This is a genomic window from Nocardia sp. CDC519, assembly GCF_059509835.1.
On the sequence record NZ_CM183377.1, the window covers coordinates 5445748 to 5561090 of the forward strand.

Below are 115343 nucleotides of genomic sequence, written 5' to 3' on the forward strand. Positions count from 1 at the left end.
CCCCCCCCCCTTTGGTTGATCCCCCCCCCCCAACCCCCCCCCCCCCCCCCCCCCCCCCCCCCCCCCCCCCCCCCCTCCCCCCCCCCTCGGCGGTCGGTGCCGGGGTGCTAGGTCCAGGCCGCGTATCAACGCACCCGGCGGCCTGTGACAGCCAGGTACAGCGCGATCAGGACGACCGCGACCACGATGCCGACCACTAGCGGAATGATCTGGAATCCACCATTGCTGTTGGAGTATCCCGCCTGGTAGGCGATCCAGGAGCCGGCGAAGGAGCCGATCACACCCAGCAGGATCGTCATGATGACACCGATGTTCTGCTTACCCGGCATCACCAGCCGCGCTACCGCGCCAACGAAGAGTCCGACGATGATCGCGCCGATAATCGTTCCGAGCATGAAGATCCTCCTTCTGCGACACGGGCCGAGGGGCCCACGATCGGCATACCACGAACGCCGGCGACCAAACGGCCCCAGTCGGCGTTCGCGGGCTCGCCCGCCGGCGGGCGAGCCCGCGAACAATCACACCGATTGCGTTTCGATGATGCACAGTTCCCCGGAGGCAACTGCCGCGTCGATGGTCCGCCGGATCCGTGAGCACCCGGCCAGCGCCGGTCCCGGCGCCGGCGAAGACGCCAATTCATAGCAGGCGGAACGTGCTTCGGCATTCCACTGCAGACTTGTCTGGGCCCGGCTGCTCTTACGAACCAACACTCGAGCAGCGCACTCGTCGCAACGCAGAGGTTGCAGGGGTACGTCGTCGAGGCGGTTGTCGGTGCGATCCGCGATCATGCCGGTGCCCCGGTCGGATCCGCCTGATCAGCCATATTGTCGGCAACCTCCTTACGCCAGACCGCCTGAGCCCTGGACAGATCGAGTTCGTGCTCGAATCGGTCCACCATCTCCGGGGTGACGTCGGCGCGGTCCAGATAGAACTGGTTGTACCAGCGACGCAGCTGGTAGACCGGCCCGTCCTCCTCGCACAGCAACGGATTATCGATGCGAGCCTTGTGCCGCCAGATCTCGACGTCCTGCTCGAATCCGAGGCGGATGTAATCGCCGAGCGCGACCGCCGCCTGTACCTGGCTTTCCGTCGGCGAAATCGCGAAGCAGGCCAAGGCAGTGCCAGCCGCGCGCGAAGCGGGCCGGCGCGGAGTCGGCCTCGATTTCGCGGAAATCGGAGTCTGATCGCAGAAGTGTCATTGCACCCTCCTCGGAGGAAAAGTGTTCGAGTGCCGCGGCAGGCTGATGTCCGCCACTCGAACGGGCGAGAACACGTTCTAACACGGTTCGCATGCACCGAGACCGGTCGATGTTCACTGATCGGGAAGCGTTGGCCGGTGGGCCACCTCGCCACGGGTCGGGGACCCGTCCGGCATCGATCGCACGACGAACTCCGTACGGCACATAAGAACTGAACGACCGTCCAGGTCGTGGACGAAAGTGATGAACCCGATGAGAATCAATCGCAGTACTCTCGCGATCGCGGTCGTATCGACCGCCGCATTGCTCGGCGCGTCGGCGTGTGGCGACGATTCGTCCAGCGAATCCGCTCCCGCGACGACGATGTCGCCGCCCGCGATGCAGACCAACGAGCCCACCGGCGGCAGCGCCGCGGCGGATCTGGTCGGCCCCGGCTGTGACGAATACGCCGCGCAGGTACCGACCGGCGCGGGCTCGGTCAGCGGCATGGCGCAGGATCCGGTGACGGTGGCGGCGTCGAACAATCCGATGCTGACGACGTTGGTCAAGGCGGTGTCCGGGCAGCTCAACCCGCAGGTGAACCTCGTCGATACGCTCAACGGCGGCGAGTTCACCGTGTTCGCGCCGGTCGACGCCGCCTTCGCCGAGATCGATCCCGCGACCATCGAGTCGCTCAAAACCGACGCCGACACCCTCACCACCATCCTGACCTACCACGTCGTGCCGGGGCGGATCGCACCCTCCGATATCTCGGGCGAACAAGCAACAGTGCAGGGCGGCACGGTGAACGTCACGCGCACCGGTGACGACATCAAGGTCGGCAACGCATCGGTGATCTGCGGTGGGGTGTCCACGGCCAACGCGACGGTCTACATGATCGACGGCGTCTTGATGCCTCCGGCCTGAACCACCTGACTCCCGGATAAGTGGTGCCGCCGGTCGCGGTGACCGAGCACCATCACCGGGGTGGAGAACCGGCCGCGCGGGTTCTCCACCCCGGCGCACGGATCTATCGTTGCCAGCACATCTACCGCCAGGTCTCGAGGCGCCATGGACACAACACACGACCCGAACCACTCGACATCGCGCCCGCCGGGGGTAGTCGCGGCGGCGCTCGCGGGTGCCGTCGCGACCGCGGTCGTACTCGGCGTCGCGGAATTGGTCGCCGCGGTGACGAACCCCGCGGCAGCTCCCTTCGTCGCCGTCGGAGCCACGGTCGTCGATCACACACCGGAGCCGTTGCGGGAGTTCGCCATCGAGCAGTTCGGCACCCGCGACAAGCAGGCCCTGTTCGTGTCGATGGCGCTGGTGATCGCGGCTCTGGCACTCGCCGTCGGGCTGCTCGAACGCACGCGGCCCCTTGGCAGCGCGGTCCTCGGCGTACTCGGCATCGTGGTCGGCATCGTCGTGTGGCAGCGGCCGGGTACCGAGGCGGCAGACGTGATTCCGACAGCGCTCGGGGTGGCCACCGGAATCGTCACGCTGCGCTGGTTGATCAACCGCGCTCCCCGGCCGGAGGTAGCTCGATCCGACCTCACGCGCCGCCGATTCTTGCTGCTGGCAGGCGGTGCGGCAGTCGTCGCGGCCGGCGCGATGGCGACCGGGCAGTGGCTCGGCGAGCGGCTGCGCGCGATCACCGCCGACCGCGCGGCATTCCGGCTGCCCGCCCCACGGGTTGCCGCGCCCCCGCCGCCCGCGGGGACCGACCCGCCGGTGCCGGGCATTACCCCGTTCGTGACCGCCAACGACCGCTTCTACCGGATCGATACCGCGCTACGGATCCCCACCGTAACCCGCGACGACTGGCGGCTGCGCATTCACGGCCGGGTCAACCGAACGGTGCAGTTCTCGATGTCGGATCTGGAGGAACTGACCGCGATCGAGAAGATGATCACGCTGACCTGCGTCTCCAACGAGGTCGGCGGTGATCTGGCAGGCAACGCGGTATGGACCGGATATTCGCTGGCCGAGCTGCTCGCCACGGCAGGCATCGCCCCCGAGGCGGACATGCTGCTCTCCCGCAGCGCGGACGGTTTCACCGCCGGAACACCGGTCGCCGCGATCACCGACGGACGCGATGCTCTCCTCGCCGTCGGCATGAACGGCGAACCGCTGCCACTCGAGCACGGCTACCCGGCTCGCCTGGTCGTCCCCGGGCTGTACGGCTTCGTTTCCGCGACGAAATGGGTTGTCGACCTGGAACTCACCCGGTTCGACGAAGCGACGGCGTACTGGACCGATCGCGGCTGGGCCGAACGCGCCCCGATCAAGGTGGCCTCCCGAATCGACGCTCCCGGCGCGTTCGCCACGGTGGCGGCCGGTCCGGTGATGGTGGCGGGAGTCGCGTGGGCGCAACACCGGGGCATCGCGCTGGTCGAGGTCCGAGTCGACGACGGACCATGGTCTCCGGCCCGCCTCGTCGCCGAATACTCGGCCGACACCTGGCGGCAGTGGACCTGGCGGTGGGACGCGCAACCCGGACGACACACCCTGCGGGTGCGCGCGACCGACGGCGACGGCCAACGGCAGCCAGAGCAGCGGACACCGCCGATCCCGGACGGCGCCACCGGATGGCACTCGGTCGCGGTGACCGTGACCTGACCGGAGACGACGGCCCGGCCGGTTCACCCCAGCGGTACCGCGGCGACCGGGTCGCTCGTCGGCCGGGGCGAGCCACCGGAGGGTTCGACCGTGACCGCCAGTCGCGCACCGTCATCGAACCGGACGACCAGCGGCGATTCCCGATTCGGAATGCTGTCCAGAACGCCTGCCGAATGCGGTTGCCCGTCAGAGGGAATCAACCACATCTGATACACCGTGCCGGGTGGAGGCGACGGCAGATCCTGGAACGATACGGCCGCGGTGGCCAATCCCGGCGAGGAGTAGACGGACATCGTTCCACCGGTGGATGCCTCGACCACTCGACTGCGCGTGTCCGACTCGGTCAGCACCTGTTGCGCGGTGACCCGCCCCGCATCATCTTCCCCGCCGAGAGAGACGGCGACTCCCACCCCGACACCGATCGCGACGATCGCCGCGGCCACCGCCGCCAGCCAGCGCCGCCGCCGCGCCCGGCCGGTGTGCTCGGCGAGCACCGTGACCGTCGCGGGCCGGTCATCGAGGGCACGCATGATCGCCGCCTCGACGTTCGGAGGTGCGGGCACCGCGTCGACCACGGACATATGCGCCAGGGTGTCGCGCAGCGCCCGGACCGTGGCCCGGAATTGCGCCGCGGATCGTTCATCGGCCTGGTCGAGCAGGCGTTCGATCGCGTCGCTGTCCGCTTCCGAGAGCGCATCGAGTGCGTACGGGTAGGCAAGGTCGAGCAGTTCACCGGCCGGCGTATCTTCAGGCATCGCTCACCGCTCCCGCCAGACAGCTCTGCAAACGTTTGAGGCCATCCCGAATCCGGGTCTTCACCGTCGACAACGGTATGCCGAGGTAGGCCGCGACCTCGGAGTACGTCCGGCCGCCGTAATAGGCCAGCGCGACCGTCTCCCGTTGGCGATCGGTCAGGGCGGCCAGGCAGCGGACCACCGCCTGCTCCTCATAGCGCTGATCGACGGTCTCGGCGACCGTATCGTGATCACGGCCGAGATTGCGTTGACCGTACGCGAGCTCCCTTGTCGCCGAGGATGTTTCGGCTCGGACACGGTCTACGGCGCGGCGGTGGGTGATCATCATCAACCAGCCGATCGGACTGGCCAGCCGCTGGTCGTACTGCGCGGCGGTATTCCAAACGTAGAGGTAGACCTCTTGGGTGACCTCCTCGGCCGCGGCGGGTCGCCGGATGATGCGCAGTGCGAGCCCGAACACCCGATCGTGGGTGGATCGGTACAGTTCGGTGAACGCCGTGCGATCGCGGTCGGCGATGCGTTCCAGGTATCCCCCGAGCCGGCGCATGAGTTCTTGCTCCGCGCCGGTCCCGCCGGCCGGGCAGGCAGCGGGCGGATCGGGTTCGCTGTCCGGTTCCCGCTGGCCGAAGCGAGGTCGGTCCGCCATTGCTGTCCGTCTCCGTGGGTCGAGGGCGCCCGAGGGCAGGTGCGCGGCGCGGCGTTCACCGCAACCGGCGACACACTCCCCAGTCGCAGCAATCGCCGATACATGCGAGGAGTTCGTAACAGCCGGTCGATCGGCTTGGGTCGAACGCGTCACACCGTTGCCGGTTCCCGGCACGATACCCATTCCGGTAGCTCCCGCACCGGCAGTGAAGCCGGCCGGGACCCGCGACGAAGACCATCGCTTTCCACGGCCCGACTTGGATTACCCCCTTCTCGCCCGGTCGGCCGGACCGTTCAGCCGAGGTAGGGAGTGCCCCGCCCCTCCAGGTAGTGCGTCAGTCTGAGCCTCTGTGTGTGGTGGATCTCGAGATTGTCGAGATCGGTGGGGTCGACGAACCGTAGTTCGATGGACTCGTCGGATATGGCCAGATCGCCACCGGTTACCTGCGCCAGGAAGCACACGTTGAACTGGCGTCGAACCTCGCCGTCGCTGTAGGCGATGATGTGGCGGGGGTCGGTGTAGGTGCCGACGAGGCCGGTGATCTCGATGTCCAGCCCCGTTTCTTCCTTGACCTCGCGCACAGCACAGCCAGGAAGGCTTTCGGTCATTTCCATCGCACCACCGGGCAACGCCCAGAGGCCGTTGTCGGCGCGGCGCTGCAACAGGATGCGGCCCTTGTCGTCGCACACCACGGCGGAAGCCGCGACGACGAGACTGTTCGGTTCGGGGGCAGCGGGATCGTCGTAGAACTCGGTGCGCGCCATCGGCTTACCCTTCCACCGGTCGGCCAGTGTGCCAGACTGCGTCGAAACTGTCTGTGTACGTGTCGAATAGACCGCCGTCACCGGTACGGCGCAGGTGCCAGACCGGCGCACGGTAAGCGTTCACTCCCCACATGTGGGCGTTGACCAGCATTTCCTCGTCGGCGCAGAAGATGCTGTTGTAGAGCGTCGTGGTGTGGGTCCGCAGCTCGATTCCCGGTGCGGCGTGCAATGGCCGGTAGTGCATCAAGGCGAGGCGGCAGCGCGATTCGATACCGTGCCCGAATTTCTCCTCCCGGCCTCGCTGTCGGACGTTGGTACTGTCGGCGTCGCCGATGGCTATGCGTATCGAACAGCCGGCCTCGGCTCGTTCGAGCAGCAGGTCGTTGAGCCGGGGGTACGCCTCATGCAGGAAGACCGCCGCGTAGACCAGAACGTCGATCCGGTGCCGCGCGGCCGCGAAGAGGTTGATGAACATCGACGGAGGTACGTCGGCCCGCTGGTCATAGAGAGCAATGAGTTCCCGGCTGACGGCCCGCGCCGTGCGTGCCTGTTGTAGGGCCGGCCATAGGGCGTTGACGTCCTCGCCCAGACACTCGGCAGCTCGGATTGCGGTGCGCCGCCGGGGGACGCGACCGAGATTCACCCAGCGTTCAACCGATTTCGGGTCAACACCTGTCGCCTCGGCCAAATTCGCGTGAGTCCATCCCCGGGCCGCGATCGCGGCCCGCAACCTCTCATTCGCCATAGGGACGTTGTACACCAGTCGGGACGTCCCGAAGTGGGAAACATAGGAGGTTCCGCCGTCCCCATGATCAACGAGAGGCTGAGCCCCAGGCCGCGCCGCCCGGTCGATCATGAGTCCCGGGCGGCGGGGCACCTCAGCACTCGATCGAGGGAGTTGGTGCGTGCATGAAGCCGATAGCTCTGGGATGGATCGACTACGACCGCAGTACGGCGCCGGACTGGGGCGCTGCCCAGGTTCAACGGCTCGCGCGCCGGTTGGGGTATCGGCTGGTGTGGCCGGAAATTTTTTCACCTCTGCCGTTAGCTGATCAGGCACGCGGCGCCCGCGCCGAGATGGTCATCCTGCCCGCACCCGATCACGTCGACCCGCTAGCACTCGATGGCCTCATGCATATCGTCGACGTTGAGACCGTGCATCCCCGACTGTCATTCGCCCGTTGGTCGATCGCCGGCGGCCTGGCGTGAACGGCTGGGCAGCCGTTGGATACGCCGTTGCGTGTGGCCTGCCGTTGCTGGTGATCGCCGCGGCGATCTGCTGGCCGTATGACAACGGTGACAAGTAGCGTCGAATTCCGGAGACAACGAAAAAGCCCTCCACCTGCTTGTGCAGGTAGAGGGCTTTTCTAGGCTCCCCCATCTGGACTCGAACCAGAAACCTGCCGAGGATCTGGCCGCACGACAACTGGGCACAACCGTCAGCCACGATCGACTACTCGAAATGGGCTCCGACCTCGTGTTATCGAGAAACGCGGCGCAACTCTCCGCAACTAATCGGGGCGCTGTACGACCCGACGACGAACAACTTTGTTGAGAGTTTCCTGCGAGTGGTTCGGGTTCGGATCCGGGTGCATTGCCGCATGCGTCGCACCTCTGAGACGTTCCGATTGAGTTACGGCGGCTATAGCGGTGGGGAAACGCCCGGTCCCATTCCGAACCCGGAAGCTAAGGCCACCTGCGCCGATGGTACTGCACTCGACAGGGTGTGGGAGAGTAGGACACCGCCGGAACATCCTTTCACGAAGGCCCCCGACCACGGTCGGGGGCCTTCGTCGTTTCCAGGGATTTATGCGTCCGAAAAACATTTCGCCGCCCAGGTCGTAATGACCGGGCGGCGAAATATCTTTACGTCGAGATGGGCGCTGCTACGACTGGCCGGCCGCGTCTCGTGCTGCGATGTAACCGAATACGAGCCCCTGGCCGATCGTCGCGCCCGCTCCCGGGTAGGTGCGGCCGAAGACATTGGCGGCGGTGTTGCCGATGGCGTACAGGCCCTCGATGGCGGAGCCGTCCTCACGCAGCACGCGCGCGCGTTCGTCGGCGAGAACCCCGCCGCAGGTGCCGAGATCGCTCAAGGTCGTCTTCACCGCGTAGAACGGTCCGCTGGTCAGCGGCCGCAAATTCGGATTCGGCTGGATGGTGGGATCACCGTAGTAGCGGTCGTATGCGCTTTGGCCACGCTGGAACTCGCTGTCGGTGCCGGTCATCGCGTCCTCATTGAAACGGCGGAACGTCTCGGCGAACGTGTGCTCCGGTACGCCGATCTTGCGGGCGAGCTCGGCCGGATCGTCGGCCTTGTGGGCGATTCCGGCCTCGTACCACGCCTGCGGCAGCGGCTGGCGCGGAAACAACCCGGCCGCGAAGATGTAGCTGTTGCGGTACTTCTGATCGAACACGATCCACGCGGACTCCACAGGATCGCCCGCACGCTCACGCTCGAGGATGCGCTGCCCGTACGACATGTAATCGATGGACTCGTTGATGAACCGGCGCCCCGTCTGGTCGACGATGAACGAGCCGGGCAGCGAACGCTCGGCCAGCATCACCGTCGGTGCTCCGCCCGGCAGCGCCGCCACCGCCGGGAACCACCAGGCCTGATCCATCAACCCGGTCGTCGCGCCGGTCTCCTGCGCGACCCGGATCGCGTCACCGGTGTTTCCTTCGGCGCCGAGGCTCTCATGCTCGCCGAGCCGCTCGGACTGGTACTTGTGCCGCATCGCCATATCGTGGTCGAAGCCGCCGGCGGCGAGCACCACACCACGACGGGCGGTCACGGTGACTTCCCGGCCATCGTGGGCGACGACGGCGCCGGTGACGCGATCACCTTCGGTGATGAGGCGGACCAGGCTGGTCTCGGTCCAGACCGGGATCCCCGCACGCACCACACCGGCGAACAGGCCGGCCGCCAGCGCCTGACCGCCCGCCATGTACTCGCGGCGCAGCGCCAGACCGCCGACGCCCTGCGCGAGCCGCTTGAGGATGCGGGGAACGCCCTTGCTGGGCACCCTCGCCACCAGGTTCATCCACTTGTAGTCAGCGCCGGTGGTGGGCATCGGCACGGGAGCTTCCATCAGGCCGGGGCGCAGCCGTCGGCGTTCGGCGCGGAGCACCGACGCGTTGAACGGCCGGCATTCGCAGGTGCGTCCGATCGCGGACCCACCCGGAAGTTCCGGATGGTAATCCGAATAGCCTTCGGCCCAGAAGAACTTCATCGGCGTCAAGCGCTGCATCATCTCGACGGTCGCGGCGGAATTGTCGACGAACGCCTTGCCGCGTTCGGCCGGGGCAGAATCACCGACCACGGCACGCAGGTAGGTCTCGGCGCGTTCCTGCGAATCACCGGCGCCCGCTTGCCGCAGGATCGGGTTGTCGGGCAGCCAGAACGCGCCACCGGAGCGCGCCGTCGAACCGCCCACGTATTCGGTCTTCTCGATGATGAGGGTGGACAGCCCCAGTTCGTTCGCCGTCAAGGCGGCGGCCATACCGGTGCCTGCGCCGACGACCAGCAGGTCGACGGTGGTGTCACCAACCGTTGGGGCGGGTGCGGAACGGGTGCGCAATGGTGTACTCCTTCTTCTGGTATGAGCGCTGTGGACGCGCGCTCGGCGGCGGACCGCAGGACGGCACCCTCCGGCGGAGAACCCGCCGCGAATCGCTCTTCTGTTCGGTGCGGCGTCGGCCGACCCCTCGCGCCGAAGCGCCGGTGACCGGGGACGGTCCGCGGCACATCGGGTGGCGCGGCCACGCCGCGGCTCTTCGCCGGCCGGCTATTCGACCGCGCTGTGGAGTCGCCGCGTGACGCAGCACACGCTACGGCTGGTTCATCGTCGTAGCTCGACGGTTCCCGCTGTGCGGGAACCTCCCGGACAGCGCTGAGCAGCAATCTTGTGTCGACGACAGCGCGCATCCACCGCGATATCGACCGATATCGAATCAGTGCGCAAACCGGGCGTGGCGCGGACGACTTGCGACGCTGTTCGGCCGGCTGCTCACAGCAGCGGGAGGGTGGGCTGGATTTCTATCGCGACCGAGACCAGGGAGTGCACGCGCGCGGCGATGATGTTGAGCAGGCCCTGGATTTCGGCGGGGGCGGATTCGGCGGCGGTCTGGAGGTTCTTGAGGTCGCCGTCGAGCTGGGCGAGGGTTTCGGCGGTGTCTCGGGGCCGGGCTCGAAGGGCCGCCGCGATCTCGTCGAGGGGGATGCCCTGGGCCTCCAGGCGCTGGATGAGGTGGATACGGTCGACGTCGCGGGGGTGGTAGAGGCGGTAGCCGCCCCCGGTACGTTCGGCGGGGGTGAGCAGGCCGAGTCCGGTGTAGTAGTCGATGGTCCGGTTGCTGACTCCCGCGCGGGCGGCCAATTCGCCGATGCGGACCAGAGTGTCGGGCATGGGCCTCCTTTCGCGCGGCGGTCACACGATACAGCGCGTGCCGGGCCCCGGCCTGTGTGGAGCGTCATGAGTTACCCGAACCATACAGTTGCGCGTGTTACTGTGGGATCTCGATGAGCACTTACCTGTCGGCCGAGTCGATCACCCACCTGGCGCTGCTGCCGGGATTCCTCGACCCGGTGAACCTGCTGAACTCCTTCGGTACCTGGATGCTGGTCGGCCTGCTGGCTGTCGTGTTCATCGAATCCGGGCTGCTGTTCCCGCTGCTTCCCGGCGATTCGCTGCTGTTCACGGCAGGACTCATCGCCGCCTCGAAATCCACCGAGATCGAGCCGTTCGCGCCGATCTGGTTGTTGCTGATCCTGATTCCGCTGGCTGCCATCGCTGGTGATCAGGTCGGGTATCTCATCGGAGCACGCGGCGGCACCGCGCTGTTCAAGAACGACGATGCCCGGCTGTTCAAGAAGAAGTACATCGACGAGTCGCACGCGTTCTTCGAGAAGCACGGGCCGATCACCATTGTGCTGGCCCGCTTCGTGCCCATCGTGCGCACCTTCGCACCGGTGGTCGCCGGTGCCTCCGGCATGCGTTATCCGGTCTTCGCCCTCTACAACGTCGTCGGCGGCGTGCTGTGGGGTGCGGGCGTCACCTATCTGGGTTATCTGCTCGGCCAGATCGCGGTGGTCCGCGACAATATCGACCTGATCTTCCTGCTGATCGTGGCGGTGTCGGTGCTGCCGATCGTCATCGAGGTGGGCAAGCGAATGCTGGCGAGCCGGAATTCCACCGAACCCGACGCTGCCGCTTCCGAGGACGCCGAGGAATCTGTGCGGTCCTGAAAGTCGTCGCGGCCGGGGTGGACTCGGCGAGCGTGTGAAACCATGCGGCCCGCAGCATTTCCGCGAACCCGAACGCGTCGGTCATACGCTTCCCGTCCTACCGCCGATATCGTTGGGCACCCGATCGGGCGGCCCGCCCGGCACCGACCGGGCGCCTTGTCCACATGTCGTTCCAGCCACGGAGAGACACGCATGAAACGCGCATCGCGCAAGGGCCGAAAACCCGGCCCGCCCCCTGACGACCCCCCGAGACCGGGGCAGCGGCAATGCTGACCGTCGCCGGCATCGCGCTCGGCATCCTCGTCGTCCTGCTCATCACCGCGCTCACCGGCTACTTCGTCGCCCAGGAATTCGCGTACATGGCCGTCGATCGGTCCCGGTTGAAGGCGCGCGCCGAAGCCGGTGACAGATCGGCGGAACGGGCGCTCGGCGTCACCCGTCGGACCTCGTTCATGCTCTCCGGCGCCCAGCTCGGCATCACCGTCACCGGCCTGCTCGTCGGTTACGTCGCCGAACCGTTGATCGGGCGCGGGCTCGGCGAATTGCTCGGCGGGATCGGGGTGCCCGCGGGCGCCGGCATCGCGGTCGGCGCGGTGCTGGCGATCGCGTTCTCCACACTTGTGCAAATGCTCTTCGGTGAGCTGTTCCCGAAGAACCTCGCCATCGCCAGGCCCGAACCGGTCGCGCGCCGGCTTGCCATGTCCACCACGGTCTATCTGAAGCTGTTCGGCTGGCTGATCCGGTTGTTCGACCAGTCGTCGAATCTGTTGCTGCGCGCACTGCGGATCGAACCGGTGCACGACGTGGAGCACTCGGCCACTCCGCGCGACCTCGAGCACATCGTCGCCACCTCGCGGGACGCCGGCGAACTGCCGCGCGAATTGTCGACGCTGCTCGACCGGATCCTGGACTTCCCGACCGCCGATGCCGAGCACGCCATGATCCCGCGTTCGCGTGTCGACACCGTGCACATCGACGACCCGGTCGACGACGTACTGGCCCGCATGGGTACCGGCCATACCCGGTATCCCGTTGTCGGGACCTCGAGTGACGACCTGCGCGGCATCATCCACCTGCACGACCTGCTCGACGGCTCCGCCGAGGGGACCGCCGCTCAGCACCTGCGCGAGGCGGTCGTGGTTCCCGGCTCACTGGCCTTACCCGAGGTCGTCGCGCAGCTGGATGCGGCCGGCGACGAGATGGCGCTGGTAGTCGACGAATACGGTGGTTTCGCCGGCATCGTCACGATCGAGGACATCGCCGAGGAACTGGTCGGTGAGATCGCCGACGAACACGACATCGGCCCCGATACCGCCATCGTCGCCGAGTCCGATGGCTGGCTCGTCGCGGGTGATGTGCACCTGGACGAGGTCGAGCGCGTGCTCGACGTCGAGCTGCCCGCCGGTGACTACGAAACGATCGCCGGGCTCGTCATTTCCGCATACGGCGGCCTTCCGGATCCGGGCACTCGGACAGAGATCGCGCTCGAACCCAGCGGCGCCGACTACATCGATGAGCACGGTTCGGTCGAGCGCACTGTGCGGGCGGAGGTCAGGGCGGTGGCCAAGCATGTGCCCGCGTCGGTGTTCGTGAATCTGCGGATCGAGCGGAAGGCGGCCGAGGATGAGTAATCCATGGGTTGTCGCGGCTGTCACAACCGCCTTGATCGCGGCCAGCGCCTTCTTCGTCGCGGTCGAGTTCGCGCTGATCGCGGCGCGGCGGCACCGCCTCGAAGACGCCGCCGCGACCAGCTCCGCCGCCCGCGCCGCACTGCGCAGTTCGTCGGAACTGTCGGTGTTGCTCGCGGGTTCGCAACTCGGCATCACCGTCTGCACGCTGGCGCTGGGCGCGGTCACCAAACCTGCCGTGCACCACTGGCTCACGCCGTTGTTCGAGCGTCTCGGCGCGCCGTTGTGGGCCGCCGATGCCGCCGGGTTCGTGCTGGCCCTGGTGATCGTCACCTTCCTGCATCTGGTGGTGGGGGAGATGGCGCCCAAGTCGTGGGCGATCGCGCATCCCGAGCGTTCGGCCACGGTGCTGGCGATTCCGATGCGCGCCTTCATGGCGGTCACCAGGCCGCTGCTGAAACTGCTGAATCAGATGGCGAACCGGTGCCTGCGCCGCGTCGGGGTGACGCCGGTCGACGAAGTGGATTCCGGGCAGGACCCGGCGGCATTGCGTCATCTCGTCGAACATTCGGCTACCGCAGGCACCCTCGACGAACGTTATCGCGGCAACCTGATCAGCGCGCTCGAGCTGGAACAACTGTCCGTCGGCGACCTCATGCGCCGGGAGGCCGACCCCGATGCGGTCGCACCCGACGCACATCGGGAGGCGATCCGAGCGATGTCTCGCACTACCGGCCACCTGCGGCTGCTGGTGCGTGACGGTGACGGTTTCCGCGGGGTCGTGCACGTGCGCGACAGCCTCACCGCCACACCGGAGGCCACGGCGGCCGAGCTGATGCGCCCGGTGCTGACCCTGTCGGCGACCATGCCCATTTACGAGGCGCTGCGCACCATGCGCGAAACCCGTACCCATCTGGCGGTGGTGACCGGCGGCCCGACCGGCGAACCGGTCGGGCTGATCACCATCACCGATGTGCTGCGACGGCTCTTACCCACCGCTACCGGGGCGCCGGATCAGCGGGTGGTGTAGCCGCCGTTGGCGAAGATGGTCTGCCCGGTGACCCAGCCACCGTCGGTGACGAGGAATTCCACCAGCGGCGCGATGTCCTCGATGCGGGTCAGCCGTCCGCCCATCGCCTGCGACTTGTGGAACTCCACGCGCTCGGGAGTTTCCTGCGGATAGAAGAACGGGGTGTCCATCGGGCCCGGTGCCACATTGTTGACCGCGATGCCGCGCGCGGCGAACTCCTTGGCAGCGGCGCGGGTGAAGTGCTCGACCGGGCTTTTCGCTCCGGCGTAGGTGGAGTAGCCATCGGTGAACGCGGCCAGCAGCGAGGTGACGACGGTGACGATGCGTCCGCCGTCGGCGAGCCGCTTGCCCGCCTCCTGCAAGAAGAAATAGGCGGCCTTGGCGTTGATGTCGAACATCGAGTCGTACTCGGCCTCGGTGACGTCGATGATCGGTTTACGCAACACCTTGCCGACGGTGTTCACCGCGATGTCGACCGTGCCGAAAGCTGCGACGGCCGCGTCGAACATCGCGGTCACCGTCGCGGGCACAGTGAGATCGCCCTGGAAGGTGATCGCTTTCGCGCCCGCAGCTTCGACCGCGGCCACGGTCTTCTCGGCGTCGGCCTCGGTGCTCGCGCTGTTGTAGTGCACCAGAATGTCGGCGCCCTGTTCGGCGAGGGTGGTGCTGATCAGGCCGCCCAGGTTCTTCGCGCCCGCGGCGACGATGGCGGATTTGCCGGCCAGTTTGTCGGTCATCGTGGTGTCCTCACTTGTTCGGGAAGTGGTGTCGACACCGACGCTATGACCGAACGTGACAAATGAAAAACAGATCTTCGCCGTAGTTTCACAAGCAACACTTGTTAGCCTGGCAGGATGCCTGATGACGTGCTCGACCCCCGCCGACTCCGCCAGTTCCTTGCCGTCGCCGAGCACATGAACATGAGCCGGGCCGCGGCCGAACTGCATCTCACTCAGCAGGCGGTGAGCAGCACCATCAAGACCCTCGAACGCGATCTCGGGGTGCGGCTGCTGCACCGTTCGGGCCGTCGGATCTCGCTGACCGCGGCGGGTGCGGCGCTGCACGCGGGGGCCAGGCCGGTGATCGACGCGGCGGCCGCGCTGGCCCGGTCGACCAGACAGTCCGCGCATGGCGAGCGCGCGCAGCTGGTGATCGGCCACACCCCCGCGATTTCATCCGAGGAAGTATTCGATCTGACCGCCGGTGTCCGCGCGGCCTTCCCGGACGCGTCGATCACCGCGCGCCAGTGTTTCCCCGACGAACTGGTCGCCGCGCTGCGCGAGGGGGCGGCCGACGTGGCGTTGCGGCGCGGCGCCACAACGCCCGAGGACGTCGCAGCCGCCGTCATCGCCTACACGCCGTTGCATGTGGCTGTGGCCGCCGCTCATCCCCTGGCTGCGCACACTTCGCTGCGGATGGATCAGCTCGCCGGTGAACGGCTCATCGTGTGGGGCCCGCCCGGTACGTCCTTCTATGCCGATTATCTGCTGTCGATCTGCCGGCGCGCCGGGTTCGAGCCGTCCGTCGTCGTCAACCACATCCAGGGCACGGCGCCGACGACCGCCGTGATCGGCACCGACTGCTTCGCCTTCGTCACCGCCGAACCGGGCACCTACCACCACGGGCAGACAGTGGTCCGCCCGATCGATCAGCCACCGGTCGCCCCGGTCCAGGCGCTCTGGTTGCGGCACACCGAATCCGCCTTGCGGCGAACGTTTCTCAGTGGGCCGCAGGAGTCAGAGGATGGGCCTGCCGCCGGTGACGGCGAGGCGGGCACCGGAGATGTAGCTGCCGTCGTCACAGGCCAATAAGACGTAGGCGGCGGCCAGTTCGGCGGGCTGGCCGGCGCGGCCGAGGGGGACGTCGTCGCCGAAGGCGGTGACCTTCTCCACCGGCATGGTCGACGGGATGAGCGGCGTCCAGATCGGGCCGGGCGCCACGCTGTTGACCCGGATTCCCTTGTCGCCCAGCAGTTGGGCGAGGCTGGCCGAGAAGTTGGCGATGGCCGCCTTGGTCGCGGCGTAGGGGGCCAGCGTCGGGGAGGGCATATCGGAATTGACCGAGGAGCTGCCGATGATCGACGAGCCCGGCGGCATATGCGGGACCGCGGCCTTGACCAGATGGAAGTAGGCGCCGACGTTGACGCGGAAGGTGTAGTCGAATTCCTCGGCGCTGATCTCCTCCAGGGTTTCGTGGGTCATCTGGTAGGCGGCATTGCTGACCAGCACATCGATGTGCCCGAATTCGCGCACGGCGTGCTCGATGACGGTGCGGCAGTGATCGGGATCGGCCAGATCGCCCGGCACCAGCTCGGCGCGACGGCCCGCTTGCTCCACCAGCTGCGCCACCTCCTGCGCGTCCTCGTGCTCGTCCAGATAGGAGATGAGCACATCGGCGCCCTCGCGGGCGAAGGCGATGGCGACCGCTCGGCCGATTCCGCTGTCGGCGCCGGTGACGACGGCGGCCTTACCGGTCATCTTGCCCGAGCCGCGGTAGCTGTCCTCCCCGCAGTCCGGGCGCGGCTGCATCTGCGACTGGATGCCGGGGACCTTTTGCTGCTGTTCGGGAAAGCCCATGGTGATGTCCTTTCTCAGCGGTCAGTGCTCATCGAGGGCGATGACGACCTTCACGTCATCGGGGTCGGGGGTGAACGCGTCGGCGAACTTCGTCAGTGGCAGGCGGCGGGTGATGAGGCCGTCGAGCCAGGCCGGGTCGGCGGCGGCGAGTGCGTCGGCGGCGAGACGGTAGTGGCGCAGGTTGGCATTGACGGAGCCGACCACCACGTCGTTTTCCAGCACGATGTCGCGGTGCACAGCGCCGGCGTCGACCTCGATCAACCGGCCCACCGGCGACACTCCGGTCAGGCACACCACCCCGAACGGGGCGGTATTGCCCATGGCGGCGAAGACCACCTGGTTCGCGCCGGTGGCCTCGATGATGATGTCGGGGCGCAGGCTCTCGGCGACCGCGGCGGCGTCGCCGTGGTGGTAGGTGGCGCCGAGATCGCGGACCAGGCGCGGTTTCGCGCCGTGCTCGACCCGATCGAGCACGTGCACGTCGAGGCCGCGCCGGCTGCCGAGCAGGGCGGCGAGCAGGCCGATCGGCCCGGCACCGGTTACCAGCACCCGCGACGGCGCGAACCAGCCGCGCTCACCGATGCGTTCGACCTGCTCCCAGGCCTTGGCGACCACGCTGGCCGGTTCCAGTAGCACGCCGACCCGCGCCAGCCGCGGATCCAGCGTCACCGCGTATTCCGGGTCCACACACCACTGTTCGGCGCCGTACCCGTCGAGCTCCTTGATGCCGCGTTCGGTGTAGCGGCCGTTGCGGCAGTTGTCGAATTCGCCGCGGGCGCAGGCCTCGCACGGCACCGGGTCGGGGCGGCGCACGACTCCGACGACGAGATCTCCGGCGGAGAAATCCGAGCCGTCCGGTGCGCTGCGGACCCGGCCGAGGGATTCATGGCCGAGGATCAGCCGGTCTTTGCCCGGTGGCGGCGTGCCGTAGGCGCCGTCGGCGATGTCCCGGTCGGTGCCGCACACACCTACCGCGAGTCCATCGACCAGAAGTTCGCCCGGGCCGGGTTCGGGGTCGGGCAGCTCGTCCAGGCGCAGTGATTCTGGGCGGGCCGGATCCACGGTGAGCGCGCGCATGATGCCGGGCTACCCGTATCCGCGCAGGTCATTCGTCGGCCGCGAGACCTGGTGCCGGACAACCGGTTCGCCGGTGGAGATCGGCGAGAAAAAGTCGGGGCATCGGCGATTAGTCCGTGACGGACCGGGAATCGCACCCCTCGAGGCCGGTGACGGTCTCAGACCAGAAAGGAGTACGAGATGGCAGACTCCAAGAATCCTGGGCAGTTCGGCAATCGTCCGGACACGGAGGAGCAGGCCCGCCGCGGCGGTCAGGCCAGCACGGGTAGCTTCGGCGAGCGCAACGCCGCCGATCCGAGCCAGGCCGGTCGCAAGGGCGCCCAAGCTCAGCCGACCGAAGCGAAGGCACGCGGTGGGCAGCACAGCCATGGCGGCCACTGACCGCCGCCCACCCGACGGTCGCAGCCGCTAGCGGCTGATCCGGACCCGGCGTCGCCACGCCCCGCACCCCTCCGGAACGTATGCGCGCCGGGTCCGTTGCTGGTCTACGAGGCAGCCCGGCGACCGTTGCGCGGAGCGGCGTCGCCCCGCATCACGCTCAACCGCCTGCGCATCGGCGCCACCAGCCACACCACGACGAACACCACCGCTGTCGCCACTCCGGTGACGATGGCAGCGACCGGCCCGACGACCACATCGACGATCAGCGTCGTCACCCCGCACATCGCCACCCCGAGCAGTGCCAGACCGGCCAGCGTGCACCGGTGCGCCGCGGTGACGATGGTCTGCAACCGGTGCCTGCGGAACAGCAGCCGATGCCAGGAGACCGGAGCCACCAGGAAGATGGTGCCGCCCACCGCCGCGCCCGCGGTGACCAGATACACCGCTCGCATACCGGAATCGAGGGCATCGAACGAGGACTGGAACGGCAGGATCATCAGGAAACCGGTCAGCAATTGCACGCCGGTCTGCAATACCCGCAGCTCCTGCAGCAGATGCGCCCAATTGCGGTCCAGCCGCTGCGTGGGGGTCTCGGCCCGGGCATGCCAGTTCCAGGTGTCGTGATCGGCGCCCGCGGGCGTGGAGCCGCGTCGATGGCCCGGACGCCGCGGCCGGGCATTGCCCGTGGAGTGTGTGCGACGTACCGGCATAGCGTTCCTCTGTGTTCACCTGCGATGGTCCGGGGACCTGGTTGCGGCGTACCCGCAGCGAACCCGCTCATGCAAGCGGTCGAGGACCTCGAACCGGGCTCACCGATCACCGTAACGCCGCGGCCCGGCGATTCGGCGGTGGTGCACCGGGTACGTCATCGATAGCGGAGCGGTCGGCCGGCGACGCCCGGCCGGACGCCGGAAGCTCAGGAAGGAGCTCTGCGATGCCGAAGACAACCGCACGTGGCGAGGCCAAGCGCTCGGAGTTGCCGAGCACGGTGGCGCGCTCGAGTGAGAAGGCGCAGCGAACCTTCGCCAAGGCCCACGACGCCGCGCTCGAGGAGTACGGCAGCGAATCCCGTGCGCACCGGGTGGCCTACAGCGCGCTCAAGCACAGCTATGAGAAGGTCGGCGACCATTGGGAGCCGAAGGAACGCCGCGGGCCCTCCGACGAACGGGCCGCGAGCGGCGGGCCGAACGCGAAGGGCGATACCGCCGAGGGCGTGAACGCCAACGCGACCAAAAAGCACCTGATCAACGTCGCGGGACGGCTGGAGATCACCGGCCGCTGGAAGATGACCAAGTCCGAATTGATCGACGCCATCGAGAAGACCAATCGCCGGAAGACCGCGGCTCGACGCGGGTGAAGCCCGGCGCGAACGTCGGTTTCGCGCCGGTCGGACAGGGAATTACGCGACTGTAGGCAGGGCCGGTTGTCGAGAAAACGGCACCGGCCCCCCGGGGGGAACCGCATGAATGCCGGTCGGAGCAGGACAGCTCGACAACGGCGTCGGCTCGGCCCGACCGGTGATGTCCCGGCCGCGTGAGCGCCCGGACAGGCGGTGTCGCTCGCGATCAGCGCGCCGACGATGTCGCGCCGACCACGAGATCACCGCCGTGAAGATGGGCGACAGGTCACTCCCGCCGGTGCCTGCGATGGCTCGTGTCGCACAACGGGTAGCACTTGGACCGTTTGCACAGGCAGATCGCGACTTGAAATCTGTCGGAGCGCACGGTGCGTCCATCGGCGGTGGTCAGTTCGACGGGGCCGTCGACGAGCGCGGGGCCGTCTGCGGTGAACCGCACGCGGGTGGGCTCAGGGCTTGGTTCGGTCGGCACGAATCACCACCAGTTCCTCATGTCGCTGACCGGGTTCGATGAGTCCCTGCTCGGCCAGCCACGGCGCCCGCGAGCGCATGACGGGCCCGAACGGGATGTGTGTGCGGGCCACCACGGCCGCCTTCAATCCGCCGGCCTTCAACCGCGACACTGTGATATTCGGTCCGCTGATCGCCGACTGCACCAGCAGGGCGACGCCATTGAGGTCCAGCAGACTCGGCAGCCGGGCGCACAGCGGGTCGAGCAGGTCCCGGCCGTGATGGCCGGCGTCCCACGCCTGTGCGCCCAACCGGGACCTGGCACCGTCGGCGACCGGAACATACGGCGGGTTCGCCAGCACCACATCGAACCGGCGGTTGTGCATGACGGTGCGGAAGTCACCGTGCACCAGCTCCACGGCCAGCCTGCGTAGCCGGATGTTGAGCCAGGCCGAGAGCACGGCCGCGCGCGAGATGTCGACCGCGGTCACCGAGGCGGCGCCGGCCTTGGCGGCGGCGATCGCGACGGCGCCGGTGCCGGTGCACAGGTCGAGCACCCGCCCGCCGGGTGCCAGGCCGGCCTCGGTCATTGCGCGGGCGAGCAGCCACGAGTCGGCCTGGGGGCGGTAGACGCCGGGGGCGCTGATGAGTCTCATGCGAGGGGGATATCCCGTTTACGCCGGGTCATTCTCGCTGGTCGTCGGCGCGCTCGGCAGGACCGATGGATCGAGCAGCGAACTGCGCCCGGCGCGCCAGCTATCCACCACATGATCACCGAAGCGATCCTCGAGCAGATTCGTCGCCTGGATGCCGAAGACGATGGACGGAACAAGGGCGGGTTCGCGGGCCGCCAGATCGCCGATGACGCCGTCACGCATGACCTGCTCGTGGACCGCGTCGGCCTCGACATGCTCGCGGTAGAACAGCACACAGGCCGGATCGGCGCCCATCTGTTCCAAGATCTGCACCAGCCGCGCAGATCCCGGCGGTGAGGTGATCTCCACGGTGGCGAAGTGCCCGACCAGCGCCCCGCGCCACTTCCGGTGCAGCCCGAACAGCGACATCGTGTTGACCAGCGCGATCATCGGCGTTGGCACCGCGTCGAGATAGTGCAGGTAGCCGGAATCCAGTCCGGCTCCTTCGAGGAGGTCGGCGAACAGCCGGGCATGAACTCGCTCGCCGCGCCCGCCGCCGAACTCGTCGAACTCCACCGCCACCAGCGATGCCTTGGCCTGGCCGCGCAGCCGCGGAATCACCCAGGCGTACGGGTCGGCTTCTTTGTGGTGGTAGATCGAGCGGTGCACGAAGTATTCACGCAGGTGTGTCCAATCGGGATGTTCGTGCAGATGCCTGGCCACACCCGGGGCGTCCACCGGTGCGGTGAGCAGATACTCGAGTTCTCCGTCGAGGTCGTCGCCGCCGGGGACGTCATCGTGTAGCGCCTCCGACCAGGCCCGCTCGAGTTCGGCACGCAGCCGCAGCAGCCCCGGATCCCATTCCCAGTCCGGATCCACCCCGTCGAAACCGTGATAGTGCAGCTCGTAGCAGGTATGCAGGGCCAGGTGCAGGTCATCGCTGTACGGATCGACATGGCCAGCAGGCGGCACCGGGTTGCCCGGCTGCCCGCGCAAGGTCCGCATGACGGCCTCCGACAGCGGGCCGCGGGGGCGGGGCAGCACGAAATGGTCCTCGATCACAGGGGACATGCTCCCCGCTTACCCGGTGCCGTGGTGATCAATCAGCTCACAGCGCAATCCCGATGTACTTGGTTTCCAAGTACTCCTCGAGACCCTCGACGCCACCTTCCCGCCCCAGACCCGAGGACTTCACACCGCCGAACGGCGCGGCGGGATTGGAGACGACACCGGAGTTGAGGCCGATCATCCCGGTCTCCAGCCGCTCGGAAACGGTGAGCGCTTCGCCGATGTTCTCGGCGAAGACGTAGCCGATGAGACCGGCGTCGGTGTCGTTGGCCATGGCCACGGCCTCGTCGGTGGTGGCGAAGGTGCGGATCGGGGCGACGGGTCCGAAGATCTCCTCGCGCAGGATGGCCGAGGCCGGATCGAGATCGGTGAGCACGGTCGGTTCGACGAAGTGGCCGGGGCCCGGGAGGGCCGTGCCGCCGGTGAGCACGCGGGCGCCGCGGTCGACGGCATCGTCGACCAGCGCGCTCACCTTGGTGACGGCGGCGGCGTCGATGAGCGGTCCGACGTCGGTGTCGGCATCCAGGCCGTTGCCGACCGTCAGCCCCGCCAGGGCATCGGCCAGCCGCCGGCCGAATTCCTCGGCCAGCGATTCGTGGACCAGGAACCGATTCGCGGCCGTGCAGGCTTCGCCGGTATTGCGCATCTTGGCGGCCACGGCTCCGGCGACCGCGCGATCGAGATCCGCGGAGGCGAGCACCACGAACGGCGCGTTGCCGCCCAATTCCATCGATACCCGCAGCATCCGCTCGGCGGCCTGCGCGGTGAGCGCGCGGCCGACGGCGGTGGAGCCGGTGAAGGTCAGCTTGCGCAGCCGCGGATCGGTGATGAGTGGATGCGACAGTTGCGGCGCGGCCGAGGTCGTTACGCAGTTCACCACACCCGGCGGCAGCCCGGCCTCGTCCAGCACCGTCATCAGGGCCAGGGTGGTCAACGGTGTCTGCGGCGCGGGTTTGATCACCACCGTGCACCCCGCCGCGAGCGCGGGCGCGATCTTGCGGGTGCCCATGGCGAGCGGGAAATTCCACGGCGTGATGGCGAAAACCGGGCCAACGGGCTGTTTCAGCGTCATGATCCGGTTGCCGCCGGACGGAGCGCGCTGGAAGCTGCCCGCGGCGCGCACGCCCTGTTCGGCGAACCAGCGCAGGAATTCGGCGCCGTAGGCGACTTCGCCGCGCGCTTCGGCGAGGGGTTTGCCCATCTCCAGGGTGATCAGGGTGGCGAACTGTTCGGCCCGTTCGTGCAACAGGGCGAACGCGGCCATCAGGATGTCGGCGCGAGCACGTGGGTCGGTCTCGGCCCAGCCGGCTTGGGCGCGCACGGCGGCGTCGAGGGCGGCGCGGCCGGTGGCCGGATCGGCGTCGGCGACGTGGGTGAGGGTGGTGGCGGTGGCGGGGTTGTCGACGGCGAGGGTGGCGGCGTCATCGGTCCAGTGGCCGTCGATGAAATGCCCGGTGGGTAGGTCTTTCAGCACTCGGTCGGCGGCGATCATGCCTTCACCTGCTCGGTCCCGTCGAACATGATGACCTGGCGGATCGCCAACCCGTCGGCGAGCAGGTCCATCGCCTCGTTGATCTCGGTCAAGGCGATTCGTGACGAAATGAGCTTGTCCACCGGCAATCTGCCCTCCCGCCACATCTGCGCATACCGCGGGATATCGCGCGCCGGGACAGCCGAACCGAGATAGCTGCCCACCACGGTGCGTGCTTCGGCGGTGATGGTCAACGGCGAGATCGAGGCCCGCGCCGCCGGGGCGGGCAGGCCGACGGTGATCGTGGTGCCGCCCGATCGGGTTGCGGCGAAAGCGGTTTCGAAGGCGCGCGGATGACCGGCGCATTCGATGACGTAGCGGGCCTTGATCCCGTTCTCGGCGACCTGCTCGGGGGTGTAGACCTCGGTCGCGCCGAGCGCCTTGGCCTGCTCGAGCTTGTCCGCCACCGTGTCCACGGCGATGATCTGCCGCACGTGCTGTGCCTTCGCGGTGATCACCGCCGCCATACCCACCCCGCCGAGCCCGACCACCATCACCGAATCCGACGGCGCCGGGTCGGCCACATTCAACACCGCGCCGCCGCCGGTGAGTACCGCGCAGCCGAGGACCGCGGCGATATCGGGCGGGATATCGGCGTCGACCGGCACCGCCGAGGCGCGGTCGATCACGGCGTGGGTGGCGAAACCGGAGACACCGAGGTGGTGGTGCACGGTTTCGCCGTCACGGGTCAGGTGCCGCGTATGGTGCAACAGCTCGCCCGCATTGTTGGTGAGAGTGCCCGCCGAACACGGCAGCCGCCCGTCCTCGGCGCAAGCCTCGCATTGTTCACAGCGCGGCAGGAACGACATCACCACCCGCTGACCAGGGGCCAGGTCTGTCACGGCGTCGCCGGTGGCCTCCACGATGCCCGCCGCCTCGTGACCGAGCAGCATCGGCGTCGGACGCAGGCGGTTGCCGTCGACCACACTCAGATCCGAATGGCAGACGCCCGCCGCCTCGATGCGGACCAGCAGTTCGGTGGGTCCGGGCGGGCTGAGTTCGACCTCTCCCACGGTGATCGGCCGCGATTGTGCGAACGGCCGGGCCCGGCCGGATTCCTCGAGGACTGCTCCGGTGATCTTCATCGGCTCCCTGACGTCGTGATGGACCCGGCGGTGCCGGGTGCGGGCGAGCGATTCCACGATATGGCCGCGGTCACCACCTGTATATGACCGGAACGTACATTCATTCAGAAGATAGGTGTGCGCCGCGCACATAGAAAGGGGTCGGCTGTGGATATGTCGTTGTTGGAAGACATCGATGCCGGCATCTCCGAGGCCGAACTCGACGCCAGGCTCACCGAGGCGTTGCGGCGGCACGAGATCACCGAGGCCACCGCCGCGGCCGCGCGCGGCATCCACCGCAGGCTGGCCGAGCGGCGCGAACGCGAAGAACTGCTCCGGGTCTTGCACGACACCGCGACCGACCTGACCGGTATCCGCGACGTGGAGGCGGTATTGGCCGCCATCGTGCGGCGCACCCGGCTGCTGACCGGCAGCGATATGGCCTACATCAGCCTCAACGACTACCGCACCCGCGAGACCTATATCCGCAAGTCCGACGGTGTGATCACCCAGGCCTACCGGACCATCCGGATGCCGATCGGCACCGGTGTGCTCGGCAAGGCCGCGGCCGGACTGTCGCCGTATCAGTCGGCCGACTATCTCGCCGATCCCGGCATCGTGCACTTGCCGCACATCGACGCCATCGTCCGCGCCGAAGGTGTGCGCGCGATCCTCGGGGTGCCGCTGAATCTGCACGGCAGCGTGATCGGCGCGCTGTTGATCGCGGACCGGTCGCCGCGCAGCTATGCCAGCACCCTGATCGATCTCATCGACACGGTCGGCAAACACGCCGCCGTCGCGCTGGACAACGCCGAACGATTCACCGAGATCACCAGTGCGCTCGATGATCTCGCGTCCGAGCAGGACCTCCACGTCAGCCGGGTGCGCCAGCTCCAGGACGTGATCGCGCTGGATGAGCGGCTGATCGAAACCGTGGTCGGCGGACGCGGACTGGACGGATTCGCCGAACTCGCGCATCAGGTGCTCGCGGCGCCAGCGGTGGTGCTCGACCCCGCCGGCGGTGTGCTTGCCGCCCATCCCGGCGACCACGCGTGGGTCGACGCGATCGCCGAGCAGGCCAACGGCACGGAGTTCGCCGGCGTGATCGCCACCGGCAAACCCCGGGCCCTGCGAGACCGCACCCTGGTGCCCGCCAAGGCCGGCGGCACCCATCTGGCGACGTTGGTCCTGGCCGGATCGATTCCTGCGGGGCAGGGTGGGCTACTCGAACGGCTGGCGATCTTCCTGACCGTGCTGCGCCTGTTCGACCAGGCTGCCCACGATTCCGCGCAGCGCCAGCAGTTCGAGGTGCTCGACGACATCCTCTCCGGACGTGTGGTCGATCTCGAGCAGTGGCAACGGCGTGCGGCGCGCTTCGGGCTCCGGCCGGGCGATCGGCTGACCAGCATCGTCATCGATGTGCACGGCGCCGATCACCGGCGCGTCGATGCGCACATCCGGCGTGCCCTCGGGGCGAGTCCGGCGCTGGTGGCCGAGCACGGCGGGCATTTCTGTGTGCTCGTCGCCGCCGGGCAGCACGCCGTCGCCGCTCTGGAAGGGGAGTTCGCGGCGCACGGTGTGCTCGCCACCCTCGGTTACGCCGGGCCGGCCGCGGGGCTCGACGCCGTCGCCGCCACCCACCGGCAGGCCGAACGCGCGCTGTCGACGCTGGTCCTGCTGGGCCGCGCGGGCCAGAGTCTCGACGGGGCCCGGCTCGGTGCCGTCGGCCTGCTGCTCGACGCGGCGGGCAAGCTCGGCGCCGAGTACGAGCCACTCGGCGAAATCGCGCCGCTGCTCGCCTATGACCGCGACCACGGGACCGCGCTCACCGAGACCGCCTGGGCCTACCTGGAAACCCATGCCGCACTGGCCGACACGGCCGCCCGGTTGTTCATCCACCGCAACACGGTGCGGCAGCGGCTGGCCCGCATCGCCGATCTGCTCGGCGAGGACTGGCTCGACAGCACCCGCCGACTCGACCTCCACCTCGCGCTGCGCATCTGGAAGTTGGGGGCCTCTCCCACTCAGTAGACGGATAACGGCAGTTTCTGCCACTAAGGGGTAGGCTGGGCTTATGGCACGCAAGCCACTGGAACCAGAAGTCCTGGTGGAAATCTCCCGCACGTGCGCGGACCTGTTCGTCCGCGCGGGCGGGTCGTCGCCGACAGTCGCGGAACTGGCCGCGGCGGCCGGGCTCGCCGAACGCAGCTTCTACCGCTATTTCCCGACCAAAGAAGACAGCCTGCGCCCGATGTTCGACGACGGCAACCACGCCTTCGCCCGCGCCATCGACGCCAGGCCCGAGGCCGACACCTTCGCCGACGTACTCGTGCACGCCTTCGAACGCACCTTCGCCGACACCGGCGACGAGCGATCGCGCGCGATCATGGCGACCGTCTTCGCCGACCCGGCCCTGCGGCGGGTGTGGCTCGAGGCCAGCTACGAGACCGCCGCGGTCATCCGGCCCGGCATCGCCCGCCGGATCGGCGCCGACGAAGCCGCCGTCGCCACCACCGTGGCCTGCGGTCAGGCGGTGCTGTTCGTCATCGCGGGCATGACCCACATGGTGCGCGACGGGCTGTCGTCGGCCGCGGCGGCCGCCGCCGTCGCCCGCGCCATGTTCGGGCGCACCGAAACCCCGAGCGGTGCCGGATCCGCACCGCGAAACGAAAGGAATCCCCATGAATCTCGCTGACAAAGTCGTCCTGGTCACCGGTGGCGCGCGTGGGCTCGGTGCAGCGTTCGCGCGCGGCGTCGTGGCCGCGGGTGGTCAGGTGATGATCGGCGACCTGCTCGACGAGGAAGGCGCGGCGGTGGCCGCCTCGCTCGGCGACAAGGCCGGCTATGTGCACCTCGATGTGACCGATCCGGCCGACTGGCAGGCCGCCGTGGACGCCACCGTCGCCGCGTTCGGCAAGCTGAACGGCCTGGTCAACAATGCAGGCATCTCCGCGTCCGGCCAGACCGTCGCCGACGAGCCGCTCGACACCTTCCAGCGCATCATTCAGATCAACCTGGTGTCGGTGTTCACCGGCATCCACACCGCGGTGCCCGCCATGCGCGCGGCGGGTGGCGGCTCGATCGTCAACATCTCCTCGGCGGCCGGCCTCATCGGTATGGCCTTGACCGGCGGATACGGTGCGGCGAAATGGGGTGTGCGTGGCCTCACCAAGGTGGCGGCGGTGGAGCTGGGGCGGGAGAACATTCGCGTCAACTCCGTCCATCCCGGCATGGTCTACACCCCGATGACCGCCCCCACCGGCATCAGCCCCGAACCGGGCGCCTTCCCCAACAATCCTTTCCAGCGGGTGGGCCGGGCCGAGGAACTCGTCGGCGCCGTCACCTATCTGCTCAGCGACGCCGCCTCCTACACCACCGGCGCCGAACTCGCCGTCGACGGCGGCTGGACGGCCGGGCCGTCGGTGGAATACATCATGGGGCAGTGAGCGCTCGGCTCACCAGTCCGATGAGGCGCGCGGTAAACCGGCGCAGCGGTCCTACGGGCGGGTGCGCCGGTCCGGATCACGGTGATGAATCCTGTCGCGCTCGGCCGCCCCGAATGCGAGCAGCTCGCTCGGCATAAGGTGCGCGAAAACCATCGTTGCAGCTCAAAGGCTATTTCTGGCAGCCGTGCCGGGAGTGGAATGCGAGTTGTGGGCCGCTGTCGCGAGCCGCAGGCTTGGTGCATGGACTACCGCAGATACGCCCAGTTCCTTCCCGCCGGTTACCGCGCAGAATCCCTGACCGCCCCGGAATCGACGTGGTGGTCGTGGCGCGGGCATCGGGTGCATGTCGCTCGCGCAAGGGTGCCGGAGGCATCGGTGCGGGTGCTGGCGGTGCACGGAGCCGGCGGGCACGCCGGGCTGGTGTGGCCGATCGCGGCGCTCGCCGCACAGGCCGGGGTCGACACAATGGCGATCGATTTGCCCCTCTATGGCGATACCGTGGTGCCCGACCCGCACTCGGTGCGCTACACCGACTGGATCGAGCTGCTGTGCGAGTTCGTTTGCGCGGAAACCGCATCCGATCCGAGGCCGTTGATCGTGTTCGGCGCCAGCATGGGCGGGATGCTCGCCTATGAGGTCGCCGCCCGCACCGGAGCGGTTGCCCATGTGGTGGCGACCTGTCTCCTGGATCCGGCCGATCCGGCCGCGCGGCGGGCGGCGGTGCGTTGGTCGTTCACCGGTGGCGCCGCACCGACGGTGCTGCGGTCGGTGCGGCCGCTGGCGGGCGGGCTCCGGGTGCCGATCAAGTGGCTGGTCGATATGGGCAACATGAGCCTGGATCCCGAGCTGTCGCGGCTGTGCGCTGCGGATCCGAAGGGCGGCGGCGTTCGGGTACCGCTGGGGTTCCTCGCCGATTTCCTCGACTTCACGCACACACCGCCGGATTCGACGACGACGCCGCTCACCCTGGCACATCCTGCGGCCGATCGCTGGACCCCGCCCGAACTGAGCCTCCGATTTCTCCACCGGATCGCGGCGCAGACACGACTCGTCCTCCTGGACGGCTGCGGGCATTTCCCGATCGAAGATCCAGGTATCAGGCGTCTGCGGGACACGCTGATCGGTGTGCTGGAGGAGGTTTCGCACTCACGCTGACGGCTGATCGGCCGGCGCGGCAACGAGCTGCCGCGCCAGCGTCATCAGCGCATCGGTGTCGAGCCGGTGCCGGGTCAGCACGCGGTGCAGGTGTGCGTCGATGGTGTGCACCAGGGTCTGAGCGAGATACCGCGGGTCCGCGCCGCCACGGCCGCACCGTTCGAGATGGAAGGCGACCTCGGCGGCGAGATGATCCTCGAAAGCTTGCAGCGCGGCCGCTTCGCCCGGCAACCGCGGCGCGACCCGGTGCAGCAGGGCGTGCAGTGCCGGCCGGTCACGGTGCAGCTCGACCACCGCCTCGAGGATCGTCCGCAGGGTGTCCTCGAAATCCGGTCGCGTGGTGCGTAGTTCGGTGAACACCGCCTCGAGCCGCTCGGCCGACTCCGCCAGGTGTCGCTCGGCGATCGCCCGCAACAGCGCGTGTTTGTTCGGGAAGTACTGATACAACGTCCCCACCGACAGCCCCGCGCGCTCGGCGATCCGATTGGTCGTCGTCGCCAGCCCCTCCCGGGTGAACATCTGCGCGGCCGCCTCGAGCAGCGTATCCACCGTCTCCCTGGACCGCCGCTGCCGCGGGATCTTGCGCGCCTCGCTCATGGTGGCTCCACTGTATGCACCTGCGCGAGGCTCGGCTACGCCTCCAGCCGCGCTATCGACGCTGTTCCAGCCGGCGGATCAGCCCGTGCACCTTCGGGTCGGCGGCCAGGCGGCCGTCCAGGACGATGTTCACCGCGCCGCGGAGCAGGGCGTAGGGCTCCCAGCCGGCGGGGGCGATGGTGCGGGCGGCGCGGCGGGAGATGCCGTCGGCGATGGTGCGGGCGGCCTGTTCGGCGGTGATGCGGACGTTGAGGGGCCAGGGGAGCATGGCGTCGAGTTCGATGCCGAGTTCGTCGGCGTCGAGCATGTCGTGGGTCATCGCGGTCTCGACCACCCCGAAGTAGGCGATGCCCGCGCTGGCGCCGACGCCGGCGAGTTCGACGCGCAGCGCGCGGCCGAACTGTTCGACGGCCGCCTTGCTCATCATGTACGGCGATCCGCCCATGCCCGGCGCGAACGCCGCACAGGAGGACACCACGACCACATGGCCTTTCGATGCGATCACCGCATCGAGAGCCGGATGCACGGTATTGAACACCCCGGTCAGGTTGATCCCCATGACGCGATCGAATTCGCGAGGATCCATCGTGCGCACGGTCGCGGGTGCCGGGGTCACTCCGGCGTTGGCGACGACGACGTCGAGTGCCCCGAAATGGCCGATCGCGCGATCCACGACCTCGGCCATCCGGTCCCGGTCCGCGACATCGGCGCCGAGCGCGAGCGCCCGTGGACCGAGCGCGCGGGCCGCCGCCTGTGCCGCCGCCTCGTCGATATCCACCAGCACCACCGACGCGCCACGTGCGTAGAGAATCTCGGCCAGCTCCAGCCCGATGCCCTGGCCGGCGCCGGTGATGAGCGCGGTCCGGCCGGCGACCCGGTAGCTGTCGCGACCGGTGAAGGGGCTGAGCAGTTGGCCGATCACAGGGTCACCTCATAGGACTGCGCGTCGAATTTGCTGGTGCGGCGGCGGTATTCGAAACTCCAGTTGGGGTAGAGCCCGGCATTGCCGCCGTCGGGGGTGGTGTAGTAGCTGGTGCACCCACCCGTCAGCCACACCGTCGACGCGCTGCGCTCGGCCATCTCGCGAACGAACGCGTCCTGGACGTGTCGGCGCACCTCCACCCGCCGTGCGCCGCTGTCGCGCATCGTGGTCAACGCATCCACGATGTAGGTGATCTGCGATTCGATCATGTAGATCGCGGACTGATTGCCCGCCGCCCCGAACGGTGCGAGGGTCGCGAAGAAGTTCGGGAATTCGGCGAGGGCGGTACCGAGATAGGACTGGGGACGCCGGTGATACAGATCGGCGATGGATCGGCCCTTGCGCCCGACGAACCGCTCGAAGACGGAGGGAATGGGGTCGAATCCGGTGCCGTAGATGATGGTGTCCACCGGGATCTCCGCACCCGCCCAGGTGACGATGGAACGCGGCCTGACCTCGGCGATCGGATCGGTGACCACATCGACGTTCGGCTGGTCGAGCGCCGGCAGATACGCGTCGGAGAAGATGGCGCGTTTGCAGCCGATCATGTAATCGGGGGTCACCTTCTTGCGCAGTTCCGGGTCCCGGATCTGACGTCGCAACTGCATCCGCCCCAGCAGCTCATAGGGATGACGGAAACGGTTGTCCACGAATCCGACCAAGCCGAAGCCCTCGATCAGGGTGTACCAGGTGCCGCGGATGGCCTTCTGCGCCAGCGGCACCCGGTCCAAGATCATCCGCTCCAGCGCGACGGTGCGCCGGTCCATGCGCGGCACGATCCACGGCGCCGATCGCTGGAAGACGGTCAGCCTGCCGACCTTCGGCTGGATCTCCGGGATGAACTGCACCGCGGACGCGCCGGTGCCGATGACCGCGACCCGCTCACCGGTCAGATCGTGCTCATGGTCCCAATGCAGGGAATGAAAGGCCGTGCCCTCGAACGATTCCAGCCCCGGCAGCGACGGGTACTTCGCCTCGGCGAACACTCCCGCCGCCGAGATCAGGAAGTCCGCGGTGAGCGGGCCGCGCGAGGTATCGATGTGCCACTGCGCACGCTGCTCGTCCCAGCGCGCTCCGGTCAGTTCGGTGTCGAATCGGATATGGCGCACCACACCGTGTTCGGTGGCCACCGAGCGCAGGTACTCGAGGATCTCCCGCTGTTTGCCGTAGGTGCGCGACCAGCGCGGATTCGGTGCGAACGAGTAGCTGTACAGATGCGAGGGGACATCGCAGGCGCAGCCGGGATAGGTGTTGGCCTGCCAGGTTCCGCCGAGATCGCCGGCGCGTTCGAGCACCACCAGATCGTGGAAACCGGCCTCCCGCAGCTTGATGGCGAGCCCGATTCCACCGAATCCGGCGCCGACGATGGCGATGGGGGTGTGCTCGATGCTGGACATCGCAGGGGACTCCTCGTCGGGGTGGGTCGAGACGCGCGTGCGTCGAGTACTCGGGGCCATGGGGTTCACAGATCGATCACGAGCGAGTGGCCCGCGGCACGGGAGACGCAGGTGAGCATCCGGTCCTCGCGCTCGGTGGCGGTGAGCAGCCGGTCACGGTGATCGACCGCGCCGGACAACACCGACACCTTGCAGGTTCCGCAGAAGCCCTGCCGGCAGGAATAGAGGACATCGGGGACAGCGCGCGCGATGGCGGTGAGCGCGGTTTCCGCCGCGTCGACGCGCACCGTCGTTCCGGTGCGGGCGAGGGTGAGATCGAAGGGCTTGCCGTCGCGCACCGGCAGGGCCGAAAAGCGTTCGGTATGCAGCGAACCGGTGGGGTTCAGGTCGAAGAAGACGCGCTGGGCTTCGGCCAGGACCGGCGGCGGGCCGCAAACGTACACCGCCGCACCCGGCGCGGCGCGGGCGATCAGCTCCGCGATGCGCGGGCTGCCGTATTCGTCGTCGGGCAGGACCTCGGCGGTCGTGGGCAACTCGTCGAGGAAGGGCATCGTCGAGCGCGACCGGCCCAGATAGATGAGCTGTCCGCGCGCTCCCGCCGCCTTCGCCATCGGCAGGATCGGGGTGATGCCGATACCGGCCGCGAGAAACAGATACGAGGGCGCGTCCACGAAGCTGAACGCATTGCGTGGCCCGCGCACCCGGATGGTGTCACCGGCGCGCAGGGTGTCGTGGATTTCGACCGAACCGCCGCCGCCGTCGGGGAGTCGGCGCACCGCGATCCGGTAGGAGTACCGGTCGGCGGGATCGCCGCAGAGGGAGTACTGGCGTTGCCTGCCCGACGGCAGGACGAGGTCCAGGTGCGAGCCCGGTGTCCACCTCGGGAGCGGACCACCGCCGGTGGCACGGAGCGTGAGCACGCGCACGTCCTCGGCCGCCGAGGTGCTCGACGCGACGACCATGGCCAGTTCGAAGCCACTGCGCCGCACCGGCTTCGGCCGGGACAGCAGGGGAGCCGCGGGCCCGGCGACGAACAGGTGTTTGTACACGTCGACGGCTGTGGCGAGCACCCGAAGGCTCGCCGGGGGAGCGGGACGATCGATCACCATCACCACGCCACCAGGTGCTCGTCGCCTTCGGGAGCGTGCGCGGTACGGGCGGCCGGCGAATGGGCCAGGTAGCGCAACGCGTTGTCCATCGAGCCCAACTGCGAGGGGTGGAAACTCGGCCGCAGATACCGGGGCATCTCGGTGAAGAACACCGTCCAGCTCGGTATCACGCCACGCGCGGTCGCGCTGACGAATTGCAGCGGCCAGAACCGGCCCTTGTCGGGTGAGGGATCCTTGCGATACAGGTACGCCGTCGACACGATGAACAGCGGCAGCAGGGTCGCGGTGGCCAGCAGCGCGGTGCGCGCCCGCCGGGCATAGCCGCCGTCCAGATGCATGTAGGCGTCGAAGACGACACTGCGATGCTCGACCTCCTCGGCGCCGTGCCAGCGGACCAGGTCGAGCATCGTCGGGTGCATGCCCTTCTGCTCGAGTACCTGCGCTTCGAGCAGCCATTCGCCGATCACCGCGGTGAAGTGCTCCATCCCGGCGAACAATCCGAGCCGTTCGCGCAGCCAGGCACGTTTGGCCCGCCCGGTCAGGCCGTGATCGCCGAGCACCCGATCGACCAGCCAGGACACCGCCTGCACGTAGCCCTCGGCGTCGAGGCCGAGCGATTGCAGATGCTTGCGGGCGCCTTCGTGGCTGCTGGCATGCATCGTCTCCTGGCCGACGAAGCCCTGCACTTCTTCACGTAGCCGAGGGTCGTCGATATGGGGGAGTGCCTCGGCCAAGGCCATCGCCATCGCGCGTTCGCCTTCGGGCAGCACCAGGTGCATCACGTTGACGATGTGGGTGGCCAGTACCTCGTCGGGGATGTAGTGCATGGGCACCGACTCGAAGTCGAAGTGCACGTCGCGGGCGTGGATCGCGTGCGCTTCTTCCTGGTACGGACGCCTCGTTGCGTCGATTTCCGCCATGCGCCGACCGTACAGTGCAACAAATAGCTTTGCAATGTTGCAGCAACAAATCGCCACAGAATGTTGTACTGCCGTGCCGGGTTGCTAGTTTGGGAGCTGTGACCACAGCGGCTGCCAGCAGGGACGACACCGATTCGATCGAATCGCGGATCCTCGACGCCGCCCTGGCGCAATTCGGTGAGCTCGGCATCAAGAAGACGACCATCGAGGACATCGCCCGCAAGGCGGGCGTGGATCGGGTGACCGTCTACCGCCGCATCGGTTCCCGCGACGACGTCGTGCGTGCGGTGGCGCTGCGCGAGGTGAACGCCGTGCTCACCGAACTCGACGACGTCGCCGCGCGTAACGACACGCTGGCCGACCTCGTCGCCGACATCTTCGTCACCGTTGTCACCCGCTGGCGCGCGCATCCGCTGGTGCAGCGGATGCTCACGGTGGAGTCCGATCGGCTGCTGCCGCAACTGACCACCGAAGGCGGCGCGGCGTTCACCGTGTCGACCGCCGCGGGCGTCGCGGCGGTGCGGCAGGCGGTCGAGCGCGGCCTGCTCCCGGATTCACCCGAGCTGAGCACCCGGGTGGAGATCGCCTGCCGGTTCGTGCATTCGCTGATCCTGCAGCCGGTCGGCTCGATTCCGCTCGACACCGACGAGCAGATGCGCGATTTCGCGCGCACGTATCTGGTGCCCATCGTCACCGGCTGACACGAGATCGCCGGGGGCGGGGCCGATCCTGCCTACTGGGTGTCGTCGCCTTCCTCGGCCTCGGCATTGAGCGCCTTCTCCAATTCGACGCGCAGCCGGTTCGCGGTCGAGGTGTCACCCGCGTCCTCGGCGGTGGTGATGTCCTGGCGCAGCTGCGCGATCGTGTCCTGAGAAACCATGAGTCCTCCTTCGGGGTTGCGGTCGTGTCGTCTCTGACGGGTTGTCCGGTTTCGCGGCGGAGAAACCGGCGGGCCGCCCGGTCGGCGGGGTACGGTGCGAATCCAGACGGCCGTAATGAGATGGGCGTCACAGTCAGTGGGTGAACGGTTGTGCTCTGAAATGGTGGGACCACGTTCGCGTCGTGTGTGGCGATGCGATCTGGGTATGGCAGTGGATGTAGTCGAAAACCGTCGGCCAACTGCGCGAGGACGTAGCTGTGCCGACAACGGAAGTTATGTAGTACTGTCCGTAACATTCATTCGAGACGAGTGTTGACTCATTGCAGTGGGAGGTCTTCGTGTCCGGCGCGATGCACGATGTGGCAGGCGGACTGTCCGCACAGGGCGCCGAAGGTGGCGGCGCGGCGCTCGACCAGGTCGCGATCATGACCGGCTCCGCCGGAGTCATCGCCCTGGTGCTGCTGTGGGTGGGATACCTGCATCGCACTCGCCGCATCACCTGGCTCGGCTCACTGGCCGACCGCGTCGGCGCCCTGGTGAACCGGCCCGGCTGGGTGGCCCTGCCGATCGTGATGTTCCTGGCCACCATCCTCACCGCGCTGCTCGGCTTCATCTGGGACGTCAGCCTGCACATCGGCAACGGCCGGGACGAAGGTCCGCTGGCCAACCCCGCGCACTACTTCATCCTCGCGGGGCTGTTCTTCCTGTTCACCGCGGGCATGCTGGCCATCGTGCTGCCGCTGGACGAGAAGCCCGGCGTGGCGTCCGTGCGCATCACCCGCACCTGGTACGCGCCCGTCGGCGGCATCCTCATCGCCGGCGCGGGTCTGTACGCGCTGATCGGGTTCCCGCTCGATGACATCTGGCACCGGCTGTTCGGCCAGGACGTCACGCTGTGGGGCCCGACGCATCTGATGCTGATCGGCGGTGCGGGTCTGTCCCTGGTCGGTGTGCTGCTGCTGGAATTCGAGGGCTCGCGCAACCGGCCCGATCCCGAACGTGCGGACAACCGGGTGAACTGGCTGTTGCGCGCGTTCGCCTTCGGCGGCTTGATCATCGGTTTGTCGGTGTTCCCGGTCGAATACGATTTCGGCGTCGAGCAGTTCCGGCTGGTATTGCAGCCCATGCTCCTCGTCGCCGCGGCCACCATCACCCTCGTCGCGGCCCGCATCACGCTCGGCGCGTTCAGCACGTTCGTCGTGGTCGCCTTCGCCGTGCTGGTGCGCGGGGTGGTCGCCTACCTCGTCGGCGGCCCGATCATCGATGCGCCGCGCAATGTGTTCCCGTTGTACCTCGGCGCCGCGGTCGTGGTGGAGCTGATGGCCTTGCTGCCGTTGCTCAAGCAGCGGGTGTGGTGGGGTGCGCTGACCGGGTTCGCGGTGGCGACCATCGGCATCTGGCTGGAATCGCTGTGGGTGTCGGCGATGTTCGTCGATCCGTGGCCCGCGTCCATGTGGCCGGAGCTGCTCGCGATGGCGGTACCGACGGGCGTAGCCGGCGGTGTGGTCGGTGCGCTGTTGGGCATCGTGCTGCGCGGTGAGGTGCTGCCGCGTCCGCCGGTGCGTCGTGGGTTGATGGTCGCCGCGGTGCTGATCGTCGCCGCCGCCACCGCGAACGGGCTGATCATCGAGGTACCCGAGAACGCGAAGGCCACGGTGACGTTGCGCGAGGCCGAACCGGTCGACGGCGGGCGCATGGTGACCGCCGATATCCGCTTCAGCCCGACCGACCTCGTCGGCGACGATCCCGAATGGGTGCAGATCCTGTCCTGGCAGGGTGGCGTCGGCTCCGATAGTCCGGGCCGTGGCCTCGTTGTCGATCACTTGCGTCGGGTCGGCGAAGGTCACTACGAATCCACCGAACCCGTTCCGGCGCACGGCACCTGGAAGACGGTGCTGCGGGTGCAGGACGGGCGGATGCAGACCGCGCTGCCGATCTTCATGCCCGGGGACCCGGGTATCGGTGCGGCCGAGGTCGCGGCGCCGCCGGAGTTCACCCGTGATTTCGTCGCCGAGATCACCGTGCTGCAGCGCGAACGTTCCTTCGACCATCCGGCGTGGTTGTTCGGCGCCGCCTCGCTGCTGGTGCTGCTGTGCAGCCTGATCCTGATCGGCTCGCTGTCGTGGGGTGCGGCCCGGATCAACGACCGCTACCTGGCGGCGGCGCCGCAGCCGAGTCCGGTGCACGGAGGATGATCGCGGCCGTCGACCGGGTGGACGTGCTGGCCGACCATTCGGTGCTGCTCGCCGTCCCGGCCTTCGCCCCCGCGTTCGTGGTGGTCGGCATCATCGTGTTCATCGCGGTACGCGATCGCCGCGCGGAGAAACGCGAGAACGGGCCGGAAACCACGCCGACGCAACATCATTCGCCTGATGAGGAGGAGCCTCGATGAGCCGCACCCTGCGGTATTGCGCGCTGACGCTGATGGCAGGCGCCACCATGCTGGCCTGTTCGTCCACGCCGGAGCAGACCACCTCGGCCCCAGCGCCGCCGACGGCCGCCTCGGCCACCGATTCGGCCGCCGCGGATGCTCTCGTCATCGAGGTGCGCATCGCCGACGGTTCGGTGACGCCCGTGAACGCCCGATTGGATGCCACGGTGGGACGGCCCATCGAAGTGGTCGTCGACAGTGACACCGAGGAAGAGCTGCATGTGCACGCCACCCCGGAGCACACCTTCGCGGTGGTGCCGGGAGCCGGTCAGCGCTTCGCCTTCACCGTCGAGGTGCCCGGCCGGGTCGAGATCGAACTGCACGGATCGCACCGCACGGTGGCGACGGTGGACGTCCGCCCGTGAGCGATGTGCTCGCGCACGGGATCTCCGGCGCGACCGATCTGCCGATCCCGCTGTCGTACGCGCTGATCGGCGCGGCCTGGGCGTTGACGTTCTCGTTCGCGGTGCTGGCCTTCGCATGGCGGGAACCCCGGCTGGACCCGGATTCGCCGGGCATCCGGCTGCCCGGGGCCGCGCGCGCCGTGCTCGATTCGACGGTGGCCCGGACGCTGCTGGCCACGGCCGGATCGATCGGCGCCGCCGGAGTCGTCGCGGCCGGATTCGCCGGCTCGCAGCATCCGGCGGACAATCCGGTGCCCGGCATCGTCTACATCTTCGTCTGGGTGGGTGTGCCGGTGGCCTCGCTGGTGTTCGGGCCGGTGTGGAAGGTGGTGTCGCCGCCGCGGGCCGCGCACCGGCTGCTGTGCCGGTGCACCGGCCGGGCGCCCGGCCAGGGGTTGCTCCGGTATCCGGAGTCCTGGGGGTACCGGCCGGCCGCGGTGCTGCTGTTCAGTTTCGTCTGGCTGGAGCTGGCGTCACCGGAGCCGGGTTCGGTACTCGCGGTGACCATCTGGTTCACCGGCTATCTGGTGCTGAGCACGGTGGGGCTGGTGGTCTTCGGCACCGTGTGGGCCGAGCGCGCGGACCCGCTCGAGGTCTACAGCAGTCTGCTCGCCCGCCTGAGCCCGCTGGCGCGGGGCGCGGACGCGGCGCCGGTGTTGCGGTGGCCGCTGAACAATCTGGCGGGGACGCCGGCGCTGCTCGGCTCGGTCGCCGTCGCCGCCACCCTCTTGGGATCGACGGCGTTCGACAGCTTTTCGATGTTCCCCGGCTGGCGCATTCTGCTCATCGAGGTGGGCGGCGACTCCACCCTGATCACCACGCTGCTGCGCACGGCCGGGCTGCTCGGGTTCATCCTGGTGGTCTGGGCGGTCTTCGAGCTCGCGACCCGAGCCACCGGCGGGCTCACCCGCGAGCAGCGCGCGAGGTTGCCGATCCTGCTCGCGCACAGCCTGACCCCGATCGTCGCGGGTTACATCATCGCCCACTACCTGACCTTCCTGGTGGAGAAGGGACAGGCGACGCTGATCCTGTGTGCCGACCCGTTCGGGCGCGGCTGGAACCTCGCCGGCCTGGCCGACCTCGAGGTGCACTACATCCTGTCCAGCCACCCCTCGGTGCTCGCGACCATCAAGGTGCTCGCCGTGCTCACCGGCCATATCCTCGGCGTTGCCGCCGCCCACGACCGCTGCCTGCGGTTGTTGCCGCCACGGCACCGGCTGACCGGACAGCTCGCCCTCATGCTGGTGATGGTCGGTTTCACCTTCACCGGGCTCTACCTGCTGTTCGAGGCCTGAGCGCCGATCAGCGGCCCTTCCAGATCGGATCGCGCTTCTCGGTGAACGCGCGCACGCCCTCGGCCGCGTCCTCGGAGAACAGGGCGGTGGAGGCGATGTCGGATTGCCGGTCGAAGGCCTCGCCGCGGTCCCAGTCGCCGGCCTCCTCGATGATCTGTTTGCTGCCGAGCACGCTCAGCGGAGCGTTGACGGCGATCCGTTCGGCGAGGGCCAGCGCGGCGTCCAAGGCGTCGCCCGGTTCGGTGATCGCGTTGATCAGACCGAATTCGGCCAGTGTGGTGGCAGGCATGGGATCGCCGGTGAGCGCGAGTTCCATGGCGATATTGCGGGGCAACCGCTCCCGCAACCGCAGCACACCGCCCGCCGCGGCGATCAGGCCACGTTTCGGTTCGGGTATGCCGAACTGCGCATCGCGGGCCGCCACGATGAGATCCGCGGCCAGCGCGAGTTCGCAGCCGCCGGCCAGTGCGGGACCCTCGACAGCGGCGATGAGCGGTTTACGCGGCGGCTTCCCGGTCAGCCCGAGGGGTCCGCGGCCTTCGGTCAACGGTGCTTCACCGCCGGCCATGGCTTTGAGGTCCATGCCGGAACTGAAATAGCCGTCGGCGCCGGTGAGTACCGCGACTCGCAGGGCGGGGTCGGCGTCGAACGCGTCGCAGGCGCGTTCCAGCGCGACGGCCATGGCGTGGTTGACCGCATTGCGGACCGCTGGCCGGTTCAGAGTGAGGATCATGATCGGGCCGCGCCGCTCCACCAGCACCGGAGGCGGGGGAGGGGCGGGCAACTCGATGGGGCGGTCGCCGTCGATGGTGATCTGCTCGCCGCGCACGGTGACGGGCAGTCCGAGCGCATCGGTATCGGCGAGCAGATCGAGCAGTCCGGATTCCTTGCTACGCAGCAGAACTCGAGCACCCTCGGGGGTGAGCAGGCTCAGGATGGCGGCTTCGGGGCGGCCGTCCCGGTCATACGGCAGGGTATAGGCCTCGACGACGGCCTGCCCTTCATAGCCTTGCCGGACCGGGCGCGCCGGTGGATGGTCGACGATCGGCCGTAGATGCGCATACGCCTGCCGCGGCGGCGTCGCCGAGTAGACGCCGATCGCGTGCTTGGTGACATACCAGCCGAGCGAGGTACTCAGCCCGAACGTGTCGGGATGCGCGCGCAGCTGCTCCACCATGGTGGCGACGGCATGGGTTCCGTAGTTGTTGCCGGGTCCGCCGCCGAAGGTCAGCCCGCCGGTCACCGACAGCGGCCGGGCCGGATCGTCGTCCGGCAGGCCGAGTTCGCGGGCCGCGATCTGCACCGCCACCGGGAAACAGGAGTACAGGTCGACCGGTCCGATCTGGTCGATCCCGATTCCTGCGTGCTCGAGCGCGGCGGCGCCGATGGTACGAATCGCTGGAGAGGCGGCCAGTTCCGCGCGTTCGGAGACGAACCACTCGTCGTGCGCCGATGCCCCCGCATGCAGGAAAATCCATCTGTCCTGCGCGATGCCCGCCGCTTCGGCCGCCGCGACGCTGCACAGCACCAGGCCCGCCGCCATATCCACCTGGAGATTGGCGCACAGTAGTTTGGTGTAGGGCGCCGAGACCATCCGATTGTCGGACGATGGCGTGGTGAGTTCGTCGCCGGTGAATTCCTGCGGCAGCCAGGCATTCGGGTTGCGCGCCCCGATGGCCGACATCCGCGACCACAGCTCGCCGATCGCGCGCAGATGCTGCTTCGGTTCCCGGCCGAGGCGATGCCGGTTGGCAGATTCCATGAGCGCGTACATATAGATCGGCGCGCCCAGCCCGGCAGCGATCTCGGCGGCGTTGTTGGCTTCGCGATCGATGCCCGCCGTGCGGGTCGGCTGCGTCTCCGGACCTTGTTCCGGCCAGTCGATCTCGGCACCGGAGCGTTGCGCGGCGGCCAGGGTGGCGCCGGCTTCGGCGCCGGTGACCAGCACCATCTCGTAGGTGCCGTCGGAAATGGCTTGGGCCGCTTCATTGATCAGCAGCTGACCGCCATCGCCGCCGTACCTCGACGACTGCACGGTGTCGACCTCGCGGGCGCCGACCGCCGCGGCAACCAGCGCCCCCATGTCGCGGTACTGCCAGGAGGCGCTGGCGACCGAGAACACCGCATCCGCGCGGGTGAGCAGGCTCTCGCCTGCGCTCGCCCCGGTATCGGCCGCGGCGATGCGCAGTGCCTTCGCCGCGAGCGTGGCCGGGTCGGCGGCGGTGTCCGGGGTGTGCGAGACGAACTGGCCGGCGCCGACGAGGACGGGAGTATTCGGTGCGAGTGTCCGGCCGGAAGCCGTGTGCACCACGGGCTTCGCGGTTCGGCGAGTGGCCAGCGGCCCGGCCGCCGCCACCCGGTCCGGCACCCGGTCCAGCGACTCGCGCAAGGCCTCGGACAGGGTGCGCACCAGCGACGCGCCCAGCGGGCCTTCGACGGGCTGCCCGGACAGTCCGGCGTCGAAGCAGGCGAGCGCGCCCGCGCCGTCGGAATGCACCGTCAACCAGAATCCGAGCGTCAGGCCCATCGGACCGCGACCGCGTAAGGCGATGGCGGTGGGCTCGGCGGAGACGACCGTCCAGGCGATATCGGCGGGCAGGCCCATGAACTTCACCTGCTGGCCGAATTCCAGTCCGGCGTACGCACCCGTCGGTGTCTGGCCGCGGAAGGCGGCATGCATGGTGAGCCACTCGGGGAAACGGGCGGGGTCGGTGAGATAGGCCGCGACCGTCTCCGCCGGGGCGTCGAGGTGCGTGGCGGCGTGCGCGCGTTTGTCGAACTCCGCGAGACCGGCGGGAGGAACGTGATCGACGTCGATCGGCGTGGGCTCCGGTGATCCGGCACGGCCGAGCGCGCCGGCCGCGAGATCGCGCAGGATGCGCGGATTGCCGAGCACGGCGTCGGTGAGCTGGCGCACCGCGCGCGCCTGGTTACGTGCCTGCCGCAGCACGCGGGGAACACGACCCACGTCGGTCACCACCTTGTCTTGACGTTGATGGAACTACTGGGTGCCCAATAGTTCCGTGGGACTATTAGACGGTTAGTAGTTCCACGTGTCAATATTGATGCCGTGACCAGACCGGGTGCGCCGTTGCCGAGCCTGCTCAGTCGTGCCATGACCCAGGTGCTCGGCGCGGTGCCCGGCGGCGACGACACCGACGCCAAGGTCCTCGACGCCGCCCTGCGGGTGCTGGCCCGCCGCGGCACCCGCGAGGCCACCATGGACGACATCGCCGCCGAATCCGGCGTCGGCCGCACCACCCTGTTTCGCCGCTACGCCAGCAAGGATCAGCTCTTCGAGCGCGCCCTCGCCCGCGATATGGGCCGCTTCCTCGACGATCTCGCCGAACGATTCACCGTGGTCACCGACCCCACCGAGCAGGTGGTCATCGGCTTCATCGCCGGTCTTGGCCTCGGCGATCACATCCTGTTCCGGGACGCGGACCAGGTACGCAGGGCCGAGCTGCTGCAGGCCCTCGGCCACGGCGACCCGTCACCGATCTCCCTCGGCTACAAGGCCGTTCGCGCCAATATCGCCAAAGCGCAGGCCGACGGGAAGATCCCGGTCCGCGATCCGGACGCGCAGGCCGACGCGCTGGTCCACCTGATGATCGGCTACCTCGCCGCGCCGAGCTTCGCCGTCGACCTCACCGATCCGGCGGCCGTGGAACGGCTGGCGCGCGCGGCCGTGGCGCCGATCCTCACCGGCACCATCTGATCAGGTCGGTCGACGCGGGGATCAGGACACGACCTCGAAATCGGCGGGATCGAACTTCGCCTGCGCCTTGTACTGGATCCCGAGCAACGGCCAGTTGGTGGTGATGCGGCCGTCGGGCTGGCGGTACCAGGACGAGCAGCGGCTCCACACGCTGCCGGAGAGCTCGCCCTGGATCCGCTCGTCGAAGGCCTGCTCGACTTCGGGGCGCACCGCCAGCGGGGCCCCGGCTCGGCCCAGGTGATCCACGTAGTCGGCCAGGTATTTCGCCTGCGCCTCGAGGAAGTAGATGATCGAGCCGCCGCCGGTATTGGTGTTGGGCCCGTACATGATGAACAGATTCGGGAAGCCCGGCACGGTCATGCCGTAGTAGGCGCGGGCGCCGTCCTTCCACTCCTCGTGCAGGTCGCGGCCACCGGCTCCGGTGATGGTCATCGGGGCGAGGAACTCGGTGGCCGTGAAACCGGTGCCCCAGATGATCACATCGGACTCGTGCTCGACCCCGTCGGCGGTGCGCACGCCCGATGGCGTGATCTCGCTGATGCGTTCGGTGCACAGCTCGGCATTGGGCTGGGTCAGGGCGGGCAGGTAGTCGTCGGAGAACAGGATGCGCTTGCAGCCCACCGGATAGTCCGGCCACACCTTCTCGAACAATCCCGGCTTCGTCTTGGTCTGCCTGCGCATATGCCACTTGGCGACCCCTCGGATCGCCGCGGCCAGCGGTTTGGCGTAGACCCATGCGACGCTGAGCCCCTCGACCACGGCGTACCAGGTGACCCGCTCGCCGAGTTCGGTCACCGGCGCCTTCTCGAAGACCTTGTGGTGCAGCGGGGAGAATTCCCGGTCCGGGCGCGGAACGATATAGGGCGCGGTGCGCTGGAAGACCGTCAGCCGCTCGACCAGCGGCTGGATCTGCGGGACGAATTGGATGGCGCTGGCGCCGGTGCCGATCACCGCCACCCGCTTGCCGGTCAGGTCGACGTCGTGGCGCCACCGCGCGGAGTGGAAGCTCGCGCCCGCGAATCGCTCGCGCCCGGCGATCTCCGGTAGCGACGGCCGCGCCAGCTGCCCGACCGCGGACACCACCACGTCGGCGGTGACCGCATCGCCGGTGCTCAACCCCACCGTCCACCGCCCGGTCGCGTCGTCGAACGCCGCGCCGAGCACCTCGATCCCGAATCGGATGTGGCGGCGCACGTCGTACTTGTCGGCGACGTCGCGCATATAGTCCAGAATCGCCGGCTGCCGGGAGAACCGGTGCGGCCAGCGCGGATTCGGCTCGAAGGAGAACGAATAGAACGGTGAGGGCACATCGCAGGCCGCTCCCGGATAGGTGTTCTCCCGCCACACCCCGCCCACATCGTCGCCCTTCTCGAACACGACGATGTCGTCGAAGCCCCGCTTCTTCAACTCGATCACCGCGGCCAGCCCCCCGAAACCACTCCCGATGACCGCCACCTTCGGCCGCATTCCGGTTCCTCTCGCCGCGCCGTCCGAACATCTCCAGTGTTCAGCATTCCGGGGACCTCGCCCACGTGTTCGACGGAAAATCGGCGATTCGGTCCTGGCCCTCGCTTGCGGTGGCGTTGCCCGCTGCTTCCGGCAATGCGGGCTGGGCGAGACGCCCGCTGGCCTCTCCGGGCAACAGGGTGCGAGCGGGGCTCGGCTGCCTACTGCTCGATGCGAGCGCTGAGCAGCTCGGTGAACTCCTCGGCGTAGGCGAGCTGGCGGCGTAGTTTCGCGCAGCTGTCTTCGGCCTTGGCCCTGAGCTCGTGCACGGTCCCGGTGGCCAGGGCCCGCTGCTCGCGCCCCGATTCCGGGTCGGCGAGCGTGTCCAGCGCGTCGAGCAGTTCCTTCATCTCGGCCAGGGTGAAGCCCAGCGGCTTCATCCGGCGGATCACCAGCAGGCGGGTGACGTCCTCGGCGGTGTAGAGGCGGAACCCGCCGGCGCTGCGCGCCGACGGGGTCACCAGGCCCACCTCGTCGTAGTGGCGAATGGTCTTGATGGACAATTCGGTTCGTTCGGCGACCTGCCCGATCTGCAGGTGCGCGCGGGCGGTGGTCTCGCTCATCTCAATGGGCTCCGGCGAGATGGCCGGACAGGCGCTCACGGCGCTGCTCGGAGGCTTCGTTCAGGCCGATGATCTCGACGTTCTTGCCCTTGCTCGCGTACTTGGTGGTGATCGCGTCGAGGGTGGCGACGGTGGAGGCGTCCCAGATATGGGCTTCGGACATATCGATCACGATATTCCGCGGATCGCCGAGATAGTCGAATTGGTAGACGAGGTCGTTGCTGGAGGCGAAGAACAACTCGCCGCGCACCTTGTACACCCGAGTGTCGTCGTCGGTGCCGCCTACCTCGGTCACGTCGGTGAAATGCGCGACCCGATGCGCGAACGCGACCATGGCGGTGAGCACGCCGACGATGACGCCGTAGGCCAGGTTGTGGGTGGCCACGGTGACCGCGACCGTCACCACCATCACGGTGGTCTCCGCGATCGGCATGCGGCGCAACGTCTTCGGTGCGATCGAATGCCAGTCCATGGTGCCGACCGACACCATGATCATGACCGCGACCAAGGCCGCCATCGGGATCAACGCGACGACATCGCCCAGTCCTACCACCAGGATCAGCAGGAAGGCGCCGGCCAGGAAGGTCGAGATCCGGGTGCGCGCACCGGAGACCTTCACATTGATCATGGTCTGGCCGATCATCGCGCATCCGCCCATACCGCCGAAGAAGCCGGTGACGATATTGGCCACTCCCTGGCCCCAGCCCTCGCGGGTCTTGTCGGAGTGGCTGTCGGTGATGTCGTCGACCAGCTTGGCGGTCATCAGCGATTCGAGCAGCCCGACCAAGGCCATCGCCAACGCGTACGGCGCGATGATCTTCAGCGTCTCTACCGTCAACGGCACATTCGGGACCAGCAGTGCCGGCAGGCTCGATGGCAGTTCGCCCTCGTCGCCGACATTCGGCACATCCAACGCGAAAACGATCGTCGCCGCGGTCAGTGCCACGATCGCCACCAGCGGCGCCGGGACGACGGTGGTGAGTTTCGGCAGCATCACGATGATCACCAGCCCCACCGCGACCATCGGATACACCAGCCACGGCACGCCGAGCAGATGCGGTATCTGCGCCAGGAAGATCAGGATGGCCAGCGCGTTGACGAACCCGACCATCACGCTGCGTGGGATGAACCGCATCAGCTTGGCCACCCCGACCACGCTCAACACGATCTGCAACACGCCAGCCGAGATCACCGTCGCGATCAGGTAATCGAGCCCGTGCTCGCGCACCACCGGCGCGATCACCAGCGCGACCGCCCCGGTGGCCGCCGAGATCATGGCCCGCCGTCCACCGACGATGGCGATCGTGACGGCCATCGTGAACGAGGCGAACAACCCGACCCGAGGATCGACCCCGGCGATGATGGAGAACGAGATCGCCTCCGGGATCAACGCCAGCGCCACCACCAGGCCTGCGAGTACCTCGGTGCGCAACAACCGCGGGCTGCGCAGCGCGGCGAGCACCGAACCCTCGGTGTTTCGCACGGTGGGCACAGGTGTAGGCATCGGGACTCCAAAACGGGTCGAGGCGGCCGGCCGGACAGCGGCAGCAGGCGCTCGCGGACAGGTTCGCATGATGTGCGCAGCCGCCGAAACGCGGCACCGTCGGCGTTGACGGGCATGAGCGGCTCGCGACGGCTGAACCCTACCCTCCCGTACGGGTAGAGTCCGTCTCGGTGGGGTCATCAGTGGTGAGAGTCTCAATCGTCGGTGGTGGCCGCGAGCACGCGGCAGCCCACAACGGGCCGCCGATCCGGTGAGAGACGCTCACGACGACGGGTGTCATCGTTGCGTCCGGGTCACCCGCGGCGGGTGATGTGCGACGTCCCCGGGTCGGGTGACAGTCGAGCGGCGGCACTGCGGAAGGAGCCGACCATGTGCCACGGGAGCCACTGAATCGTGCGGGGGCTACCGCAGCGGTTGCGGGATCTGCTGCCCCGCGAGCGCATGCGGAAATCGGATGTGGTCGCGGGGTTGTCGGGTGCGATCGGCAGCGTTCCGGACGGGATGGCGGCGGGAGTGCTGGCGGGGGTGAGTCCGGTGCACGGGCTGTACGCGAGTATGGCGGGGCGGCTGTTCGGGAGCCTGTCGACCAGTACTCGGCTGATGGTGGTGACGGCGACGAGTGCCTCGGCCCTTGCCGCTGGATCGGCGCTGGTGGGCGTGGCACCGGAAGACCGGCCCGCCGCCTTGACCATGCTGACGATGATCTCGGGCATCACCATGATCGTCGCGGCGGTGCTGCGGCTGGGACGCTATACCCGCTTCGTCTCGCATTCGGTGATGACCGGGTTCCTGCTCGGTATCTCGGCGAATATCGTGTTCGGGCAGCTGGCCCAGCTCACCGGTGTCAGCGCGGACGCCGAGCTCGCGGTGGGCAAGGCGATACACGTCCTCACCCATCCCGGCCAGATCGATATCGCGTCATCGGTGATCGGGCTGCTGGCGTTCGGGCTGCTGGCCGGCATGGCCCGTACCCGCCTGCGTGTGCTCGGATCGCCGGTGGCGCTGATTCTGCCCACGCTGCTGGTGCTGGTGGCCGACTGGGACTCGGTGGCCAGGGTCTCGGATGTCGGCGCCATACCGACGGGATTTCCGCTGCCGCAGCTGCCGGACCCGACGGTGCTGTCGCCGTCACTGGTGGCCGGCGCGGCAGCGGTGACGGTGATCGTGCTGGTGCAGGGTGCCGGGGTGGCGCAGTCGGTGCCGAATCCGGATGGCTCGCATTCCGAACCCGATCGCGATTTCACCGCCCAGGGCGTCGGCAATATCGCCGCGGCCCTGTTTCGCGGCATGCCGGTCGGTGGATCGGTCGGGCAGACGGCACTCAATGCCACGGCCGGCGCGCGCACCAGGTGGGGCGCGATCTGGTCCGGCGTATGGATGCTCGGCATTCTGGTGGTGTTCGCCCCACTAGTCGGTGCGGTTCCGATGCCGACGCTGGCCGCGGTCCTCATCATGGCGGCCTTCGGCGCGATGGATCCGGTACGGCTCTCGGCCATCTGGAGCAGCGGCTCCACCTCGCGCATCGCCCTCGCGGCCACCTTCCTTGCGACGCTGCTGCTGCCGGTCACCACGGCGGTGGGGATCGGCGTCGCGCTGTCGCTGATCTTGCAGCTGAACCGGGAAGCGATGGATCTGAAGGTGGTGCGGCTGCGCGTCGACGGCAGGCACCTGGTGGAAGAGCCGGCGCCGCGGCGGCTCAGCGACCGCCAGATCGTGATCCTCGATGTGTACGGAAGCCTGTTCTATGCCGGCGCACGCACATTGCAGGCGCGGCTGCCGGACCCGAAGGGCGCGGGTGCGCCGACGGTGATCCTGCGGCTGCGCGGGCGCACCACGGTGAGCGCGACGTTCCTCGCGGTCGTCGCCGATTATGTGCGCCGTCTCGACGAGGTGGGCGGCGCACTGTATCTCAGCGGCGTCGACCCGCGCGTGCGCGATTTCTGGACCGACGATCTGCTCGACCGGCAGGGCGTGCGGCTGGAGTTCTTCCCGGCCACACCGACGGTCGGGGAGTCGACGCTGGCTGCCTACGCCGAGGCCCGGCTGCGCTCCCGCACACCCGGCGACTAGCGCTTTCACCCGCAACGAATGACGGCACTGCCCGCGCCTTCCCGATAGCGTGAGCTCCCGCGGTTGTCCCGGACGGAGGAGCCGACAATGGGCGAGCTGCTGCTGGTGCTGCTGCCGGAGATGACCGGGCTGGTCGTCACGCCGGGCGCGATCGCCGGATGCATCCTGCTGCTGCATTCGCGACAACCGGTCCGCAATGCGCTGGCCTTCGGCGGCGCGTTCTGCACGGTGTACGCGCTGATCGCGCTGTCGGCGCTGCTGGGCGGTGCTTCCGATCCGGGTGCCACCTCGAAGGGCGTCTCGCACGGGACGGGACTGGTGGTCGGTGTGCTGTTCCTGCTCACCGGCGCGTGGATCTGGTTGCGTAAGCCGGTCTCCCGGCGCGCCGGTGACGAGCCACCGAAGATGTTGCGGGAACTGCAGTCCAGCGGCCCGCGCCGTGCCTTCGTGATCGGCATCGCGCTGGCGGTGATCAATCCCAATCTGTTCCTGATGATGTCGGGTATGGCCGCGATCTCCAGCTCGGACGCGAGCCCGGGCGCGGCACTGCTGGCCACGCTCCTGCTGCTGTTCGCCGCGTCGCTGGATTTCCTCGTGCCGATCGGTGTGTTCGTGGTGCTGGGTGAGCGCGCCCAGCAGTGGCTCGACGCCCTGCAGATCTGGATGATCCGCAACACCAGGGTGCTGTCGCTGGCCGTGCTCTTCGGTTTCGGTGCGCTGTTCACCGTCCGCGGAATCGTCGACCTGCGGTGACCGCGGCACCGGACGCATTTCACCCGGGACGGGTGAACCGCGCGACCGCTCGCTGTCGCTAGCGTCCGAAGCATTCGCTGCCGGCCGGCGTGGCCGGAGCTCGACAGGATCGGGGTTCGAGGATGTCGGTGTGGGAAGTGCTCTGGTTGATCGTGGTGAGTTTCGCGTTCATCGCGTACCTGCTGATGCTGTTCTTCATCATCGGCGACCTGTTCCGTGACCGGCAGACCTCGGGATGGGCGAAGGCGGCGTGGATCGTGTTGCTGTTCATCTTCCCGCTGCTCACCTCGCTGGTGTATCTCATCGTGCGGGGTAAGGGGATGTCGGAGCGGCAGGCGGCGGCGATCGATGAAGCTCAGGCGGCGCAGCAGCGATACATCAGGGAAACCGCGGGCACCAGCCCGGCGGCGCAGATCGCCGATGCGCGCAAACTGCTGGAGGACGGCACGATTTCGCAGGCCGAGTTCGATCAGCTGAAAGCCAAGGCGCTCGCCTGAGAATGCCGGAGATCCGTACGGACAACGCTTCGGGCACAGGCGAATTGCGGAACGGGCATCCATTCACACATTCGAGGTGACTACGCATGACCACACATCTGGACTTCGACGACACCACCGACTTCGATAATGCCGACCGCGGTTTCATCGAGGCGCTGGAATCGACCGAGCTGCGCGCCACCGACGGGCGGATGATCTGGGACAACGGCGCCTACAAGTTCTTGTCCGGCGAATGCCCGCCGACGGCGAACCCGAGTCTGTGGCGGCAGGGCCAACTATGTAACAAGCAGGGGCTGTTCGAGGTCACCGAGGGCATCTACCAGGTCCGCAACGTCGACCTGTCCAACATGACGTTGATCGAGGGCCGTACGGGCGTCATCGTCATCGACCCGCTGATCTCGACGGAGACCGCCGCGGCCGCCTTGGCGCTGTACCGCAAATGCCGGGGCGATCGTCCGGTGACGGGCTTGATCTACACCCATTCGCACGTCGACCATTTCGGTGGTGCGCGCGGGGTGGTGCCGGAGGGGCACGCGCCGGTGCCGGTGTTGGCGCCCAGTGGTTTTCTGGAACACGCGGTCAGCGAGAACGTCTACGCGGGCAACGCCATGACCCGGCGTGCGATCTACATGTACGGCGCCGGCCTGGACAAAGCGCCGGATGGCCAGATCGGCTGCGGCCTCGGCATGACGACCTCGCTCGGCACCGTCACGCTGATCGCGCCGACGGTCGATATCACCCGTACCGGCCAGGTCGAGGAGATCGACGGGGTGCGGATGGTCTTCCAGCTCACCCCCGGCACGGAAGCACCGGCCGAGATGAACTTCCTGTTCCCGGATCGGCGCGCGCTGTGCATGGCCGAGAACTCCACCCACAATATGCACAACATCCTGACGCTGCGTGGCGCGCTGGTGCGGGACAGTCGCGTCTGGGCGCACTATCTGGACGAGGCCATAGCGTTGTTCGGCGACAAGGCCGATGTCGCCTTCGCCTCGCATCATTGGCCCACCTGGGGTAGCGAGAACTGGATCGAGCTGCTGGCCGTGCAGCGGGATATGTACGCCTACATGCACGATCAGACCCTTCGGCTGACCAATCGCGGCCTGACCGGCACCGAGATCGCCGAAACGCTCTCGTTGCCCCCCGTGCTCGACCGGGCCTGGGCGAACCGGGGCTACTACGGTTCGCTGAACCACAATGTGAAGGCGATCTACCAGCGCTATATGGGTTGGTTCGATGGCAATCCCGCGCACCTGTGGCAACATCCGCCGGAAGAACTCGCCAAGCGATATGTCGCCGATTACGGCGGTGTGGATGCCGTGCTCGCCAAGGCCAGGGACTATGCCGAGGCCGGGGATCTGCGTTTCGCCGCCACCCTGCTCGATCACGCGGTGTTCGCCGAGCCCGGCAACGATTCGGCGAAGCAGGCACTGGCCGCGGTGTACGAGAAGCTGGGATACGGTGCGGAGAACGGAACGTGGCGCAATTTCTTCCTGGTCGGTGCACAGGAATTGCGGCAGGGGGTGACAGCCACGCCGGTTCAGACGTCCGACCCGGAGATGATGTCCGCGCTCACGGTGGACATGCTCATCGACTCGCTGGCGGTGCGCGTCGACGGCCCGCGGGCCGCCGAGAGCGGGTTCACCATGGACTGGAAGCTGACCGATGAGAATCGCGTCGTCCGGCTGACCCTCTCCAACGGTGCGCTCACCCACCGCACCGGAACCGACGATGCGCCCTTGCGGGGTTCGGCGGACCTGACGCTGACCATGACCAAACCGCAGCTGGTGAACCTGTTGCTCGGCAAGAGCGAGGGCGTCGCGTTCGACGGCGACCATGCGGTGCTGTCCACTCTGGTCGGGCTGCTCGACACGCCGGATCCGCGGTTCCCGATCGTCACGCCATAACAGCCTCCGCACCGGGCCCGCCGCCGCTGCCGCCGACGGTGGGCCCGCTGCTGTGCGCCGGAAATGTTCATACGGTCATGGGATGATGCGGAATCGAAATCGGCACGGCAAATTTGAAAGGGCAACGTTCCGGTAAACTCCAGCGCGAGCAGTGGTCCGAAGCTAGTGGGTTGCACCTTGTCGCATCGGAGGCCTGATGGCTGGTTCGAACGACCTCGATACGCACCATCATGCCGAGCCCGTAGCGGCCACCTCGGACATTCCTTCCTTGCCGTTCACGCCTATTCCACGGCCAGCGCTGCTTTCTCAGCTGGATGAATTCGCCAGCACCGGGACCGGCCGTGTGCTGTTGATTTGCTCTCCGGTCGGCAGCGGTAAGACCGTCCTGCTCGCCGACTGGACCGCACGGACGGCGCGGAGCCTGCCCGGCACGCCAACGATGGCCTGGGTGACGATCACCGAGCAGCGCTACACGCTGGACGGACTGTGGGCCGACCTGCGCGCCCGGCTCGGCTTGGCGCCGCCGGTGGCGGCGGCGCTGCGGACATCGGTCGCCCGGGCCACCGAACTCGTGGCCGATCTCGAGCGATCCGGCCGGCGGGCCGTGGTCGTCATCGACGACGCCCATCTGATCACCGACCCGATGACCCTTGCCGGTCTGGAGTATTTCCTACGGCATCTTCCGTCGCGGGTCGCGGTGGTGCTCTGCGCGCGTTTCGACCCGCCGATCCGGTGGCATCTGCTCGAGCTCGAGTCGCGGCTGGCCCGCTGGGGCGCTGAGGAACTCGCGCTCTCCGCCGATGATGCCGCGCGGCTATGCCTGGAGCACGGGTGCGAGCTGGCCGACGCCGAACTGGCCACGCTGATGGAGCTCACCCACGGCTGGGCGGCGCTGATCCGGATCGCGGCGATCTACCTGGCCGCCCATCCGGGCGATTACCGCACCGCGCTCGCCGTGCTCGCCCGGATGCCCAATTCCATCTCCGACCTCCTGGCGGGTGAACTGATCGACGCGTTGGCGCCCGCCCTGCGCCAGTTCCTCACCCAGACCAGCATGCCGGTGGAGTTCACCGAACGGATGGCCGACGAACTGGTCGGCGGCGGGGCCGCGTACTGGCTGCACGAACTCGAGCGGATCAGTTATCCGCTCACCGCGAAGGTGCGCGAGGGCAGGGTCTGGTACGCCTATCACCCGTTCCTGCGCGGCTATTTCCTGGCCGAGGTGAACCGGCTCGGCGCGGGATACCACGACGACCTGCGAGTGCGCACCGCGCAGTCGCTGCTGGCCGCGGGCGAATCCACACGGGCATGGGCGCAGCTGACCGAGGTGTCCGAACCACGCCATCTGCTGGAATTCCTGTCCGCGCACGGGGTGTCGGAGGTCATCGCCGGCGGCGGGCCCGCAGTGTTCGATGCGCTGCGGCGCGCGGGTTCGGCGGTGCTCGACGACCCGTTCCTCCTGCTGTTGCGCGCCATCGATGCCCTGCTCAGTGGCGATCTCGCCGCGGCGGTGGCCTTCCGAGAGGCATTGGGCGGCCGACCAGGACCCAGTGCCTCGCTGGCCGAGCCCGAGGTGGTGGACGCACTCATCGACGCGGTGGATGCGGAGATCGGGGTGGCCACCGCGGACTCCGCCACCGCGCTGGTGCCGCCGCCACCGACCCCGGTGCAGTCGCCGGAGGTGCAGTGCTATCTCGCTATCGCCGCGGCCACCGTCCAGATCATGGGCGACAACGTCGCCATGGGCGAGGAGCGCATGCGGGCCGCGCTGGCCCTCGCGCAGTCCTCCGGCCATCCGCGACTGCATCTGCGCGCCGTCACCCGGCTGGCCACGGCCTCCGGCCGCACGGGAGCCATTACCGCCATGCGCCGCCGCGCCGGCCGGGCGATCGCCCTCGCCCGCGAATACCAGCTCACCCACACCCCCGACGCCGCGCACGCGGTCGCGCTCGAGGTGTTCGGTGCCTACCTCCAAGGGGAGGTGCCGGAGTCCGGCCTCGCCATCGGCCTGCTGACCGAATCCGCCGGCATCGACGGGCAGACCGCGCCTGCCGGTGGGCTGCCGGCCCAGATCGTCGGCACACTGGCCGCTTTCGACAGCGCCGCCGACCGCCGCCCGACCGCCGATCTGCTCCGCAGCGCCACCATCGACATGCTCGGTACCCATCCGTCGGCGGCGATCAGCGGTGGGCTGATTCCGCATGTGGTCTGGGTGCTGCTGCATGTGCAGGAGCCGCGCACCGCGCATCTGCTCACCGAGCAGGCCAGGGCCGTGCTCGGCGAGATCCCGGAAACCGTCGTCGCCACCGCGGCGGTCGCCGTCGCGGCGCATCGGCCCAAAACCGTGATCGGGCTGGTCGAGCCACTGCTCGCGACCAGCGAGCCGCATCCGGTGCAGGCGGTCGCCGCATGGTTGCTGTACTCCTGCGCCCACGCCGAGCTCGGTAATGCGACCAAGTCGATCGAGGCACTGAAATCCGCGGTCCGCATCGCCGCAGCCGACCAGATCGCGCGACCGTTTCTCGACGTTCCCGGTGTATTGAATCAATTGGATGAATTCGCCGGAAGTTTCGGCCCCGACGAGGATTTCGTGGATTTCGTCCGGCACAATCCGGCTGCCGCCCGCGCGCACCGGCATCCCGCGCTCACCGAGACCCAACAGCGCATTTTGGGACAATTGCCGTCGGGCCGCACCACCCAGCAGATCGCGGCCGATCTGGGGGTCTCGATCAATACCGTGAAAACGCATCTGCGCGGCATCTACGCCAAGCTCGGCGTCAATTCCCGCACCGACGTGCTCGCCGAGGCCCGCCGCAGCGGACTGCTCTGATCGGAGTTCACCCGCAAGGGATGAGGCCACCTGTGCCCGGTCCGACCACACTCGGGGCGGTAGTCGATGAATCCGCCAGGGGAGGACAGCACATACGGAGGGAGGCCGCGCCCCGATGCCGATCCGCTACGAGTTCATCCTGGACGGGGAGCTGTCCGAACGCGCGCTGGCCGCCTTCCCCGAACTCACCCCAGGGCGACATCGACAGGGCACGACCGTGCTGTACGGGCCGCTGACCGGACCGACCGCGATGCGCACCATCCTCGCGCGCATCGACAACCTCGGGCTCACCCTGCTCGAGATGCGGCAATTACCCGATTGAAGGGAGCGGCCATGCATCTGCTGGTCCCCGCAGGTCAGCGGCGCACGCTCGACGAGCTCACCGATCGGCTCGATCTCGGCGTGGGCGAATCGGCGACGAAACGATCGGCATTCTGGATCATGCTCACGCTCTCGGGAATCATCGCCGCCTCCGGCGTGGTCGGCGATTCCACCGCGACCGTCATCGGGGCGATGATCGTCGCGCCGCTGTCGGTGCCGATCCTCGGGGTGGGACTCGGCATCGCCGCCGGACGCGGACCGCTGATCGCGCGCAGCCTGCTGCTGGTGCTGGCGGGCATCGTGCTGGTGGTCTTCGTCGGGTTCCTGTTCTCGCAGGTGCTGCCGAATCCCACGAATGTGCTGTCCAATTCGCAAGTGGTGGGCCGCACTTCGCCGAAGCTGATGGATCTGACCGCGGCATTGGCCACCGGACTGGTCGGCGTCATCGCCATCATCCGCCGCGACGTCGGCGACGTGCTGCCCGGCGTCGCGATCGCGATCTCGCTGGTGCCGCCGCTGGCCGTGGTCGGGGTGTGCCTCGGCTCCGACGCACCCGGTCTCGCGCTCGGCGCGTTCGTGCTGTTCGCCTCCAACATGGTCGCGATGATCATCACCGCGACCCTGGTGCTCGTCGCGACCGGATACGCCCGCGAAGCCGGCACCGCGGCGGTGCGCCGGGGCCGGGCGTACGCGGTGCTGGCAGCGGGACTGATCCTGGTGGCGGTGCCGATGGTGGTGAACTCCTTGTCGTCGCTGTGGGCCGACCAGATCGCCGACGCGGCCAGGTCCTGGCTGGCGGGAGTGCCCGGCGCCCAGGTCACCGACGTCAGCCTGCACAACGACGCGGCCACCATCCACGTGCTGGCGCGCGAACAGTTGCCTCCGGTCGAGGAGCTCGAGCGGACGGTGCGCGATCTGGTGCCATGGCATCCCGACGTCGTCATCGTGCACACCGTCGGCGGCCGCATCATCCGGTAGTGCCCGGGTTCATCCGTTTCGGGTGACGCGCCGACCGCCCGCGCTACGGCATACCTGTACTACGGCCGATCACCGAGAAAGGGCTGGCCATGACACACATGACCGAACCCGCGCGCAATCCGGTCCGCCAGGGCGTCGCCGCGGTCACCACGATCGCCGCCGCGCTGCTGCTGCTCGTCCTCGGCGTACTGTCCATCGTGGAGGGCGTCTCCGCGGTCGCCGACGACGAATTGTTCATCGAGGGACCGGAATACACCTACCGGTGGGACCTGACCACCTGGGGCTGGATCCACATCGTGCTCGGCGCGCTGATCGCCGTCACGGCACTGGCGCTGATGACCGGAGCCGTCTGGGCCCGCGTCGTCGCGGTGTTCCTCGCGGGCTTGTCCATCGTCGCGAACTTCCTGTGGATCCCGTACTACCCATGGTGGTCGCTGCTGCTCATCGCCTTGAACATCGTGGTCATCTGGGCGGTGTCCACCTGGCGCACCGGAACGGTATAGCCCATGTCGAACGCAGCTGAACTCGGACCGGTGGAAATGGTCGTGGTCTCGTTTCCCGGTACCAGGGTGGATACGACCGTGCGGGCCGAGCTGGCGGCGGTGGTCGACGCCGGCTACGTCACCGTGCTCGACCTCATCTACCTCGCGATGGATGAGGGCGGGGCGGTCCGCCAGATCGAGGTGGACGAATCGCTGGCCGAGACCGGACTCGACGGCCTCACCGTCGATCCGCGCGGCTTGGTCAGCGATGCCGATCTCGATGTCGTCCGGGATGCGATGGACCCGGGCACCTCGGCGGTGGTGATCGTGTACGAGCAGACGTGGGCGCGCACGCTGGCGGGCACAGTGCGCGGCGCGGGCGGTGAGGTCGCGCTGCATGTGCAGATTCCCCGCGATGCCGTCGACGCGGCGCTGTCGGTCCAGTAGCGGGTCATCGGTCGAAAGAGGAGGACGGCAATGGTTTTTCGTGGCGGACGGGTCGGGCGCCCGGGGTTGTTGGGAACTGTCGCGCGGACCGCGGTGATCTCCGGAACCGCACGGGCGACGGCCAACGCCGTGGATCGCCGTGCCCAACGGCGTGCGGCCGAAAGCCAGGCCTACGCCGCCCAACAGCAGGCACCACCACCGCCATCACCGCCGATGCCCGCACCCGCGCCCGCGGCCGGCGGGGGCGAGGACCTGGTGGCGAAACTTCAGCAGCTGGGTCAACTGCACGATTCCGGCGTGCTGTCCGACGACGAGTTCGCCGCGGCGAAGCGGCAATTGCTGGGTTGACTTCGCCGATTCGCCCGAACGGGACCGCATGCGCAGGAGGCCGAGCTGCGCGAGGTCGTCGCCAACTGAACGCGTGCCGAGGAGGTCGCCCATGGGAGCCGAGGGTTCGCCGGTGGCGGCTGGTGCGCCGTCCACGATGTGGTCGATTCCGCGTGGGCTGATCGTGTTGCTGGCCGTGGCCGGCGCGGTGGTCGCGGTCGCGGGGGCCAAGGTGTTCGCGGGGATCCTCGGCCCCGTCTTCCTCGCCCTGATGCTCACCATAGCGGTGCAGCCCGTGCAGGGGTGGGCGCGCAAGCGCGGCTGGCCGGCTTGGCTCGGCATGGTGGCCGCGGTGGTGGCGGTGGGCGCGATCATCGTCGGGCTGATCGGAGCGCTGATCGTCTCGGCGGCCCAGTTGGCCACCGAGTTACCGAAATACACCGACAACCTCGACGACCTGCTGGCCGGGGTACGGAATCTGCTGGCCGGCGCCGGGGTGGACCACGATCGGATCAACACGGCCACGAGCAGCGTCGATCTGGGCAAACTCGTCCGCTACATCGATGACGTGCTGGCCGGACTGCTCGGGGTGTTCTCCAACCTGTTCTTCGTGCTCGCCCTGCTGCTGTTCATGGCCGTCGACGGCATGACGATCGGCAAGCGGATGCGGCTGGTGCGGCGAGCGCGCCCCGATATCGCCTTCGCGCTGTCGCGTTTCGTGCACGGCACCCGCACCTACCTGCTCGTCTCCACGGTGTTCGGGTTGATCGTCGCCGTCCTCGATGGTGGCGCGCTGTGGTTGCTCGGTGTGCCGCTGCCGGTGCTGTGGGCGATCTTGTCGTTCATCACCAATTACATCCCCAATATCGGCTTCGTCATCGGGTTGATCCCGCCCGCGCTGCTGGCGCTGCTCGACGGCGGTCCGATGGCGATGGTGTGGGTGATCGTGGTCTACAGCGTCATCAATTTCGTGATCCAGTCGATCATCCAGCCCAAATTCGTCGGTGACGCGGTGGGTTTGAGCGTCACGGTGACCTTCCTATCGCTGGTGTTCTGGTCCTGGGTGCTCGGTGCGCTCGGTGCGCTGCTGGCGATCCCGTTGACGCTGCTGGTGAAGGCGCTGCTGCTCGACATCGACCCCTCGACCCGCTGGGTCGATGCGTTGATCGGCGGTGCCTCCGGCGACGACGAAGACGCGGTGCCCACCCCGGACGAGTCCGTGAAATCCGCTGCCGGCGGGCAAGCGCCACCTGCGGCCACGGCGCCGCCGAGCGAACCGGCTTCTCCCACACCGGATTCGGAGCGAGGCGAGCCGCCGTCGAACCGCTAACGCCGTTCGAGATCATCGACTGCCGCGCGCACCGTCGGATACACCGGCACCGGCTCGGAACCGGAAATCGAGCGCGCCAGCGCATCTCGGAACTGCCCGACATCGCGCGCCACCGCGAAATCGATACGTCGCCGCGCCAGCACGGTCCGCAGCTCCGCCAGCATCTGCGCGGCGCTGACGTCGATGACGGGCGAGGTCTCGGCGTCGAGTACGACGAGCTTGGTGCGATCGGTGCACTGCGCCTCGATGTGCTGTTTGACGTAATCGGCGTTGGCGAAGAACAACCCGGATTCCACACGCACCACCAGCACATCGGGCCTGCGCTCGAGCTCCGGATGACGTTCGGCGTCCACCCAGCGGGAGCCGTCCTTGGCCAAGGTCGCGATATGCGGTTGTGAGGTGCGATAGAGCAGCAGCAGCATCGACACTCCGATACCGATGACCAGGCCGGGGAGAGTGTCGAACAGCAGCACCCCGGCCATCGCCGCGATGGCGGCCAGGAAATCGGCGCGGGCGGCGTGACCGTAGATGCTGCCGAGCCGGGCGGTCCAGACCCGGTAGAGGCGGCGCAGCGCGGCGATATCGACGAGTTCGATGACGGCGGCGATCACCACACCGGCCAGCGTCGCTTCCGGTAGCTTCTCGAACAGCCCGGTCAGAAACAGCAGCGTCAGCACCACGAGTGCCGCCACGACGAGCCCGCTGAGCTGGGTCCTGGCGCCCGCGCTGCCGTTGACGGCGGTCTTGGACAGGCTGCCGTTGACCACCATGCCCGAGCTGAGCCCGGATCCGAGATTGGCCGCGCCGAGTCCGAACAGCTCGCGGTTCGCGTCGACCTCGTAACCGGCTTTGGCCGCATAGGTTTTCGCTGCGCCGAGCCCTTCGGCGAACCCGATCAGCAGCACCCCGACCGCGGGTCCGAGCAGGTCGATGAGGTCACTCGCGCCGACCCCGTCCGGCAGGCCGACCGACGGCAGTCCGGCGTCGATGTGCCCGACGATGGCCACCCCGTGCTCATCGAGCCCGAAGACGGTGACCGCGCCGATGCCGAGCAGCACCGCCAGCAGCGAGCCGGGCACCAGTGGCAGCCAGCGTTTGAGCCCCAGTACCACCGCGAGCGACAATGCGCCGATCAGCAGCGTGCGCCACTGGGTATCGCCGAGGTGCCGGATGACGCCCCACGCCTGCTCGAAGAAATTGCCGTGTTCTTTCTCGATGCCGAACAGGTTCGGCACCTGGCCGATGATGATCGTCAGCGCGAGCCCGACGATGAATCCCTTCAACACCGGTTCGGAGATGAAGGAGGCGATGAAGCCCAGCCGGATGAGCCCGGCGATCAACCCGACGATGCCGGTGGCGATGGCCAGCGCGGTCGACAACGCGACGAAGCGCGCGCCGTCACTGCCGGCCAGCGGCGCGATGATCGCCGCCGACAGCGCCGCTGTCGCCGACATCGGGCCGACCACCAGATGCCGGGAACTGCCCGCCAGCGCGTACAGCACCAGCGAGGGGACCGCGGCGTACAGCCCCACTACCGGCGGCACCCCGGCGATGGAGGCGTAGGCCAGGGCTTCGGGGACCAGCACCGCCCAGACCGTCAGCCCGGCGAGTACGTCCGGGCGCAGCCAGCCGCGCTGGTAGTGCTGCAACGAGAGGAACACCGGCCAGGTGCGGGCCGGTGCTCTCGTCTCGCTCGGGTCGGCCGTCACAATCCGCCGATGCCCTTCCCGAGCACCACCGCGCCCATGATCAGCAGCACGATGGCCATCACGATGTGGTTGTTGGCCTGGAGCCAGGCCTTCATGGTGTCGAGCCCGCCACGGAGCTTGTCGGCGGCCACCGCGTAGCCGATGACGGGCACCAGCACGGTCGAGCCCGCGAGAACGGTGAAGATCACGACCGCCAGGACAACGCCGCCGGCCGAGAGCCCGGCCGTTCCGATGACGACGCCAGCGGACAGGCACAGCAGCAGGTTCTTCGGGTTCACCGCCGACAGCAGCACGCCGAGCCCGACCGCTTTACCGAATCCGAACTCGTCGATGGCCTGCATCCAACCCGGTACGGCGGTATCGGCGCGATCGAGCCATTGCTTGGCGGCGAGCCCGATCAGCAGGACGCCCAGGACGATCTTGATCCAGGAGGCGGCCGCTGACGGTTGGTCGTCGGTGGAATCGCTCAGGCTGCCCGACAGCGCGACGACAATGCCGGTGACCACGACGATGCCGACCACCCAGCCGAGCCCGAATCCGGTACTGGTCTTGCCCGCGTTGGCGGACAACAGCATCAGAATGGCCGCGACGATCGGGATCGGTGAGATCGCCACACCGACGGCCAACGGCAGCAGATCTCCGATTACGGCACCCATACCGCCAACCTAGGGATCTGCTGCCGCCACCGCGTCACACGGCGAGGGTGAAATCGCGGTCCCCGCACGTCACATCCGATCGGGGTTCCAGGTGGTCACCGCCCAGATGACGACGATGTTCAGCGCGATGATCAGGATCGACCACAGCGGGTAGTAGGGCAGCCACAGGAAATTGGCGATGATCGACAGCGCCGCGATGGTGACCGCGGCGATGCGTCCCCAGGTGGTGCCCGACATCAGGCCGATCGCGCTGACCACCAGGACGATGCCGAGGATGATGTGGATCCAGCCCCAGGTGGTGGTATCGAATTCGTAGACATATTCGATGCCGACGACGAACAGCTGGTCCTCGGCGACCGCGGAGATGCCCTGGAGGATCGACAGCACACCAACGGTGAGCAGCAGAATCGATGCGCCGATGGAGGTCCCCGCCGCGAAGCCCTGCTTGACCGGAGAGTCGGTTTCAGTGGAGTGCGACATCGTTCATCCCTTCGTGGGGTGCGGATAGTGATCCGAATGTGCCCGATTCGATGCGTCTCCGCTTCACCCGTCGAGGGTGATGACCGGCCCGATCCGGCGCGCCGACGTCGACGACGAGACGCCGCCCCGGGCCCGTACTCGGATCGGGCCCCGTTGTCGCTGGTACCAGCGCCGCGTCGGCCCGTTTGGGTGTGGACCCAAACCTGGGTCGATCTGTCTCGGATCCCGGGGCGCCGGTCGTAGCCTCGGCCGCACGAAGGCCCATCCGAGACGATCGTGAGGTTCCCGAGTGGATGTCCGCACCGGCGGCCGGGACCGCCGCACCCGCCTGCGCGGCTCACCGCTGCTGGTGCTGACGCTCGCGCTGGCGCTCGGCGGATCGCAGGGCCAGGCGACGGGTGCCCCCGGCCCGCCCGCCGATCCGCCGTTCCCGGTGCGCGCGATGGACGCCGCCAGGCCAGCGGACAACGGCTCACGGCTGCTCACCGCGCAGCACGGTCCAGGGCGCGTCGTGGATCTGACGGTCCATTCCGCTGCGATGGGTAGGCCCATCACGGTCGAAGTGCTTCCGGCTGCCGATGCTTCGCGGCCCGCGCCGACGCTGTATCTGCTCAATGGCGTCGACGGCGGTGACGAGAACGGCGCGTGGACCGAGAGCAAGAATTGGTTCACCACCACCGACGCCGTGGAGTTCTTCGCCGGCAAGCAGGTCAACGTGGTGATGCCGGTCGGCGGTAGCGCCAGCTTCTACACCGATTGGCGCGCCGACGATCCCCGGCTCGGACGCAACCGCTGGACGACCTTCCTCACCGAAGAGCTGCCGCCGGTGATCGACTCCGCGTTCACGACCACCGGCGTCAATGCGGTGGCGGGCTTGTCGATGGCCGCCGCCGCGGTCTTCCAGCTGGCGATCGAAGCCCCGAAGAAGTTCCGCGCCATCGCCTCCTACAGCGGCTGTGTCCGCACCAGCGACCCGCGCGGCCGGGCGCTGGTCACCGCCGTCGTGCTGGGCAAGCAGGGCGATCCCGCCAATATGTGGGGGCCGCCGTCGGACCCGCTGTGGGCGGCCAACGATCCCTACCTACGCGCCGAAGAGCTGCGCGGCACCGCCATCTACGTCGCCACCGGCACCGGCCGGCCGGGCCCGCTGGATGCCCTCGACAGTCCGGGAATCCACGGCGACCCGGTGAAACTCGCCGATCAGATCGCGCTCGGCGGCATGCTGGACGCGGTCGCCCATACCTGCACCGAGCAGTTGCGTGACCGGCTGCGCGACTTGAACATCTCGGCCACCGTCGACCTCCGGCCCAGCGGCACCCACTCCTGGGGCTACTGGCAGCAGGACCTGCACAATTCGTGGCCGATGATCGAGGCCGCGATCACCGAGTGAGGGCACCTCGCTCGACGGGGATGGCCCCGGGAAGGCGGGAGAGCTGGTCGGCGGCCGGATTCGGAGATCGGCCTGCCCGGCGTACGCGCGATGGCTGTAGTCGACGATCGCCTGTGCGGGGAAGGCGGTCGCTCAGCGCAGTCCACCCGCTGCCGGCGCCGGATCCGCGTCACCGGATGACGTGACCGCCGGTTCCTTTTCGACCACGACCGCGCGCGGCACCCGCCGCATCCACGCCGGGGCCCACCAGCACGCCTCGCCGAGCAGTTTCATGCTCGCGGGCACCAGCAGCACGCGCAGCACCGTGGCGTCGATGAGCAGCGCTGTCACCATCCCGAAGGCGATGTACTGCATCATCACCAGCTCCGAGAGCGCGAACGCGCCGGTGACCACCAGCAGGATCAGGGCAGCGGCGGTGATGATCCGCCCGGTATGGGCGACGCCCGCGCGGATCGCATCCGTGGTGGACAGGCCCGCCGCCCGTGCTTCGACGATGCGGGAGAGCAGGAATATCTCGTAGTCGGTGGACAGCCCATAGATCACCGACACGATCACCACCAGCACCAGCGCCATGATCGGCTGCGGTGTGAAACCGAGGAGATCCGCGCCGTGGCCGTCAACGAACACCCAGGTCAGCACCCCGAGGGTGGCGCCGAGACCGAGCAGGTTCAGGGCGGCGGCCTTCACCGGAAGCACCAGCGACCCGAAGGTCAGCGCCATCAGGACGGTGGTGGCGAGGAAGACCAGCGCGATCATGTACGGCATGCGCGCGACCAGCGCGTCGATGCTGTCCTTCTCGATCGCGGGCTGACCGCCGACGAGCAGCGTGGTGCCCGCCGGTAGCGGCATGGAGCGCAGATAGTCGATGGTTTCCCCGGCCTCGCCGGAGGCGCCGAGCACGGTCTGCGTGGCGAACACATTCGGCTGGGCCGGGCGCTGCATCAACGCGGGGAACGGCGCAGCCAGGCCGGGCGCCTGATTGGCGCGGGCCAGGACCGTCTCGCCCGCACCGGTATCGAAGGTGACGACAACCAGGTCTATCGGGTCGATCTGGCGCAGCGGGAACAACTCGTCGAAGTGCTGCTGGGCCAGCCGGGTGGGATGCTCCGGCGGCAGGAACCGCTCGTTGATCGATCCGAAGGCGAGGTTGCGCATCGGCAGGATCACCAGCAGCAACCCGAGACAGACCACGAATCCCACCGCCAGCGGCCGCTTCATGACCCGGCCCGCGATGCGGCCCCACACATTGTCGGGCTCCTGGTTCGGGGCGCTGGTGCGGCGGAACCAGGCGACGCCGAACCGATCCACCCGGCGCCCGAGCACCGCCAGCAGGGCGGGCAACACCGTGATCGAGGTGAGCGCTGCCAGTGAGATGGTGATGATGGCACCGTAGGCGAAGGATTTCAGGAATCCCTGCGGGAAGACCAGGATGGCGCCCGCCGCGACGACCACGATGGTGGCCGAGAACAGCACGGTGCGACCCGCGGTCGACACCGAGCGGCGCACGGCGTCGTCCACCTCGCGGCCGTCGGCCAGCTCTTCCCGGAACCGGCTGAGCACGAACAGCCCGTAGTCGATGGCCAGCCCGAGCCCGACCATCGAAACCACCGGGGAGACGAACGAATTCACCTCGGTCACCGTGGTGAGCAGCCGCAGCAGACCCCAGGCGCCCAGCACGGTGAGCCCGCCGACGATCAGCGGCAGCGCCGCGGCCACCACCCCACCGAACAGGAAGAACAGCAGCACCGCCACCGCGGGGATGGCGAACAGCTCCATTCGCCGCTGATCATCGGCCATGGTGTCGTTCAACGCGCCGGCCACGGCCTGTCCACCCGCGACTTCCATATCGACGCCCGGCAGGGTGAGAGCAGGGGCGACGGCGCGGAAGTTGCGCATCTGCGCGGTGTCGTCGGTGCCGCTGATCGCCACCGACGCGAAGGCGTGCCGTCGGTCGTCGGTGCCGAAGATATCGGGCATGGCCACGCCGGTGTCGGTCGGCCAGAAGGCGCCGTTGACGCGCTCGATCTGCTCGGGGAACCGTTGCGGCAGTGCGTTCAGCCACGCCACGATCGGGTCGGCGAACGCCGGGTCATCGATGGCCGTGCCCTCGGGAGCGTGGAACAGCAGCAGCACATCGGCGCTGTGGTCGGTGCCGAACACCTCATCGCGCAATTGCGCCGCGCGCACCGACTCCGAGCCCGGATCATCCCAGCCGCTGGAACTGAGCTGCCCGCCCAGCCCGAGCCCGTACCAGCCGAGGGCCAGCAGTCCGGCCACCATCACCCCGATGACGGTGAAACGCCGCCGCACCACCACATCGGCCCACTGTGTCAATTCGGCGAACAATTGCCGCCTCCCATTTTCATTGCACGGTTCGGCCCGGTCTGCTGCTACGCGGCGCCGACTCCGCCGGGCATCATCGGACAAGGCGGGACGAAAATGTACTCACGAATTCACCACCGGTAGCGATGAATAATCGCGGATGCCGGCTGTATGCATGAGGATCGACGCGACGATACAACTTCGCCGCAGCGCTCCGGGTGGAACGGTGCCGATTTCCGTGGCGTCACAAGAGCGAGTCGTAATCGTTTGTGACGCATGTGTATCGGTGCGCCGTGCGTCGTCAAGGGGCGTGCGCTTGCGGCTTTGTCCGGTGTGGAATGCGGTGGTGAACTGCGGATTCACGACTCTCGCCGGTCGTCGGAGCCGGTCGCCTTCCGGTGCGCCGGGTGGCGGACTGGTGTGCGATCACAAGCCGCACCGGTACGCGCCAGTGGAGTTCCCCAACCTCGGTCGAATCGTTTCCATATCGTTTCGTTCGGTCATAGTTTGGGCCCCATCGGTCGACTGCGTAGGGCCGCATGAGACGAGTGTGATCGCCGAGAAAAGGTTGCGGTGATCGCCGCTACCGAGACACCGGAGGAATGTGTGTCCGATATTGCCATCGTGGGTATTGGTTGTCGGTTCGCGGGTGGAATCGACTCACCGGAGACCTTCTGGGATTTCGTGATCGACAAGCGGGACGGCGTCGTCGACATGCCCGCCGACCGCTGGGACTACCGCCGCTACTACGACCCGGAGCCGCGCACACCTGGCCGCTCCTACACCAAGCGCGGCGCCTTCATGACCATCGATCCGTGGGAGTTCGACCCCGACTTCTTCGGCATCTCACCGCGTGAGGCGACGGTGCTCGACCCGCAGCAGCGACTGATGCTCGAGGTCACCTGGGAAGCGCTCGATGACGCCGGGTACGCCGGACGCGCAGCCGGCTCGTCGGTCGGCGTGTACGTCGGCGGGTTCGTGGTGGACCAGTCGGTGATCGGCGTGGTCGGTCCCGCGCTGTTCCACACCGATATGCACACCCCCGCCAGCGCGTCCTACACCATGCTGTCGAACCGGATCGCCTACGCGCTCAATCTCGTCGGCCCGGCGATCACCGTCGACACCGCCTGCTCGTCGTCGCTGGTCGCGTTCCATCTGGCCTGCCAGGCACTCGACAACGACGACTGCGAAGTGGCGCTGGCGGGCGGGGTGAACGTCATGTTGCAGCCGGAGACGTTCGTCCTGATGTGCAAGGGCGGCTTCCTCGCCGCCGACGGCCGCTGCAAATCCTTCGACGCCTCCGCCGACGGATACGGTCGCGGCGAGGGTGCGGGCATGGTGGTGCTGAAGAAGCTCGACGCCGCCGAGCGCGACGGCGACCGGATCTATGCCGTGGTCAAGGCCACCGGATCGAATCAGGACGGGCGCACCACCGCGATCACGGTGCCCAATGTCGATTCGCAAGAGGCGCTGGCGCGTTCGGTGTGCGAGCGTTCGGGCCTGGCCCCGGAATCCATCACCTACCTCGAAGCACACGGCACCGGCACGCTGGTCGGCGACCCGGTCGAATTGCGGGCCCTCGGCCAGGTATTCGGTGCGGCGACCGGGCGTGACGGCACTGTCGGCGTCGGCTCGGTGAAGGCGACCATCGGGCACACCGAGGCCGCCGCGGGCGTGGCCAGCGTCATCAAGGCGGCACTGGCCATCAAGCATCGCACGCTGCCGCCGCAGGGCTGGCTGGAGAAACAGAACCCCGACATCCCGTTCGACGAGCTGGGCCTGCACGTGCAGACCGAGGCACAACCGCTGCCCGCCGACGCGCCGCCGATGTCGGTGGCGGTCAACGGCTTCGGCTACGGCGGGACCAACGCCCACGCCATCTTGCAGGAGTACCGGGGCGCATCCCGGCAGCCTGCCGAGACCAGGACGAGCTGGACCCACCTGGGCATCCTGCCCATCTCCGCGCGCAGCACCGCCGCCGCCCGGACGCTGGCCGGACGTTTCGCCGACCTGCTCAGCGCCGGCGCCGACCCCGAGCACCTCGCCGAAGCGGCGTGGACGCGGATGGCGCAGCACCCGTACCGCACCGGTGTGCTGCTCGGCGACTCCACCGACGAGCTGATCCACGACCTGCGCGCCTACGCCGGCGGCGAAGGCCGCGACGCCTCCAAGACCATCATTTCCCGCGCCGCCGAACCGGTGTTCGTGTTCTCCGGCATGGGCCCGCAGCACTGGAAGATGGGCCGGGAACTGCTCGCCGACGGCGGCGCGTTCGCCGCGGCCGCCGCGGAGGTCGACGCCGAGTTCCGGGCCGTCGCGGGCTGGTCGATCATCGAGGAGCTGCGCAAACCCGAGGACGAGTCGCGGGTCACCCGCACCGAGGTGGCGCAGCCGGCCAACTTCCTGGTGCAGGTCGGACTCGTGCGTGAGCTGGCGCAGTACGGGATCGAGCCCGCCGCGATCGTCGGCCACAGCGTCGGCGAGGTGTCGGCGGCCTACATCAGCGGGATGCTGTCACTGCCGGACGCGGTGCGCGTGGCCTACCACCGGGCCCGGTTGCAGGCGACCACCGCGGGCACCGGCGGCATGCTCGCGGTCGGTCTGAGCCAGGAGCAGGCAGTCGAACTCATCGGCGGCGATCCGCGCATCGATATCGCAGCCATCAACAGCCCCACCGCACTCACCCTCTCCGGTGAGGTGCAGAGGTTGGACGAGCTGGCCGAAAAGCTCACCGAGGAGGGTGTTTTCGCGCGGCGCCTGCGCGTCGAAGTGCCCTATCACAGCAAGCTGATGGAGCCGATCGAAGCCGAACTGCGTGAGGTGCTCGCCGGGCTGGACCCGCGTGCGCCCAGGGTGCCGCTGTACTCGACGGTCACCGGCGCACAGGTCACCGAGGGCGACTGGAACGCCGAGTACTGGTGGTCGAATGTGCGTCAGCCGGTGCGCTTCTACGACGCCATCAGCGCGCTGACCGCCGCGGGCAGCCGCGTGTTCCTCGAAGTCGGCCCGCATCCGGTGCTGTCGGGCAATATTCGCGAGGCGATGCTCAGCGCCGACGTCAACGGCACCACCGTGGCGACCCTCGATCGCGAGCAGCCCGATGCGGTGAGCCTGCGCCGCACCCTGATCGGCCTGCACGCCGCCGGTGTGCTCGACCGCGACCAGCTGTTCCCGCCCGATCGCCCGGCCACTCCGCATCTGCCGCTGCCGCGCTACCCGTGGCAGCGCACCCGGCTGCATTCGGCGCTGCCACTGTTCGAACAGGCCCGCCTCGGCACCCCCGATTCCTATGCCATGCTGGGCGATCCGGACGTCGAGGGCCGCCCCGAATGGTTGTTGCAGGTGGGGACCGAAGTGCTGCCGTGGCTGTCGGATCACGTGGTCAACGGCATCAAGATCATGCCAGGTGCGGCCTACCTGGACGCGGCGCTCAGTGCCACCGCGTCCAGGATCGGCGCGAAACAGGTCGCCTTGGAAGGGGTGCGGTTCATCGCGCCGCTGATCATGGGCGCACCGGACGTGCCGCTGGTCGCGTTGAGTGTGGAGGAGGCCAGTGGCCGCTTCCTGATCCGGTCGCGCAGCGCCACCGGTACCGCATGGACGGTGCACGCCTCCGGGCGGACGTTGACCGGCAGCCATGAGCAGACCGTGGTCCGGGTGCCGTCCATCGAGGTCGGCGTGGATGTGGACCCGGCGATGTTCTACTCCGGTCTGGCCGCGGCGGGCCTGCAGTACGGTCCGTCGTTCCAGCGGGTGACGTCGGTGCGGGTCGGCCGCGACGCGGTGGTGGCCACCGTCGACGGCTCGATCGCCGCCGATTCCGGGCACCTCGCCCACCCCGCCGTCGTCGACGCCGCCATGCAGTGCGCCGCCCTGTTGTTCGCCGATGAACGCATCAACGAGGGCGTGATGGTGCCCGTCGGTGTGGCGGCCGTTCGCCTGCTGGCCGATCTGCCGGACGAGATCACCGTCGTCGTCCGGCGGGACCCGTCGGCCCGGCTGCGCGCCGACGTGGATCTGCTCGACTCCGATCACCTGCTGGTCGCCAGGCTGACGGGCCTGCAGATCGGTGCGCTCAAACCCGGTGACAGCCCGATGCACCGGATGGCCGACTTCTACTACAGCGACACCATGGAACAGCGGGACCCGATCGACCCGGCCGCGCTGGCCGAGGCCGGAACGGTGTCCACCGTCATCGTGCAACTCGGTGCGGGCAGCCGTGCGGGCGAACTCGCGGCCGCGCTGCCCGGTTCACGGCTCTACGTCGCCGATCCGGCCGCGGATTCGCTCGACGCCGACCTGGTCGCGAACCTGGCGGCCGCCAGGGCCGACGGCACCGATCGACTGCATGTCTGCCTCGTCGCAGGCACGGTCGACGACGATATGACCGCCCTGTGGACGTTGAAGCGTCTCGCGGTCGCGGTGGACGAATTCGCCAACCCACCCGTCGAGGGCGCCGATACTCCGCAATCGGTCTTCGGTGACGGCGTCGTCCACTGCACCCTGGTCACCGAGGGCGCGTTCACCCTGCCCGACAGCCAGGTTCCGCCGAATCCGCATCAGGCCGCGCTGGCCGGTGCCCGGCGCGTGCTGCTCAACGAGCAGACCCCGCTGCGGTGGCGGCTCGTCGACATCGAGCCTGGGACCGCGATTGCCGACCTGGTCGCCGAACTGGCCGTGCCGGGCGCTTTCTCGCACGACAACTGTGACGAGGTGCTGTTGCGCGATGGCACACGCTGGGCGCCGGTGGTCACCAAGCCGCTGCCCGACCGGCTCGAGGAACTCGATGCGACGACACCGCTGACCGATCCGGAGGCGAACTTCGCACTCGACATCCCACGCAACCGGCTGCTGTCGGCGCTGGCCTGGCGAGAATGCCCGCGCACGGCACCGGGCGCCGGTCAGATCGAGGTCCGTATGCGGGTCATCGGCTTGAACTACAAGGACCCGCTCAAGATCATCGGGCTGCTCGGTGAACGCGAGCTGGCGCCGACCTACTTCGGCACCGTGCCGGGTATGGAAGGCGTCGGGACCGTGGTGCGCGTCGGCGACGGCGTCGATGACGTCGCGGTCGGTGACCTGGTGGCGGTGGCCTCCAAGGGCATGATGCGCCGGTACGCCGTGGTGGACCGGCAGCTCGCGGTCGTGCTGCCCGCCGACACCGATCCCGCCCACTGCACCAGCACCATCGCCTTCGGCACCGCCGAATACGCGCTGCTGGATCTGGCGAGGCTGGAGCCGGGGGAGACGGTGCTGATCCACGGCGCGGCCGGCGGCGTCGGCACCGCCGCCATCCAGGTGGCGAAGGCACGCGGAGCCCGCATCATCGGCACCGCGAGCACCGACGAACGCCGTGCCCATGTGCTCGCCCTCGGCGCCGATTACGCGGTGAATTCGCGCTCGCTCAACTTCGTCGACGATGTGCTGGCCTTGACCAATGGCGTGGGTGCCGATGTGATCGTCAGCAGTGCGCCGGGGGAGATCCTGCGGCAGAACTTCAATGCCGCCGCGGAGTTCGGCCGGATCGTCGAGGTCGGTAAGGCCGACATCTATACCGGCGGGCTGCTGGAGCTGGCCAACTTCGACAAGAACCTCGCCTACTACTCGATGGACCTGGACCGGCTGGTGGCGGTGCAGCCGCAGCGGCTGGCCCGGCTGCTGGAGCGGGTGTTCGAGAAGGTCACCGACGGCACCTACACTCCGCTGCCGTACCAGCTGTACGAAACCGAAGAGGTGAGCAAGGCGTTCGAAGAGACGTTGCGCTCGTCGCGGCCGGCCCGGATCGCCCTGCGGATGGATTCACCCGAACCGCCGGTGCGGCCCTACCTGCCCGAGGTCGAGATCAGCGACACCGCGAACTACCTCGTCACCGGCGGTTTCGGTGGGTTCGGCTTGGCGATCGGCCGCTGGCTGGCGCTGCGCGGTGCGCGCAGACTGGTGCTGCTCGGCCGGCGCGGCCCGGCCACCGAGGAGGCGCGTCAGCAGCTCGAGGCGTGGCGCACCGTCGGCATCGAGGTGATCGAGGAACTCGCCGACGTCACCGATGCCGATGCGATCGCCGCGGTGATCGCCCGCAACCACAGCGCCGAGCATCCGTTGCGCGGGGTGTTCCACGCCGCGGGCGCGGTGGCCGACAACCGCATCTCGAAGATGGAATACGAACAGCTGGACCGGGTGTACCGGCCGAAGGTGCACGGTGCGCAGGTGGTGCACCGGGCCGTCGCCGACGCCGGGATCACCCTCGACATGTTCGTGCTCTGCTCCTCGGGCGGCTCGATGTACGGCATCTACGGCCAGTACAACTACTGCGCGGCCAACGTCGCGGTGGAATCGCTGGCCGAGAAGTGGTCGCGGGCCGGTGAGCGGGCGCTGTGCATCGGATGGGGCCACCTCTCCGGCGCCACCGGCGGCATGGCCTCCGACGAAACCGCCGAAAAATACCTCGACCTGGTCGGTTTCGGCCCGATCGACATGGCCGACGCCACCGCCTACATGGAGCAGACCCTGCGGCTCGGGGTGTCGCGTGCGGCGATCATCCCGACCGACTGGGCCAAACTGACCGGCACCTTCCCCCAGTTGACCCGCACCGGGCGCACCATCGCGCTGGCCAAGGCTTCCGCCAAGGACACCTCGGAATTGGCGCGGCTGCGCGAGGAACTGGCCGCCATGGAGGAGACCAAACGGGGCACCTACATCGCCCGCAAGATGGCCGAGGAACTGGCCGTGGTCATGGGCGTGCCGGTGGAGTCGATCGACATGACGGTCCCGGTGCCGGAGCTCGGTCTCGACTCGCTGATGGCGGTCGAATTGGGCGCTCGCGTCACCAAGACGCTCGGGATCGATCTGATGTCGTTGCAGATGGGTCGCTCGTTCAGCTTGGAACAGGCCGGTCCGAAGGTGGCGGAACTGATCCTCGCCCACGACGCCGGGCAGACGCAGCCGGTGCCGGAAGCGCCGGTGGTGGTCGCCGCCGCGGCGAACGGCCACAGCGACGCGGGTGCCGCGCACCCGAACGGGAACGGTTCCGCGGCGAGCGACCTCGTCGACGAATCGTCCATGGCCGTGGCCCGGTAGGGAACGAGGACACCGACATGGTCGATTTCGGTCTCATCGATGAGTGGGAGCCGGCGCCCGGCCGCCTCATCACCTGGGTCGCCTCGCCGCGCTCGCTCGAACGTGCGCACCAGGCGCCGGAACATCCGGCGCCGCCGTCACTGCAACAGGAACAGTATCTGCGGCTGGCCGACCGGCACGTGCACGCCGAATTCCGGTTTTCCGGGCTGTGCCTGGTCACCGCGGAAATCCCGATCGGCGATCTGGACCGGGACGCGATGACCCGGGTGATCCATCAGTTCCTGTTGCGCCACGACACCTTCCGCACCTGGTTCGCCATCGAACCGGGTGGGGTGGTGCGGCGGCATCTGGTACCCGAGGACGCGGTCGAGTTCGTACCCATCGATTACGGCATGATCGACGACTCGGAATCGATTCGCACCCACGTGGAGAAGACCACACCGGGTCCGTTCCAATGGGATTGCTTCACCTTCGGTGCGATCGAACACGGCGAATCGACCACGGTGTACCTCGCCGTCGACCACCTGCACACCGACGGGTTGGGGCAGTACCTGTCCGCGTCCGATTTCGCACAGCTGTACGCGGCGCAGATGTGGGGCGAGGCGGAGCCGTTACCGCCGGCGGCGAGCTACCTGGACTACTGCCTGGCCGAGCGCGCGCACAGCGACCGGTTGACGTTGTCGTCGCCGGGAGTGCGCAAATGGCTGGAGCTGTTGCGGGGCAACGATAATCGGCTGCCGTCGTTTCCGCTGGATCTCGGCAAGCGGTCCGACGGATACAACCGCAGCGCGCACCGCAGCATTCTGCTGTTGGACGAGGACGACGCCGCCAGGTTCGAGCAGGTATGCCGCGCGCACGACGCCGAATTCGTCGGCGGCGCGTTCGCGGCCGCCGCGCTGGCCGAACGAGAACTCACCGATTCCGATTACTACTTCGGCATGACGCCGATCAGTACCAGGACATCGGCGGCCGAAGGTAACTCGGTGGGCTGGTACGTGACCCTCGTGCCCGTCGCGGTTCCCACTCGGGCCGAGCACCCCCCACACCCGGGCGCTGACCATCGCCCAGCGCGCCTACGAGAACGGGCTCCGGCTGGCGCCCACGTCCTTTCACCGCGTGCTGGAACTGCTGCCCGCCGATTCCGAGATCAAGGCCGAACCGGGCTGGGTCACCCCGATGATCTCGTTCATCGACGCACGGGATTTCACCGGGCACGAGTTCTTCGACGAGATCACCGCGGGCGTGTACGCCAACCGCGCTGCCTCCGAGGAAGTGCTCATCTGGATCAACCGGCTGCCGACGGGGACGTGGTTGAGCGTCATCTATCCAGGCACCGAGGTCGCGCACGCTTCGGTGGAACGCTACGTCGCCGCCATGAAATCGGTGTTCGTGGCCATCACCGCGACCGCGGAACCCCGCTGACCCAGGAGGATATGTGCCCACCGTGTTCCGGGATCCGTGGATTCCCGACGGCGAGAAATCGGTGTATTCGGTCCGGCCCGCCGATCAGCCACAGGGCTTCGAGATGACCAACCTCATCGTGCGGGAGCCCGGCGGGTACCTCTCGACGGTCGAGGCCCGCCTCGGCGGGGCGGGGCGCGGTGGCAGCGATCTGTCGATGACGATCGAGCAGCGGTTCAAACGCGCGGGCGAGCGGTTGCGGGCCGAGCACTACCGAGCCGAAACCCGGTCCGGCAGCACGGTGGTCTCGCGGGAAGAAGCGAACTTCCTGCACACCACGCATCTGCAATTCGGTGCGGGACCGGCGCCGTTTCCGCTGAACATCATGCCGATCGCGGGCGGGTTGACGCTGCTGCGCGGTCTCGAATTCGCCGAGGGGCATATCGAGCAGATCGACGTCTGGCTGGCCTTCTCCGTGCATTGGCCGTTGCTCGCCAAGATCGAAAAGCGCATGACCGTCGAGGTGCCCGCGGGCAGCGTGCCATGCTGGCAGGTACGGCTGCGGCCCGGGTTCGCGCAGGTGAACATGCTGCTGGACAAGGTGATCGGCGGCATCCTGCCGCCGTTCATCGCCCATTTCGAGGAAGCGGCGCCGCATCGGCTGGTGCGGATGAGCTTCCCCACCCAGCTGGCGCTGTCGGGGCAGCGCGCGATCATGGAGCTCACCGCGTGACGATGGTGCCGGATCTGGCGACGCTGCGGGAGAAGGTCAGCGGCGAACTGCCGGCCTGGCTGGCCTTCGCCGGCTGCCTGATCGCGGTGTTCATGCAGATGATCGACGTGACGATCGTCAACACCGCGCTGCCCGAGCTGACCGCCGATCTGGGCGCCTCCCGGTCGGCACAGCTGCTGGTGATCTCGGGGTATTCGCTGGCCTTCGCGTGCACGCTGCTCACCGCCGCCCGGATCGGCGCCATGGTGGGCAGGCGGGTGATGTTCCTGGCCTCGGTGGTCGCCTTCACCGCCGCATCGCTGTGGTGTGGGCTGGCGACCGGTGCGACGGAGTTGGTGCTCGCCCGCGTCATCCAGGGCGCGGCGGGCGCGGGGATGGCGGCACAGACCATTGCGATTCTGACCGCGAGCTTTCCACGCGAACGTCATCCACTGGTCTTCGCGCTCTATGGCGGCGTCGCTGGTTTCGCCGGAATGCTCGGCCCGATCGTCGGTGGTGCGCTGATCACCCTCGATATCGGTGGCTGGGGGTGGCGGTCGGTGTTCCTGATCAACCTGCCGATCGGCGTTCTCGCCTTCGTGCTGGGCTGGCGGTACCTGCGGATGGGCCGGCCGGAGGGCCGCGACCGGCTCGATCTCGGCGGTGTGGTGCTGTCGACGGCCGGCTTGTTCGCGCTGATCTTCGCCCTCGCCCAGATCCAGGAGCACGGCTGGAACCCGGAGCTGATCGCGGTGGGTGCGGCCGGGCTCGCCCTCGCAGCGGTATTCCTCGCCCATCAACGCAGGCAGGCGGTGCGCGGCGCGAGCAGGCTGGTTCGCCTCGAGCTCTTCGACGACCGAGGCTTCCGCATCGGCTCGATCCTGGTGTGCGCCTTCTTCGGCCTGTTCACCGCCTTCGTCTTCGCCGCCTCCATCACCATGCAGGATGTGCTCGGCTATTCGCCGTGGCGCACCGGCCTGGTGATGAGCCTGTTCGCCCTCGGCGCGGGCGCCGGTGCGATCGGCTCGCTGATCCTGGTGCAGCGCTGGGGGATCCGCGTTCTCGCCGCAGGCATCGCCCTGTTCGGCGGCTGCATGGCCGCGGGTGCGATCTACCTCCACCTCAGCGGGGGCGAGATCAACGCGCTGCTCTGGGCCGGGCCGGTGTTCGCCTCGGGGTTCGGCGTCGGCGTTTTCGGCGTGCAACTGCAACCGATCATGCTGTCCGGTTTGGACGCCGACCGGATGGCGGAAGCTTCCGGTGTGCTGCCCACCATCGAACAGATCGGCAACGCCGTCGGTCTCGCGGTGCTGACCACACTGTTCTTCGGTTCGCACACCGTCGCCGGCACCATCACGATGATGGCGGCTATCGCGGTGGTGGCCATGGGTATCGGATTGCTGACACTCGCCATGCCGGAGCCCGGGGACCGCAGGGAGACCGAGTGAGTGCCGGTCCCCGAGTGTCGTAACCCGCTCAGGCGTCGACCGGGCTGTTCTCGCGGCTGTCAACCCCGAAATTCGCACCCTGGATGTCGCACCAAAGGAGGATGCTCGGCCGAGGGAGGTCGCGGATCATCGGGTGATGCGGTGGGCGAGAGTTGTTCTTGCGGTGATGTTCACGGTGACCGTCGCGGGATGCGCGGCCACCGGAGAGCGCGTCGATCAGGCGTCGGCGATGGTGGCCCGCTTGGCCGCGGAGGCCGACGCCGTGCCCACGCCGGAGCTCAGGTGGGATGCGTGTGCGGAGCCGGGGCTCGACGGCCATCAGTGCGCTCGGGTGCGGGTGCCGGTGGACTACGCGCGGCCGCAGGGGCGAACGGTGTCGTTGGCGCTGGTCCGGCAGCCCGCCGCCGATCCGGAGCAGCGCATCGGGACGGTTTTCGCGGCGGTCGGTGGGCCGGGCGGCTCGGGATACGACTGGGCCCGCGACACCGAGATTCTGTCGGGTGAGATCGCGCGACGCTTCGATGTCGTGACCTTCGATCAGCGGGGCATCGGGCGCAGCGGACAGGTGCGATGTTTCGCCGACGATGCCGCGCAACAACAGTTCTGGGATGGCCTGCGCATTCCACCGGTGAACGGTGAGCAGGACAGGGCGGCTGCGGCGGCGGCTCGGCAACTGGCCGCCGGGTGCGCCGAGCACAGCGGTGCGATGCTTCCGTACCTGACCACCGTCGACGCGGCGCGCGATCTGGAACTGTTGCGTCGCGCGGTCGGCGAGCCGCAGATGACCTACGTCGGTTACTCCTACGCCAGCTACCTGGGCCAGGTGTACGGCGCGCTGTTCCCCGACCGGGTGCGCGCCTTGCAGCTCGGTTCCATGATCGACCCCCAGCGGTATACCAACGACAGCGTCACCGCCCTCGGTGACGCTGCCACCGGCACCGAGGAAGTGCTCACCGAATTCCTGCGATTGTGCGAGACCGCCGCGCCCGGCGCGTGCGCGTTCGCCGGCGGGAATCTCCGTCAGCGGCACACCACGCTGCTCGCGTCGCTCGAACGGGCTCCGATCGTGATCGGGTCGGGCGCCGACGCGCTGCCGTTCAGCTACCACGATCTGATGCTGGTGCACGCGGCTCTGCTCTACGATCCCGATCAGGGCTGGTCCGCACTGGCCCGGCTACTGTCCGAGCTCGAACGGGCAGCGCTCGGTGATCCGGCCGCTGCCCGCGCGATTCTGGCGTCGGCGCCGTTCGACTACGACTTCCTCGAGTCCTACGTCGCGATCAGCTGTGCCGACAACTCACTGCCGCGCGATCCGGACCGCTGGCCGGAACTCGGGCGCGAACTCGACCGCACCGCACCCACTTTCGGCGGTTACTGGCTGTATCCGCTACAGGCTTGCGCTGCCTGGCCCGCACCCGAGTCGGGCTACCCGCAGCGTTATCTCGGACCGTGGACGTTGCGCACCAGAACGCCCGCGCTGCTGATCAACAACCGTTTCGATCCTGCCACCCCGCTGCCTGCTGCCCAACGCGCACAGCAGGCGCTCGGCAACGCACACCTGATGGTGATTCCCGGATACGGGCACGATCCGACCAGCCCGTGCGTGCGCGCTGCCCAGGAGCGATATCTGATCGAGCTGGAACTTCCCGCTGCCGGATGCCCGGCCGCTCATCGGCCTTTCACCGCTTGAGCGGCAGTCGGCGCACGAGTGCGACGGCCCGCGGCGTCCACCTCCTACCGCGGGCCGACACGAGCAACCGCGTCGTCGGAAATCTCTCGATTACGGCGTCGAGAACCCGATGAGCGCGCCGATGCCAGCGCCGATCGGCACGGTGACCAAGGCGCCGACTCCGCCGAGGAAGAAGCCGAGGACCGCGCCGATTCCGGCGCCGATGAGTGCGCCGACGCCCGCGTTGTGCTGCTTGCGGGCGAGGGTGGCCGCATCGTCGTCGACGAAGGAGGCGAGGCGGTCGGTGGTGGCGGCCGGGGCGCCGACGGGGGTGAGGGTGAGGGTGCGGCCCGCGTCGCTGATCTGCGGCGCGAGGCCGAACTTGTGGCCGTCGGCGACGAAGGCCATCGGAAGGGTGGCGACCACTCGGCCGGTGCCATCGGCGAGGGTGACGGCCTTTCCGTCCGCGGTCAGCGCGAAGCCGCCCTGGGCGACGGTGGCCGACACGCCGGTGCCGTCGGCGGTGGGTGCTGCGGTGTAGCCGATGCCCTGTTCGGTGCCGTGTACCGCGATAGCGTCGGGGGCCGGTGCTGCCGGGTGGGCGTGCACGACACCCGCGGAAGCGCCCAGTACCCCGATGGTCAGGAAGGCGGTGGCGGTGAAACGCTTGAATCTCATCTGAATCCCCACTTAGTCCGATGCGGCACGACGGCCGACACGTCCCCTCTGCGCCGAAGGCTTCGTTCATTGTGATCGATAAGGTATTGCGCTGCAAGGGTATTCGCTCATAGATAGCTGGCGGCCGAATACTCGGCGCGGATCGGGCGCACTGCGCAGCGGTGTCTTGGCACCCCGGCCACCTCGCTCGACGCCGAGGACCGGGACTATCGTGGAATATCCTGCGCCCGCCACCACGTTCTACTGGTCGACCAGAGGCGCGGACGGCGCTATCCGGAAGCAGTGAAGGAGACGGTGTGAGCAATCCACGGAAGGCGATTCTGGCCGGCGGATGCTTCTGGGGGATGCAGGACCTGATTCGCAAGCAGCCGGGGGTGCTGTCGACGCGGGTCGGCTACACCGGCGGTAGCAACGACCACCCGACCTACCGCAATCACCCGGGCCACGCCGAGGCGGTGGAGATCGTCTACGACCCGGATCGGACCGACTACCGCGCCCTGCTGGAATTCTTCTTCCAGATCCACGACCCGACGACCAAGAACCGCCAGGGCAACGACATCGGCACCAGCTACCGGTCGGAGATCTTCTACCTCGACGAGGACCAGCGGCGCACCGCGCTGGACACCATCGCCGACGTCGAGGACTCGGGCCTCTGGCCGGGCAAGGTGGTCACCGAGGTGTCTCCGGCTCGCGAGTTCTGGGAGGCCGAGCCGGAGCACCAGGACTACCTCGAGCGCTTCCCCGACGGCTACACCTGCCACTTCCCCCGTCCGGGCTGGAAGCTGCCCAAGCGCAGCACGGCGAGGCAGTAACTCTCGGTTGTATCGCGGTGGCAGGCCGTCGGCGTTGCCATCGCTTGCCGTTCCGCCGGGCACGCGCATTCCGCATTGCTGTCCCGTGGCCGGTCGGCCGGGGACCGAGGTGCCCGCTGTGATGGGGGGAGTAGGCGTCGGTGCGGCAAGTCCACGGCAAGGAGCCGCTACCAGACGCCGGGCTCCGGTGCCCGAATTTCGTTGCGTGAACCTGGGTCGCAGTGGCGTCGAGAGGTTCGCTGCCGAACGGCCGTGCCGAGCGTGATGCCAACGGCCGATCGGGGCGAAGCCGGGCAATCCGCGGCGAAATACCCTGTCGCCTAGCATAATAGGCCGTGCTCACGCGGAGATGACGGCTGGGACTGGGGGGCGATGCTGACCCGTAGGACGGTGTTGCATGCGGCGCTGGTGGCGCCGCTGGCGGCGTGTGGCGACGGTGTGCTTGGGACGCCGGGGGCGGTGCGGATCGCGGTGGCGTGGAGCGGGTCGGAGCTGGCGGCGTTCCGGCGGGTGCTGGAGGCGCTGGGCTTGTCGGGCTCGGTGGATGTGATTCCGCTCGGTGATGAGATCGGTACGGCGTTGACCGGTGGGCGTTCGGCGCCGGAGTTGGTGATGTTGCCGCTGGCCGGGCGCGTGCGTGAGCTGGCGGCCCGGGGTGCGCTACGGGATGTGCCCGAGTCCCTGTGGGCGGATGAGGCGCTGGAGCCGCGCTACCCCGCGGTGTGGCGGGGGCTGCTCTACCACGACGGACGCCCCTACGGTGTGCCGTTCAAGGCCGCGGACAAATCGCTGGTCTGGTACGACCGGGAATCGGCGCGCGACTACGAGCTCGGCGATCCGGCCCGGTGGACCCTGGAGGACTGGCTCACCCGCATCGAGTTCCTCGCCGGCAAGGACATGCATTTGCTCGCGTTATCGGCGGGAGACGGCTGGGCATTGACCGACCTGTTCGAAAACCTGCTGTACGCCGAATCTCCGGACACCTACATCGCGCTCGCGGACGCAGGCCCGGACGCGGTCTGGGAACGCGACGCGGTGCGCGCGGCTCTGCACCGGCTCGGCACCTGGTCGGTGCACGAATCGGCCTATCCCGGCGGCATCGGCACGGCACTCACCATGCAGTTCTCCGATGCGGTGCGGGAGGTGTTCGAACGGCGCCGGGCGGTGATGGTGGTGGCGCCGGATTTCGCCGAGCCGGTGGTGCGCAAGGCCGTCGCGGCCTCGGGTCGCAATCCGTACGACGTCGTCGGTGTCACGGGTTTTCCCGCGGTCGAGGCCGACGGTCCCGCGCCACTGATCTTCGGCGGCGACGCGCTCGTGCTGAACCGGGCCGCCGATGAGCGGGCCGAGCGGGTGCTCGTCGCGCTGGCCGCGCCCGCGGCGCCGTTGCAGTGGATCAACTCGTTTCACGGGTTCCTCGCCCCGAATCTGGCCACCGATGCCGCCTATTCGCCGTTCCTGCGGATGTCGGCCCAGCGGCTGCGCGGCGAGGTGGTCTTCGAACTGCCCGACCGATTCGGCCCGGCCGGCGGCCGCCATGAATTGTGGCGGGTACTGACTGAGTACCTGATCGCCGTCGACGCGGACCGCGCCCACGTCGTCCGCGCGGTCAACCAGGCCGTCCTCGCTCTCACCGGGCGGTGAGATGAACACGATCCCCGGTTTCTCCAGCAACGGTGTGCGGCTCGAGCTCGCGACGCGGCGGATGCGTGGCGCGCTGATCGGCGGCAGGCATCCCTGGCGTGGGTGGGAACGAGCCCAGCTCGTGCCCGCCGTGCTGCTGCAGGTGCTGTTGGTGGTCGCCTCGGCGTGGACGGTGGCGACCGCCGGGCCGCGAGTGGGTGTGCCGCTGGCTGTGCTCGCCTGCGGGGTCGCTGCGGTGTTCGTGCTGCGGAAGGCGGTGCGTCCGCAGCCGCGGGCACTCATGTGGACCGTGTATGCCGTAGTGCTCGCGCCGGGTCCGTTGCTGTTCTGCCGCATCGCGAATGCCGACGAGCTCGGGGTGTATGCGCGCACGCTGCTGTTCGTGGCGGCCGGGCTGGTGTTGATGGCGCTGGCGCTGGCCGCGGCGTGGTTCGGGCGCGGAGTGCGCTGGGTGTGGCTGCCGCTGGTGGTGCCGTTCGGCATCGCCGCGTTCGTCTCGGGTCTGGCATTCCGGGTGATGTTCGACCAGGCGGTGCCCGTCGGCGACGTCGGCACCTTCCGCACGGGGTACCGATGGATGCCGTTGTTCGCCTTCTGGTGGACCTGGTTCGGTTTTCTCGCAGGCATCTTCTCGGCGGCGCTGCGCGCGATCGAAGCGGACTCGGTGCGCTGGGGTTACCTCACCGGTCCCACCACCACGTTCCGGCCCGCGGTGCTGATGTGGCGGCTGCTGAGGCTGATGCAACCGGTGCTGCTGGTCACCGGGATCGCCGTGGTGGTCGCCGCGGCGCGGGTTTTCGACGTGATTCTCATCGGCGTTCCGGCCTCCTATCAGTACCAGCGCGACAGCGCGACCGTGCGCTGGTGGCGGTTGGTGACGGGGGAGAGCACCGCCGCCGAGGCGGCGATGTATTCGGTGCCGTTGGCGGTCCTGGTCGGCATGTGCGCGTTCGCGCTGTGGAAGGCGGGCGGCGCCAGGGAAATTCGCCTGCCATTGCGCCCGAATCCGCATGAGCCGTACGGCGTGCCACGCACGGCGTGGCCGACCACGGTGTTCGCGGTGCTGGTTGCCGCGGTGTTCGCGACGCCGCTGCTCATGCTGCTGTGGGTGTCGACGCGTCGTCCGGGTGGCCACGGCTGGCCCGCGCTCGGCCGGGTCTGGGAGGCCGGTCTGCCGTCGACGCTCGGCCTGACAACCCTGGTCGCGACCGTTGCCACCGTGCTTGCGGTTTCGGCGGCGCTGCCGGTGGCGCGCTGGCTGTCGACCACCGCGCCGGGCAGCTGGCGGTTCCGGATCGCCATCACCGGGCTGGTGGTGCTGGCCGTGCTGCCCGCCCAGATGTATCTGGGGCCGATCGACCAGGTGAGTGGGGCGCTCGGGTTCTCGGGGACGCAGTATCCGTTGATGCTGGTCCACGCCGCGGCCGGTATCCCGGTCACCGTGCTGATCCTGCGCGGTGCGTTACGGGCCGCCGCCGAGAATCCGCGCACGGCCGCGATCCACGGGCTGGCTCGCCCCGGGGCGGTGGCGCGGCGTTTGTGGGCCGGGGTCGGCGGCGCGGTAGTCGCCGCCGCGGTGCTGGAATTCGTTCAGGTGTGGAACGACTTCTTCGTCAGCCTGATGATCAGCGGGGCCGGGGTGAGCCCGTGGTCGCTGCTGCTGTGGGGCGAGGCCCGCCACTTCGAGGAGAATCTGCCGCAACTGGCGGCCGGATCACTGGTTTTCGCGATCGTGCCGGTCACGCTGTTGCTGGCCACCTGGCGGCGATTCCTGGTGCCGGCGCTCACCGGAGGAGTGCTGCGGTGACCGATCAGACGCCGCGGCCGCGATCCCCGGTAGTGCGTGCGGTGCCGTCCACCGGGATCCGCCTGCGGTTCGGCGGCGGCGCGCTGGCCGGCGCTATCCTGCTCGGACTGGTCATCAATATCGTGTCCAGTCTGTTCCTCGAACGCGGTGTGGGACTGCTGATCTCGGTGGCGCTGCTGGTGATCGGCGTGACCGTCGTCGTGGTGCTGGTGATTCGCTGGTTGTCGGCCGAACAGCGCAGACTGCGCGAAAGCCCGTACACCGCACGAGAACTCGAACTACTGGCGCAATTCGACGATGCCGAGACCCCGGTCGGCGTGCATACGTGTGCACCTCGCCCGCTGACGGTTCACCATGGCTCGGGCGTCGAGGCGAGGGTGCTCGGCGCGCTGCCGGTGCACGAATACACCGCCGCTGCCCTGCTCGATGTGCTGACCGCGATCCTGGACGCACCCACGCGCATTCCCGACGCGGGCGAGCCCGCCTACACCGGCGCGCCGCTGCTGCTAGCCGAACTCGAGCGCCAGGGATGTGTCGAGAACGCCGGAGTGCAGCAGTATCGCGTCGTCGCGGTGCCGCCGCCCGATGCGATGGCCGAGGTACGGGCGCAGGTGCAGTGGCAGGCCGCGATCACCGCACTGGCTCGCCACCACGCCGACCAGGCCGAACGATGGGCGATCGGCCTCGGCACGCTGCGCTTCGCCGCCGCAGCGCGCCGCTGGTTCGAGGTGGAAGAACCATTCCTGCGGCGGTTGGTGCTCGGCTGCGCGGAGCTCGGCGTGCGGCTGCCCCGCAGCGCGACGCCCGGACTGATCCGGATCACCGACGCCCTCGACGTATGGCACGCGCGCACCGGCGGCTACGACGTGCCGCTGGCCGAGGCGGTGGCCCGGCTGCCCGGACTCGACACCTTCGGCGCGCACGCCGCCCAGGTGCGGCTGCGCGCGGGCCGGGCCGAACGGACACCCCGCAACGGCCAGGGCGGCCGCTACGCCGATCTGGCCGCGCGCCGCGAACACGCAACGGCCCTCGCCGACCTCCCCGACCCGGCGGCGGCGGGCCCGGAGCACCTCGAACAGGCCCGCAAGCGCCTCGAACGGGTCTGGTGGATGCTGCCGCGCGAAGACATCCCCGGCGAGGTCTGCGCACTCGTCAACCTCGGGGTGGTCCTGTTGTGTCAGGGCAGGCTCGACGACGCGCAGGATCGTCTCGAACTGGCGGAGGCCCTGACCAGTCAAGGCCGCGACCCGGGCGGCCGCGCGCACATGCACGAAATCCTCGGGCATGTGTGGTGGGCGCGCGGCGAGGGGATCCGCGCGCTGCGGTGCTGGCGGCTCTCGCTCACCGCCAACCGCGCGCTGTGCGACGACCGTGCCGTCGCCCGCTGCCTCCAGCATCTTGCCGCGGCGGTGATCGTGGACCCGCGCTGCGCCGACGACGTCCTCGGACCCGACTCGGCCCGCCTACCTCGCGCGGCCGTGAAGGAGGCGACCGGCTGGCTCGCCCACGCGCTTCGGCTCGATCCTCGCGCCTCGACCGCCGGTCACTACCGCGACCTGGCGATCAGGCAGTACGGCATCGTGCCGCTGACCAGCATCGGCCATTGGCCACTGGCACTAGAGGAGAGTGTGCCGGGGGAGTGATCAGTCCGGCGGCTCCTGCGCACCGTCGGTCTCGGCGATCTCCGGAGCCACCTCGCGGGTCGCCATGCCGCCGTCGCGGCCCTGATCGGTGGGACCGGGGCGTCCGCCCTCGGGCTCGTCGGCGTCGTCGGTGTCCTTCTGTCGGGGCATGGGAATCCTCCTCGGTGTTTTCTTGGCAGTACCCACTCCCACCGAGTTCGATCACGCACGAGCCACGAGCTTCGTGGCGAGCACAGTGACTGCGCTACCCCGGTGCGGGCAGCCGCGTCAGGCGGCCTGGTGGATTGCCTGCGCGGAGTCGCCGACGACGGCGGTCTCGGCTCCGGTGAGTGTGCGGATGAAGGCGATCTGCGCGGCACGCCCGCGCGCGGCCGAGCGTGCGAATTGGCCGGGGACGACGCGTGCCCACGCTGTGCGAGCGAGGTTGATCGGCGCGCGCAGCATCGGGTACCACGGCAACGTGTAGGCGGGGAGGCCGAGTTTCTTCATCGCGTCGGGGCCCAGCAGCATGGTGGCGATCGACAGGTGCTGCGAGCGGGCGATGCGCCGGCGCGGTCCGGCGAGGTGGTCGTAATGCCAGCCCAGCGGTTCGTCGCGCATCGGCAGTGCCAGCTGGGGCGAGGTCTCGTCGGGGTTCGTGATGGCCGTCATCGTGTGGTAGAGGATGCGGACGCTGTCGCGGAAATCCTTGGGCAGGAAGCGTTCTTCCACGCCCATCACCCAGCCGACGTAGCGGGTGAAGTGCGCGACGGCGTCGGCGTCACGCGGGGTCACCAGCCCGCCCATGCCGATGGCGCCGATCATCGGAGCGATGAGCGCGCCGATGATCGTGGCGGCCATATCGGTCTGGTTGATCGGCAGACCCCATTCCTCGCCGCGCCAATCCGGTTGTGCCGCGATATGGCGGCGGACCATCGAATGGATCATCCGCACGTGCATCGTCGACCGGTAGCCGAGGCCGCGCGGCCGCATGCCGTCGGTCGAGGTGACGTCCATCGCCCACTGCGTCGTCTCGGCGAACCGCTTGGCCGGTCCCTTCTCCAAAGCCCCCGTGCGCAACAGGGTTTTGTTGAAACCCGAGGCGAGGTAGCCGCCGAGGAAGGACATGTCGCGCGCGACGTAGAGCCCGTCGCGGCCGCCGAGGCCGAAGACGAGTTCGGCGTGCCGGATCTTTCGCCAGTCGACCCAATCGGGGACGGCTTCGACGTACTCGAAGAACTCCCGCAGCGGCGCGGGAGCCTCCGGCACGGCGGCGATGCCCTCCCGCAGCGCGCGCTCGAACAGTGGGCGGGTGTTCGCCATCCCCTCGCGGTACATCCAGTCCACCAGCTCGTCCATCGGCTGGTCGCCGATGGTCAGCGCCGCACCCAGTTCATCGAACTGAGCGGGTGTCGGCTTGCGCAGCCCGAGCAGGCGGGCGAACGGGGCCAGCCCAAGTCCGGGGACGGTCTGCGGCGCGTCCGGGTGCCGGCCGGGGATCGTCGAAGCCATGGTCACTCTCCTTTGAGTAGGCGCGCACGGCGGGAACCCCAGGGATCGGCTGGAGCCCGCGTTCGCAGCTTCTGGCAAGAGTCTCTACCAGAATGAAGGTTTTGGCAAGAGTCCCTACCAAAGTCTGGTTCGAGTCAGCAGCGTCTGGCCCGGTTCGCAGCATCGGGGCCGGGCGGCACTTCACCCGCAGCGGGTGAGCCGTCCACCGCCGTCGGCTCCTAACGTCGCTATCGCGTGCAGTGAGCGGCCGTTGCGCCTGCTCGCCAGGTGGGTGGTCCGGCAGTCGAAAGGGGTGCCCGATGAACGGCATCGTGGTCGCGGTCGTCGGCGTACTGCTGTGCTTCTACGGGATCCGTTCGGTCCATCTGGGGATCCTGGCGATCGGGTTCGGCCTCGGCTGGATGATCGCCGACCTGTTCGACGCCTCGTTCTGGTGGTTGCTGCTGGTCGCGCTGATCGGCGCGATCTCGTCGTGGGTGGTGACCTCGCTGATCTTCCGGTTCGCGGCCTACTTCATCGGTGGGCTCACCGGCGCCATGATCGGCACCAAGCTCGCGATGGTGCTGCAACCCGGCGACAAGAACTGGGCACTGAGCATGATCGTCGCGCTCGCGGTCTGCGTGGCGGGCGCGTTCCTCGCGCAGAAGTTCCGCGCCCGCGCCCTGCTGTGGCTGACCTCGATCGGTGGCGCCAGCATGATTCTCAGCGGCGTCGCCCGCATGAGCGACTCGCTCGAATTCCTGCGCAGCCCCGAACCCGGCTGGCAGCAGATCACCTCCACGCTGGCCTGGATCGGGCTGTCGGTGCTCGGCTGGATCACCCAGCGTCACCTGTTCGCCGAGAAGCTCGGCATCGAGCATCTCGCCGGCGACGACGACGCCAAGGCCGACATGCGCCGACGCAACGGAGGCTGGCCTGCCGGCTGACGGCCGTACCTCGGTGCGCGCCATCAGCGGATCTCACAATGCGGTATCCGGCTCCGGTGATGTCACCGGGCCTGACTAGCATTTATGCGGCGAACCTTTCGATCAAGCCCCGAGGATCTGCGTTGACGACTGAACAACTCGACCGCTGGAACAGCCAGGAAGCAGCCGCAGAGGCGATGATCCCCATCATCGGTACGTTGTATCGAGACAAGGGCGTGACGATCCTGCTGCACAGTCGATCGCTGGTGAACAAGTCGGTGATCAGCATCCTGCGCACGCATCGGTTCGCCCGTCAGATCGAAGGTGAGGAGCTGTCGGTCGGCGAAACGCTGCCCGTCCTCCAGACCCTCACCGAGCTGGATCTGGGGCCGTGCAAGATCGACCTCGGCCAGTTGGTCATGGCCTACCGCGCCGACGATCGCGGCCTGTCGATCCGCGAGTTCACCGCCGCCATCCTGGCCGACGTGACCAACGGCAAGGTGCAATCGAACGGTCCGAGGGACGTCGTGCTCTACGGCTTCGGCCGCATCGGCCGGCTGGTGGCCCGGCTGCTCATCGAGAAGGCGGGCTCCGGGAACGGCCTGAACCTGCGCGCGGTGGTGGTGCGCCGCGGCGGAGCCGACGACCTGGTCAAGCGTGCGTCGCTGCTGCGAAGGGATTCGGTGCACGGCCAGTTCAACGGCACCATCAAGGTCGACGCCGACAACGACACCATCATCGCCAACGGCAACGTCATCAAGTTCATCTACAGCAACGATCCGGCGTCGGTCGATTACACCGAGTACGGCATCAACGACGCGATCCTGATCGATAACACCGGCAAGTGGCGCGACCGCGAGGGCCTGTCGAAGCACCTGCGCCCCGGCATCGCGAAGGTCGTGCTGACCGCGCCCGGTAAGGGTGACGTCCCGAATATCGTGCACGGCGTCAACCACCGCAGCCTGGACCTGTCGCAGCAGATCTTCTCCTGCGCCTCGTGCACCACCAACGCGATCGTGCCGCCGTTGAAGGCGATGGACGACGAATTCGGCATCCTGCGCGGCCACGTGGAGACGGTGCATTCGTTCACCAACGACCAGAACCTGCTGGACAATTACCACAACGCCGACCGCCGCGGCCGCTCCGCGCCGTTCAACCTGGTGCTCACCGAGACCGGCGCCGCCTCCGCCGTCGCGAAGGCCATGCCCGACTTCAAGGCCAAGATCACCGGCAACTCGATCCGCGTCCCCACCCCGGACGTCTCGATGGCGATCCTGAACCTGCACCTCGAGCGCGAGACCACCAAGGCCGAGGTGAACGAGTACATGCGCCGGGTATCCCTGTCCGGCCCGCTGAGCCGCAACCTCGACTACACCGCCGCCACCGACGTCGTCTCCAGCGACTTCATCGGCTCCCGCGCGGCCTCCATCATCGACGCCAACGCCACCATCGTCGAAGGCGACACCGCAATTCTGTACGTCTGGTACGACAACGAATTCGGCTACTCCTGCCAGGTGGTGCGCACGGTGCAGTACATCTCGGGCATCGAATACCCGACCTACCCGCAGCTCGAAGCAGCACAGGAGGTCGCCGCCGTCGCGGGCTGAGCGCCCGCTTCGGTCCGCTCGAAATCCGGGCCGAGTTCCGGGGATGCCGGCTTCCACGGCTCCCCGGAACCGGCCTTTCGCGGCCTCGTCATAGTGACGCCGAGAGCTCATTGCTTGCCCCACGGACCGGGCAGCGCTACGGCCAGGACCAGCACGGCCAATGGAAGGCCTACTGCGATGACATATCCCACCGCGATCACAGTTGCGGCTCGGCTGGCACGGCGACTATCGACCATCGGGGATACCGCTGCGTGCGGGTGATGAGTTCGGCTGGCTCGGTCACCACCCACCACGGAGTGCGTGCCTGGAGCGTGCCTAGATGGGGGACCACCACCACGTCGGCGAGGTGCTCGATGGCGTGCTGCACCGACTGCCTTGTCGAAATCCGAGAATGGGACGTTATGCCGATCACCGATCAGCAGGTGGCCACACACCATTTTCTTCGTCTCCTCGACGAGGACGATTACTATCCCAGCCGACTGGTGGAGCGAGGTAAAGCGATCCTGCTCGGGCTGTGCGAGCGCATCGAAGTCGAGCAGCCCGCCGACCTCTCGGCGCTGTACGTCCTCACCCACGCTGCTACGGAGGATTTCAATGCGCTCGAGCTCGAATTCGACTCGGCGGGAAGCGAATTAGATACTGTGGCACGTGAAGAAATAGGCGAGGACTTCTGGTTCATCGCCCGCGCCTATGGTTTCCACGAGGCGGACCTGTCGGAGCTGATCGCCGCCCGCGAGTGGTGAACCGAGTGGCTGGTTATCGCGGGGCGCGAAGGTGTCCACCGTGTGCGCCGGGACGGAAGCCGGCGGAACTCGGCCGGGCGGAGCGGCGGCAGCTCGCCCCGGATGTCGCCGCTCACCCCTCGCGGCCGAATTACTTTGCGGTTCGCTGGAATTCGAACGAACCCGGCTTGTGTAGCGCGTTCGTGGTGAGTGTTCCGACGATCCGGCCCGGCCCCGGATCGAAGCGGATCTGGGTGCCGCCGGTGCCGTAGATCTGCTGGTGGACGGTCCCGGCGGCCCCGGTATCGAGGTTGCGCCAGTTCACCGCCACCTCCACCGAGCACGGCCCGATCCCGTGCAGCGCGCTGACAAGCCCGAAGTAGGGCGTGTCGGGGCCATGCGTTTCCTCGTCGTGTCGGTTGGATCGTTCAGCGATGTTCAGGGTTGGCGAAGTCGGGGCGGCAGCCGGCGTCCCATTCGCTGCGCCGGTTGCCTTCGGTGGGGAACCCGCCGGCATCGCGGAGCATCGCGGCCAGGTGCATGAGGTTGTAGGTCATAAAGGTCAGGTTGCGGTTGGTGAAGTCGTTGTCCGGGCCGCCGGAGCCCGGGTCGAGGTAGGAGGGCCCGGGTCCGGCTTCGCCGATCCAGCCGGCGTCGGCCTGCGGCGGGATGGTGTATCCGAGGTGCTGCAGGCTGTAGAGCAGGTTCATCGCGCAGTGCTTGATGCCGTCCTCGTTGCCGGTGATCAGGCACCCGCCGACGCGGCCGTAATAGGCGTACTGCCCGGCCTCGTTGAGCAGGCTCGAACAGGCGTAGAGCCGTTCGACCACCCGTTTCATCACCGAACTGTTGTCACCGAGCCAGATCGGCCCGCACAGCACAAGCATGTGCGCCGCCATCACCTGCTCGAACAACCCCGGCCAGGCATCCCGCGCCCACCCGTGCTCGGTCATATCCGGCCACACCCCGGTCGCGATGTCGTGGTCGACGGCTCGAACGACGTCGACGTGCACACCGTGCTGCCGCATGATCCCCGCCGAACGCTCGATCAGCCCGTCGGTATTACTGATCTCGGGCGAAGGTTTGAGCGTGGCGTTGATGAACAGCGCCCGCAGCCCGGTGAACCGGTCGGAGATCGCACCTTCCACCCGGTCCATGCTCAGCTCCTTTCATCGAAGCAGCCGATCACTCCTCGAACTATCCGCGGGGCCTACGGGCTTGGCATTCCTCGAACGGCACGCCGGACTGCACGCAGTCGTAGAGACCGCTTTGGACATCGCCGGAGGTGGGTGGCTCACCGCAGAGCAGCCCGCAGCGCTTGTAGCCCGGCACGTCTGACCCGTCAGGGAAATGGCAACCCGAGTCGTCGCAGGTGTAGTCGCGCAGGTTGGGGTCGTGTGGCATGAGACTTCGTGACAGTGACCAGACGTAGGCATCGGTCTGTGCGACACGCGTGCAATAGACCGTTCTGCCGTCCGCAAGTTGAGCGACCGCGCCGGGATCTTGGCAGTAGTCGTTCAGATTGACCTGCTGGGTCACGGTGCCACCGGCGGAGCCACTATCCACCAAGGGAGCGGCGGTCGCAGCGCCGGCGGATGCCGCGATGAGGGCGGCACCGAAGACGGCTCCGGCAAGTCGGGAGCGGACGGTTGTAGGTGGTGCGGCGGACTGCATCGGATCAATCCCGTTCTGTCGGCCCCGACCCGGTTCTTCGTCGACTCTAACGCTGTCCGATCACCGACACGCGCAGTTTCGGCTGGGCGGAAACTTTACCACCAGCCCATACCCGGCCGGGCGAACTGTTGGTCCGCCTCACGGCTTCCAGGTGATGCGCCCACCCTGGAAGTCCTGCGCTTTCCCGCCCTGATGGTCGTATTCGTCGCTGGTCGGGTACCCGTAGCGGCCGTTTTCGGCGCCGGCGGCGAGCCAGGTGTCGCGGATGGAGCCCCAGATGATGTGGGCGCCGGTGGCGGGGGACCAGTAGATGTCGCCGCCGTTGAAGCGGTTGAAGCGGCCGTTGTTCTTGGCGGTGGCTTCGTCGGTGATGGGGAAGCCGAGCGGGCTGTTCTCCCAGCCGACGGTGCCCCATTTGTCGCGGATGGCGCCGCCGATCTGGTGGGCGGCGGTGCCGAGGGACCAGTAGATGGAGTTGTTGCGTTCGAAGGCCTGGAACTTTCCGCCGTTGGCGTCGAGTTCCGGGGTGATGGGGTTGCCGAAGGTGTTGTAGCCGCCGGCCTGGTCGTATTTGACCTCGATGGCCCCGCCGACGTCGAAGGGGCCGATCGGGCGGGCGCCGGCGGTGGTGGCGAACGCGGTGGTGAGGGCCAGGCCGGTGGCGGCAAGGGCGGTGGCGGCGGTGATCTTTCGGCGTGCCAAGTGAGCCTCCTAGGTCAGCTGGTGCGCGGTCGTTGTCGCGAGCCCGTGCACGGTGGCCGTCGGCCCGAAACCAGCCCCTGCGCCGGTCGGCACAGGTGAAGGGCGCGGACTGCGGCGCCGCGATGCACGGACGTTCTCCTTCGGCAGATGTGGACGTGTGGCATCCCCGAATGCTCTCCAGCCCTATCGGACCACTGGCGGGAGCCGTTAGCGTGGCCGTCGTCTCGCCGCGTGAACCGGCGCGGCGCTATCCCAGCCGACCGGCTCAGTCCGGTGGGTCGATCCGGAACCCGATCTTGACCGTGACCTGGGTATGGGCGATGGCACCGTCGACGATGTGGCCGCGCACGCTCACCATCTCGAACCATTCGAGATTGCGCACGGTCTCGCCGGCCCGGGTGACCGCATTGGCGATCGCGGCGTCGACGCCGTCTGGAGAGGAACCGACCACCTCGATAACGCGATAGACGTGATCACTCATGAGAAGAGTGTGGCACCTGTCACACGATGCCGCGGGAGAGTTGGGTGATCAGATCTCGAGCACGTCGGCGACCGGCCGTCGCGGCGTCGAGGTGAGCGGCGCGGCGGTGTGCGCCATCCAGCCCACCCGGACCATCGCTTGCGGATAGGCGCAGTCGTGCAGCAGGCCGGCTCGGATCTCCTGGCGGGGATCCGCCATGCCGAGCGGTTCGGTCTGCAAGCTGGTGGCCAGGCCGCGATCGGTCGCGGTGAGCAATACCGCGCTGGTGGCCTCACCGGCGCGTAGCTGCGATTGCCGATCGTCGCGAGCGGTGCCGACGACCAGCCACACGGCGGCGTCGGGCTGATCGGCCGAGTCGGCCAGCGTGGCATCGGCGAAGGTGCGGACCGGAATCTCGCCGGCGGCGCGGGGCGGTGGGGCGTTACGGCCGGGTACGCCGTCGGTGCTGCGCTCGCCACTGCTCCATCGGGCGAGTTCCGCCTGGTAGGCGGAATCCGTGGCGTGCGAGGCGGCGGCGCGGCGCATGGGCCCGGCCAGCCGTGGCAGCCACGGTTCGGGGATCTGCCGGACCACGGCGCCACAGTCGGCCGCCCGCTGGGCGAGCGCGCGGATCAGCCTGGCCGGAACGGGGCGGTGCAGGTAATGGCGCCGGTCGGTCTGCCGCATCAGGATGGCCGCGGCGAGCTCGATATCGGAGTCGCTCGGCGGCCTGCGGGTGACGTCGATATGGGCCAGATGGTCCGGGTCCCGCGGATCCGGCCGGCGCTCGACGCTCGTCGCCCATCCCAAGGCGGCGAATGCCACGCGCAGGTGATGGAGCACGACGCCGCAGCTGACGACCAGCGCGCGCTCGTGGGGGTCGGTGGCACCGAGTCCGCGGCTGGTATCGGCGAACAGATCGATCCCGCGGCGACCGATCCGCCACCGCCACGGCTGGGTGTTGTGGATCGACGGTGCGCGGACCGCCAGGTTCAGCGCGATATCGGCGGTGTGGAGATCGAGGCTCGAGCAGGGCATCGGTGGGTATCCTTCCGGCCGCGAGCGTCCCCGGAGCGGCCGTAGTCATCGGGTCAGCGCCCGAGGGTAGGCCGTTTTCCCAGTTCACGACGTCGCGTGCACGACCGCCGCCCGGTCGGCCGAAGGGTGCGCACAGCGCCGCGGTCGGACCATGGGAGGCGAAAGGGCCGGGCGCCGAATGACTCTGGGTACCCCTGAACACCGATCGACAGCTCGGCTATGAATTCGCTCATAGAGAGGTTTCGATCGGCTCGAACCGGGGTCGTGCTGCACGGCGCCGGCCTGGACCGAGGAACTCAGACATCGAGCACATGCGGCAACCCCGCCCGGAAGCGGTCCGCGTCCAGCTGCTTGGCGGCCGCGAAGATCGGCAGGTCGACGAGTGGGTGGATGACCGCTCGCGGCGCGGGGTCGTCGGCGGCGTCGAGGATGGCGTTGGCGGCCGCGCGCCCGGCCTCGTTGGCACCTTCCATGGTGGCGAGGTCGATGTTGGTGCGCACATGGTCGCCCCCGAAGAACAGATTCGGGATGGCGCAGCGCGCGTCGGGACGATGCTGGTAGGAGCCGACGGTGTTGACCAGCAGTGGAGTCTCGTTGTAGGTGGTGCCACCGGACCAGCTGATGCCCGGATCCAGGTGCCAGGAGTGGATGTCCTCGGCCCGCAGCCAGCCGGTGCCGGTATTGAGCCACTGCTCGAGCTGGGCCCACACCTCGCGGGCGATCTCGTCCTTCGAGCACTGTTTGGCGGTTTTGCCGAAGAGGATGCCGGGGGTGTCCCAGTCGGAGACGTCGACCGACAGGCATTCGACCGCGCGCCCGTCACCGTAGCGCTGCGCGAAATCGCCGACCCACATCGGTGCCTGACGCAGCGCGGTGATCGCCCACGGCGAGCCGAGCGCGGCGATATGGCCTTCGGGGATCTCGGTGGGCCGGGTCAGGTAGTACTGGATGCCGACCATCCAGTCGGTCACCAGTTCGGCCATCCCCGCCAGCCGCGGATCTGCGGCCAGGATCGCCGGGCTCAGCAGCGGCACCGTTCGCTCCACCGGCATCGCGCAGATGTACCAGTCCGCCTCGACCCGCGTGGCGGCGCCGCCGGAATCGATGACGGTGGCACCGGTGATGCGTCCGCCCTGGAGGTCGAGCGCGGTCGCGCGCTGATCCATCACGAACCGCACGCCCCGCCCGCGCAGGTACGTGACCCACGGATCGATCCACGCCTCATTGGTCGGGCGATTGAGGATCCGGTCGATTCCCGCCGCGTATTGCGGGATCAGCCCGGTGCCCGCCAGCACCAGCGCCTCACCGATGGTGCCGATGGTGCGCGCCGAGCTCATATGCGGTTTGGCGGCCACGGTGATGCGGGTCAGCGCCGACACCAGGTAATCGCGGTAGGCCTGTGATTTTCCGTCCGCGCGCAGAATCTGTTCCCAGGTCAGGTACTCCCACTGCCCGAACCGCCGTTCGGTGGACGAGGTGAACCACATCATCATCTGTTTGGTGAAGAACGCCAGCTCGGCGGGCGGCAGCTCGGGGATGAAGCCGAAGGCCGTGACGAGGGTGTTCTGCAACAGTTCCGGCGTGAGCTGCCCGATCGCGGCCGGCTCGACCGGAAGGAACACCGGTGGCCTGCCGCGGAATCCGGCGACGGTGCCCTCGACCCGCACCAGATTTCCCGCCACGCCGTCCGGATTGCCGGGAAACGGTATGCGCCGCATGGTGTCCGGGAGATTCTGATAGCAGCCGGGGAAGAAACGGAAGCCGTGCTCGCCGGGCAGATCGAGCCTGCCGTCGGTGGCGGTACCGGGAACGCCGAGACTGCGGGCCTTACCGCCGAGATAGGCCGGCTCGTACACAGTCACCGTGTAGCCGCGTTCGATGAGCTCGTGTGCGGCCGACAGCCCGGCCACCCCGCCGCCCAGGATCGCGACATCGCGGTTGCCGCGTGCACCGGGGGAGCGGCGGACAGGGGTCGCACCAGAGGTGGCGGCACCGAGCGATAGTGCCGCTCCCGCTCCCGCGACGACGGCACCGCGCAATACATCGCGACGGGTCCAGGACGGGGCCGTATTCGATGGCGATTCAGACATCTTCGTCTCCAGCGCGGGAAGGGTGAGCGATCGGTGCGGGTGTGAGCGGAGGTGCGGGGGCGCGGTAACGATTGGCGCGCAACGCGGTTCGTGCCTCGTGCCAGTCGGCGGCCGCCTCGCGCAGTTCACGGGTGACGTCGGCCAGCACCGCGCCTGCGGCGGTCGGCGTGTGCCGGAGCGCACCGGCAGCCAGCCCGACCGCCCGGCGCGGCGTGAACACCGCGCCCGGTTCGGTGGTGCGGGAAAAGATGCCGGTCACCGCGGCGGCCAGGGACGGGTCGCGGGTAGCGGTGCGATAGAGCTCGATCTCCAAGGGATGCATGTCTTCTGCCCGCGCGAGCCGATTGGTCCACTGGTAGATCGGCAGGCACTCGCGAAGGCGTCGATCGGCCCAGTGCGACATGGCGAGGTCGAGGGCTTTCGGATGCTCGAGCAGCGGGGCAGCGGTGTCGGCGAGCAATCGGCCGTAGCGCAGCGCATCGCGAATGCCCTGGGCGGTGACCGGATCCTTGAAATGTCCCGCGTCCCCGGCCAAGGCCCAGCCCGGTCCACTCGAGCGCCGGAAGTACGAGGCGATCCCGGTGGCGGCCCGGACCCGGCCCACCCGCTCGCATTCGCGCAGCCGCTCGGCGAGGCCGGGAATCCGGGCGATCGCCTCGAGGTAGCGCTGTTCGGCGCGGCCGGGTCCGAGGCCGGGTTCCTCGCTGACGGGTGGCTGGACCAGCGACAGCAGCAGCCCGTCGTCGCAGGGAAACGCCGTGCCCAGGTCGCGTCCGGCACGCCACTGGGCGGCAACGTGACGCCACGATGAACTGTCCTCGCGCCAGTACGCGTAATAGCATTCCCGGCCGCTCGGGGCGTGCAGGAACGGCTCGAGTGCTCCGCACAGCCGCGCCACCGTGCTACGCCTGCCGTCGGCGCCGATCACCAGCGGGGCCCGCAGCTCGACGAGCGTGTCCGCGTGGTCGCGATATCGCACCCCGGCACATCGATCGTGCTCCCACACCAGCTCCACCACCCGGCAGCGCTCGCGCACGTCGGCGCCGGCCGTGCGTGCCGCGCCGACCAGAACCGCGTCCAGCCCGGTGCGGCGCACGCACATCGCGTAGTCGATTCCGCCGGCCGGAGTGAATTCTGAGGGCACCCGATAGCCGGCACCCGCCGCGAAGGCCGACGTCAGGCGGGGCGCGCCGAGTGCTTCGACCTGTTCGAGCACGCCGAGCGCGTGCAACTCGGCGAGTCCACCCGGCCAGAGCAGGTGGGTCGAGAGCGTGTCGGACGGGAAGTGCGCACTGTCGAGGACGATGACGCGCCGCCCCGCCCGGGCGATCGTCATGGCGACGGCGGAGCCCGCGCAGCGCGCGCCCACCACGATGACATCGGTGTATTCGACCGCCGTACTGGAGGAATCGGCCATTTCTCACGCCTCGGTCATCGCGTCTCGGACACTATGTCCGATTGATGGTGAACGTCTGCCGCCCCGCTGTCAACGGGCGATGGTGCTTCGGCCGGATATCCGCGCCCCGAGGCACAATGGCCGCATGGAGCCCTCCGAGCGAGCCAGCAGCCGATGCCGTCGCTGACGCGCGTCCCGCGCGGCGGCCGCAAGCCGTCCGACGATCGCCGCGCCGAATTCGAACGGCGCGTGCTGGCAGCCGTCGAAGAGCTGCTCGCCGACGGCACCCCGTACACCGAACTGGCCGTGCAGAAGATCGCCGCCGCCTCGCAATCGGCGAGATCGACGTTCTACCGGTACTTTCCGGACAAGAGTCAGTTGCTGATCCGGATGGCCGACCTGGCCACCACCGATCTGTTCGATGCCGCCGAACAGTGGTGGACCGCCGATCACAGCGACGGCGTCGACGGTGTGGTGCAAGCGATCCGGGCCATGATCGCCGGCTTCCGCACCCATCGCTACTTGCTCCTGGCGCTGACCGAGGTTTCCGCCTACGACCGTGACGTCGGCGCGTATTGGCGTTCGCGGGTCGCTACCTTCGCCGCGATGGTCCGGGCCCGCCTCGACAGCGACCGCCGGGCCGGGAAGATCAGCTCCGCCGTCGACCCGACGGCGACCGCGGTGGTGCTGACGTCCATGGTGGAACGCTCCATCGCGGTCGCGTTCTCCGCCGATACCGGCATCTCCGACGACGTCCTGGCCGACTCGCTCGGACGCGCGATCTGGCTCGTCGTCTACGGCGACGCGCCGCGCGCCACGCCGTGACGCGCCGCTGGATCGTGTGTCTTCCCTCGGATCGCGAAGGCGTGCTGTTCAATTGATCCGGTCAGCGTGTTTCCAGCGACGAGCGCACTAGGAGACGACATGGCACGGCCCCCGATGAACATCGGGCACCGGGCGGACTGCATCGTCAGCCGCAGATGATTCCGCGGCGTCGCGGTCGGTCGTTTCCGCACATGCCGCGATGCCAGGAGTCCTGAGACGGAAATCTCCAGCATCACTCAGCATCCGAAAAGGAGCACGAACGTGAGCATGATTCTCGTTGCGCTGCACGACAGCTACGGCGCGGTGGTCGCACAGATCGGCAACCCCACCCCGGAAGCACCGCCGTTGGCGGACAAGATCATGCAGATGACCCGGTACCTCACCTGGTTCGTTCTGCTGTCCGGCGTCGCCGCGATCACCTACGGCGGCGGCCGATTCGCCTGGGAGAAGTGGAGCGGCGGCGGGCTGCAATCGCCGAAGATGGTGGCCGGCGCCATGGCCGGCGGTGTCGTCGCCACCAGCGCGGGCACCATCATGAACGCGGTGATCGGCGCCTGAGGCCGATCACGGGCCGGTATGCGGGTGGCGGCGCGCCACGGTGCCGACACCCGCATACCGCCGCCGATGGATCGCCGGGCACGCCGGCGACTCGAACGACCATTGTGGCCGAAACGTAACCTGCATCCACCGGTTCGGAACCGCGGAACCCGCGCCGGCATGTTCTGCTGAATCGGTGACGTCAGTTCCCGCTGAATCGCACACCCCGCGCGGCCCCTGCCGCTGAACGGACGTTTGCGGCGAAACCGTACAGCGGACGAGAGGCAGACTCACGTGGCGTCGAACGAACACACCGGTGGTTCCATCGAAGACCTGCTGATACGCAGCGGACGATTCTTCACTCCCGGCGACATCTCACCGGATCGCCGCACGGTCACCAGGGAAGGCGGCCGCGAAGGCGACGTCTTCTACCGCGACCGCTGGAGCCACGACAAGGTCGTCCGCTCGACCCACGGCGTCAACTGCACCGGCTCCTGCTCGTGGAAGATCTACGTCAAAGACGACATCATCACCTGGGAAACCCAGGAAACCGACTACCCGTCCGTCGGACCCGATCGCCCCGAATACGAACCACGCGGCTGCCCGCGCGGCGCCGCATTCTCCTGGTACACCTACTCACCCACCCGCGTGCGCTATCCCTACGTGCGCGGCGTCCTGCTCGACCTCTACCGCGCCGCGAAAGCAGAACACGGCGACCCGGTGACGGCATGGGCCGCGATCCAGACCGACCCCGCCCGGCGAAGCAGCTACCAGCAGGTCAGAGGCAAAGGCGGACTGGTACGGGTGAGCTGGGAGGAAGCCACCGAGATCATCGCCGCCGCGCACGTGCACACCATCAAGACCTACGGCCCGGACCGGATCGCCGGATTCTCGCCGATCCCCGCCATGTCGATGGTGTCGTTCGCGGCGGGTTCGCGCTTCGTCGAACTGCTCGGCGGGGTGATGACCTCCTTCTACGACTGGTACGCCGACCTGCCCGTCGCCTCACCGCAGGTCTTCGGCGACCAGACCGACGTCCCGGAATCCGGGGACTGGTGGGACGCCGCGTATCTGATGATGTGGGGCTCCAATGTGCCCGTCACCCGCACCCCGGACGCGCATTGGATGGCGGAGGTGCGCTACCGCGGCACCAAGGTGGTCAGCGTCAGCCCCGATTACGCCGACAACACGAAGTTCGCCGACGAATGGATGCCGTGCGCGGCGGGCACCGACGGTGCGATGGCGATGGCGATGGGGCATGTCATCGCCACCGAATACTTCGTGCGACGGCGTGAACCGTTCTTCGTCGACTACGTTCGCCGCTACACCGACCTGCCGTTCCTGATCAAGCTGGAGGAGCGCGACGGACGGCTGGTACCTGGCAAGAACCTGACCGCCGCCGATCTGGGGGAGAGCTTCGAGAACGCCGCCTTCAAACCGGTCCTGCTGGACGGCGCCACCGGTGAACCCGCGGTGCCGCATGGCTCGCTCGGGTTCCGATTCGGCGCCGAGGGCGTCGGTAAATGGAACCTCGACCTCGGCGATCTGGTGCCCGCGCTGACGGTCGCCGCGCGCGACGGCGACACCGCCGTCATCACGTTGCCGCGGTTCGACAGCCTCGACGGCCGCGGCAGCACCATCGAGCGCGGTGTTCCGGTGCGCAGCGTGGCCGGCCACCGGGTCTGCACGGTCTTCGACCTGATGCTGGCCCAATACGGCGTGGCACGACAGGGCCTGCCGGGACGATGGCCCAGCGGTTACGACGACCCCGATTCACCCTGCACGCCGGCCTGGCAGGAGCCGATCACCGGCGTCTCCGCCGCTCAGGTGATCCGCATCGCCCGCGAATTCGCCGACAACGCCATCGCATCCGGTGGGCGCTCGATGATCATCATGGGCGCGGGCATCTGCCAGTGGTTCCACGGTGACGCCACCTACCGCGCCATCCTGAGCCTGCTGCTGCTGACCGGATCGATGGGCCGCAACGGCGGCGGGTGGGCCCATTACGTCGGGCAGGAGAAGTGCAGGCCGGTGACGGGCTGGGCAACCGTCGCCATGGGCACCGACTGGCATCGGCCGCCTCGCCAGATGGCGGGTACCTCGTACTGGTACGTGCACACCGACCAGTGGCGTTACGACGGCTACCGCGCCGACGCCCTGGCCGCGCCGACCGGCCGCGGCAGGTTCCGCAGTAAACACACCATGGACGTGCTGGCCTCGGCCGCCGCGATGGGCTGGACCCCGTTCTATCCCCAATTCGACCGCTCCACCCTGGAATTGGCCGACGAGGCCCGCGCGGCCGGCGCCGACCCGGCGGCGTACGTGACGCAGCGATTGGCCGATGGGGAGCTGACGTTCGCGCTCGCCGACCCGGACGCCCCGCAGAACTGGCCGCGGGTGTTGAGCGTGTGGCGGGCCAATCTGCTCGGATCCTCCAGCAAAGGCAACGAGTACTTCCTGCGGCATCTGCTGGGGACGACGTCGAATGTGCAAGCCGAACCGGCCGGACCACATCTGCGCCCCGCCGACGTCACCTGGCACGAGCAGGCCCCCGAGGGCAAGCTCGATCTGCTGATGTCGATCGACTTCCGGATGACCTCGACCACGATGCTGTCCGATGTGGTGCTGCCCGCGGCCACCTGGTACGAGAAATCGGACCTGTCCAGCACCGATATGCACCCCTACATTCACGCCTTCACCCCCGCCATCGACCCGCCGTGGGAGGCGCGCTCGGATTTCGACGCCTTCGCCGCGATAGCCCGCCGCTTCTCCGTCATGGCCGAGAAACACCTGGGCAAGCGCACCGATCTGGTGCTCGGGACGTTGCAGCACGATACGCCCGGTGCGATGGCCTATCCCGGTGGTGCCGAGAAGGATTGGCGAACCACCCGGGTGGCGCCGGTGCCCGGCGCGACGATGGGGCCGCTGGTCGCGGTCGAGCGCGACTATCCGGCGCTGGCGCAGCAGTGGGCGGCGCTCGGTCCGCTCGTCGAATCGGCGGGCCTGACCACCAAAGGCGTGACGGTGCACCCGGATCAGGAGGTCGCCGAGCTCGCCCGTAAGCACGGTGTGATGAATTCCGGTGTGGCGGCGGGCCGTCCGGCCCTGGATAGTGCCGAGAAGATGGCCGAGACGATCCTCGCGCTCTCCGGCACCTCGAACGGCAGGCTCGCCGTACAGGGGTTTCGCGAGCTCGAAAAGCGCACCGGGCGCCCGCTCGCCCATCTGGCCGAGGGCAGCGAGGAGCGCCGGATCACCTTCGCCGACACCCAGGCCCGTCCGGTGCCGGTGATCACCAGCCCGGAGTGGTCCGGCAGTGAGACCGGCGGACGACGGTACGCGCCGTTCACGGTGAATATCGAACAGCTCAAACCATTCCACACGCTCACCGGCCGCATGCATTTCTATCTCGATCACGACTGGATCGAGGAGCTGGGTGAACAGTTGCCGATCTACCGGCCGCCACTGGATATGGCGCTGTTGTTCGAGGAGCCCCGGCTGGGGTCCGGCCGCGACGGTGTCGGGCTGACGGTGCGCTATCTGACACCGCATTCCAAATGGTCGATCCACTCCGAATATCAGGACAACCTGCTGATGCTGTCCTTGTCGCGGGGTGGTCCGACGATGTGGATGAGCCCCGGCGACGCGGCGAAGATCGGTGTCGCCGACAACGACTGGGTGGAGGCGGTCAACCGCAACGGCGTGCTGGTGTGCCGCGCCATCGTCTCCCATCGGATGCCCGAGGGCGTGGTCTATGTCCATCACGCCCAGGAACGCACCATCGACGTACCGCTCACCGAAACCACCGGCAATCGCGGCGGCATCCACAATTCACTGACCCGGCTGCTGATCAAACCGTCCCACCTGGCCGGCGGCTACGCGCAGACCTCGTTCGCTTTCAACTATCTGGGCCCGACCGGCAATCAACGCGATGAGGTGACCGTGGTGCGTCGCCGCAGCCAGGAGGTGAGGTACTGATGAAGGTGATGGCGCAGCTGGCGATGGTGATGAACCTCGACAAATGCATCGGCTGCCATACCTGTTCGGTGACCTGCAAACAGGCATGGACGAACCGTTCGGGCACCGAGTACGTGTGGTTCAACAACGTGGAAACCCGCCCGGGACAAGGCTATCCACGAACTTACGAGGATCAGCGACGCTGGCGCGGCGGCTGGGTCATCGACCGTAAGGGCCGCCTGCGATTGCGCGACGGCGGTAGGCTCGCCAAGCTCGCGCGCATCTTCTCCAACCCGAAGATGCCCGCCATGGACGACTACTACGAGCCGTGGACCTACGACTACGACAACCTCACCAACGCACCGCTGGGTGATCAGATGCCCGTCGCGCCGCCGCGCAGCTTGCTCACCGGTGAACGGATGAAGGTCGGCTGGTCGGCCAACTGGGACGACGACCTCGCCGGCTCACCGGAGATCGTGCCGGGCGATCCCGTCCTCGCGCAGGTCAGCGAGAAGATCCGGCTCGAGCTGGAACAGACCTTCATGTTCTATCTGCCCCGGATCTGCGAACACTGCCTCAACCCGGCCTGTGTGGCGTCGTGCCCGTCGGGGGCGATGTACAAGCGCACCGAGGACGGCATCGTGCTGGTGGATCAGGACAAATGCCGGGGCTGGCGGATGTGTGTATCCGGATGCCCCTACAAGAAGGTGTATTTCAACCACAAGACCGGCAAGGCCGAGAAATGCACCTTCTGTTATCCGCGCGTGGAGGTCGGCATCCCCACGGTGTGCGCGGAAACCTGTGTGGGCCGGCTGCGCTACATCGGACTGATGCTCTACGACGTGGACAAGGTGCTCGCCGCCGCGTCCGTCGCCGATGACCGCGACCTCTACCGAGCGCAGCTCGACACGTTGCTCGATCCCAGCGATCCGGAGGTCGTCGCGGGCGCCCGCGCCCAAGGCATCCCGGACAGCTGGATCGAGGCCGCGCGACGCTCGCCCGTCTACGCCCTGATCACGAAATACCGGGTGGCGCTGCCCTTGCATCCGGAATACCGGACCATGCCGATGGTCTGGTACGTGCCACCGCTGTCGCCGGTGGTGGACGCGGTCAGCCGGGACGGCCACGACGGCGAAGACGCCGGCAACCTGTTCGGTGCGCTGGAAGCCCTGCGGATACCCATGGAATACCTGGCGGGCCTGTTCACCGCGGGCGATACCGAGGTGGTCGCCAACGTGCTGCGCAAGCTGGCCGCGATGCGCTCGTATATGCGCGACATCAACCTGGGTCGTGAGCCGCAGGGCAGTATTCCGGCGGCGGTCGGGATGAGCGAGGAGCAGATCTATGAGATGTACCGGCTGCTCGCGTTGGCGAAATACGAAGACCGGTATGTGATTCCGTCCGCCTACGCCGAGGAAGGGCATCGGCTCGAGGAGGCGGTCAGCGACTGCGCGCTGGATTTCGACGGCGGGCCGGGCATGTACGGGGAGGGGCCGTTCGGGGAATCCAGCGGGGGACCGGTACCGGTCGCGGTGGAGACATTTCACGCGTTGCGCCAACGCCAGACCAGTGAATCCTTCGGCGCGACCGCGCGCAATCCCTCCCGGGTCAATCTGCTCAACTGGGACGGCAATGGCGTTCCCGAGGGCATGTTCCCGCAGCGCAACGGCCACCGGGGGACGGACCGATGAGGTGGCGGCGCCACCATGACAACCGGGCCGCGCATCGACTGGTGTGGCAATCGGCCTCGCTGCTACTGGCCTACCCGGACGACGCGCAGTCCGCGCGGCTCGCCACCGTCGAGACCTTGTGCGATCGGCTCGGTGATGAGCGCGCCGAACCACTGCGTGCGACCGTCGGATATCTGCGGCGAACAGCGTTGTCGGAGGCGGCGCGGCACTACGTCGACACCTTCGACCTGCAACGACGCACGACCTTGCTGCTGACCTACTGGACCGACGGCGACACCCGCAACCGCGGCACAGCCATGCTCGCCTTCGCGCAGGCCTATCGGGCGGCCGGTGCCGCACCGCCGAAGGGGGAGGCCCCGGACCACCTGGCCGTCGTGCTCGAATTCGCCGCCACCGTCGACCCGCACACCGGCGGCGAGCTGCTCACAGCGCACCGTCCGGCAATCGACGCGGTGCATACCGCCCTCGCCGAACGGCGCTCGCCCTACGCCGGTGTCCTCGGTGCGGTGGCCGCGACTCTGCCCGCCGCAACTGATCAGGACGTGCGCCGGGCTCGCGAACTGGTGGCGGCGGGCCCGCCCGCCGAGCAGGTCGGGCTGCAACCGTTCACGCTGACCGTGCCACCACGCCGCGCCGCACCAGAACGAGGAGGTCGCTGATCATGTCCGCCGGAGAGATCTTCTGGGACGTGATTCCCTATGTGACACTGGCGATCCTGGCCGTGGGGACCTGGTGGCGCTACCGCTACGACAAATTCGGCTGGACCACCCGGTCCTCCCAGCTGTACGAGAGCAAGCTGCTGCGGATCGGCAGCCCACTGTTCCACTTCGGCATTCTCGTCGTGATCGTCGGGCACATCATCGGATTGGTGATCCCGCAATCGTGGACCGATGCCCTCGGCCTGAGCGAACACGCCTATCACGTGCAGGCCTTGACCCTCGGAACCATCGCCGGTGTCGCCACCCTGACCGGCGCGGCGCTGCTGGTCTACCGGCGCCGCGCCACCGGCCCGGTCTTCACCGCGACCACGTGGAACGACAAACTGATGTACGTCGTGCTGATCGCGGCCATCGTGGCCGGCCTCGCGACGACGCTGATGGGATCGGGCGTGATCGGCGAGGAACACAACTACCGCGAGACCGTCTCGCCGTGGTTCCGGTCGATCTGGATCCTGCAACCGCGCGGCGACCTGATGGCGCAGGCGCCGCTGTCGTTCCACATCCACGTCCTCATCGCGTTGACGCTGTTCGCGCTGTGGCCGTTCACCCGCCTGGTGCACGCGTTCAGCGCGCCCGTGGCCTACCTGTTCCGGCCCTACATCGTCTACCGCAGTCGTGGACATGCCCGTCCGGGGGAGCTGGTGGGTTCGCGGCCGCAGCGGCGCGGCTGGTGAGCGAGGCGGGGCGGGCCGAGCACAAGCGGCGGCGCCCCGGTCGCGGCTCACCCGGCGAGTGCGCGGCGGGCATAGGCTCGGACGTCGGCGTCGGGGTCGTCGACGGCCTGTTTCAACGCGATCCGCGCCGCATCCAGGCTCGCCCAGCTCGACAGCGCCAGGACCGCGGCCTTGCGCACATCCAGATGCGGATCCGACAGCGCCTCGGTCAACGCGGGCAGGGCGAGCTCCGGGTCGGCGCCCGCCAGTCCGCGCGCCGCGCCGACGCGCACCTGCCAGGCCGAATGACCCAGCGCGGCGACGAGTTCGGTGGCCGAGTCGATATCGGTCCCCAGTGCGGCGTACGCCGCGAGCGCCGCCGCGCGCACCAGCGGGTCACGGTCGGCGGCCAGGGCGCGGATGGCCTCGGCGCCGGTGCCGATGGTGGCCAGGCCCTGGGCGACCGCGATCCGCACCTCCCGGTTCGCATCGCCGGCGAGGGCGGCCACGGCCGGACCGTCGTCGAGGGAGACCAGCGCGCGCACCGCCTCGATCCGCACCCGATGATCGGGATCGGCGAGCGCGGCACCGAAGTGCGCGGCGGTTCCGGCGCGCAGCGCCCGCAGCAGATCGACGACGGTGGCGCGGACCACCGGATCGGCGGAGCGCAATCGCTGTGCCAAACCGTCGGCCGAGGGCAGCACCTCGACCAGTTCACGCAATCCGGCCGCGGCCGCGGCGCGCACGGACGCGGCGTCGTCGTCGAGTGCGTCGATCAAGACGCCGGCGAACCCGTCCGGGGTGTGCTCGGTGAGCACCGATAGGGCGGCCACCCGGACCACGGGGTCGGCATCGGACAGATACTCCGCCAGTTGCGCCACCGTCGGTGCGTCCAACCCGAGCAGGGTGACCAGGCGCGGGGAGGGCGGTGCGGCCGGTTCCTTCTCGACGGTCACCACGGTCGCTGCCGAAGGCGCGCGGCGCGCGACCAGTTCCGGCTGCTCGACGACTTCGATCGCGGCATCGGCCGACGGCAGGTCGTCCAGCCCAGGCACCGGCACGAGGTACGGCGCCACCGGACGCTTCAGGAACTCCATGTCGCCGTCGGCGGTTTTGCGCAGATTCAGGTGGTAGCGCCAGCCCACATCATCGCGCTCGGGCAGGTCGGCGCGCTCGTGATAGAGCCCCCATCGCGATTCGGTGCGGGTGAGCGAACTGCGGGCCGCCATCTCCGCGCAGTCGCGGATGAACGACACCTCCACCGCACGCATCAGCTCGTGTGGGGTGCGCGCGCCCATCTCGGCGATCTCCCCGCGCATCCGTTGGAAGGTTTCCACCGCGATCGAGAGTTTGGCGGCGGTCTTGGGTGGGGCCACATAGTCGTTGACGAAACGGCGCAGCTTGTATTCGACCTGCGGCTGCGGTGGCCCGTCCGGGTGGCGCAGCGGCCGGTAGATCAGCTCGTGCGCCTCGGCGAGCTGCTCCTGCGGAAGCTGCTGCGGTGCCGCCACCTCGGTGAGCGTGGAGGCGGCGTGTGCCCCGGCGAGATCGCCGAAGACGAAGGCGCCGATCATGTAGTTGTGCGGAACGCAGGCCAGGTCGCCGGCGGCGTACAAGCCGGGAACGGTGGTGCGCGCGTTCTCGTCCACCCAGACGCCGGACGCGGAATGCCCACTGCACAAACCGATTTCGGAGATATGCATCTCGATATCGTGGGTGCGGTAGTCGTGGCCGCGGTTGGCGTGGAAGGTGCCGCGGGTGGGCCGCTCGGTGGTGTGCAGGATCCCCTCCAGCGTCGTCAGCGTCTCCTCCGGCAGATGCGACACCTTGAGATAGATGGGTCCGCGCGCGGATTCGATCTCGCGCTTGACCTCCGACATCATCTGCCCCGACCAGTAGTCGGAATCCACGAAGCGTTCGCCCTCGGCATTGACCTGGTACCCGCCGAACGGGTTGGCCACGTATGCACATGCCGGTCCGTTGTAGTCCTTGATCAGCGGATTGATCTGGAAGCATTCGATGCCGCTGAGCTCGGCGCCGGCGTGATAGGCCATCGAGTAGCCGTCGCCGGCGTTGGTCGGATTCTCGTAGGTGCCGTACAGGTAGCCGGAGGCCGGCAGCCCGAGCCGCCCGCACGGCCCGGTCGCCAGGATGACCGCCTTCGCACCCACCGCGACGAACTCCCCGGTGCGGGTGTTCAGGGCCGCCGCGCCGACGGCCCGGCCATCGGCGGTGAGCACACGCACGGGCATCAGCCGGTTCTCGATCCGGATCCGTTCCCGCATTTTGCGCTGGCGCAGCACCCGGTACAGCGCCTTCTTGACGTCCTTGCCCTCGGGCATCGGCAGCACATACGACCCGGACCGATGCACCCGCCGCACCGCGTATTCGCCGTATTCGTCCTTCTCGAACTTCACTCCGTAGCTCTCCAGCCGCTGCACCATGGCGAAACCGCGGGTCGCGGTCTGATAGACGGTGCGCTGGTCGACGATGCCGTCATTGGCGCGGGTGATCTCGGCGACGTAATCCTCCGGTTCGGCCTTTCCCGGGATGACGGCATTGTTGACCCCGTCCATTCCCATGGCCAGCGCACCGGAATGGCGCACATGCGCCTTCTCCAGCAGCAGCACATTGGCGCCCTGCTCGGCGGCGGTGAGGGCGGCCATCGTGCCCGCCGTTCCGCCGCCGATGACGAGCACATCGCAGTCCAGACGGACGGCGTCGGCGAGATCGGGTGCCGCGAACAAGGTCGGAGCGGTCACGTGAGAGCCTCCACGATCTGGGCGCGCTCGACCGGCCGGGCGGCGGCCGTGCGCGGATTCGGAACATCGATGACGGCGCGCAGCGGCTGCCCGGCCCGGCCGAGCACCGCGACCCGATCGCCGAGCAGCAGCGCCTCGTCCACGTCGTGGGTGACGAAGACGACGGTCGTCGGGTGCGTGCGCCAGGTATCGATGAGTAAGCGCTGCATGGTGTTTCGAGTTTGGGTGTCCAGTGCCCCGAACGGTTCGTCCATCATGACCGCGCGTGGTGCACCGGCCAGGCCGCGCGCGAGCTGGACCCGTTGCCGCATCCCGCCGGACAGGCTCTTGGGCAGGAAATCGGCGAATCCGGCCAGCCCGACCTCCTCGATCCAGCGGTCGGCGGACGCGCGGCGACCCGGTTTCGGCTCGCCGCGCAGCTTCAGCGCGAGCTCGATATTGGCGCGCACACTGCGCCAGGGCAGCAGCGCGTTGTCCTGGAAGACGACCGCGCGGTCACGGGAGGTCGTCGTCACCGGCTCGCCGTCGGCGAGCACCCGGCCGGAGTCGGGCGCCAGCAGTCCGGCGAACGCGCGCAGGACGGTGGATTTCCCGCATCCGGACGGTCCGGTGAGGACCAGGATTTCGCCGGGCCGCACCTCCAGGCTGAGCCGGCTGATCACCGGATCGCCGGTGTAGGACAGCGACACTTCGTCCAGGCGCAGACTCATGCCGGTGGTGATCGCGGTGGTCATCGCGCGTTCTCCGCTCCGCGCGGCAGCCAGCGGGTGACGCGGCGGCCGAGCAGTTCGATCGCCGCCGACGTCGCGAATCCGAGGACGCCGATGGTGATGATCCCGACGAACACACCCGGATAGTCGACGATGGTGTAGGCCTGCCAGGTCCGGTAACCGACACCGAGACGGCCCGAGATCATCTCCGCGGAGATGAGGCAGATCCACGCCACCCCGATACCGACCGACAGTCCGCCGAAAATCCCGGGCAGCGCGCCGGGAAACACCACACGCACCAGCACATCCCACCGGTTTCCGCCCAGGGTGCGCACCGAGTCCTCCCACAGCGTCGGCAGCGCGCGCACCGCATGGCGGGTACTGACCATGATCGGGAAGTAGGCCGCCAGCGAGGTGATGAAGACGATGCCCGCCTCGTCATCGGGGAACAGCAGAATCGCGATCGGCACCACCGCGATCGCGGGCACCGGCCGGGCGAGTTCGGTGAGCGGGCCGAGGATATCGGCGAACAGCCGGGACCGGCCGAGCGCGATGCCGCTGGCCACTCCGAGCACCGTCGCGACGGCGAAGCCGGTGAGGATGCGGATCAACGATTGCCCCAGATCCAAGTAGTAAACCTCGGTGCCCAGTTGGCGGCCGAACGCGGTGATGATCTCGGTGACCGTCGGCAGGGTGTCGAAGCGCAACCACAGGCGAACATCGTTGGCCGTCAACACTTGCCACAGCAGAACGGCGGCCAGCACCGAAACCGGACGCAGTGCCCGCGATGACCACACCGAGCCGGCCACCGAACTACGTCCGGTCACCGGTGTCGTGGTGGCCGGGGGCGCCGAGGGCGAACCCGATTCGATGCCATCGGTTGCGCCCGGGTGGGCGCCTGAGCCGACGGCCCCGGCCGACTCCCGGATTGCACGGGGGATGGCATCGGACGCGACGTCCGAGACGCGACGCTCTGCCGCAGGCTCGGCGACCGCCGGTGACTCGGCGTGTGACCGTGTCATGACCTGACCTCACTGACGGCCTGGTCGTAGCTCACCGGCTGCGCGCCGGGGTGGGCCTGGCGGTACCGGCCTGCCGCGGCCGCGGTGGTGAACGGCAGGAACGTCTCACCGTCACGCAGCCAGACCGCCTTGTCGGCGAACCAGCGGGTGCCGAGTTCGGTATCCACGATGTAGGCGGAGCGGATGGTCGCACCCTGTGACCGTGCGGTTTTCACCGCGCGCAGCAGTGCGGTGGCGTCGGCGGCGGGCTGGGTGGCGGTCTGCCCGTCCAGCCAGACTTCGGTGCCCGAACCGGTGGTCTGATTGGTGGTGTCGGCCAGGGCGCTGTCGTAATCGCGGCCGCCCCGGGCGGCGAAGGCGGCGCGGATGCGGGTGTCGTCGACGAAGGCGTCGATATCGAGGTCGGCGAAATCGCCGATCGACTTCAGATACCGCACATCGTCTTTGAACGCACTGATCAGACTCGGTTTGAGGGTGGTGTCGAAGGAGGTGCCGCCGGGCCCGTTGTACAGGTACACGACCTCCTGCGGCAGACCCGAACCCTCGGCGACGATGCGCGCGGCCTCCAGTGGTTCCCGCCACAGGAATTCGGTGGCGTCCAGCTGGGCCTGCAAGAAGGCGTCGACCACCTCCGGATGCTCGGCGGTGTACGCCTTGCGGGCGACCACGCCGTGGAAGGTGGGCACATTCAGCTCGGCGCCGTCGTAGAGCAGCTTCGCCTTGTCCTGGAACACCAGCAGCCCGGGCCACGCCACGAACTGCGACAGCGCGCTCACCTGACCCGACTCCAGCGCCGAGGCACCGACCTGCGGTTGCTGATTGAGAACCTCGACGCCGCCGACGGGGTCGATGCCCGCCCGGGTCAGCGCTTGCACCAGCGTGCCGTGCCCGGCCGAACCCACACTGGCCGAAACTTTCTGGCCGGCCAGGTCTTTCAACTCATCGGCAGGTGAGTCCGGCGCCACCACCACCATGTTCAACGCACCCTTGGGGTTGTATCCGGTGACGGAGATGAACTCGGTGCGCGAACGCTCGTTGGCCTGCGTGCGCGACCCGTTGATCAGCAGCGGGTAATCGCCCATCGAACCGATATCGATCTTCTCCGCCACCATCTGCGCGGTGATCGGCGCACCGGTGTCGTAGTCCTGCCATTCGACCTCGTACTTCGCGCCGCCACTATCGGTGATCTGCTGCAGGCGCTGTTCCAGATAGCCCTGGGCGCGCAGCAGCGTACCGGCGGTGACGGTGTTGATGGTCTTGGACTGATAGCCGATGACCACCTTGACCGTGTCGCCGGAGGTGGCCTCCTCGAGCGAGCATCCGGTGAGCGTGAACGCCGCCGCGGCGGCGACAGCGACCAGGCGTTTCCACTGTTTCATGATGTGAACTACCTCAGGAGATACGGCATGTTGACGGTGACGGCGCCGGTGGGGCAGCGGGCGGCGCAGGGGCCGCAGTACCAGCACTCGTCGACATGCATGAAGGCTTTGCCGTTGTCGGGATTGATGGCGAGTGAGTCGAGGGGACAGATCTCGACGCACAGCGTGCAGCCGGAGATGCACAGCGATTCGTCGATGGTCACGGGGATATCGGTGCGCTGGTTCGCCAGAGCCATCTAAAGGACCTTCCATTCGGGGATGCTGCGAGACAGGCTGCCGCGCATGGTGATCCGGTCACCGCGCATGCGGACGTACTCGAGATCGACCGGGGTGCCGTCCTCGAGGCGGGTGAGACGCTCGAGCATCAGCAGCGCGGCGCCTGCGGGGATGTCGAGGGTGGCCGCGGTGTGCGGATCGGCGCAGAGGGCTTCCACCGCGAGGTCGGCCGAGCCGAGCGACCGGCCGCTGATCTGCTCCAGCAGCACGAAGATGTCGGTGTGTTCCAGGTCGTGTTCGAGCACCGCGTCCCCGATGCCGGGCGCGAGGTAGGTGAGATCAAGGCTCAACGGTAGGTCCCCGAGGTAACGCAGGCGCTCGAGGTAGACCACCCGGGTACCCGGTGCCAGCGCCAGCCGGCGCGCCACGGCGGGCGGTGCGCTGATCCGGGTCGCGACCCTGACCTCATTGCGGACCACCCCGTGACCCTCGAAGGTCTCCTGCAACCCGAGCAGGGTGTCGAGGCCGTGGTCGAGTTTGCGGCCCGTCACCTTGGTGCCGACCCTGGGCGCGCGGTCGATCAGGCCCTCGTCCTGGAGCAGCGCCAGCGCCTCGCGCACGGTATTGCGGGAGGCCTGATGTTCGGCGGCCAGGACCTGCTCACCGGGCAGGGTGTCGGCGAACGCGCCGGTGTGGATCTGTTGGCGCACGATGTCGGCGACCCGGCGCGCATCGTCGGCCCGTAACCGGCGCACCGGAGAAGGCGACTCCGAGTTTCTGTCGCTGACCTGCATGAACAGCGACGATAGCGGCGATTCCGGCCGCCCTTTCGCCGCTGATCGTGCGGCTCGCGGCAGGTGTGCTGATTACGCCGGGTCGGTGGGTCGCGCGACCTGGGCAAACACGCGCGCCGAGCGCCATTGCGCCACCTTCGCCGGGCCCGGGACGGTTGTGATCACGCCGATTCCAATGAACGCCGCGGCGCGCGGATGTCCTCGCCCTCGGGGGTGAGTCCGAGCAACGCCGCCTGCACCTGACGCAATCGGTCGACGTCGCCGCGCAGACCGGTGACGTTGTCGCTGTAGAGGAAGGCCTCGGCGAGCCGGACCAGGGTGTAGGCCAGCAGCGAACGCTCCAGCGGTGGCCGGTAATCGTCCTGTTCTTCCGTGCGGGCGATCAGGTCCTCCACCGCGGCGACCACGCGCGGCTGCACCGGACCGTCGCCGGTGGTGAGGATGCGCAGACCGGCGATCGGCTCGTTCTCGAAATAGCGGCGGAACGGTTCGTTGCCCGCCATCCACCGGTTGACCCGGTAGAGCACGTCGAGGATCCGCTGGGCACCACTGGCCCGGCGGCGGGCATCCGCCCGTTCGATCAAATTCTCGAACTCACCGGCCAGCACCGCGCCGAGCACGCCGTCACGTGAACCGAACCAGCGATACACCGAGGCGCGGCTGAGCCGTAGTTTGGCCGCGATGGCCTGCACATCCACCCGCTCACCGGCCAGGAACGCCAGCCGCGCCAACTCCACGACCTCTTCTCGGGTCGCGGAGGCCGGACGCCCCGGTGGGCGGGATACGGTAGGTTCGTCGCTGGTCACCCAAGAATGATACATTCGGTAAGATATGTATCTAATGGGGGTGTCAGAACCAGGCGTCGCGCATCTCGAGTGTGGTGGTGTCGCGGGCGGCCAGCAGCTCGAGCTGAGGTGCGGTGCGGGGGAGTTCATAGCGGAAGAAGTACCGCGCCGCATGGCGTTTGCCGTCGTAGAAATCGCCCTCGCGTCCGGCGGCGGCCAGGGTCTGCTGCAACCAGATCCACGCGAGGGTGATGTGCCCGAACGCTTCCAGATAGATCGAACTGTTGGCGAGTGCGGCTTCGATGTCGCCGTCGGCGAACAGGCCTGCGGTCACCTCGACCAGTCGCTGCCACGACGATTCGAGCTGCGCACCCATTTCGGCGGGCTCACCGGCCTGTGCGCGGGCCTCGCCGATGGTCGCGCGGATCCGTTCGTCGAGCGCGCGCAGGCGCGCCCCGCCCTGCTGGGTGACCTTGCGCCCGAGCAGGTCCAGGCCCTGAATGCCGTGCGTACCTTCGTGAATCGGATTCAGCCGGTTGTCCCGGTAGTGCTGCTCGACGTTGTACTCGCGGGTGTAGCCGTAGCCGCCGTGCACCTGGATGGCCAGGCTGTTCGCCTCCAGGCACCACTGCGACGGCCAGCTCTTCGCGATGGGGGTGAGGATGTCCAGCAACAACGTCAGCGCGCGGCGTTCCTCATCGGAGGAGGCGGTGCGGTGCTCGTCGACCAGGCGTGCGCAGTAGAGCACCAACGCGAGCGCGCCTTCGGCATAGGCCTTCTGCGCGAGCAGCATTCGCTTCACATCGGCGTGCTCGACGATGGGCCGCTGCGGCGTGCTGGGATCGGCGGCACCCTTGGTCCGGCCCTGCGTGCGCGTGCGTGCGTACTCGAGCGATTCGAGATAACCCGTGTAGCCGAGTGCGGTGGCCACCAGGCCGACGCCGATGCGCGCCTCGTTCATCATCGTGAACATGTAGCTGAGCCCGCGGTGCTGCTCGCCGACCAGATAGCCGATCGCACCCGGTGCGCCGCCAGGGGTCCACTTGCCCTCGCCGAAGTTCAGCACCGTGTTCACGGTGCCGCGGTAGCCCATCTTGTGGTTGAGTCCGGCCAGCGCGACGTCGTTGCGTTCGCCGAGGGAGCCGTCGTCGCCGACGAGGAACCGGGGCACCACGAACAGTGAGATCCCCTTGGTCCCGGCCGGTCCACCGGGAATCTTCGCCAGCACCAGATGCACGATGTTCTCGCCCAGCTCGTGATCGCCGCCGGAAATCCACATCTTGGTGCCGAAGAGCCGATAGGTGCCGTCGGGCTGCGGCTCGGCGCGGGTGACGATATCGGCCAGCGACGAACCGGCCTGCGGTTCCGACAGGCACATGGTGCCGAAGAATCGGCCCTCCACCATCGGGCGAACGAATCGGTCGATGTGCTCGCGGCCATGGGTGAGCAGCAGGTTCGCATTGGCCATGGTGAGGAACGGATAGCCGGAGGTGCCTGGATTGGCGGCTTGGAACCAGGCGAAACTGGCCTGGGCGACGCTGGCCGGAAGCTGTGAACCGCCGAGTTCGTAGTCCATCGCGGCACTGGGGAGGCCGGCCTCCGCGAAGGCCCGCAGCGCGGCGCCCACCTCGGGAATGAGGGTGACGCGCTCACCGTCGAACGTCGGTTCGTTGGCATCGCCGAGCTTGTTGTGCGAGGCGAAGTACTTCGTCGCCAGCTGTTCGCTCAGATCGAGGACGGCGTCGAAGGTCTCCCGGGAATGCTCGGCGTAGCGCTTGCGCTCGGTGAGCCGCTCGACGTCGAGCCATTCGTAGAGCAGGAAGTCGAGATCACGCCGGGACAGGAGAGTAGACCGCATCGAGCATCCCTTCGGTACAAGTTGCCTCCTGTGTACCATACTGTGCGCGGTGGCACCCGGCCCGGTCGCCAGGGGAGCGTGACGACCGTCCGCGGCGAATCAGTCCGCGGCGGGCCCGTAGTTCAGGTGCACCACGCCGTTGTCGTAGACGTCGGTCGATACCAGGGTCAGCTTGGTGGTGGCGTCGTCGAAGAATCGCTCACCCGTGCCCAGGGCGATCGGATACACGAACAGGTGCAGATTGTCGACGAGGCCGTCCCGGAGCAGGGCACGGACCAGCCGGCCGCTGCCGCTGATGTAGAGGATGCCGTCGGTCTCGGCCTCGAGCTTGCGGATGACCTCCGGGTCGTACGGGCCGAGGCGGGTGCTGTTGGCCCACTCTACCGCGGGTTCCTGCGCACCGACGACGTACTTCATGGTGTCGTTGAAGAACGGCGCACCCGGATCGTCGTCGACCGTGCGCGTCGACCAGGCCGGTGCGAACATCTCGAAGGTGTTGCGCCCGAGCAGAATCCCGGTCGCGGCGCCGGTGATCTCGGCCAGTGTGTCGCCCATCTTCGGATCGAACCCGTAGGCGAAGGTGAAGCTCGGGTCGTCGTACATCCCGTCGAGGGAGATGAATTCGTGTACTGCGATGGTGCCCAAGGCGCTCCCTTTCGATGATCCCGCCGCCCCACCGCACGTGGTGCGGCTCGAAGTGTCCGGTCCGGCTCTGCCGGCGCGTCATGTGGTGCATCGACGGCCGGGGAGAGTCGGCGTTCTCGCCCGACGATAGGCGGTGCCGCTCCGGTGCGCGGAGGCTTCACCGCGATTCGCGGCCCCGATGACCGCCGGGCGGCGGGTACGCCCGGCGGCCATCGCCTCCGGTGTCAGTCCATGCTCGTCAACAGGGTGAGCACGGTCGACGCCATCGCGGCCGGATCGCCGTCGGCGGGCCGGAGCACCAGGCCCGGTGTGAGCGGATGTTCGTACGGGGCGTCGACGCCGGTGAAATCGCGGATCTCACCCGCACGGGCCTTGGCGTACATGCCCTTCGGGTCGCGCGATTCGCAGATCTCGAGCGGAGTATCGACGAAGACCTCGAGGAAGGGGATGCCCGCGGCCTCGTGCACGGCCCGCGCCCGGTCCCGATCGGCGCGATACGGGCTGATCAGCGACACGATGGCGATGACACCGGCCTCGGCGAACAGCCGCGCGACCTCACCGACCCGGCGCACATTCTCCACCCGGTCCTCGGCCGAGAACCCGAGATCGGAGTTGAGGCCGTGGCGCAGATTGTCGCCGTCGAGCAGGAATGCCGGACGCCCGGACGCCACCAGGCGCCGTTCCAGCTCCACCGCGACCGTCGACTTGCCCGAGCCGGACAGGCCCGTCAACCACACCGTCATCCCACGAGTCGCGCGCTCGGCCCGCTCGACCGCGGTGGAATGCCACACCACCCGCGATGACGGCAGGCTCGGGCCGGTGATCATGCCGCCGGCGACGGTATTGCCGGTACTGTCGTCGACCAGCAGGAAACTGCCGGTCGTGCGGTTGCGCCGGTAGGGATCGAACAGCAGCGGTTGCCGGGTGTGCAGCTGCACCCGGCCGATCTCGTTGAGTGACAAGGTGGTTGCGGCCTCGTCGCGGTGCAGGGTGTTGACATCGAGACGATAGTCCAGCGTCCGTACCTGCACCGGGGTGGCCCGGGTGGTGTGGCGCAGCGTGTAGGACGCGCCGGGAGTGAGTTCGGCGTCCTCGGCGAACCAGCACACCATGGCATCGAGATCGCGTCCGACCTGCGGCCGGTTGGCGGGACGGCAGATCAGGTCACCGCGGGAGACGTCGAGCTCGTCGGCCAGCTGGACCGTCACCGCCTGCGGCGGGAACGCTTCGTCGATGGGCACTCCGCCGGGACCGAAGATCGACCGGACCGTGGTGTTCAGGCCCGAGGGCAGGACCGTCACCTCGTCACCCGGTTTGAAGACGCCGCCGGCGATGGTTCCGGCGTAGCCGCGGAATTCCGGTGTGTGACTGCGGATCACGTACTGCACCGGCAGCCGGGCG

The 115343-nt window shown here is 68.3% G+C and carries 100 protein-coding genes, 1 rRNA gene and 1 pseudogene (1 of these 102 running past the window's edge); 50 read left to right on the forward strand and 52 right to left on the reverse strand.

From position 1 onward, the window contains the following. Positions 1 to 125: 125 nt before the first annotated feature. Complete coding sequence (locus AC5W7N_RS24620) at positions 126 to 395, reverse strand: GlsB/YeaQ/YmgE family stress response membrane protein (RefSeq protein ID WP_163814770.1); 270 nt, start codon at positions 393 to 395, stop codon at positions 126 to 128. Between the two features lie 389 nt (positions 396 to 784). Beyond that, a pseudogene (locus AC5W7N_RS24625) lies at positions 785 to 1087 on the reverse strand (3-ketosteroid-9-alpha-hydroxylase); the annotation flags it as partial. A 364-nt stretch (positions 1088 to 1451) separates the two neighbouring features. Here AC5W7N_RS24625 and AC5W7N_RS24630 point away from each other — a divergent pair. Together AC5W7N_RS24630 and AC5W7N_RS24635 are read left to right on the forward strand one after the other, a co-directional pair. Continuing rightward, entirely contained in the window at positions 1452 to 2105 is a 654-nt protein-coding gene (locus AC5W7N_RS24630; RefSeq protein ID WP_195021190.1) for a fasciclin domain-containing protein, read from the forward strand. Positions 2106 to 2249: 144 nt separating this feature from the next. Then, a complete protein-coding gene (locus AC5W7N_RS24635; protein ID WP_195021191.1) occupies positions 2250 to 3800 on the forward strand; it encodes a molybdopterin-dependent oxidoreductase in 1551 nt (516 codons plus the stop codon). 23 nt (positions 3801 to 3823) lie between these two features. Here the strand turns inward: AC5W7N_RS24635 and AC5W7N_RS24640 are convergent, their stop codons facing one another. From AC5W7N_RS24640 to AC5W7N_RS24655, 4 genes are all read right to left on the reverse strand, one after another. After that, entirely contained in the window at positions 3824 to 4555 is a 732-nt protein-coding gene (locus AC5W7N_RS24640) for an anti-sigma factor (RefSeq protein WP_195021192.1), read from the reverse strand. Then, positions 4548 to 5201: an ECF RNA polymerase sigma factor SigK gene (gene sigK, locus AC5W7N_RS24645; protein WP_163814774.1), complete on the reverse strand. Its 654-nt coding sequence runs from the start codon at positions 5199 to 5201 to the stop codon at positions 4548 to 4550. The genes AC5W7N_RS24640 and sigK overlap by 8 nt, the downstream gene beginning before the upstream one ends. A gap of 293 nt (positions 5202 to 5494) precedes the next feature. After that, positions 5495 to 5965, reverse strand: coding sequence for an NUDIX domain-containing protein (locus tag AC5W7N_RS24650; RefSeq protein ID WP_194991255.1), 471 nt, complete (start codon positions 5963 to 5965; stop codon positions 5495 to 5497). A gap of 4 nt (positions 5966 to 5969) precedes the next feature. Further along, positions 5970 to 6710 (reverse strand): DUF5919 domain-containing protein, encoded by a 741-nt coding sequence (locus AC5W7N_RS24655; protein ID WP_194991254.1) that lies wholly within the window; start codon positions 6708 to 6710, stop codon positions 5970 to 5972. Between the two features lie 164 nt (positions 6711 to 6874). Between AC5W7N_RS24655 and AC5W7N_RS24660 the strand changes: the two genes are divergently transcribed. Next, positions 6875 to 7174 carry a hypothetical protein gene (locus AC5W7N_RS24660; RefSeq protein ID WP_195021193.1) on the forward strand — a complete coding sequence of 100 codons (300 nt, stop codon included), beginning with the start codon at positions 6875 to 6877 and terminating at the stop codon, positions 7172 to 7174. A gap of 425 nt (positions 7175 to 7599) precedes the next feature. Continuing rightward, positions 7600 to 7716 (forward strand): 5S ribosomal RNA (gene rrf / locus AC5W7N_RS24665). A 135-nt stretch (positions 7717 to 7851) separates the two neighbouring features. Here rrf and AC5W7N_RS24670 read toward each other — a convergent pair. Both AC5W7N_RS24670 and AC5W7N_RS24675 read right to left on the reverse strand, forming a co-directional pair. Next, complete coding sequence (locus tag AC5W7N_RS24670; protein WP_228815294.1) at positions 7852 to 9468, reverse strand: 3-ketosteroid-delta-1-dehydrogenase; 1617 nt, start codon at positions 9466 to 9468, stop codon at positions 7852 to 7854. 507 nt (positions 9469 to 9975) lie between these two features. Beyond that, the gene (locus tag AC5W7N_RS24675; RefSeq protein ID WP_163812449.1) at positions 9976 to 10374 is read right to left on the reverse strand and encodes a helix-turn-helix domain-containing protein; all 399 of its coding nucleotides are present in this window, start codon (positions 10372 to 10374) and stop codon (positions 9976 to 9978) included. Positions 10375 to 10487: 113 nt separating this feature from the next. On the opposite strand from AC5W7N_RS24675, the gene AC5W7N_RS24680 reads away from it, so the two are divergent. The 3 genes from AC5W7N_RS24680 to AC5W7N_RS24690 all read left to right on the forward strand — a co-directional run bounded on the left by AC5W7N_RS24680 (position 10488) and on the right by AC5W7N_RS24690 (position 13871). Continuing rightward, positions 10488 to 11213, forward strand: coding sequence for a VTT domain-containing protein (locus AC5W7N_RS24680; protein ID WP_163812447.1), 726 nt, complete (start codon positions 10488 to 10490; stop codon positions 11211 to 11213). Positions 11214 to 11479: 266 nt separating this feature from the next. Then, positions 11480 to 12844, forward strand: coding sequence for a hemolysin family protein (locus AC5W7N_RS24685; protein ID WP_495922276.1), 1365 nt, complete (start codon positions 11480 to 11482; stop codon positions 12842 to 12844). Beyond that, on the forward strand, positions 12837 to 13871 hold the full coding sequence (locus tag AC5W7N_RS24690) for a hemolysin family protein (protein WP_195019208.1): 1035 nt from the start codon (positions 12837 to 12839) through the stop codon (positions 13869 to 13871). Before AC5W7N_RS24685 ends, AC5W7N_RS24690 begins: the two co-directional genes overlap by 8 nt. Here the strand turns inward: AC5W7N_RS24690 and AC5W7N_RS24695 are convergent. Continuing rightward, entirely contained in the window at positions 13856 to 14608 is a 753-nt protein-coding gene (locus AC5W7N_RS24695) for an SDR family oxidoreductase (RefSeq protein WP_163812440.1), read from the reverse strand. The two genes, AC5W7N_RS24690 and AC5W7N_RS24695, sit on opposite strands and share 16 nt — an antisense overlap. 117 nt (positions 14609 to 14725) lie before the next feature. Here AC5W7N_RS24695 and AC5W7N_RS24700 point away from each other — a divergent pair, with 117 nt between their 5' ends. Beyond that, the gene (locus AC5W7N_RS24700; protein WP_194990655.1) at positions 14726 to 15682 is read left to right on the forward strand and encodes a LysR family transcriptional regulator; all 957 of its coding nucleotides are present in this window, start codon (positions 14726 to 14728) and stop codon (positions 15680 to 15682) included. Here the strand turns inward: AC5W7N_RS24700 and AC5W7N_RS24705 are convergent. Both AC5W7N_RS24705 and AC5W7N_RS24710 read right to left on the reverse strand, forming a co-directional pair. Further along, positions 15608 to 16447: an SDR family oxidoreductase gene (locus AC5W7N_RS24705; protein ID WP_163812436.1), complete on the reverse strand. Its 840-nt coding sequence runs from the start codon at positions 16445 to 16447 to the stop codon at positions 15608 to 15610. The two genes, AC5W7N_RS24700 and AC5W7N_RS24705, sit on opposite strands and share 75 nt — an antisense overlap. Positions 16448 to 16468: 21 nt before the next feature. After that, on the reverse strand, positions 16469 to 17524 hold the full coding sequence (locus AC5W7N_RS24710; protein WP_163812434.1) for a glucose 1-dehydrogenase: 1056 nt from the start codon (positions 17522 to 17524) through the stop codon (positions 16469 to 16471). 180 nt (positions 17525 to 17704) lie between these two features. Between AC5W7N_RS24710 and AC5W7N_RS24715 the strand changes: the two genes are divergently transcribed. Further along, positions 17705 to 17905 carry a hypothetical protein gene (locus tag AC5W7N_RS24715; RefSeq protein ID WP_163812432.1) on the forward strand — a complete coding sequence of 67 codons (201 nt, stop codon included), beginning with the start codon at positions 17705 to 17707 and terminating at the stop codon, positions 17903 to 17905. A gap of 104 nt (positions 17906 to 18009) precedes the next feature. On the opposite strand, the gene AC5W7N_RS24720 is transcribed toward AC5W7N_RS24715, so the two are convergent. Beyond that, a complete protein-coding gene (locus AC5W7N_RS24720) occupies positions 18010 to 18615 on the reverse strand; it encodes a DUF6328 family protein (RefSeq protein ID WP_228806454.1) in 606 nt (201 codons plus the stop codon). Between the two features lie 224 nt (positions 18616 to 18839). Between AC5W7N_RS24720 and AC5W7N_RS24725 the strand changes: the two genes are divergently transcribed. After that, positions 18840 to 19262 (forward strand): ChaB family protein, encoded by a 423-nt coding sequence (locus AC5W7N_RS24725; RefSeq protein ID WP_163812429.1) that lies wholly within the window; start codon positions 18840 to 18842, stop codon positions 19260 to 19262. Between the two features lie 268 nt (positions 19263 to 19530). Here the strand turns inward: AC5W7N_RS24725 and AC5W7N_RS24730 are convergent, their stop codons facing one another. Genes AC5W7N_RS24730 through AC5W7N_RS24750 form a run of 5 tightly spaced genes read right to left on the reverse strand, consistent with a single transcriptional unit; the run spans position 19531 to position 24031 of the window. Next, positions 19531 to 19734 carry a CDGSH iron-sulfur domain-containing protein gene (locus AC5W7N_RS24730; protein ID WP_280211263.1) on the reverse strand — a complete coding sequence of 68 codons (204 nt, stop codon included), beginning with the start codon at positions 19732 to 19734 and terminating at the stop codon, positions 19531 to 19533. Continuing rightward, positions 19712 to 20368, reverse strand: a complete 657-nt coding sequence (locus AC5W7N_RS24735) for a HemK2/MTQ2 family protein methyltransferase (protein ID WP_195019210.1) — start codon at positions 20366 to 20368, stop codon at positions 19712 to 19714. Before AC5W7N_RS24735 ends, AC5W7N_RS24730 begins: the two co-directional genes overlap by 23 nt. 18 nt (positions 20369 to 20386) lie before the next feature. Beyond that, positions 20387 to 21418 (reverse strand): iron-containing redox enzyme family protein, encoded by a 1032-nt coding sequence (locus AC5W7N_RS24740; RefSeq protein WP_163812423.1) that lies wholly within the window; start codon positions 21416 to 21418, stop codon positions 20387 to 20389. A gap of 37 nt (positions 21419 to 21455) precedes the next feature. Further along, on the reverse strand, positions 21456 to 22907 hold the full coding sequence (locus AC5W7N_RS24745) for an NAD-dependent succinate-semialdehyde dehydrogenase (protein ID WP_195019211.1): 1452 nt from the start codon (positions 22905 to 22907) through the stop codon (positions 21456 to 21458). Continuing rightward, positions 22904 to 24031: an alcohol dehydrogenase catalytic domain-containing protein gene (locus AC5W7N_RS24750; RefSeq protein WP_195007177.1), complete on the reverse strand. Its 1128-nt coding sequence runs from the start codon at positions 24029 to 24031 to the stop codon at positions 22904 to 22906. Before AC5W7N_RS24750 ends, AC5W7N_RS24745 begins: the two co-directional genes overlap by 4 nt. A gap of 153 nt (positions 24032 to 24184) precedes the next feature. Between AC5W7N_RS24750 and AC5W7N_RS24755 the strand changes: the two genes are divergently transcribed. The 4 genes from AC5W7N_RS24755 to AC5W7N_RS24770 all read left to right on the forward strand — a co-directional run bounded on the left by AC5W7N_RS24755 (position 24185) and on the right by AC5W7N_RS24770 (position 28611). Then, positions 24185 to 26041, forward strand: a complete 1857-nt coding sequence (locus AC5W7N_RS24755; RefSeq protein ID WP_495922278.1) for a helix-turn-helix domain-containing protein — start codon at positions 24185 to 24187, stop codon at positions 26039 to 26041. A 43-nt stretch (positions 26042 to 26084) separates the two neighbouring features. After that, positions 26085 to 26705, forward strand: a complete 621-nt coding sequence (locus AC5W7N_RS24760) for a TetR/AcrR family transcriptional regulator (RefSeq protein ID WP_163812416.1) — start codon at positions 26085 to 26087, stop codon at positions 26703 to 26705. Then, positions 26692 to 27456, forward strand: coding sequence for a glucose 1-dehydrogenase (locus tag AC5W7N_RS24765; RefSeq protein WP_195019214.1), 765 nt, complete (start codon positions 26692 to 26694; stop codon positions 27454 to 27456). The genes AC5W7N_RS24760 and AC5W7N_RS24765 overlap by 14 nt, the downstream gene beginning before the upstream one ends. A 240-nt stretch (positions 27457 to 27696) precedes the next feature. Further along, complete coding sequence (locus AC5W7N_RS24770) at positions 27697 to 28611, forward strand: alpha/beta hydrolase (protein ID WP_194990968.1); 915 nt, start codon at positions 27697 to 27699, stop codon at positions 28609 to 28611. On the opposite strand, the gene AC5W7N_RS24775 is transcribed toward AC5W7N_RS24770, so the two are convergent. From AC5W7N_RS24775 to AC5W7N_RS24795, 5 genes are all read right to left on the reverse strand, one after another. Continuing rightward, complete coding sequence (locus tag AC5W7N_RS24775; RefSeq protein ID WP_194990969.1) at positions 28603 to 29208, reverse strand: TetR/AcrR family transcriptional regulator; 606 nt, start codon at positions 29206 to 29208, stop codon at positions 28603 to 28605. The genes AC5W7N_RS24770 and AC5W7N_RS24775 overlap by 9 nt on opposite strands. Before the next feature lie 52 nt (positions 29209 to 29260). Beyond that, positions 29261 to 30127: a short-chain dehydrogenase/reductase gene (locus tag AC5W7N_RS24780; RefSeq protein ID WP_195007204.1), complete on the reverse strand. Its 867-nt coding sequence runs from the start codon at positions 30125 to 30127 to the stop codon at positions 29261 to 29263. Continuing rightward, entirely contained in the window at positions 30127 to 31587 is a 1461-nt protein-coding gene (locus AC5W7N_RS24785; RefSeq protein ID WP_195019217.1) for a flavin-containing monooxygenase, read from the reverse strand. The genes AC5W7N_RS24780 and AC5W7N_RS24785 overlap by 1 nt, the downstream gene beginning before the upstream one ends. 65 nt (positions 31588 to 31652) lie before the next feature. After that, positions 31653 to 32696, reverse strand: coding sequence for a PDR/VanB family oxidoreductase (locus tag AC5W7N_RS24790; protein WP_194990971.1), 1044 nt, complete (start codon positions 32694 to 32696; stop codon positions 31653 to 31655). Beyond that, entirely contained in the window at positions 32696 to 33616 is a 921-nt protein-coding gene (locus AC5W7N_RS24795) for a metal-dependent hydrolase (RefSeq protein WP_163812404.1), read from the reverse strand. Before AC5W7N_RS24795 ends, AC5W7N_RS24790 begins: the two co-directional genes overlap by 1 nt. A gap of 98 nt (positions 33617 to 33714) precedes the next feature. On the opposite strand from AC5W7N_RS24795, the gene AC5W7N_RS24800 reads away from it, so the two are divergent. Then, positions 33715 to 34317 (forward strand): TetR/AcrR family transcriptional regulator, encoded by a 603-nt coding sequence (locus AC5W7N_RS24800; RefSeq protein ID WP_163812400.1) that lies wholly within the window; start codon positions 33715 to 33717, stop codon positions 34315 to 34317. A gap of 32 nt (positions 34318 to 34349) precedes the next feature. Here AC5W7N_RS24800 and AC5W7N_RS24805 read toward each other — a convergent pair whose 3' ends face one another. Continuing rightward, complete coding sequence (locus AC5W7N_RS24805; protein ID WP_163812398.1) at positions 34350 to 34496, reverse strand: hypothetical protein; 147 nt, start codon at positions 34494 to 34496, stop codon at positions 34350 to 34352. 350 nt (positions 34497 to 34846) lie between these two features. On the opposite strand from AC5W7N_RS24805, the gene AC5W7N_RS24810 reads away from it, so the two are divergent. Genes AC5W7N_RS24810 through AC5W7N_RS24825 form a run of 4 tightly spaced genes read left to right on the forward strand, consistent with a single transcriptional unit; the run spans position 34847 to position 38626 of the window. Further along, entirely contained in the window at positions 34847 to 36691 is a 1845-nt protein-coding gene (locus tag AC5W7N_RS24810; RefSeq protein WP_495924198.1) for a hypothetical protein, read from the forward strand. Continuing rightward, entirely contained in the window at positions 36688 to 36888 is a 201-nt protein-coding gene (locus AC5W7N_RS24815; protein WP_163812395.1) for a hypothetical protein, read from the forward strand. Before AC5W7N_RS24810 ends, AC5W7N_RS24815 begins: the two co-directional genes overlap by 4 nt. Beyond that, the gene (locus tag AC5W7N_RS24820; protein WP_195019218.1) at positions 36885 to 37292 is read left to right on the forward strand and encodes a hypothetical protein; all 408 of its coding nucleotides are present in this window, start codon (positions 36885 to 36887) and stop codon (positions 37290 to 37292) included. The genes AC5W7N_RS24815 and AC5W7N_RS24820 overlap by 4 nt, the downstream gene beginning before the upstream one ends. Next, positions 37289 to 38626, forward strand: a complete 1338-nt coding sequence (locus AC5W7N_RS24825) for a hypothetical protein (protein ID WP_495922280.1) — start codon at positions 37289 to 37291, stop codon at positions 38624 to 38626. The genes AC5W7N_RS24820 and AC5W7N_RS24825 overlap by 4 nt, the downstream gene beginning before the upstream one ends. Before the next feature lie 7 nt (positions 38627 to 38633). Here AC5W7N_RS24825 and AC5W7N_RS24830 read toward each other — a convergent pair whose 3' ends face one another. Continuing rightward, entirely contained in the window at positions 38634 to 41594 is a 2961-nt protein-coding gene (locus tag AC5W7N_RS24830) for a crotonase/enoyl-CoA hydratase family protein (protein ID WP_495922282.1), read from the reverse strand. 102 nt (positions 41595 to 41696) lie between these two features. Here AC5W7N_RS24830 and AC5W7N_RS24835 point away from each other — a divergent pair, with 102 nt between their 5' ends. Next, the gene (locus AC5W7N_RS24835; RefSeq protein WP_163812387.1) at positions 41697 to 42344 is read left to right on the forward strand and encodes a TetR/AcrR family transcriptional regulator; all 648 of its coding nucleotides are present in this window, start codon (positions 41697 to 41699) and stop codon (positions 42342 to 42344) included. 21 nt (positions 42345 to 42365) lie between these two features. On the opposite strand, the gene AC5W7N_RS24840 is transcribed toward AC5W7N_RS24835, so the two are convergent. The 3 genes from AC5W7N_RS24840 to AC5W7N_RS24850 form a co-directional block, all read right to left on the reverse strand. Beyond that, complete coding sequence (locus AC5W7N_RS24840; RefSeq protein ID WP_495922283.1) at positions 42366 to 43811, reverse strand: flavin-containing monooxygenase; 1446 nt, start codon at positions 43809 to 43811, stop codon at positions 42366 to 42368. 200 nt (positions 43812 to 44011) lie between these two features. Further along, positions 44012 to 44413: a MerR family transcriptional regulator gene (locus tag AC5W7N_RS24845; protein ID WP_163812382.1), complete on the reverse strand. Its 402-nt coding sequence runs from the start codon at positions 44411 to 44413 to the stop codon at positions 44012 to 44014. A gap of 1 nt (position 44414) precedes the next feature. Then, positions 44415 to 45917, reverse strand: coding sequence for a SulP family inorganic anion transporter (locus AC5W7N_RS24850; protein ID WP_195019221.1), 1503 nt, complete (start codon positions 45915 to 45917; stop codon positions 44415 to 44417). A gap of 393 nt (positions 45918 to 46310) precedes the next feature. Here AC5W7N_RS24850 and AC5W7N_RS24855 point away from each other — a divergent pair, with 393 nt between their 5' ends. The 11 genes from AC5W7N_RS24855 (at position 46311) to AC5W7N_RS24905 (ending at position 57859) form a co-directional block, all read left to right on the forward strand. After that, on the forward strand, positions 46311 to 47987 hold the full coding sequence (locus tag AC5W7N_RS24855) for a SulP family inorganic anion transporter (RefSeq protein ID WP_324197291.1): 1677 nt from the start codon (positions 46311 to 46313) through the stop codon (positions 47985 to 47987). A gap of 87 nt (positions 47988 to 48074) precedes the next feature. Beyond that, the gene (locus AC5W7N_RS24860) at positions 48075 to 48740 is read left to right on the forward strand and encodes a GAP family protein (RefSeq protein WP_163812375.1); all 666 of its coding nucleotides are present in this window, start codon (positions 48075 to 48077) and stop codon (positions 48738 to 48740) included. Positions 48741 to 48862: 122 nt separating this feature from the next. Continuing rightward, positions 48863 to 49237, forward strand: a complete 375-nt coding sequence (locus AC5W7N_RS24865) for an SHOCT domain-containing protein (RefSeq protein WP_163812373.1) — start codon at positions 48863 to 48865, stop codon at positions 49235 to 49237. Between the two features lie 86 nt (positions 49238 to 49323). Then, positions 49324 to 51144 carry an alkyl/aryl-sulfatase gene (locus AC5W7N_RS24870; RefSeq protein ID WP_195019222.1) on the forward strand — a complete coding sequence of 607 codons (1821 nt, stop codon included), beginning with the start codon at positions 49324 to 49326 and terminating at the stop codon, positions 51142 to 51144. Between the two features lie 343 nt (positions 51145 to 51487). After that, entirely contained in the window at positions 51488 to 53974 is a 2487-nt protein-coding gene (locus AC5W7N_RS24875; RefSeq protein ID WP_495922285.1) for a LuxR C-terminal-related transcriptional regulator, read from the forward strand. A 115-nt stretch (positions 53975 to 54089) separates the two neighbouring features. Next, complete coding sequence (locus AC5W7N_RS24880) at positions 54090 to 54296, forward strand: DUF8691 family protein (RefSeq protein ID WP_014350714.1); 207 nt, start codon at positions 54090 to 54092, stop codon at positions 54294 to 54296. An 11-nt stretch (positions 54297 to 54307) separates the two neighbouring features. Continuing rightward, positions 54308 to 55273 (forward strand): DUF389 domain-containing protein, encoded by a 966-nt coding sequence (locus AC5W7N_RS24885; RefSeq protein ID WP_163812367.1) that lies wholly within the window; start codon positions 54308 to 54310, stop codon positions 55271 to 55273. Between the two features lie 89 nt (positions 55274 to 55362). After that, positions 55363 to 55776 (forward strand): DUF7144 family membrane protein, encoded by a 414-nt coding sequence (locus tag AC5W7N_RS24890; protein ID WP_163812365.1) that lies wholly within the window; start codon positions 55363 to 55365, stop codon positions 55774 to 55776. Positions 55777 to 55779: 3 nt separating this feature from the next. Then, positions 55780 to 56202: a DUF6325 family protein gene (locus AC5W7N_RS24895; RefSeq protein WP_163812363.1), complete on the forward strand. Its 423-nt coding sequence runs from the start codon at positions 55780 to 55782 to the stop codon at positions 56200 to 56202. Between the two features lie 30 nt (positions 56203 to 56232). Beyond that, entirely contained in the window at positions 56233 to 56550 is a 318-nt protein-coding gene (locus AC5W7N_RS24900) for an SHOCT domain-containing protein (protein WP_194990056.1), read from the forward strand. A gap of 91 nt (positions 56551 to 56641) precedes the next feature. Then, on the forward strand, positions 56642 to 57859 hold the full coding sequence (locus tag AC5W7N_RS24905; RefSeq protein ID WP_495922288.1) for an AI-2E family transporter: 1218 nt from the start codon (positions 56642 to 56644) through the stop codon (positions 57857 to 57859). Here AC5W7N_RS24905 and AC5W7N_RS24910 read toward each other — a convergent pair. The 3 genes from AC5W7N_RS24910 to AC5W7N_RS24920 form a co-directional block, all read right to left on the reverse strand. Further along, positions 57856 to 59568 carry a SulP family inorganic anion transporter gene (locus AC5W7N_RS24910; RefSeq protein ID WP_495922289.1) on the reverse strand — a complete coding sequence of 571 codons (1713 nt, stop codon included), beginning with the start codon at positions 59566 to 59568 and terminating at the stop codon, positions 57856 to 57858. The two genes, AC5W7N_RS24905 and AC5W7N_RS24910, sit on opposite strands and share 4 nt — an antisense overlap. After that, positions 59565 to 60224 (reverse strand): GAP family protein, encoded by a 660-nt coding sequence (locus AC5W7N_RS24915; protein ID WP_194990054.1) that lies wholly within the window; start codon positions 60222 to 60224, stop codon positions 59565 to 59567. The genes AC5W7N_RS24910 and AC5W7N_RS24915 overlap by 4 nt, the downstream gene beginning before the upstream one ends. 69 nt (positions 60225 to 60293) lie before the next feature. Beyond that, positions 60294 to 60704 carry a DUF7144 family membrane protein gene (locus AC5W7N_RS24920; RefSeq protein ID WP_163812354.1) on the reverse strand — a complete coding sequence of 137 codons (411 nt, stop codon included), beginning with the start codon at positions 60702 to 60704 and terminating at the stop codon, positions 60294 to 60296. 346 nt (positions 60705 to 61050) lie between these two features. Between AC5W7N_RS24920 and AC5W7N_RS24925 the strand changes: the two genes are divergently transcribed. After that, the gene (locus tag AC5W7N_RS24925; protein ID WP_495924199.1) at positions 61051 to 62094 is read left to right on the forward strand and encodes an alpha/beta hydrolase; all 1044 of its coding nucleotides are present in this window, start codon (positions 61051 to 61053) and stop codon (positions 62092 to 62094) included. A 132-nt stretch (positions 62095 to 62226) separates the two neighbouring features. On the opposite strand, the gene AC5W7N_RS24930 is transcribed toward AC5W7N_RS24925, so the two are convergent. Beyond that, positions 62227 to 64440 (reverse strand): MMPL family transporter, encoded by a 2214-nt coding sequence (locus tag AC5W7N_RS24930; protein WP_495922291.1) that lies wholly within the window; start codon positions 64438 to 64440, stop codon positions 62227 to 62229. A gap of 582 nt (positions 64441 to 65022) precedes the next feature. Here AC5W7N_RS24930 and AC5W7N_RS24935 point away from each other — a divergent pair. From AC5W7N_RS24935 to AC5W7N_RS24955, 5 genes are all read left to right on the forward strand, one after another. Continuing rightward, the gene (locus AC5W7N_RS24935) at positions 65023 to 71490 is read left to right on the forward strand and encodes a type I polyketide synthase (RefSeq protein WP_495922293.1); all 6468 of its coding nucleotides are present in this window, start codon (positions 65023 to 65025) and stop codon (positions 71488 to 71490) included. A gap of 17 nt (positions 71491 to 71507) precedes the next feature. Next, complete coding sequence (locus AC5W7N_RS24940) at positions 71508 to 73019, forward strand: condensation domain-containing protein (RefSeq protein ID WP_495922295.1); 1512 nt, start codon at positions 71508 to 71510, stop codon at positions 73017 to 73019. Beyond that, positions 72926 to 73624, forward strand: a complete 699-nt coding sequence (locus AC5W7N_RS24945; RefSeq protein WP_163812345.1) for a hypothetical protein — start codon at positions 72926 to 72928, stop codon at positions 73622 to 73624. Before AC5W7N_RS24940 ends, AC5W7N_RS24945 begins: the two co-directional genes overlap by 94 nt. A 2-nt stretch (positions 73625 to 73626) precedes the next feature. Continuing rightward, entirely contained in the window at positions 73627 to 75051 is a 1425-nt protein-coding gene (locus AC5W7N_RS24950; protein ID WP_194991434.1) for an MFS transporter, read from the forward strand. A 136-nt stretch (positions 75052 to 75187) separates the two neighbouring features. Then, positions 75188 to 76741, forward strand: coding sequence for an alpha/beta hydrolase (locus AC5W7N_RS24955; protein ID WP_228815060.1), 1554 nt, complete (start codon positions 75188 to 75190; stop codon positions 76739 to 76741). Positions 76742 to 76831: 90 nt separating this feature from the next. Here AC5W7N_RS24955 and AC5W7N_RS24960 read toward each other — a convergent pair whose 3' ends face one another. Further along, on the reverse strand, positions 76832 to 77398 hold the full coding sequence (locus AC5W7N_RS24960; protein WP_194991431.1) for a DUF8020 domain-containing protein: 567 nt from the start codon (positions 77396 to 77398) through the stop codon (positions 76832 to 76834). Positions 77399 to 77742: 344 nt separating this feature from the next. Here AC5W7N_RS24960 and msrA point away from each other — a divergent pair, with 344 nt between their 5' ends. The 4 genes from msrA to AC5W7N_RS24980 all read left to right on the forward strand — a co-directional run bounded on the left by msrA (position 77743) and on the right by AC5W7N_RS24980 (position 83304). Then, entirely contained in the window at positions 77743 to 78210 is a 468-nt protein-coding gene (gene msrA, locus AC5W7N_RS24965; RefSeq protein WP_178127724.1) for a peptide-methionine (S)-S-oxide reductase MsrA, read from the forward strand. 372 nt (positions 78211 to 78582) lie between these two features. Next, positions 78583 to 79854, forward strand: a complete 1272-nt coding sequence (locus tag AC5W7N_RS24970) for an ABC transporter substrate-binding protein (protein ID WP_163812337.1) — start codon at positions 78583 to 78585, stop codon at positions 79852 to 79854. Position 79855: 1 nt separating this feature from the next. Next, positions 79856 to 81661 (forward strand): ABC transporter permease family protein, encoded by a 1806-nt coding sequence (locus AC5W7N_RS24975; protein WP_194991432.1) that lies wholly within the window; start codon positions 79856 to 79858, stop codon positions 81659 to 81661. Beyond that, positions 81658 to 83304, forward strand: coding sequence for a tetratricopeptide repeat protein (locus tag AC5W7N_RS24980; RefSeq protein WP_195007171.1), 1647 nt, complete (start codon positions 81658 to 81660; stop codon positions 83302 to 83304). The genes AC5W7N_RS24975 and AC5W7N_RS24980 overlap by 4 nt, the downstream gene beginning before the upstream one ends. On the opposite strand, the gene AC5W7N_RS24985 is transcribed toward AC5W7N_RS24980, so the two are convergent. Together AC5W7N_RS24985 and AC5W7N_RS24990 are read right to left on the reverse strand one after the other, a co-directional pair. Continuing rightward, a complete protein-coding gene (locus tag AC5W7N_RS24985) occupies positions 83305 to 83454 on the reverse strand; it encodes a hypothetical protein (RefSeq protein WP_194992496.1) in 150 nt (49 codons plus the stop codon). Between the two features lie 117 nt (positions 83455 to 83571). Then, entirely contained in the window at positions 83572 to 84795 is a 1224-nt protein-coding gene (locus tag AC5W7N_RS24990) for an oxygenase MpaB family protein (RefSeq protein WP_194992495.1), read from the reverse strand. A gap of 299 nt (positions 84796 to 85094) precedes the next feature. On the opposite strand from AC5W7N_RS24990, the gene AC5W7N_RS24995 reads away from it, so the two are divergent. From AC5W7N_RS24995 to AC5W7N_RS25005, 3 genes are all read left to right on the forward strand, one after another. Then, positions 85095 to 85721 (forward strand): ABC-2 transporter permease, encoded by a 627-nt coding sequence (locus AC5W7N_RS24995; RefSeq protein ID WP_163812329.1) that lies wholly within the window; start codon positions 85095 to 85097, stop codon positions 85719 to 85721. A 176-nt stretch (positions 85722 to 85897) separates the two neighbouring features. Next, positions 85898 to 87307: a glyceraldehyde-3-phosphate dehydrogenase gene (locus AC5W7N_RS25000; RefSeq protein ID WP_495924201.1), complete on the forward strand. Its 1410-nt coding sequence runs from the start codon at positions 85898 to 85900 to the stop codon at positions 87305 to 87307. 401 nt (positions 87308 to 87708) lie between these two features. Beyond that, positions 87709 to 88050, forward strand: a complete 342-nt coding sequence (locus AC5W7N_RS25005) for a DUF5713 family protein (protein ID WP_195019229.1) — start codon at positions 87709 to 87711, stop codon at positions 88048 to 88050. A 130-nt stretch (positions 88051 to 88180) separates the two neighbouring features. On the opposite strand, the gene AC5W7N_RS25010 is transcribed toward AC5W7N_RS25005, so the two are convergent. The 8 genes from AC5W7N_RS25010 to AC5W7N_RS25045 all read right to left on the reverse strand — a co-directional run bounded on the left by AC5W7N_RS25010 (position 88181) and on the right by AC5W7N_RS25045 (position 95410). Next, on the reverse strand, positions 88181 to 88354 hold the full coding sequence (locus AC5W7N_RS25010; RefSeq protein WP_163812319.1) for a hypothetical protein: 174 nt from the start codon (positions 88352 to 88354) through the stop codon (positions 88181 to 88183). Between the two features lie 103 nt (positions 88355 to 88457). After that, positions 88458 to 89186, reverse strand: a complete 729-nt coding sequence (locus AC5W7N_RS25015) for a flavodoxin family protein (protein ID WP_195019230.1) — start codon at positions 89184 to 89186, stop codon at positions 88458 to 88460. Between the two features lie 40 nt (positions 89187 to 89226). Next, positions 89227 to 89568 (reverse strand): hypothetical protein, encoded by a 342-nt coding sequence (locus AC5W7N_RS25020; RefSeq protein WP_195019231.1) that lies wholly within the window; start codon positions 89566 to 89568, stop codon positions 89227 to 89229. A 273-nt stretch (positions 89569 to 89841) separates the two neighbouring features. Beyond that, a complete protein-coding gene (locus AC5W7N_RS25025) occupies positions 89842 to 90405 on the reverse strand; it encodes an LGFP repeat-containing protein (protein WP_163812315.1) in 564 nt (187 codons plus the stop codon). A 265-nt stretch (positions 90406 to 90670) separates the two neighbouring features. Next, positions 90671 to 90886: a dodecin gene (locus tag AC5W7N_RS25030; RefSeq protein ID WP_163812313.1), complete on the reverse strand. Its 216-nt coding sequence runs from the start codon at positions 90884 to 90886 to the stop codon at positions 90671 to 90673. 48 nt (positions 90887 to 90934) lie between these two features. Then, positions 90935 to 91903: an Acg family FMN-binding oxidoreductase gene (locus AC5W7N_RS25035; RefSeq protein ID WP_195019232.1), complete on the reverse strand. Its 969-nt coding sequence runs from the start codon at positions 91901 to 91903 to the stop codon at positions 90935 to 90937. A gap of 296 nt (positions 91904 to 92199) precedes the next feature. Then, positions 92200 to 93993, reverse strand: a complete 1794-nt coding sequence (locus AC5W7N_RS25040; protein WP_195019233.1) for a hydroxysqualene dehydroxylase — start codon at positions 93991 to 93993, stop codon at positions 92200 to 92202. Then, on the reverse strand, positions 93986 to 95410 hold the full coding sequence (locus AC5W7N_RS25045) for an NAD(P)/FAD-dependent oxidoreductase (RefSeq protein WP_195019234.1): 1425 nt from the start codon (positions 95408 to 95410) through the stop codon (positions 93986 to 93988). Before AC5W7N_RS25045 ends, AC5W7N_RS25040 begins: the two co-directional genes overlap by 8 nt. Positions 95411 to 95563: 153 nt before the next feature. On the opposite strand from AC5W7N_RS25045, the gene AC5W7N_RS25050 reads away from it, so the two are divergent. The 6 genes from AC5W7N_RS25050 (at position 95564) to narI (ending at position 103792) form a co-directional block, all read left to right on the forward strand. After that, positions 95564 to 96214 (forward strand): TetR/AcrR family transcriptional regulator, encoded by a 651-nt coding sequence (locus AC5W7N_RS25050; RefSeq protein ID WP_163812305.1) that lies wholly within the window; start codon positions 95564 to 95566, stop codon positions 96212 to 96214. 267 nt (positions 96215 to 96481) lie between these two features. Then, entirely contained in the window at positions 96482 to 96772 is a 291-nt protein-coding gene (locus AC5W7N_RS25055) for a hypothetical protein (RefSeq protein ID WP_171048237.1), read from the forward strand. Between the two features lie 273 nt (positions 96773 to 97045). Continuing rightward, the gene (locus AC5W7N_RS25060; protein WP_490725290.1) at positions 97046 to 100729 is read left to right on the forward strand and encodes a nitrate reductase subunit alpha; all 3684 of its coding nucleotides are present in this window, start codon (positions 97046 to 97048) and stop codon (positions 100727 to 100729) included. Further along, positions 100729 to 102399 (forward strand): nitrate reductase subunit beta, encoded by a 1671-nt coding sequence (narH, locus tag AC5W7N_RS25065; protein ID WP_195019237.1) that lies wholly within the window; start codon positions 100729 to 100731, stop codon positions 102397 to 102399. Before AC5W7N_RS25060 ends, narH begins: the two co-directional genes overlap by 1 nt. After that, the gene (gene narJ, locus AC5W7N_RS25070; protein WP_195019238.1) at positions 102396 to 103058 is read left to right on the forward strand and encodes a nitrate reductase molybdenum cofactor assembly chaperone; all 663 of its coding nucleotides are present in this window, start codon (positions 102396 to 102398) and stop codon (positions 103056 to 103058) included. Before narH ends, narJ begins: the two co-directional genes overlap by 4 nt. A 2-nt stretch (positions 103059 to 103060) precedes the next feature. Beyond that, positions 103061 to 103792 (forward strand): respiratory nitrate reductase subunit gamma, encoded by a 732-nt coding sequence (gene narI / locus AC5W7N_RS25075; RefSeq protein ID WP_195019239.1) that lies wholly within the window; start codon positions 103061 to 103063, stop codon positions 103790 to 103792. A gap of 47 nt (positions 103793 to 103839) precedes the next feature. Here narI and AC5W7N_RS25080 read toward each other — a convergent pair whose 3' ends face one another. The 10 genes from AC5W7N_RS25080 to cysC all read right to left on the reverse strand — a co-directional run. Then, positions 103840 to 106533 carry a fumarate reductase/succinate dehydrogenase flavoprotein subunit gene (locus AC5W7N_RS25080; protein ID WP_195019240.1) on the reverse strand — a complete coding sequence of 898 codons (2694 nt, stop codon included), beginning with the start codon at positions 106531 to 106533 and terminating at the stop codon, positions 103840 to 103842. Continuing rightward, a complete protein-coding gene (locus AC5W7N_RS25085) occupies positions 106530 to 107267 on the reverse strand; it encodes an ABC transporter ATP-binding protein (RefSeq protein ID WP_194991536.1) in 738 nt (245 codons plus the stop codon). The genes AC5W7N_RS25080 and AC5W7N_RS25085 overlap by 4 nt, the downstream gene beginning before the upstream one ends. Beyond that, the gene (locus AC5W7N_RS25090; protein WP_324197293.1) at positions 107264 to 108070 is read right to left on the reverse strand and encodes an ABC transporter permease; all 807 of its coding nucleotides are present in this window, start codon (positions 108068 to 108070) and stop codon (positions 107264 to 107266) included. The genes AC5W7N_RS25085 and AC5W7N_RS25090 overlap by 4 nt, the downstream gene beginning before the upstream one ends. A gap of 191 nt (positions 108071 to 108261) precedes the next feature. Beyond that, a complete protein-coding gene (locus AC5W7N_RS25095) occupies positions 108262 to 109644 on the reverse strand; it encodes an ABC transporter substrate-binding protein (protein WP_490725289.1) in 1383 nt (460 codons plus the stop codon). An 8-nt stretch (positions 109645 to 109652) separates the two neighbouring features. Further along, positions 109653 to 109880, reverse strand: coding sequence for a 4Fe-4S dicluster domain-containing protein (locus tag AC5W7N_RS25100; RefSeq protein WP_036536327.1), 228 nt, complete (start codon positions 109878 to 109880; stop codon positions 109653 to 109655). Then, the gene (locus tag AC5W7N_RS25105) at positions 109881 to 110654 is read right to left on the reverse strand and encodes a GntR family transcriptional regulator (protein ID WP_195019242.1); all 774 of its coding nucleotides are present in this window, start codon (positions 110652 to 110654) and stop codon (positions 109881 to 109883) included. 161 nt (positions 110655 to 110815) lie between these two features. After that, the gene (locus AC5W7N_RS25110; RefSeq protein WP_280211681.1) at positions 110816 to 111460 is read right to left on the reverse strand and encodes a QsdR family transcriptional regulator; all 645 of its coding nucleotides are present in this window, start codon (positions 111458 to 111460) and stop codon (positions 110816 to 110818) included. A gap of 43 nt (positions 111461 to 111503) precedes the next feature. Continuing rightward, entirely contained in the window at positions 111504 to 113297 is a 1794-nt protein-coding gene (locus tag AC5W7N_RS25115) for an acyl-CoA dehydrogenase (protein WP_495922301.1), read from the reverse strand. A 99-nt stretch (positions 113298 to 113396) separates the two neighbouring features. Continuing rightward, positions 113397 to 113942, reverse strand: a complete 546-nt coding sequence (locus tag AC5W7N_RS25120) for a dihydrofolate reductase family protein (protein WP_195019243.1) — start codon at positions 113940 to 113942, stop codon at positions 113397 to 113399. Positions 113943 to 114166: 224 nt separating this feature from the next. Further along, on the reverse strand, positions 114167 to 115343 hold the 3' portion of the coding sequence (cysC, locus tag AC5W7N_RS25125) for an adenylyl-sulfate kinase (protein WP_163812283.1). Its footprint extends 656 nt past the window's final position; only the last 1177 of its 1833 coding nucleotides appear in the window; its start codon lies beyond the right edge, outside the window; it ends in the stop codon at positions 114167 to 114169.

Excerpts from the sequence above, each read along its gene's own strand:
- AC5W7N_RS25045 (WP_195019234.1), bottom strand. The coding sequence starts at position 95,410 with ATGGCCGATTCCTCCAGTACGGCGGTCGAATACACCGATGTCATCGTG.
- AC5W7N_RS24845 (WP_163812382.1), bottom strand. The coding sequence starts at position 44,413 with ATGAGCGAGACCACCGCCCGCGCGCACCTGCAGATCGGGCAGGTCGCC.
- AC5W7N_RS24735 (WP_195019210.1), bottom strand. The coding sequence starts at position 20,368 with ATGAGACTCATCAGCGCCCCCGGCGTCTACCGCCCCCAGGCCGACTCG.
- AC5W7N_RS24865 (WP_163812373.1), top strand. The coding sequence starts at position 48,863 with ATGTCGGTGTGGGAAGTGCTCTGGTTGATCGTGGTGAGTTTCGCGTTC.
- AC5W7N_RS24745 (WP_195019211.1), bottom strand. The coding sequence starts at position 22,907 with ATGATCGCCGCCGACCGAGTGCTGAAAGACCTACCCACCGGGCATTTC.
- AC5W7N_RS24705 (WP_163812436.1), bottom strand. The coding sequence starts at position 16,447 with ATGGGCTTTCCCGAACAGCAGCAAAAGGTCCCCGGCATCCAGTCGCAG.
- AC5W7N_RS24805 (WP_163812398.1), bottom strand. The coding sequence starts at position 34,496 with ATGGTTTCTCAGGACACGATCGCGCAGCTGCGCCAGGACATCACCACC.
- AC5W7N_RS24675 (WP_163812449.1), bottom strand. The coding sequence starts at position 10,374 with ATGCCCGACACTCTGGTCCGCATCGGCGAATTGGCCGCCCGCGCGGGA.
- AC5W7N_RS24995 (WP_163812329.1), top strand. The coding sequence starts at position 85,095 with ATGAACGGCATCGTGGTCGCGGTCGTCGGCGTACTGCTGTGCTTCTAC.
- AC5W7N_RS24820 (WP_195019218.1), top strand. The coding sequence starts at position 36,885 with ATGAGCCGCACCCTGCGGTATTGCGCGCTGACGCTGATGGCAGGCGCC.
- AC5W7N_RS24725 (WP_163812429.1), top strand. The coding sequence starts at position 18,840 with ATGCCGAAGACAACCGCACGTGGCGAGGCCAAGCGCTCGGAGTTGCCG.
- AC5W7N_RS25035 (WP_195019232.1), bottom strand. The coding sequence starts at position 91,903 with ATGCCCTGCTCGAGCCTCGATCTCCACACCGCCGATATCGCGCTGAAC.
- AC5W7N_RS24860 (WP_163812375.1), top strand. The coding sequence starts at position 48,075 with ATGGGCGAGCTGCTGCTGGTGCTGCTGCCGGAGATGACCGGGCTGGTC.
- AC5W7N_RS24990 (WP_194992495.1), bottom strand. The coding sequence starts at position 84,795 with ATGGCTTCGACGATCCCCGGCCGGCACCCGGACGCGCCGCAGACCGTC.
- AC5W7N_RS24810 (WP_495924198.1), top strand. The coding sequence starts at position 34,847 with ATGCACGATGTGGCAGGCGGACTGTCCGCACAGGGCGCCGAAGGTGGC.
- AC5W7N_RS24955 (WP_228815060.1), top strand. The coding sequence starts at position 75,188 with ATGCGGTGGGCGAGAGTTGTTCTTGCGGTGATGTTCACGGTGACCGTC.
- AC5W7N_RS25050 (WP_163812305.1), top strand. The coding sequence starts at position 95,564 with ATGCCGTCGCTGACGCGCGTCCCGCGCGGCGGCCGCAAGCCGTCCGAC.
- AC5W7N_RS24650 (WP_194991255.1), bottom strand. The coding sequence starts at position 5,965 with ATGGCGCGCACCGAGTTCTACGACGATCCCGCTGCCCCCGAACCGAAC.
- AC5W7N_RS25030 (WP_163812313.1), bottom strand. The coding sequence starts at position 90,886 with ATGAGTGATCACGTCTATCGCGTTATCGAGGTGGTCGGTTCCTCTCCA.
- AC5W7N_RS24815 (WP_163812395.1), top strand. The coding sequence starts at position 36,688 with ATGATCGCGGCCGTCGACCGGGTGGACGTGCTGGCCGACCATTCGGTG.
- AC5W7N_RS24940 (WP_495922295.1), top strand. The coding sequence starts at position 71,508 with ATGGTCGATTTCGGTCTCATCGATGAGTGGGAGCCGGCGCCCGGCCGC.
- AC5W7N_RS24770 (WP_194990968.1), top strand. The coding sequence starts at position 27,697 with ATGGACTACCGCAGATACGCCCAGTTCCTTCCCGCCGGTTACCGCGCA.
- AC5W7N_RS24655 (WP_194991254.1), bottom strand. The coding sequence starts at position 6,710 with ATGGCGAATGAGAGGTTGCGGGCCGCGATCGCGGCCCGGGGATGGACT.
- AC5W7N_RS24890 (WP_163812365.1), top strand. The coding sequence starts at position 55,363 with ATGACACACATGACCGAACCCGCGCGCAATCCGGTCCGCCAGGGCGTC.
- AC5W7N_RS25105 (WP_195019242.1), bottom strand. The coding sequence starts at position 110,654 with ATGCAGGTCAGCGACAGAAACTCGGAGTCGCCTTCTCCGGTGCGCCGG.
- AC5W7N_RS25115 (WP_495922301.1), bottom strand. The coding sequence starts at position 113,297 with ATGCGGTCTACTCTCCTGTCCCGGCGTGATCTCGACTTCCTGCTCTAC.
- AC5W7N_RS24850 (WP_195019221.1), bottom strand. The coding sequence starts at position 45,917 with ATGCCTACACCTGTGCCCACCGTGCGAAACACCGAGGGTTCGGTGCTC.
- AC5W7N_RS24790 (WP_194990971.1), bottom strand. The coding sequence starts at position 32,696 with ATGGTGATCGATCGTCCCGCTCCCCCGGCGAGCCTTCGGGTGCTCGCC.
- AC5W7N_RS24715 (WP_163812432.1), top strand. The coding sequence starts at position 17,705 with ATGGCAGACTCCAAGAATCCTGGGCAGTTCGGCAATCGTCCGGACACG.
- AC5W7N_RS25000 (WP_495924201.1), top strand. The coding sequence starts at position 85,898 with ATGATCCCCATCATCGGTACGTTGTATCGAGACAAGGGCGTGACGATC.
- msrA (WP_178127724.1), top strand. The coding sequence starts at position 77,743 with ATGCAGGACCTGATTCGCAAGCAGCCGGGGGTGCTGTCGACGCGGGTC.
- AC5W7N_RS24895 (WP_163812363.1), top strand. The coding sequence starts at position 55,780 with ATGTCGAACGCAGCTGAACTCGGACCGGTGGAAATGGTCGTGGTCTCG.
- AC5W7N_RS24880 (WP_014350714.1), top strand. The coding sequence starts at position 54,090 with ATGCCGATCCGCTACGAGTTCATCCTGGACGGGGAGCTGTCCGAACGC.
- AC5W7N_RS24760 (WP_163812416.1), top strand. The coding sequence starts at position 26,085 with ATGGCACGCAAGCCACTGGAACCAGAAGTCCTGGTGGAAATCTCCCGC.
- AC5W7N_RS24885 (WP_163812367.1), top strand. The coding sequence starts at position 54,308 with ATGCATCTGCTGGTCCCCGCAGGTCAGCGGCGCACGCTCGACGAGCTC.
- AC5W7N_RS24785 (WP_195019217.1), bottom strand. The coding sequence starts at position 31,587 with ATGTCCAGCATCGAGCACACCCCCATCGCCATCGTCGGCGCCGGATTC.
- AC5W7N_RS24660 (WP_195021193.1), top strand. The coding sequence starts at position 6,875 with ATGAAGCCGATAGCTCTGGGATGGATCGACTACGACCGCAGTACGGCG.
- AC5W7N_RS24670 (WP_228815294.1), bottom strand. The coding sequence starts at position 9,468 with ATGGCCGCCGCCTTGACGGCGAACGAACTGGGGCTGTCCACCCTCATC.
- AC5W7N_RS24640 (WP_195021192.1), bottom strand. The coding sequence starts at position 4,555 with ATGCCTGAAGATACGCCGGCCGGTGAACTGCTCGACCTTGCCTACCCG.
- narJ (WP_195019238.1), top strand. The coding sequence starts at position 102,396 with ATGAGGTGGCGGCGCCACCATGACAACCGGGCCGCGCATCGACTGGTG.
- AC5W7N_RS24920 (WP_163812354.1), bottom strand. The coding sequence starts at position 60,704 with ATGTCGCACTCCACTGAAACCGACTCTCCGGTCAAGCAGGGCTTCGCG.
- AC5W7N_RS24950 (WP_194991434.1), top strand. The coding sequence starts at position 73,627 with ATGGTGCCGGATCTGGCGACGCTGCGGGAGAAGGTCAGCGGCGAACTG.
- AC5W7N_RS24900 (WP_194990056.1), top strand. The coding sequence starts at position 56,233 with ATGGTTTTTCGTGGCGGACGGGTCGGGCGCCCGGGGTTGTTGGGAACT.
- AC5W7N_RS24765 (WP_195019214.1), top strand. The coding sequence starts at position 26,692 with ATGAATCTCGCTGACAAAGTCGTCCTGGTCACCGGTGGCGCGCGTGGG.
- AC5W7N_RS24630 (WP_195021190.1), top strand. The coding sequence starts at position 1,452 with ATGAGAATCAATCGCAGTACTCTCGCGATCGCGGTCGTATCGACCGCC.
- AC5W7N_RS24685 (WP_495922276.1), top strand. The coding sequence starts at position 11,480 with ATGCTGACCGTCGCCGGCATCGCGCTCGGCATCCTCGTCGTCCTGCTC.
- AC5W7N_RS24970 (WP_163812337.1), top strand. The coding sequence starts at position 78,583 with ATGCTGACCCGTAGGACGGTGTTGCATGCGGCGCTGGTGGCGCCGCTG.
- AC5W7N_RS24985 (WP_194992496.1), bottom strand. The coding sequence starts at position 83,454 with ATGCCCCGACAGAAGGACACCGACGACGCCGACGAGCCCGAGGGCGGA.
- AC5W7N_RS24795 (WP_163812404.1), bottom strand. The coding sequence starts at position 33,616 with ATGGCGGAAATCGACGCAACGAGGCGTCCGTACCAGGAAGAAGCGCAC.
- AC5W7N_RS24960 (WP_194991431.1), bottom strand. The coding sequence starts at position 77,398 with ATGAGATTCAAGCGTTTCACCGCCACCGCCTTCCTGACCATCGGGGTA.
- AC5W7N_RS25095 (WP_490725289.1), bottom strand. The coding sequence starts at position 109,644 with ATGAAACAGTGGAAACGCCTGGTCGCTGTCGCCGCCGCGGCGGCGTTC.
- narI (WP_195019239.1), top strand. The coding sequence starts at position 103,061 with ATGTCCGCCGGAGAGATCTTCTGGGACGTGATTCCCTATGTGACACTG.
- AC5W7N_RS24635 (WP_195021191.1), top strand. The coding sequence starts at position 2,250 with ATGGACACAACACACGACCCGAACCACTCGACATCGCGCCCGCCGGGG.
- AC5W7N_RS24710 (WP_163812434.1), bottom strand. The coding sequence starts at position 17,524 with ATGCGCGCGCTCACCGTGGATCCGGCCCGCCCAGAATCACTGCGCCTG.
- AC5W7N_RS24620 (WP_163814770.1), bottom strand. The coding sequence starts at position 395 with ATGCTCGGAACGATTATCGGCGCGATCATCGTCGGACTCTTCGTTGGC.
- AC5W7N_RS24700 (WP_194990655.1), top strand. The coding sequence starts at position 14,726 with ATGCCTGATGACGTGCTCGACCCCCGCCGACTCCGCCAGTTCCTTGCC.
- AC5W7N_RS25015 (WP_195019230.1), bottom strand. The coding sequence starts at position 89,186 with ATGGACCGGGTGGAAGGTGCGATCTCCGACCGGTTCACCGGGCTGCGG.
- AC5W7N_RS24870 (WP_195019222.1), top strand. The coding sequence starts at position 49,324 with ATGACCACACATCTGGACTTCGACGACACCACCGACTTCGATAATGCC.
- AC5W7N_RS25040 (WP_195019233.1), bottom strand. The coding sequence starts at position 93,993 with ATGTCTGAATCGCCATCGAATACGGCCCCGTCCTGGACCCGTCGCGAT.
- AC5W7N_RS24775 (WP_194990969.1), bottom strand. The coding sequence starts at position 29,208 with ATGAGCGAGGCGCGCAAGATCCCGCGGCAGCGGCGGTCCAGGGAGACG.
- AC5W7N_RS24915 (WP_194990054.1), bottom strand. The coding sequence starts at position 60,224 with ATGGGTGCCGTAATCGGAGATCTGCTGCCGTTGGCCGTCGGTGTGGCG.
- AC5W7N_RS25100 (WP_036536327.1), bottom strand. The coding sequence starts at position 109,880 with ATGGCTCTGGCGAACCAGCGCACCGATATCCCCGTGACCATCGACGAA.
- AC5W7N_RS24740 (WP_163812423.1), bottom strand. The coding sequence starts at position 21,418 with ATGTCCCCTGTGATCGAGGACCATTTCGTGCTGCCCCGCCCCCGCGGC.
- AC5W7N_RS25055 (WP_171048237.1), top strand. The coding sequence starts at position 96,482 with ATGATTCTCGTTGCGCTGCACGACAGCTACGGCGCGGTGGTCGCACAG.
- AC5W7N_RS24695 (WP_163812440.1), bottom strand. The coding sequence starts at position 14,608 with ATGACCGACAAACTGGCCGGCAAATCCGCCATCGTCGCCGCGGGCGCG.
- AC5W7N_RS24975 (WP_194991432.1), top strand. The coding sequence starts at position 79,856 with ATGAACACGATCCCCGGTTTCTCCAGCAACGGTGTGCGGCTCGAGCTC.
- AC5W7N_RS25085 (WP_194991536.1), bottom strand. The coding sequence starts at position 107,267 with ATGACCACCGCGATCACCACCGGCATGAGTCTGCGCCTGGACGAAGTG.
- AC5W7N_RS24720 (WP_228806454.1), bottom strand. The coding sequence starts at position 18,615 with ATGCCGGTACGTCGCACACACTCCACGGGCAATGCCCGGCCGCGGCGT.
- AC5W7N_RS24750 (WP_195007177.1), bottom strand. The coding sequence starts at position 24,031 with ATGAAGATCACCGGAGCAGTCCTCGAGGAATCCGGCCGGGCCCGGCCG.
- AC5W7N_RS24840 (WP_495922283.1), bottom strand. The coding sequence starts at position 43,811 with ATGCGGCCGAAGGTGGCGGTCATCGGGAGTGGTTTCGGGGGGCTGGCC.
- AC5W7N_RS24680 (WP_163812447.1), top strand. The coding sequence starts at position 10,488 with ATGAGCACTTACCTGTCGGCCGAGTCGATCACCCACCTGGCGCTGCTG.
- AC5W7N_RS25005 (WP_195019229.1), top strand. The coding sequence starts at position 87,709 with ATGCCGATCACCGATCAGCAGGTGGCCACACACCATTTTCTTCGTCTC.
- AC5W7N_RS24690 (WP_195019208.1), top strand. The coding sequence starts at position 12,837 with ATGAGTAATCCATGGGTTGTCGCGGCTGTCACAACCGCCTTGATCGCG.
- AC5W7N_RS24755 (WP_495922278.1), top strand. The coding sequence starts at position 24,185 with ATGTCGTTGTTGGAAGACATCGATGCCGGCATCTCCGAGGCCGAACTC.
- sigK (WP_163814774.1), bottom strand. The coding sequence starts at position 5,201 with ATGGCGGACCGACCTCGCTTCGGCCAGCGGGAACCGGACAGCGAACCC.
- AC5W7N_RS24905 (WP_495922288.1), top strand. The coding sequence starts at position 56,642 with ATGGGAGCCGAGGGTTCGCCGGTGGCGGCTGGTGCGCCGTCCACGATG.
- narH (WP_195019237.1), top strand. The coding sequence starts at position 100,729 with ATGAAGGTGATGGCGCAGCTGGCGATGGTGATGAACCTCGACAAATGC.